The following is an 81,758-nucleotide window of genomic DNA, read 5'->3' as shown; positions in this document are numbered from 1 at the left end:
CTCCTGCTCCCAAAGCAGGCGCGATAACCGGGCTACGCTACACCCCGAAAGAAGCGGAGAGACAGGGACTCGAACCCTGGCGACGGTTACCCGTCGACAGATTAGCAATCTGCTCCGTTACCACTCCGGCACCTCTCCTATTCTATTTGTAAAGAACTTTCGCTTAAAGCGGTTGCAAATGTAACGTAACAATCTAAAAAATACAACATTTTAAAGTGTTTTTTTACGAATTAATTTCAAGGAACAATTAAAGCAATTCGTTATCAACAAAATAGACACAAAATAGTGATGTGGCAACTTAAAAACAAGGCATTTTTCAACCGTATTTAGCAAAAAATAGTAGATTTGCAAATCAAACAAACCAATCTAATTTTTGTTAATCATGAATAAAAAAGTTGTTATCGTCTCGGCTGCTCGAACCCCAATTGGAAGTTTTATGGGCGCTTTATCATCGGTACCTGCACCCCGTTTGGGAGCTGCTGCGATTAAAGGTGCTTTAGAAAAAATCAATTTAGATCCAAAATTGGTCGATGAAGTTTTGATGGGTAATGTGGTTCAAGCAGGTGTAGGTCAAGCACCCGCGCGTCAAGCAGCTTTATATGCTGGATTATCAGAAGCGGTTGCTTGTACAACGGTTAACAAAGTATGTGCCTCTGGAATGAAAGCGATTATGCAAGGAGCGCAAGCAATTATGGCGGGTGATGCATCAATTGTTGTTGCCGGAGGTATGGAAAACATGAGTAGTATCCCTCACTATGTTCACCTTCGCAATGGCGTTAAATTTGGTCCTACGTCTCTTATGGATGGTATGCAAAAAGATGGTCTAACCGATGCATATGACAATAATGCCATGGGAGTTTGTGCCGATTTGTGTGCGACTGAATACAACATTAGCCGTGAAGACCAAGACAACTTTGCCATTCAATCGTATCAACGGTCGGCTCAAGCTTGGGATGCTGGGAAATTTGATGCTGAAGTTGTTCCTGTTGCTGTTCCTCAGCGTAAAGGCGATCCAATTATGGTTACCAAGGATGAAGAATATACCAATGTGCGTTTAGATAAAATCCCTACCTTAAATGCAGTTTTCACAAAAGAGGGTACCGTAACTGCCGCTAATGCATCAACCATTAATGATGGAGCGGCCGCGTTGGTTTTAATGAGTGAAGAAAAAGCTACAGAAATGGGATTAACGCCTTTGGCTGTTATCCGCTCTTATGCTGATGCAGCGCAAGAACCCAAATGGTTTACTACCGCTCCAGCGAAAGCGCTTCCGAAAGCACTAGCCAAAGCAAATTTATCAATAGAAGATGTCGATTATTTTGAATTTAACGAAGCTTTTTCAGTGGTTGGACTTGCGAATGCTAAACTATTAAATTTAGACAATGCGAAAGTAAATGTAAATGGTGGTGCCGTTTCGTTGGGCCATCCGCTAGGTTGCTCGGGTGCACGCATCGTAGTTACCTTGCTGAATGTATTACACCAAAACAATGCCCGTATAGGTGCAGCTGCTATTTGTAATGGTGGTGGTGGTGCTTCTGCCATAGTAATCGAACGATTATAATTCAATTTCTTGATGATGTTTGCGCTGTGTACACTTTCTGTAATTCCACTACGTGCTGAAGCTAGTGACCGTAGTGAAATTGTATCGCAAGTATTATTTGGCGAACATTTTGAAATAATCGAAAAAAACCAACAATGGTCAAAAGTTCGTTTGCACTTTGATCACTATGAAGGTTGGGTAGACAGCAAGCAGTACCAAGTGATTTCTAAAGAAAGTTATGATAAACTCTCGAATGATGCCCTAATACTCAATGCCGACTTGGTAGAATATGCCTTTACTCCAGACAATCAGTTAACTCCTCTGACATTAGGCGCGTCCCTTTCCTTTTTACATCATCCTGAAATCAATACGGCTAATTACCAATTTGAAGGATTAAAATTGAGCGGTATAAAGCCCAAAAGTGAATTAATCACAACGGCTTTTATGTATTTGAATGCCCCTTATTTATGGGGTGGAAAAACACCGTTTGGAATTGATTGTTCGGGCTTAACACAAATGGTATATAAATTAAACGGGTATCCATTATTGCGCGACGCTTCTCAACAAGCCACGCAAGGAGATGTCTTGAGTTTTATTGAAGAAAGTGAACCAGGCGATTTGGCTTTTTTTGATAATGAAGAAGGAAAAATTATTCATGTCGGAATTATGTTAGAAAACAATTATATCATTCATGCAAGTGGAAAAGTTCGTATCGACCGCTTGGATCATCTAGGAATATATAACGCAGATCAAAACCGGCACACCCACCGACTACGCGTAATTAAGAAGATTGTATAAAAAAAAGCGTCCAATTACGGACGCTTTTTTTATACCAGGGTAAATTTATTACTTATTCATTTTAGCTTTTAAAGCATCAATCTTTTCTTTTAGTTCTAAGAAACGGTAAACCGCCATTAAACTCGTTTGAATATCTTCGCTCTCTGGACGTAAATCATTGGCCTTTTCTAAAATTGGCATTACACGATTAAATAAACCTTTGCGCTCTACTTGCAATACTTCATAACGCTTTTGATCTTTGCTAGAAAGACCTAATTTATTCATTTCATCAACAATTTTTTGATCAGGTTTGAGTATTACATCAGCTAAATTGATATAGGCTTCTACATAATCGGGCTTAATATCAATCACTTTACGGTAATATTTTTCTGCTTCTTCGTATTGTTTATTTTCGGCACTTGTAACCCCTAAATTATAAATCAACAAATGATCATTTGGACTCTTATCTAAAGCTTCTTTAATCAATTTTTGATACATGGGAATATCATTTAATTTCAAATAAATTTCAGCTTCAGAGATAATTAAGGTTACATCATTTGGAAACTCTTTACGGGCATCGGCAATTGCTGTTTTGGCTTCTTCCGTTTTATTTTTCTCAATTAAAATTAGAGCAACGTTACGTACAATTTCACCGCGTCGCGATTTAATTTTTTCTTCTGTTGGATTAGAATATGCGCCCGACTCAACAAATTTGTCACGCATAACTTTGTCTTTAAACGTTTCAACAGCACCCGAAGCATTATTTTTTGCCAAATAAGTGGTTCCCTCTCCAGTGTATTTTAATTGTTTAAGTTCGCTATAATATTCTAAAGCACCATCATAATCCTTGGCTTCAACGGCATAATTGGCTGCATAATAAAGGTTATTTACATCTTTAGGTTCAAGTTTGTAGGCCGCATAAAGTATTTTAGAAGCTTCGGTATATTTTTTGGTATTGGCTAGAGCAATTGCAACATTAACAATTTCTGTCTTGTAATTGGTAATCGTTTCTAAAATATCTTCGGTATATACTTTTTTACCGGTCTTTTTTTCATACTCAAGCGTTGCATTTAATCCATTGGCAAGTTCAATTAAATTGTTATAATTAAAAGCTTTAGCCATTTTAGCCTGAACAACTGCTGGAGGTGTTGTTGGATCCATTGAAGAAAGTTCTACAATAGGCAACATGCTTTTGTAAAAAGCGGTATAGATTTTGTCATTTTCCTCAACAGCTAATCCGCCTTCAAGCTTGGAAACTAGACTTTTATACTCGGTAATCTCATCGTTTTTTAATTGATCTTTACCATACATTTTTTTTAGCGCTTTCAACTCATCTTTTTGAGCGATAGCTAACGTAGAAACGAATATTGTTCCTGCAAAAATTAATTTACTAATGTTCATAATTACTCTATTTAAATGTAAAAAAGCCATGAAATTGAATTCATGGCTTATAACTATCGAATTTATTCTTCGCTTTCAGAAGAAGTCGCATCAGTTGTGCTATCAGTATCCAGGTGAGTTGTCTCATCTAAACCATCAATTCCTTCTTCTTCATCTTCGCGCATTACTTTTGTAACAGCAGCAATCGAATCGGTATTTTTAATATTGATTAAACGAACACCTTGGGTTGCGCGACCCATAATTCGCAAATCAGATACCATCATCCGAATGGTCAAACCAGATTTATTAATAATCATCAAATCATCTTCGTCGGTAACATCACATATCGAAATCAACTGCCCGGTCTTTTCCGTAATATTTAGTGTTTTCACACCTTTACCACCACGGTTGGTAATACGGTACACATCTTCTCCGTCGTCATCAACAAGCTTAGTTCGTTTGCCATACCCATTTTCGGTAACGACTAAAATCTGTTTTTCATTGACTTCTTTTTCATCAATTGCAACCATTCCGATAACTTCATCATTCTCATCTGCTAACGTAATTCCGCGAACACCAGAAGCCGTTCGTCCCATTGGGCGGGTTTTACTTTCTTCAAATCGAACCAATTTGCCCGATTTTACTGCTACGAGAACCTGACTGTTACCCGTAGTTAATTTTGCTTCTAACAATTCATCATCTTCACGAATGGTAATCGCATTGATACCATTTTGACGGGGACGCGAATACTGTTCAAGAGGCGTTTTCTTAACCTGACCTTGTTTAGTTGCCATAATCACAAAATGATTGTTGATGTAAGCTTCGTCTTTTAAGTCTTTGGTGCAGATAAACGCTTTTACTTTATCATCGCTCTCAATATTAATTAAATTTTGAATAGCACGTCCTTTACTTGCTTTTGATCCTTCTGGAATTTCATATACACGCATCCAGAAGCATTTTCCTTTTTGCGTGAAGAACAACAAATACTGGTGATTGGTTGCCACAAACAAATGTTCCAAGAAATCTTGATCTCTTGTAGCCGCTGATTTCTGGCCCACTCCTCCTCTATTCTGAGTTTTATATTCTGATAACGAAGTACGTTTAATATAACCAGCGTGCGAAATAGTGATAACCACATTTTCATCGGCAATTAAATCTTCAATACTTACATCACCACCCGCATATACAATTTCTGAACGACGAGCATCACCGTATTTATCACGAACTTCAATCAACTCCTCTTTAATTAACTCCATTCGCAATTCTTTACTTGCCAACAAGTCTTTCAAACGTTGAATCAACTTCATGATCTCATCATACTCAGCACGCAATTTATCTTGCTCTAAACCGGTCAACTGACGTAAGCGCATCTCTACAATAGCACGCGATTGAATTTCAGACAAGCTGAAACGCTCCATCAACTTAGAACGCGCTTCATCACCATCTTTTGAGCCTCGAATGATGGCAATTACTTCATCAATATTATCCGAAGCAATAATTAAACCTTCTAAAATATGGGCGCGCTCTTCGGCTTTTCGCAATTCAAACTGAGTTCTTCGAACGACCACATCGTGGCGGTGCTCAACAAAATGATGAATCAAATCTTTCAAATTCAACATTTCGGGTCGACCGTTAACCAATGCAATGTTATTTACACTAAAGGACGATTGCAATTGGGTATATTTAAATAAGGTATTTAAAACCACATTCGGAACGGCATCGCGTTTTAACTCATAAACGATTCGCATACCGCTTCGATCCGATTCATCGCGAATATTGGAAATTCCTTCAATTTTCTTATCATTAATCAAATCGGCTGTCTTTTTAATCATTTCAGCCTTATTGACCTGATAAGGAATTTCAGTAACTACGATCCCTTCCCTACCGTTCACTTCTTCAAAATTGACTTTACCTCGCATCACAATGCGACCACGTCCAGTTTTAAAAGCCTCGCGAACACCTTCATAACCATAAATTACACCTCCGGTTGGAAAATCAGGGGCTTTAATATACTGCAATAATTCATCGATTTCGATAGCATTATTATCAATGTAAGCCAAGGTACCATCTACCACTTCGGTTAAATTATGAGGTGGCATATTGGTTGCCATACCTACAGCAATTCCAGAAGCACCATTAATCAACAAATTAGGGATACGTGTAGGCATTACTTTAGGCTCATACAACGTATCGTCAAAATTCAACTGAAAATCAACCGTCTCTTTGTCAATATCTGCCATAATGTCTTCCGACATCTTCTTCATACGGGCTTCGGTGTAACGCATTGCAGCAGGACTATCCCCATCAATCGAACCGAAATTTCCTTGACCGTCGACTAATAGATAACGTAAACTCCATTCCTGTGCCATACGTACCATGGCGTCATAAACGGAACTATCGCCGTGTGGGTGATACTTACCGAGAACTTCCCCTACAATTCTTGCTGATTTTTTGTGTGCTCTGTTTGAAAAAACGCCCAAGTCATACATTCCGTACAACACACGTCGGTGCACGGGTTTTAAACCGTCACGAACATCCGGAAGTGCGCGGGAAACGATTACCGACATCGAATAATCGATATAGGCACTCTTCATTTCATCTTCAATGTTGATAGGAATTAACTTTTCTCCGTCAGACATATACTACTAATTTATAAATTTTGTTTAAAATATTGAAACACGCAAGATACGGTTTTTTAGCTTTTTTAAAAGCAAAGGAAGCTTCTAATTTTGACTTTTTATTAACAAAATCAACCCTTAAATCGGTTAATAAATCAGCTCCATTTCATTTTTAATATTGCACTTTTTTTTGTCATTTTACTGACAGGCACTGCCACGGAATGATTTTTGTAAATCCAACTAAAATCATTAGTTTTACCCAACCCATAATCGAATACCAATGGATGACAATTTTTCACCTCGCGTTAAAGATGTAATTACCTACAGTAAAGAAGAGGCCTTACGCTTAGGGCATGACTTTATTGGTACCGAACACTTGATGCTAGGAATTTTACGCGATGGAAATGGAAAAGCCATCACCATTCTCAACAATCTTGATGTAGATCTTGATCATTTACGACGAAAGGTAGAAGCATTGAGCCCGCCAATTACCACAACGGATCAAAGCATAGAAAAAAAGAACCTCCACCTTACCCGTCAAGCGGAGCGCGCTTTAAAAACAACGTTTTTGGAAGCAAAAGTTTTCCAGAGTACAGCGATCAGCACTGCACATTTATTATTGTGTATTTTACGAAATGAAAATGACCCCACAACCAAACTGTTGAATAAGTTGAAAATCGACTATGAAGCAGCTAAAGAACAATACTTGCAAATGACACCTAAAGACGAAGATTTCATGGAAAATCTACCCAAAAACGAATCGTTCAACGACGATTCAGGTCACGATGACAATTTAAAAGGTGACACCTTTAATAACCCAACCAACAAATCCAATAAAAAGTCAAAAACTCCTGTTTTGGATAATTTTGGACGTGATTTAACCGAATTAGCCGAAGAAGGTAAATTAGACCCTGTTGTTGGTCGTGAAAAGGAAATAGAACGGGTTTCTCAAATTTTAAGCCGTCGGAAAAAGAACAACCCTTTATTAATTGGTGAACCCGGTGTGGGTAAATCGGCCATTGCAGAAGGACTAGCACTTCGCATTATTCAAAAGAAAGTTTCACGAATACTTTTTAACAAGCGTGTAGTTACTTTGGATTTAGCCTCCTTAGTTGCCGGCACAAAATACCGCGGACAATTTGAAGAGCGCATGAAAGCTGTCATGAATGAGTTGGAAAAAAATGACGACATTATACTTTTCATTGACGAAATTCATACCATCGTTGGTGCGGGTGGCGCTACCGGCTCGTTGGATGCATCCAATATGTTCAAACCAGCATTGGCGCGTGGTGAAATTCAATGTATAGGAGCTACAACCTTAGATGAATACCGTCAATATATCGAAAAAGATGGTGCTTTAGAGCGTCGTTTTCAAAAAGTGATTGTCGAACCTACTTCTGTATCGGAGACGATTATTATCTTGAATAACATCAAAAATAAATACGAAGATCATCATAATGTAATTTACACACCTGAAGCCATTGAAGCATGTGTAAAATTAACCGACCGTTATATGTCGGAACGTTTTTTACCCGATAAAGCTATTGACGCTTTGGACGAAGCAGGTTCACGGGTACATATCACTAATATTGATGTACCCAAACAAATCTTGGATTTAGAACGGCAATTGGAAGATGTGCGCGAATTGAAAAATTCAGTAGTTAAACGCCAGAAGTACGAGGAGGCCGCTAAATTGCGTGATGATGAGAAAAAATTGGAAAAAGAGCTAGCAATCGCACAAGAACAGTGGGAAGAAGATTCTAAAAATAATCGCATTCAAGTTACCGAAGACAATGTTGCCGATGTAGTTTCAATGATGACCGGTATCCCTGTTAATCGTATTGCGCAAACTGAAAGTAATAAATTAGCTCATTTACCCGAACTACTTCAAGGTAAGGTGATTGGACAAAATGATGCAGTGCTTAAAATCGCGCGTTCTATTCAACGTAACCGCGCGGGACTGAAAGACCCTAACCGTCCAATTGGATCCTTTATTTTCTTGGGATCAACCGGTGTGGGCAAAACCCAATTGGCAAAGGTATTGGCTAAAGAACTTTTTGATTCAGAAGATGCGCTAGTGCGGATTGACATGAGTGAGTACATGGAAAAATTTGCGATTTCTCGTTTAATCGGGGCTCCTCCCGGTTATGTTGGTTATGAAGAAGGTGGGCAATTAACCGAAAAAGTTCGTCGCAAACCCTATTGCGTAGTGCTTTTGGATGAAATTGAAAAAGCTCATCCTGATGTATTCAATATGATGTTGCAGGTGCTCGATGATGGTTATTTAACGGATAGTTTAGGACGAAAAATTGATTTTAAAAATACCATTATCATCATGACTTCAAATGTTGGAGCGCGTCAATTGAAAGACTTTGGGCAAGGCGTTGGTTTTGGCACCGCTGCTAAAGTTGCACAAGCGGATGACCATTCAAAAAGTATTATTGAAAATGCCCTGAAAAAAGCTTTTGCTCCTGAATTCTTAAACCGTATTGATGATGTGATTGTCTTCAACGCATTAGAAAAAGAAGATATCGATAAAATCATTGAAATTGAATTGGCAAAATTGTATTTACGTATTGCGGATTTAGGGTATAATTTAAAATTGTCAGACAAAGCCAAGGCATTCATTGCGGATAAAGGATTTGACAAACAATTTGGAGCACGCCCCCTTAAACGTGCTATTCAAAAGTATGTTGAAGATACTCTTGCTGAAGAAATTATCACTTCAAAAATCAATTCAGGTGATGAAATCTATATGGATATTGAAGAGGGTGCCGACGAGTTAACCGTAACTGTTAAAAAAACGGAAGAGCCCACAAATTAATAATTTGATAACTTTATTTATAAACCACGTTTGACCGAAATGTATTTATTTCGTTTATTCGTGGTTTCTTTTTTACTATGCACAAAATAATCTTAGGTTCCGAAGAATGGTGTGGCTTTCCCGGTTTAGGTTTACCCTCTATTAAAGCCCGTGTTGACTCGGGTGCAAAAACTTCTGCCCTTCACGCAATAAACATCATGCCGTTTCAAAAGGAAGGCGAAACATGGGTAAAGTTTGATATTAATCCTATCCAAAAAAATCAAAAAACGATAATCCATTGTGAAGCAAAACTTGTCGACAAGCGCATTGTAAAAAGTTCAAGTGGTTACCGGGAACAGCGTTTTGTTATTCAAACGGAATTGAAAATTGGGGAGGACTCTTGGATTGCCGAAGTGACGTTAACCAACCGCGACTCAATGGGATTTCGAATGTTGTTGGGACGGGAGGCGATGAGTGGTCGAGTTTTAGTTGATCCAGAACAAAAATATCTATTGGGGGAACCCACTACTGAATATTTAAAAGAAATTTATCAAAAATCCGTAGCTCCAAAAACAGGTTTGCGAATTGGACTTTTAGCGAGTAATCCTGAATTGTACAGCAACCAGCGAATTATGGAGGCAGGTGAAGCTCGTGGCCATGAAATGCATTTTTTGAATATTAAAGAATGCTACATGAAATTGGATGCCGACAAACCTGAAATTCATTACCGTGGTGGAAAAATACTCGACAATTTTGATGCCATTATTCCCCGCATTCGTCCAAGTATGACCTTTTATGGTTGTGCTTTAACGCGTCAGTTTGAAGCGATGAAAGTCCATTGTTTAAACTCCGCCAAATCCATCACCCAATCGCGGGATAAATTGTATTCGCTGCAATTATTGTTGCATCATGGTGTTGATATTCCCACTACGGGATTTGCCAACTCACCTTTGGATACCGACGACTTAATAAAAATGGTCGGCGGAACTCCACTAATTGTTAAATTGTTAGAAGGCACTCAAGGAAAAGGAGTTGTATTGGCCGAAACAAAAAAAGCAGCTGAATCGGTAATTAATGCTTTCAAAAGTTTAAATGCCAACATTTTAGTTCAAGAATTTATAAAAGAAGCCGATGGTAAAGACCTCCGTTTATTTGTGGTTGATGGCAAAGTAGTAGCTGCGATGCAACGGGAAGCTGCACCGGGTGAATTTAGAGCAAATATCCACATGGGTGGTTCTGCCTCTGTAGTTAAAGTTACAGCAGAAGAAAAGCGAATTGCGATTAAAGCCGCCAAAGCGATGGACTTGAAAGTAGCGGGAGTCGATATTATTCGCTCCTCAAAAGGTCCGTTATTATTGGAAGTAAATTCTTCACCTGGATTAGAGGGAATTGAAGGTGCAACCCATAAAGATATCGCAGGAGAAATGATTAAATCCATTGAAAAAAGCATTAAATGGAAATAATGAAACCCTAATGGGATTTACTTAAATAACACAAAACCTATTGGAGAATCGTTCACAATAGTATTTCAATTAATCGATTTCAATTATAAAACTTCGTAAAAAAGCAACTGATTTTTCGATATCGTAATGCAAAATACGATCGGTCTCGACTAATGGTACTTCTTCACGGTAGGATTTTAAAAACTGTTCCAAAAACTCGCTAGTTCGCAGCGGTCTTCTATACGCAATAGCTTGAGAAGCATTCATCAATTCAATCCCTAAAATACGTTCCAAATTATCAACAATACGAAGTGCTTTCGTTGCTGCATTTGAACCCATACTTACGTGATCTTCTTGGCCATTACTTGAAACAATACTATCAACCGATGCTGGTGTTGCCAATTGTTTATTCTGACTAACAATACTTGCAGCGGTATATTGCGGAATCATAAATCCCGAATTCAAACCAGGATCATTAACCAAAAAGGAGGGTAATCCACGTAATCCAGCTATTAATTGGTAGGTTCGTCGTTCAGAAATATTTCCAATTTCAGCCATCGCAATACCCATAAAATCAAGCGCTAGGGCTAAGGGTTGCCCATGAAAATTTCCGCCGGAGATAATTTTATCACTTTCGCGGAAAATATTGGGGTTATCGGTTACCGAATTGATTTCGGTTTTCATAACTTTTTTCACATAATCCAAAGCGTCTTTACTCGCGCCATGCACTTGAGGTATACAACGGAATGAATAGGGATCTTGAACCTGTTGTTTTGGTTGACAAATTATTTCACTACCTTCCAACAAATCGCGCATTCGTTGCGCCGTGGTTAGCTGCCCTTTGTGGGGACGGATGTAATGAATCAAATCATCAAAGGGTTCGATACGCCCATCAAAAGCTTCTAAAGAAAGGGCTGCAATCACATCGGCCAAATAGGAGCATTTCATTGCCTTTAGCAATACATAACAACCATAAGCACTCATAAATTGCGTTCCATTTAACAAAGCTAATCCTTCTTTTGATTGCAGCACAATTGGGTCCCAACCTTTATCTTGTAGCACTTTTGCAGCGGGTTGGCGGCAACCTTCCGTAAAAACCTCACCTTCTCCTAGGAGTGGCAAACACAAATGGGCTAAAGGGGCTAAATCTCCGCTAGCGCCCAACGAACCTTGTTCATAAACGATTGGAAGAATGTCATGATTATAAAAATCGACTAATCGTTCAACTGTAGCCAACTGTACTCCCGAATGACCATAGCTCAACGACTGGATTTTCAATACCAGCATTAATTTTACAATGTCATGGGGTACCTCTGGGCCGGTACCGCAGGCATGGGACTTCATTAGGTTAACCTGCAATTGTGAAAGGTTCTCATTAGAAATTTTTACATTACATAATGAACCAAATCCCGTATTAATCCCATATATCGGTTCGGTTTGAGCCGCCATTTTAGCATCTAAATAATTACGACAATTGATAATGTTAACTTTAGCATCTTCTGATAACGCTAAGGTTTTACCTTGATAAAGAATTGCATGAAGCTGCTCTAAGGTCAATACTTCCGAACTAATATAATGTACCGTATCCATACTGCTTGATTTGAGTTCAAAATTCAACAAACCCAAAGGAATATGCAACTAATTAGGACACATTTTTAAAAAAGAGCATTAATTACAAGCTATATTGATAAATGATTTCGAATAAACCGCAATTGTATTCATTAGCAAAAAATTTTACTTTTATAGTAACTCTTTAACATCGATAGGTTTATGAAAAAAACTTCTCTTGAATTTCACCTTGGGCTTTGCTTAGCAGGAGCAGTTTCAGCCGGAGCTTACACAGCTGGTGTGCTGGATTATTTATTGGAAGCTTTAGAAAACTGGGAACAACAAAAAGCTTCAGGAAAAACCGATATTCCGCAACATCAAGTTAAAATAAAAGTAATAGGCGGAGCATCCGCTGGTGGAATGACCGGAATAATGACTCTTGCGCATCTTTTGAAAACGCTGCAACCGGTTCAATCCCTTTCGAATTCACTGGAAACTCATCCAGAAAATACCCTATACCATAGTTGGGTCGATATGACGCAACCCGATATGTTGGACCAATTACTTGATACCTCTGATATAAAGGATAATCCACCGAAATCATTACTCAATGCAACTTTTATACAACAATTAGCACAACGCGCTTTGCCTCTTTCGAATGCGGTTTTGAACAAACCTTATGTTCATGAATCCTTGCAATGCTTTGTTAGTCTTACACACTTAAACGGCCGTAGCTATTCTACTTCATTCAAATCAGATATGCCCAGTTCTAATCGATACATCACAACCCGTCATGATGCTTTTATGGGATTTGCATTAAATCCAAAACACGCTACAAACGGATGGATTGCTATCGATTGGAATAATCCATCATGCGTAAAGGCCATGCAAGATGCAGCTATTGCCACAGGAGCATTTCCCGTTGGACTAAAAGCGCACACTTTTGCTGCTCAATTACTGACTCCCAAAGAAAAGATATTTAATACCCATGCGAAACAAACTTTTGTAGACGGAGGTGTAATTTATAATGAACCATTTGAAAAAGTAATGGAATTACTCCACGAGACAACAGATCATCAAATGATTATATCGAAAACGAATAGCGATTCGAATCATTTCGACCGAACAATGATCATGATTGATCCCTTTCCAAGTGAGATGAGCGATTATAAAAATGATACTACAATAGGAGCCGTTGCAATTGATACGTTTTCGGCCATGTTAAATCAATGCCGAAGTAAACCCGAAGATTTAGCCGACGCCTTGGATTCAGAAAATTATAGTAAGTTTTTAATCAGCCCTATTCGCTATGAGGATACACATGTTATTGAAGGAAATCATGCACTTGCGTGTGGCGCTTTAGGAGGATTTGGAGGTTTCTTACATCGTGATTTCCGGGTACATGATTTCTTCTTAGGAAGAGCCAATTGTGAACGTTTTCTTCGGCATCATTTTGCTGTGCCTGCAGCAACAAGCAATCCGATTTTTGTAAAAGGATATGAAAATTGTGCCACAAATGTATACCTTACTAAAAACGGTTTATTACCTATTATACCTTTATTCACTATTGAAAACGAAAAACCCTACTCCCCTACGTTATCGCATGGTCAAAAATTTCCTAAAATAATGGCAGCCGAATTAAACAGGAATAAGCGAAAAATTAAATTCCGAGTACAAGCAGTACTACTTTCACTATCCAAGTACAGTTGGACCGAAAAGACACTTCTTTGGATAGGTGCCAAAATCGTAATCAATGAAAAAATTACGACTATCCTTTTAGATAAAATTAGAAAAGAATTACGTGAGCGAAATATGTTGCGATAACAATTTGAATTAACTCTTTTAAAGAAAACCACACATTTATAACTTTCCTTGGCGCATGAAAACAACTAATAATACAATAGGAATTAATAATCCAATAATCAATAGGGGATTGATTTGAATCAATTGGGGAAACTTCAATAAAGTAAAAAGCATTCCGCCAAGAGCTCCTCCAAAATGGGCATCATGACCAACAGAGTCGTTTCGGGTTCGCATACCATATAACGTATACAATAAATATAAAATACCGAATAAAAAAGACGGTATCCCAATGGGGATAAAAAACAGATATACTTTGCCATGGGGATTTAATAATATTGCCGAATAAATAATTCCTGTAACAGCACCCGATGCACCCACAGCTGTATAACTTGAATTATCCTTATGCATCCATAGACTCAACATATTCCCAAAAAGTAAACTGGCCCCATAGATAAGCAAAAAGGTAAACACACCAAATTCACCTAAAACAACCGGTGCAAAACTATACAGTGCAATCATATTAAATGCTAAATGGGCATAATCAGCATGTAAAAAAGCCGAAGAAAACATTCGGATTTGATCGCCAGAGCGAATTGCTCCTACATGAAATAAAAACCGATGAAAGAACAAATGGTCTTCAAACCCTTTTATACTGATCAAAATATTCAAACCTATCAATAGATAAATAACCGTCATTGTTTCATTATTTTTTTTGTAAAAGTACAAAACATAAGATTTCGTAATTGCTTAGTATAACTAAAGCTTTACTTTTATATTTGCATAAATTATTTCGAATGCAATTACTGGCATATCTTTTATTGTATCCCTTGATTTGGTGCATCGCTCGACTGCCATTTCCTATGCTATATTTGCTTTCTGATGCTACGTATCTTTTGGTTTACCGACTCATAGGGTACCGAAAAAAGACGGTACGTAAAAATCTTGAATTGGCCTTTCCACAAAAATCAACCGCTGAAATCATTGCGATTGAAAAAAAATCCTATCGCCATTTATGTGATATGTTTATGGAAATGATCAAAACAATGGCAATTTCACGAAAAGAAATCGATGCACGCTTTTCCTACACCAATCTAGAGGTCTATACCGAATTAGAAAAGAAAGGAAAAAGCATTGCTGTTCTTATCCCCCATTATGCGAGTTATGAATGGGTGATTTCAATGAATCACATCATACAATTTAAGGGATATGCGATATACAAGCGCATTAACAATCCGTATTTTGACAAAATGGTCCGTGATATTCGTTCCCGTTTTAAAGCCTACTTAATTACGACGAAAGAAACCAAAAAAATTATCGAATCCAATGCTAAAGAAGGTATTTTAGGTGTTTATGGATTTGCTAGTGACCAAACGCCGCGTTGGGGTGAAAATCTGTATTGGCATCATTTCATGGGCATTGAAACTCCTATACATATTGGGGCAGAATCATTGGCTAAAAGGTATGATATGAACATGATTTATTTACGGGTTGAAAAAGTAAAACGCGGTTACTATGTGGGTACTTTTGAAGTATTAACCGATGATGTAAAGACGGTTCCCGATTATAAAATATCTGAATATTTTATGTCCAAAGTTGAAGAACAAATCAATGCGCAACCCGAATATTATATGTGGACGCACAAACGTTGGAAACACAAAAAAGAATCCATATAAAAAATCCCAAAAATTATTTTGGGATGAGTTATGCGTTAAACGTACATTTTTTGTCGAATTTCTTTTACTTTCGGATCATCCAAATAATCATCAAAGGTCATATAACGATCGATAGCACCATTAGGGGTTAACTCTAAAACACGCGTCGCTACGGTCTGAGCAAACTCATGGTCATGGGTTGTAAACAATACAGATCCTTTAAAGTTTTTGAGTGAATTATTGAAGGCTGTAATCGATTCCAAGTCTAAGTGGTTTGTAGGTTCGTCCAACATCAAAACATTGGCGCGCAACATCATCATTCGCGATAACATACAGCGCACTTTTTCACCTCCGGATAAAACATTACACTTTTTCAAGGCTTCTTCACCCGAAAAAATCATTTTACCCAAAAAACCACGTACGTATACTTCATCGCGCTCTTCTTCTGTTTTGGCCCATTGGCGTAACCAATCTACTAAATTACTATCCGATTGAAAAAACTCATGGTTATCATTGGGCAAATACGATTGAATCGTAGTTACGCCCCATTCATACGTTCCTGCATCGGCCGTTAAATGACCATTTAAAATCTCATAAAAAGCAGTCGTAGCCCGAGAATCTTTGGAAAATACAACAATCTTATCTCCTTTGGCCATATTGAGATCAACATTTTTAAACAACACCTCCCCGTCAACCGAAGCGGCCAAGTTTTGAATATTTAAAATTTGATCTCCCGCTTCCCGATCTTGATCAAATATAATAGCCGGATAGCGACGACTCGAAGGTTTGATTTCATCTAAATTCAATTTCTCCAACATTTTTTTACGCGAAGTCGCTTGTTTTGACTTAGCGACATTGGCACTAAAACGACGAATAAACTCTTCTAATTCAGCTTTCTTCTCTTCGGCTTTTTTGTTTTGTTGTGCACGTTGTTTAGCTGCTAACTGGCTCGACTCGTACCAAAACGTATAGTTACCCGAATAATGGGTAATTTTACCATAATCAATATCTGAAATATGGGTACAAACGGCATCTAAAAAGTGACGGTCGTGCGAAACGACAATTACCGTATTTTCATAATTTGCTAAAAAATTCTCCAACCAGCCAATGGTTTCAAAGTCCAAATCATTGGTCGGCTCGTCCATAATTAACACATCCGGGTTACCAAATAAAGCTTGCGCTAAAAGAACGCGAACTTTTAATTTACCTTCCATTTCGGCCATTAATGTATAGTGAAAATCAGCACCAATACCCAAATTAGACAATAATGCTGCTGCATCACTATCGGCATTCCAACCGTTCATCTCATCAAACTGAATTTGCAATTCGCCAATTCGATCCGCATTTTCATCCGAATAATCGGCATATAAAGCATCCATTTCCGATTTAATCGCATGTAATACTTTGTTTCCCATCAACACCGTTTCCAACACTGTGTGTTCGTCAAACATATTGTGGTTCTGATTTAAAACCGACATACGTTTGCCCGGCTCTAAAATTACGCGACCCGAAGTTGGGTCCATATCGCCTGCTAATATTTTTAGAAATGTTGATTTTCCGGCCCCATTGGCACCAATGATTCCATAGCAGTTTCCTTGCGTAAATGAAGTCTGTACTTCATCAAATAAAATACGTTTACCAAACTGTACGGATAAATTGGATACGGTTAACATGTTATAAGGGGTTTTTAAATTCGGTGCAAAAATAAGCAAATAACCCGACTTAATCCATCTTTTTAATACTTGTTTTTTAGGAACGCAAATAGGTGCTTAATACCCATTCTAAGGCATCTACGGAGGAGACGACTTTGATAATTTTTCCTTCGGTATCCAATAAAAAATGTGTAGGAAATGTATTTAAACCTAAAGTACGATTCATAAAGTCTTTCATCTTGGGAATCACGAGATAATCCAATTTCTTTTTCGCCAAAAAAACCTTCAAATCTTCAGGACTTTCCTCAGCCATACTTAAAAAAACTACATCATCTCGCAATGCCTTGTATTTAGTAGCCAAAGCATTGACTTCGGGAAATTCTTTGACACAGACTGGGCAATGGATGTACCAACATTTAATAACCACATATTTTCCTTGTAGGGTAGTATTCGAAATACGATTCCCGTCAAGATCAAATGCATCAAATGCTGAAAAATAGAGGCCTTCTTTTTTAAGGTTCTGAATCTCATTAAATCCTTGTTCGCTCAAAATAGCGCTCACTCCCGGATTGGCATTGTGATCCAAACGAAAAAGTCGGTATTGATTCATTTGTAACGGATTAGCAACACAAACAAAAAGTCCCGATTCTAATTTTTGCATAAATTCCATACGACTAATCGCTTGTCCGTTTTCATCCAACGGTTCGAAATTGGAATATAGTGCTATTTGCTTATCGTTATAGTGCTGCCATTGGATAAAGTTTTTGCATAAATCACTTACATCCAATCCATTATAAAATACATTTTGCTGCGCCACTACACCTATTGCAAACATAAAACAGCCAAATACAAATCTAATATTCATTTCTTAAGTAAATTCTAGTTTCAAATGTAAACAAATCGTGTTTATTTCAACCACATAATCTCAATCTCTAAGTTTAACTAATGGTTAACACTAGTTAATGCGACAACTGAATACTTTTGTTTGTTGCAACAGGAGTATCGCATGAAGAGTAAAATCGCATCAACCTATATTGTTTTATGTACGGTGTTTTTGACGCTGTTCACTTCTTGTAAAAAAAGTGAATTTGCAGCCGACAATCACACGGCTTATTTTGGTGGTGAAGTAGAGAATCCACAAAACCGCTATGTTCTATTTTGCCAGAATAATAAAGTAATTGATACCCTACCCTTAAATAAAGATAACACCTTTTTTAAAAAATTTGATTCTTTAGCGCCTGGATTGTATTCATTTAAACATGAACCTGAATACCAGTATGTTTATTTTGATAAAAACGATTCATTGAGGGTGCATATCGACTCTAAAGATTTCGACCAATCGATCGTTTTTTGTGGACGTGGGGACCAAAAGAACAATTTCCTTATGGAAATGTTTTTGCGCAATGAAAAAGAGAAAAATAATATGTTTGAAATTTACGATTATGATGTAAAAAAATACAATGCCTACATTCAAAAAGTAAATGAAGCTAATCGAAAATTTTACCAATCCAAAAAAGAAGAAATCAATTGGACTGATGACTTTGATGTTTATGCGCAAGGTATGTTTCTTTACCCTCACTATACGCGCAAAGAAATTTATCCAATAATTCATAAAATGCGAACGGGTCACGATGTTACCCATCAACTACCAAAAAATTATTACGGCTTTCGAAAATCGATTGACTTTAGCAATGAAAAGTTAACCGACTTCAATCCTTTTGTGTTGTACCTCAATTTAATGTTAAATAATGTGGGGTCGATTCATTACCACAATCATTTCACCGAAGTCGATTTGGCATTAAAAACCAATATTAATAAGCTCAAAATTGCCGATACCTTATTAAAAAATGAGAAGGTTAAAAATATCGTGGTAAATAGTATTGCTTTTCAATATCTTTTGGAAGACCAAAACATGGTGAATAACCAAGAATTTTTAAAGCATTATTATAAAATAGCTACAGACAAGAGTAAAAAAAACGAAATCCTGAAGCTTGGAAAAGCGATTGGGCGATTAACCAATGGAAAGCCACTACCCGATGTACTTGTGCAATCAATTGACGGTAAATCCCTACCAGCTTCAAAGCTTATTCAAAAAAATACAATTCTGTTTTTTTGGAGCGATAAATTAAGTTCGCATTTAATTGCTGCCCATAAGAAAGCAAAAGAACTTCAACTGAAATACCCCAATTACGAATTCGTTGCCATAAACCTCGATAGCGGTTTTAGTACCTGGAAAAAAGCGTTAGAAAAATACGACTTCGGTTCAATTCGCCAATACCACTGCAATAATTTTGAAGATATTAAAAACAAGTGGGCTATCACTAAAATTCACCGAACGCTCATCATCAACAAAGATAAAACGATTAAAAACGGATTTACCAATATGTTTGATATTCGTTTTGAAGATGACCTTAAATAAAAAAGTCCCAAAAATTGGGACTTTTTTTATTTTCTTACTTATTGATTTCCTTTTTGATAGTCGGCTATAAACTGCGCCAAACCAATATCGGTCAATGGGTGTTTCAACAATCCTAAGATGGCTGATAACGGGCCCGTCATCACATCCGCACCTATCTTCGCACAGTTCACAATATGCATTGTATGACGCACAGAAGCGGCTAAGATTTCGGTTTCATAACCATAGTTGTCATAGATTTCACGAATCTCTTGAATCAGGTTCAAACCGTCGGTCGAAATATCATCCAAACGTCCAACGAAAGGCGAAACATAAGTCGCACCTGCTTTAGCGGCTAATAGCGCCTGACCCGCAGAGAACACCAACGTTACATTCGTTTTGATGCCTTTATCCGAAAAATATTTACAGGCGCGCACACCGTCTTTAGTCATAGGCAATTTCACTACTATCTGCGGATGAAGGTCGGCCAATTGCTCCCCTTCACGCACCATCCCTTCATAATCGGTAGCATTAACTTCGGCACTTACATCCCCTGCTACAATGTTGCAAATATCCACATAATGCTTCAAAATGTTATCAGTTCCCTTAATCCCCTCTTTTGCCATTAAAGAAGGATTGGTGGTTACCCCATCTAAAATCCCTAAGGCTTGCGCTTCGCGAATGTCATTTAAATTCGCCGTGTCAATAAAAAATTTCATAATATGTATTTAAAATCGTTGTGTTTCGTGATACAATTAGCGGGCGCTACCCCTTCATACTTCCGGGGTCGAGCTGTCGGGAGTCGCTACCCTCATCCTTCGGGCGAGCTTCAACAATCCCTCCATCCCTAGCGCATCCGAATGCAAAAATACAACACCGGTTTTGATTGAAGAAATTTAGTTTGGATTTTAGTAATTAGTGATTAGTGATTAGTGATTAGTGATTAGTGATTAGTGATTAGTAACTAGTCAATAGCAACTAGTGAATAGTAACTAGTGATTAGCGACTTTCAGACTTACGACTTACGACTTACGACTTTTGACTTACGACTTACTACTTACGAATTACAACTTTTGACTTACAACTTACGACTTACATCTTTTGACTTACGACTTACGACTTACTTCTTACGACTTTCAGACTTACGACTTACGACTTACGACTTACGACTTACGACTTATGACTTATGACTTACAACTTTTGACTTACGACTTTTGACTTACAACTAACTACTAGTCACTAGTCACTAACTCACACCCCATAATGCTTCATCAATAGCCTCTCATACATTCGATCGGGTAAAATACGTTTCAACACTATGGAAAAACGCTGCATAAATGCGCCTATTTTATAATGCAATTTGGGCTTTTTGGCCTGCATAATCGTATAAATCGCTTGGGCCATTTCCAACGGATTACTGCCCGAATCTACATGTTCGTCCATCGCCGCCAAGGTCTTGCCATAAGTCGCCTCATAGGCCGAACCCGCAACGACAGGCGCATGATAGCGTCCGGCAGCAATGTTGGTCGCAAAATCACCCGGCGCCACATTGGTCACGTGAATACCAAACCCCTTCACTTCAATGCTTACCGCTTCGGTAATTAACTCTAAGGCCCCTTTGGAAGCCGAATACACGCCGCGATAGGGCAAGCCCATATAACCAGCTATAGAGGTAATATTTATGATTAAGCCCGAACGCTGTGCGCGCATGTGGGGCAACACCGCTTTCATCACTTCAATCGGACCGAAAACGTTGGTTTCAAAGTTGTTCTTAATTTCGTCGGTTGGAATTTCTTCAATCGGACCCGTAATGCCCACGCCCGCATTGTTAATCAATACATCAATACGACCCGCTTCAACCAACAATTGCTGTACTGCAGCTTGTATTGTGACTGGATTACGCACATCCAATTCTAAAAGTTTTATTTTAGAATCGGTGACGCGCTCAGGGTTACGACTCGTTCCATACACCGTACATCCCTTTTCCTGTAAAAACTCACCGATCGCTCGGCCAATACCCGAAGAACCTCCGGTGATGAAAACTACTTTGTTCATTTTATTTAAGTGAATGTTGACTAGTGATTAGTGACTGGTGACTAGTGATTAGACGTTAGACTGACACTTTACTGCTCACTGTATCCTGCATACTGTATCCTGCTCACTGCTCACTGTATCCTGCCTACTGCCCACCGCTTACTGTAATTGTCCAAATGAAAACCCAAGATTTCGCAGTAAAAGCGAAATAGTAACTTCTAGTTCGCTCGTCCAAATCATCGGAGCAATCGGTTGAAATTTCATTTTGGTTATTTTTTGATAAAGATATTTATTTTAATTGAATCCCTAAGCCTGGTGAAAGAGCCAATTCTATATTTCCGTTATTGATTTGTGTTCCTGTTGCACAATCATTCGCAATGAGATTAGAGCCATCCAAATCGGCAAAATCGCACAAAGGGGCCAATACCGCACCTGCCGAAATGCCTACCGTCGATTCGGTCATGCACCCTAACATGACTTGGAAGCCCATCGCTTTGGCCGTACGCACCATTTCGAGCGCAGGCGTGAGTCCGCCACATTTCATCACTTTTACATTCACACTCTGGTAATAGGGTTGTAAAGCAACCAAATCGGAAACATGTTGCGCCTCTTCATCCGCCATCCAATTAATAGAATCGGAAGCAGTTAAATACCTGTAATTTTCATATCCAACCGGCATAGGTTGCTCTGCATATTGAATTCGTTCTATTCCTTGAATTTGCGGTAATCTCAAACAATCTGTAGGCGTAAAACTCGCATTAGAATCTAAGGAAATCGGAAAGCCCGAATCCACTAAGGTTTGAATGGCGACGAGGTCAAAACCATTGCATTTCACTTTGAACTTAGGCCATGCCGAAGCCTGCATTTTTTGCATTTGCATTTCCACAGGAGCCACTGAAATAGTCCAACTCGATTGCGGCAAAATTGCTGTAGAAATGCCATTCATTTCGACAAACGATCGTTTTTCCAACTTTCCAAATAAATCCCAATAGGCACAATCTAAAGCCGATTTTAAAAAATCGGGTAATTGTAAATGACATAAAAACGAATAAAATTCACACGGATGATCAATTCCAAAGGCTGTAATAGTTGATTCATGATAGGCTAACAAGCGTTCAAATTCAGCTAAATTTATTTGGTAATAATTGATAGCCGTACATTCGCCAAATCCTGAATAACCTGCATGTGACAAGCGAACGATTAAGGCTTCTCGAAAATTGTAATCACCATAACTTATAGAAAAAACCTCTTTGAGTTGTAGTTTTATGATATGCCATTGAAGAACCATAAAAACGAAGAGAATTTGATAAGGAAAGTTCAAAAAAAAATGGCAAGCGACCTACATCGCACCGCTACAACCACATACCTTTGCTATGTTCCCATCCTGGAGGATTTTGCAGGAGCTGGTCGTGTAGGACTTGCCGTTGCAAAGATACATTCTTTTTATTTTTTTGCAACATCTTATGTGCATAAATAATACATTTGCAACGATTCTATCGATTCTATATTCAATGAAAACAATTAAATACTTCAAAGTCATTTTATTAACCGGTATTGTTTTAACTGGTTGCTCAAGTACCGAAACCGGATTTCAAATTGATGACACCAAAATAAAAGCAACCTATACCACTGGTGCGACTGTTAATGCAGCCATTATCAACCCTAACAATTTACCCATTGATAGTATTGTCTATGTATTAAACAGCAAACGCATTGGTTCGGTAAAAGGGCAATTGGACTTTTCATTTCCTCTAAACCTTGAAAAACTTGGCTACCATGATTTAATTGCTACGATATATAGCAATGAAAAATCTACTGCCGATACAACTCGATTGGAATTGGTTTCAAAAATCCAACCCAAGTTGCTAAAGTACACCATTGTCAACACCTATCCCCACGACATCAATTCGTATACCCAAGGATTGCAATTTTATGAAGGTATTTTATATGAGGGAACCGGACAATATGGTAAATCTAAAGTAGTGCGAACCGACTATAAAACAGGGAAAGCCGACTTGAGTTCGAATCTAGACCCAAAATATTTTGGAGAAGGAATTGCAATTTTAAAAGGAAAAGTATACCAACTCACCTGGCAAGAATCGACAGGATTTGTATATGATGCGACCAATTTTAAAAAACTCAAAGAGTTTACGTATGACCGCCAGATTGAAGGTTGGGGTTTAACCCATGACGGTACAAATCTATACCAATCGGATGGTTCTGAAAAAATTTATACTTTAAATCCAGAAACCTTTAAAATTGAGAGCAGCATTAATGTATATTCATTAGATTCTAAAGTAAAACAGCTCAACGAATTGGAATGGGCAAATGGGAAAATATATAGTAATGTGTACCAGCAGAAAGCCATTGTGGTAATCGATCCGAAAACAGGTGCTGTAGAAGGTGTATTGGATTTATCGGGCTTGGAAACTAAAATCACTAAATTACCCGATACCGACGTCTTAAACGGTATTGCCTATAACCCCGACACCAAAACCTTTTTTGTAACTGGTAAGAATTGGGACAAACTATTCGAAATCAAAATCACCGAGTAGATATCTTCTGGTGACCAAATGCTTAATTAGTGATTAGTGATTAGTGATTAGTCGTTAGACATTAGACATTAGTCGTTAGTCGTTAGTAGCATTCTCTATTCTCTATTCTCTATTCTCTATTCTCTATTCTCTATTTTATATTCTTTGCTCTATTCACTCTATTCCAAAAAAAAAAAAGACGAACACTAAAATTAGAATTCGTCTTTTATATTAGGATGAAACTTTAGATTAGTCTTTACTAGACTTTACAGCTAAATTGTAACTTACTAAACCAAAACCAATTTTATTAATCGCGTCAGCAATATTATAAGCAATATCAACATTACCTTTGCCTAACATTGACGTGTACCAACCTTCTGTACCTAACATATAACCTAATGGATAAATAGCCCATCCAACTAGTACAAACCAACATAAAATTTTGTGTGCATCCAAAACAGCTCCGCCAGCAGCTTTAGCTAATTTAGCAGCCTCACCCATCCAGATTTCATAAACAATAATAAAATAAGCAAGACCAGAAATTAAGCCCCAAAGTGCTGCATTTCCTGGATCAACAGCCTCTCCAAAGTAACCCGTTACCAACATTACTAAAGAATAGCCAATCATTTTCCACAATAAAGAAGTTTTGGCTCCTGCAACTTTTAAAATTAAATAGAATTCCAAACACATTAATGGCACCGTTAATACCCAATCCACATAACGGAAAAATGTTGGAGACTCACCAAAAGCACTCCAATAGTCACGCATGTACAAATAGTGTACCGCTGCAATAAAGGTAATTAAACCCGATACCAATACCGATGTACGCCATTTTTTGTCAAACTGACTTAACGATAAAAAGAAAAAGGCCGAAGCCGCCATCATGGCCATACAGCCAATAAAGAATGTGAACCCAATGTAATCGGTTGGTTGCATTTTTGATACCAAACCAATCATTAAACTGAAATTTGTCATAATTTGTAGTTTTAGAAGTTATTATTTGATTATTGTTTAAGTAAATTTACAAAAGTTCAAACACAAACAATTTAATTTGTCTAAAATTTAATTATATTTATTAAACAATTTTAACAACATTTACATGGAAAATGCACTTCATATCCGAATTCTATTGACATTTTTCATGTTATGGCTCTCAAATTTTATTACTATTGAAAATCAACAGCTTATTGGTTTTGTAGGAATATCCTTATTAGGAATCATACATGGAGCTAATGATTTGGTATTGGTAAAAAAAATTAGAGGTGGTTTTTTTGAAAAAAATAAACTAGCTGACTTAATCAAATATTGTGGTATTGTTGTATTAGGTATGGCATTCTTTTATGTATACCCGGCTTTAGGTTTGTTGCTTTTTATAATTATAAGCAGCTATCACTTTGGTAATCAACATTGGAAATTACAAAACAACCGCATACAAAAATGGTTTAGCCATCTTTTTCAAGGTGTGTATGGCCTATTGGTATTGGGAATTTTATTTTCATTTCATGAGCAGGAAGTCTTGGCCATCATTCAAACTATTACGCGATCTAGTTTTTCCAACTTACTGTTTACTGAAATAACTGTTTTCTCAGGTTTACTACTTATTATTCTAGGGGCTATCTTAGCTTCAAATGATGCCTCATTTCGATCCTTAATAGGGATAAACTTTTTCTATTTAGTAGTATTTGCTGTTCTTTTTTATAATGCTGGACTAATTTGGGGTTTTAGCATGTACTTTGTATTGTGGCACAGTATACCCTCAATACAAGATCAAATTAAATTTTTATATGGAGTTGAAAATCGCACGAGTTGGATCACCTACATACGTTCAAGTATTTTATACTGGAGTATTGCGGTTAGTGGAATGGCAATTGCTTATATAGGAATCGATAACGATACGCTTTTCAAAGCGGTATTCTTTTCGTTAATGGCTGCAATTACTTTTCCACACACCTTAATTATTGCTTGGATGCAAAATACAGTCCAAAAAAAGACCCAACTTTTGTAAGATCTGAATTAGACTTTAGACATAAGAGTGACTAGTGATTAGTAACTAGTGACTAGACTTTGGACATCAGAGTGACTAGTAACTAGTGATTAGTGACTAGACTTTGGACATTAGAGTTACTAGTGATTAGTGACTAGACTTTCAGACTTTAGTCGTTAGAATTTTTCTTTCTTCTTTCTGCACAACGGTCTTTGCTCTTTCTTCAAAAAAAAGGCCAAACTTCTGTCTGGCCTAATTTATAACCTTCCTGCCGGCAGGAAGGTTTAAAATATAAAATTTAAAATAGCATTTACTTCACTTCTTCAAAATCAACATCCTGCGTTTGATCACCCGAAGTTTCTTGTTGAGGTTGTGCTTCTTGCGGTTGACCATCTGCTTGCGCTTTGTACAATTCCTCTGAAGCATTTTTCCATGCTTCATTAATTGCGTCTAATGCGGGCTGAATGGTTGCCAAGTCTTTCGTTTCATACGCTTTTTTCAATTCATCCAAAGCTGCAGTAATTGTTGATTTGTTACCTTCCGATAATTTATCACCGTACTCACTCAATTGTTTTTCTGTTTGGAAAATCATACTGTCGGCTTCGTTCAACTTATCCGCTTTCTCTTTCGCTTGACGATCGGCATCGGCATTCATTTCTGCCTCTTTCTTCATACGGTCGATTTCCTCTGGTGTTAAACCTGAAGACGCTTCGATACGAATATCATGTGATTTACCGGTTCCTTTATCGGTCGCCGATACTTTAATAATACCGTTTGCGTCAATATCAAATGTCACTTCAATTTGTGGTACTCCGCGAGGCGCTGGTGGTATTCCATCCAAGTGGAAACGACCAATTGTTTTGTTATCTGCCGCCATGGTACGCTCGCCTTGCAATACATGGATTTCCACACTCGGTTGATTATCTGCCGCAGTAGAAAACACTTGTGATTTTTTAGTAGGGATCGTCGTATTGGCTTCAATCAACTTGGTCATTACATTCCCCATAGTTTCAATTCCTAAGGAAAGTGGTGTAACATCCAATAACAAGACATCTTTCACATCCCCAGTTAAAACACCTCCTTGAATTGCTGCACCAACAGCTACTACTTCATCAGGATTTACCCCTTTGGATGGTTTTTTACCGAAGAATTTTTCTACTTGTTCTTGGATAACAGGAATACGAGTCGAACCTCCCACTAGGATTACTTCATCAATATCAGAAGTCGATAATCCAGCATCTTTCAAGGCTTTGGCTACCGGTTCCATCGAACGTTTAACCAAGGTGTCAGCCAACTGTTCAAACTTCGCACGGGTTAACGTTTTCACCATGTGTTTCGGTCCGCTCGCCGTAGCTGTGATGTACGGTAAGTTAATTTCGGTTTGTGTTGAAGACGATAACTCGATTTTAGCTTTTTCAGCCGCTTCTTTCAAACGCTGTAATGCCATCGGGTCTTTGCGCAAATCAACGCTTTCTTCACTCATAAATTCATTCGCCATCCAATCGATGATAACTTGGTCGAAATCGTCTCCACCTAAATGGGTATCCCCATTGGTTGATAATACTTCAAAAACACCGTCACCCAATTCCAAAATGGAAATATCGAAAGTCCCGCCTCCTAAGTCGTATACTGCAATTTTTTGATCTTTTCCAGCTTTATCCAATCCATAAGCTAATGCTGCAGCTGTAGGTTCGTTGATGATACGCATGACTTTTAAACCTGCAATTTCACCCGCTTCTTTTGTAGCTTGACGCTGTGCATCATTAAAATAAGCCGGAACCGTAATAACGGCTTCTGTAACAGTCTGACCCAAATAATCTTCAGCTGTTTTTTTCATTTTTTGAAGCGTCATAGCCGATAACTCTTGGGGTGTATACAAACGTCCATCGATGTCTACACGAGGGGTGTCGTTATCACCTTTTACTACTTTATAAGCAACTGTTGATGCTTCTTTTGCACTTTCTGTATACTTATTTCCCATAAAACGCTTAATAGACGCAATGGTTTTGGTCGGGTTGGTTACAGCCTGACGTTTTGCAGGGTCTCCAACTTTAATCTCACCCCCTTCAACAAAAGCGATTACTGAAGGTGTGGTTCTTTTCCCTTCTGCATTTGCAATTACTACAGGCTCACCACCTTCCATAACTGCTACACATGAATTTGTTGTACCTAAATCGATACCAATAATTTTTCCCATGATTATACTTTTCTTTTAATTCAATTGTAATACCTCCGTATTGTAGGCAGTGCATTTGCACATCATGCATTAGTCAACTATTGTGCCATTACCAAATGGACTTCATTTTGTCAGAAATCAAAGCGAGTTGCTGACAAGATGTCATTTTATCTCTAAATTTTACTTATTTAATTCAGCTAAACTATACTATCATGATTAAATCCGTAGTATTTTAAACGAATCTGGAACAGGAGTAGCTGCAAAATTAGTACTTGTTTTAATTTATAATTTAGGTTGCGAAAACGTTTTTTCTAGAAAAATGCTCGGAACTTTATCCTATATTTGTATAGTAACTAACACTCATTTCCTTATGGAAGAATGCATTTCGGTTTTTGACATGCTTAAAATAGGAGTCGGCCCCTCTAGTTCGCACACTCTCGGACCTTGGCGCGCTGCAGAACAGTTTTTAAATGTACTTCGCGAGCAGAATCTATTGAATCAAGTAGCGCGAGTGCAAGTTGATTTATATGGTTCGTTATCCTTAACCGGAAAAGGCCATGCCACCGATTTAGCCGTAATGTTGGGTTTAAGCGGTCAAGATCCTGAATATATTCCCGTAGCGCAAATCGATTCGATAATAAATACCATTCGAAGTCAAAATTCAATCAAGCTCGACAATCAATTCACTATTCTATTTACTATCGAAACCGATCTTATTTTCAACCGCAATTTTCTTCCGTTCCATGCCAATGGCATTCGATTTACTGCCTATGCAGGATTGGCTACAGTTGAAGAAACGTATTATTCAATTGGCGGTGGATTTGTAGTCAAAGAAGAGCGAAACAATACCCAATCAAAAAGCGCCTTAAAATGTGCATTCCCCTACCCGACGCAAACCGCAGAAGATTTATTGAACTATTGTCATGAGCAAAATAAATCGATTTCAGCGCTTGTATACGAAAATGAAAAATCAATGCGTTCGGAAGAAGAAATACACGTTGAACTGATGCGCATTTGGAATACGATGTTGGAATGTATGTATATCGGTTGTCATACAGAAGGCACCTTACCTGGCGGATTAAATGTGCGCCGACGGGCATTTGATATGCATACCAATTTAATTGGTGATCTCCCCTACAACTCACCGCAAGAATGGCTATCAGTAATTCGAAAAACCGAAGTAAAATTTAGGCAAATCTTGAAATGGGTAAGTTGTTTTGCATTGGCAGTAAATGAAGTAAATGCTGCGCTCGGACGTGTTGTCACTGCACCAACCAATGGTAGCGCTGGAGTAATTCCTGCGGTACTCATGTATTATATGGTTATTGAAAATCATCAAGCTGATGAAAAAGAAATAAAGCAGTTTTTATTAGTGGCTGGAGAAATCGGTTCCTTATTTAAAAAAGGATCAACCATTTCGGCAGCTATGGGAGGTTGTCAAGCTGAAATTGGGGTATCTTCAGCGATGGCTGCTGGAGCCTTATGCGAACTTATGGGTGGTACTCCTGAACAAGTACAAATGGCGGCCGAGATTGCTATGGAACATCACCTTGGTCTTACCTGTGATCCGATTGGTGGTTTGGTTCAGATTCCGTGTATCGAACGCAATACGATGGGTGCTATTAAGGCAATTAATGCGGCTGAATTGGCATTAGAAACCGATGCTAAAAACGCAAAAGTTCCACTTGACAAAGTCATCAACACCATGTGGGAAACTGCCAAAGACATGAACCACAAATACAAAGAGACTTCAGAAGGGGGCTTAGCCATTACCGTAGGATTATCCGATTGTTAAAAACCAAGCACTAATCCCGTAGTAAAAAACAAGTTCGAATTGGCCGAATTTAGAACTGACTCGGTGGCAGACAAATAGCGCGTTTCAATGCGGTATTTGAAGTATTTATTTAAGGTGTAATCTACATTTACTGAACTCCCCCAAGTCGCAAATGGTTGCCCTGTTGCAATAATCATTTGATGGGGATCACTATAGTATTCTAATCGTAATGCCATTTGCCATTGGGAATTCGCTTGATATTGTGTAATCGCAATAGGCGACCACCAATTTTTAGATCCATCGGGCGTATTTTGTATTCCCAAATCAACTCCCAAAATTGTCCGCCAATTTGGACTCCACTGGGCATCCCAATAGAAATTTTCAAACCAACGCATTCCTGAAAATGCAGCATACTGTTCTTTTCCGGCATAGCTACTCCAATTTAGCAGGTGTTTCGAGCTGGGTTTATAGCTAACTTGCGTACCCAAAGCAGGGGCAGCTGAACGCTCTGGTTTTTGAATTCGTTGCCAACCATTCATGACCAACATCCCAATACTCCATCGGGAATTGGGATTATAATGGTACCATATACCCGTCATAAAATAAGGCGAATTATCCGCTAAAATAGAACGAGTCAACGTTGGATTATTTAAACTAGCCGCCGACTCAAAACCGATATAACTTGGTAATATACCGATTTCTATATTATGCTTTTTCGCTTGATCCAAATACGTACCTACATAGGCTTCATTTAGGTACTTTACGTTTTCATTAGCATAATTATCCATCACATAGGTACCTGCTTGCAAAGCAATAGAAGCATAACAATTTTTATAAGTGATTTTAGCTTTAAGTAGCGCTAAATTGACCGCAAATTCATTATGACGATTGTAATTATACATGAAAGGTAACTTTTGTTCGCCTTTTGGCGCATCAATATCATACGAATAATAAGTGTCTAAGAATCCACCAAATTCCAATTGCAACGAATCCTTTTGTCCTAAACTTAAAAAGGGAATAAAAAATAAAATCCAGTTTCTCATAATCGACGTCGGGTATCTATAATATTAATAATCTTCCAAGTGTCCATTTCTTTATACAACGTAAATACATTCACTCCAGAATGACTTAACTGCCCGTTTAAATAAAATTCGTAGGGTGCCCAAACGGTTGCCATTGAATGGTCAATTTGAATCGAATAACTCAATAATCGCTCTTCAAAACGAACTTCTAAAGGTATTTTTGCAATGGAATTGAAAAATTCAGCAGGGGTTTGATCCGAAAGTTGATTGCCTTTTGTTTTTGATTCCAATATTGACTGTAATCGAAGATTTTTACTGCATACCGATTGCATTTTTACCGTATCCCGCTGATGAAAACCCTCAAAAAAAAATGCTATTGTTTGCTTAACTTCAAGCTCTTGCCCTTGAACTGCATGGGATAATAAACAAGTAAATACAATAAGTAGGGCTTTCATCAAGTGTAAAATTCAAAATAACTTACGATATAAAATCGTAGGTTTTCATAATTAAACTAATGCAATTTAGTATTTTTACAGCGCACAATAGTACAAAAAATAAAAACATGTCAGTCGCAAAAAAAGATTATAAAAAAATCACCACAAAATCACTTGTGGACATGAAAGCCAATGGAGAAAAAATTTCCATGCTTACAGCTTATGATTATACGATGGCAAAAATAGTCGATACGGCTGGTGTTGATGTAATATTAGTAGGCGACTCGGCAAGTAATGTGATGGCTGGTCATGAAACGACGCTACCCATTACTCTTGATCAGATGATTTACCATGCCTCTTCCGTTGTTCGTGCAATCGATCGTGCGTTGGTTGTTGTAGATTTACCCTTTGGTACTTACCAATCCGATCCGAAAGAGGCGTTGCGTTCGTCTATCCGAATTATGAAAGAAAGTGGTGGTCATGCCGTTAAATTAGAGGGTGGCTCCGAAATTAAAGATTCGATTAAAAAAATATTAAATGCCGGAATACCGGTTATGGGTCATTTGGGCTTAACGCCACAATCCATTTATAAATTTGGAACGTACACGGTTCGCGCCAAAGAAGAAGCCGAAGCAGACAAATTGATAGAAGATGCTAAACTTTTAGAGCGGTTGGGGTGTTTCGCTCTTGTTTTGGAAAAAATCCCTGCTAAGTTGGCACAAAAAGTAGCTGAGAGTATCCAAATTCCCGTAATTGGAATTGGAGCTGGTAGCGGTGTTGATGGACAAGTATTGGTATTGCACGATATGATTGGTATGACCCATGAATTTAGTCCGCGCTTTTTACGCCGTTACATGAATTTGTATGAAGACATGACCAAAGCCATTGGACAGTATGTAAGTGATGTCAAAGCTGTTGACTTTCCTAATGCAAATGAGCAGTATTGATTTGAGGATTTGAAGATTTGAAGATGATTTTTGATTGCTTATTCGCTAACTGTTAAACCCATTCATTTACCCTACAACTGCAGTTAATTCGATTTTTTCATGAAGCTATTGAGTACACCAGACAATTTAGACGTATTGTATGAAGACAACCATCTTGTTGTAGTCAACAAACGTGTTGGCGACATTGTTCAAGGGGATAAAACTCAAGATCAACCGCTTTCTGAAATCGTTAAATTATATCTCAAAAATAAGTATCATAAACCCGGTGAAGTTTTCTTGGGTGTAGTGCATCGTTTGGATCGGCCGACTACAGGGCTGGTTTTATTTGCGCGAACTTCAAAAGCGTTGGAACGTATGAATGCAATATTCCGGAATCGTGAAACGCAAAAAACGTATTGGGCAATAGTGAAAAACAATCCACCAAAGTCAGAAGACACAATCATTCACTATTTAAAGCGTAACACTAAAAACAATACCTCAAAAGCCTATATCAAAGAAGTTTCCGAGAGTAAAATGGCAAGTTTATCATATCGAATTCTACAAAAACTGGATCGGTATTTTGCTTTAGAAATTGAACTTCACACAGGGCGTCACCATCAAATTCGTGCCCAACTCGCTGCAATTGGATGTCCAATAAAGGGCGATTTAAAATATGGTTTTGACCGAAGTAATCCCGATGGTGGTATCCATCTACACGCACATAAATTACATTTTATACATCCCGTAACAAAAGAATCTATTACGATTACCGCCCCTCCTCCCAAAGATTCGCTTTGGAATACTTTAGCTTAGTATATGGATTTTTTGATTCATTAAAAAAAGTTGCTAACTTTAATACAAATCCCTATATTGATTGACGAAAAAACGGCACCTCCAATTTTTTGTTTTTTGTAAATTTCAGTGGTAAAGTGCAAGAACATTATGTCGGAATCGGGTTGTCAAGCTGACCTTTATTTGGTTGGCGCATAGGTATATTTTAAGATGAATTTACACGAACATATCAGCTACCGCAAGCAAAAACTCAAAGCTTTGTATCGGTGTATTGAATCGAATGAAAAAGCGATAATTGAGGCTCTTGCAACCGATTTTAATAAGCCCGAATTTGAAGCGGTTGTTACAGAAACTGCTTATGTTTTATCATCCATTAAACACACGCTGCGCCATATCGACCAATGGAGCAAACCCCAACGAAAATGGCCTTCAATACTCAATTTTCCATCGGTAGATCGCATCTATTTTGAACCCTATGGAAAAGTACTCATTATTGCGCCTTGGAACTATCCGTTTCAATTAGCGATAGCCCCTATGATAGCCGCAATAGCCGCAGGAAATACTGTTGTACTTAAACCCTCTGAACTTACCCCTACAGTTTCCTCGATAATTCGAAATATTATTGAAGAGGTGTTTAATCCTGAAGAAGTTCAAGTAATTGAAGGAGGTGTTGCACCAACACAAAATTTATTACAACAACGATGGGATTATATTTTTTTCACCGGCAGTGTTGCGGTTGGCAAAATTGTTGCTCAAGCTGCTGCCACTCACCTCACCCCTTGCACACTTGAACTCGGGGGCAAAAACCCTTGCATAATTTCAGATGATACCAATATTCGCGTAACGGCAAAACGATTAGTTTGGGGAAAATTTATCAATGCTGGGCAAACCTGTATTGCTCCCGACTATATTTTGGTAAAAGAATCGATCTATAAAAAATTAACCGCTGCTCTGATAGTAGAAATTGAACGTGCATATGGTGTTAATCCCAAAGAATCGCCCGATTATACACGTATAATCAATACTAAAAATTGGGAACGTCTACAGCAGTTTTTAAAGGATGGCGATTTGCTTTATGGTGGCGATTGTGATGAAAATTCACGGTATATGGGTCCGACGCTTCTTGGCAACCCTACAAAAAACAGCAAGGTAATGCAAGATGAAATCTTTGGACCTATTCTCCCCATTATTTCATATACTAATGAAAGTGAAATTCATGATTGGATTTCTACTTATGAAAAACCCTTAGCATTATATGTATTCTCAAATAATCTAAGCTGGGCAAAAAGCCTTTTTAAGCGCTATTCGTTTGGTGGGGGCTGCATTAACGACACCATAATCCATTTCAATAATAGCCGACTCCCTTTTGGAGGTGTTGGAAATAGTGGCAACGGCGCTTACCATGGACGTTGGGGATTTGAAACGTTTTCCCACCGTAAAGCATGCGTCTATAAGCCCTTCAGTATGGATATTCCTCTCCGATATGCACCTTATAAAAACAAATTAAAATGTATAAAAAAAGTTTTTAAAATTTTTCAATTTTAATGTGAGTCATTTAAGCTTACAACAAAATAAGGAGTAAAAAAACAAATTAATTTTCATAGGTATTTCATAGAAAGCAGCAACTTCAAACTTTAATTTCCCAACAAATGGGTTAATGGAATAGGTAGTCGTTTGTTCCATGCCTTCTCACTATGATCTTCACCTTCAAATTTTCGTGTTATCCAATGATTTTCACACCAACCTTTTGTCAATAAAACCTGATCCACCATCTTTTGATACGGTTCATATAAAGCATCTAATGTGGCCGTACCAAAATCGAAGTAGATTTTACAAGAGTTGGTTTTGGGTAAATGTTTTTCCAAATACCGAATAAATTGCTTAGGAATCGGGTTGTTTTCAACCGAAAAAACTCCCGGCCAATGGGTTGATAAACAGGCCGCACCACCAAAAATTTTGGGATACTCACAAAGGGCGTACATCGAAATCAATCCGCCCATACTGCTACCCGCTATAAACGTATGAGCTACATCGGTATAAACTGCAAAATGACTATCAATAAAAGGTTTCAATTCGGTTACAATAAACATCAAATACTTGTCGGATTGGACGGTATATTTTTGAAAAACCGAATTTCCGTTAGGACGGTTCACTGAATATAATGAATCTTGTTGCTTTTGACTGAGTTGCTCAAATGGTTTTTGAGGAAAATAATCCGCATGACGCGTCACTCCCCCATTCCATATCCCTACTACAATGCAGTTTTGAACGCTACCCTTTTGCACCAATTCGGTCATCACGTCGTCAACTTCCCAAGCTTGCTTATTCCAAGTAGTTGAAGGATCATACAACATTTGACCGTCATGCATATACAAAACACTGTATTTTTTACTTTCTGTATACCCTTCGGGCAACCAAATATCGATGTTGCGTGAAGTAACAAATTTTGAATTAAAATCGGTCAATCGTTGGATCGATCCCGAAAATACTTTAGGCAGCTCTTGAGCACTCATACTAAGCGCAATACACAGTGTCAAAAAAAATGGTTTCATAATATAAAGTTTTATCCCAACCAACCTTCACGATCTAAACTGCGGTATTGAATGGCCTCAGCGATATGTGAAGCTTGAACAGTTGGCGATGCTTCGAGATCGGCAATGGTTCGGGCTACTTTTAAAATTCGATCATAGGCACGTGCAGACAAATTCAATCGTTCCATTGCACTTTTCAACAAAGTTAGTGAGGTTGTGTCCAAATCACAATAGGTGCGTATTAATTGTGTATTCATTTGTGCATTGTAATGAATCGATGGTATGTCAGAAAAGCGCTGGGTTTGGAGTTCACGGGCGGCAATTACGCGTTCGCGAATGATAGAACTCCCCTCCGATCGCTGCCGGTCGGCCAACTTATCAAAAGGCACTGGAGTGACTTCAATATGAATGTCGATTCGGTCCAAAAGTGGACCTGAAATTTTACTTAAGTAGCGTTGCATTTCGGATGGTGATGTGGTAACCGCAGCATTAGGATCATTAAAATACCCACCCGGACTCGGATTCATGCTCGCTACCAACATAAATGAAGACGGATAGGTAATGGTGAATTTTGCTCGTGAAATCGTCACTTCTCGGTCTTCAAGAGGCTGTCGCATAACCTCCAACACTTCCCTTTTAAACTCGGGTAACTCATCCAAGAACAATACCCCGTTATGAGCTAACGAAATTTCACCTGGCTGCGGATAACTTCCTCCACCAACCAACGAGACTGAAGAAGCGGTATGGTGTGGATTCCGAAACGGACGTTGACTAATAAGTCCGACCTCCTTGACCTTGCCAGCTACACTATGAATCTTGGTTGTTTCCAATGCCTCCCGAAGCGTCATTGGAGGTAAAATACTGGGTAATCGTTTGGCCAACATCGTTTTACCAGCGCCTGGAGGACCGATGAGAATAATATTATGACCGCCAGCTGCCGCAATTTCCATACAGCGTTTAATCGACTCTTGACCTTTGACGACACAAAGATATACTTTTACCCATACTTAATTAAATTATAATCAGTTAATTATGTTTTGTATTTTATAAAATAAATGTTATTTTTGTTTCTTTTTTAAGACACAATTAAGACATAATGAATAAAATAAAAATTGTTTGGAAATCCAATAGTCCTGATAAAAAACAGGGGTATTTGAGAGTAAGTGAGAGATTAACTGATATAGGTAAAACTAAGATTACTTCATTAAAACTTCCTCCAATTCATAAAAGACACTGGGACGAAACTAAACAACGTGTTAAACACACCCTTACCGATTATCAGTTTTATAATGATGAAATTGAAAAATACATCAATAAATATAGTATTGTAAAAAGGACAGATTTTATTTCTGATGAAAAAAAATCATTAGTGTTTTTTGTTGAAACTAAATTATTACCGAATTGTAAGAGTGTAGGAACTTCTCAAAAATATAAGAACATATTATTTTTAGTAAAGTTATTTAACAAAACAAAATTTAATAAGGAAGACGTATTATTCAAAGACATAAACGAAGATTATATAAATGAATGGATAGTTTGGTTGAAAAAAGACAGGGGAATTGTTGATAATAGTATTTCCTATAAAACAAAAACATTTAAGTCGTTTATTTCAAAATCAATAAACCAAAGATATTATATATACTACCCAAACCCATTCAACAATATTAAAACTACTATAAGGAGGGTTGATGTTGATTTTTTGGATGAAGACCAAATAAATACAATCTTATATTCTGAATTATACGATGTAATTAAAAGTGGAAAAAACAAAGGAAAAAAAAGAGAGTTAGATAGTAGATATTCTCAACTATTATCAATTAACGATGTTAGAAATTTTTTCTTATTCCAATTCTTTAATCACGGATTACGTGTGTCTGACTTGATGACCCTTCGTTGGAATAACTTAAATATAAATGGTGATGAAATTAGGATAAAAAAAATAATGTTGAAGACAAAACATCCTATCAATATACTATTATATGAAAAACCATTACAAATAATTTTCAACTACTTACCGGAAAAATTTATTTCAAATGAATTAAAAGAAACATATGAATACATTAGAAAAATAAACTACCAATATGGATTGTTTTTTATTGAAAAAAACAAGAAAGTGGATTACAATTTATTAAACAATAATGTAAAAATTAAAATTAGTTATGTAGATGAAAATTACATTAAATTTTTCAAACAGAATGATGGTAAAAACATCATAACATCATTAAAAGAATGTGATATAATAATTAAACATCTTACTCATAAAAAAACAGATGTTTATGATGGTAGTTATTCTGTTAATCCTTTTAGAAAATTTGAAAAAAGTATGGATGAAGTCAATAAATCTAATTATATAAAAAATATGTTATTAGAAGATGTTGAATTAAATTACTTAAAAAATCTGAGAAATTTAGTTGAAGATAGGGTAAATAAAAAAATTGAATTAAGGTTAAATTCTATTGATAATTTACACAAAAATTTATATTCAAAGATGATAGGTATTGTAAAGGAAATTTTGATGGATGATGAATATTCAAATAATTTTATTTTTCCTTTACTTGAAGATAAGGACTTTTTAGATATTAAAAATGAAAAGATGTTTGAAAAGATGAATGAATATCAATACAATAAACTTTCGGGGAGAAGAAGTTATTACAATCAACTTCTTAAAATAATGGGAAAACAAATTGGAATACCTAATTTAACTTCCCACAAATCAAGACATTCATATACATCTATTTTAATTAAAAACAATAAAGACATAAACCTATATGACTTATCTGTTTCATTAGGACATCAACACATATCAACCACACAATCATACATACAAAGTTTTATAAACACAAGGATTGATGATATGGGTAAAAGATTATCCGATAGTTTTGGAAAAATAAAAAAATAAACAATTATAACCCTACTTACTTTGTGGTGGTAATCTCCACCTCCTCCCATCCCCCCTTGTATCCTCCCACTTATAGACCCCTTACCCCATAAAGTGAAAATATGGGGGACTATATCTTAAACAAAATCCTCAAAAAAAATTTCTAAAATTTTGAGTTATAAATTGACTTTTCCATAAAAACTAACTACTTATAGTTAAAGACCTTTTTATGAAAAAAAAATTTACAATAAATGGATTTGATGTTGTAAAAGACATAGAAAACAACACACATTACATAGACGATTTCCCACAATTCCCTAACAAGAATAAAAACTCAAAAGAGATTTTTCAAATAATAGAACAGATAGTTTTAACTGAAAAAGTAATTACTTTTCCGATGAAATTTAATATGATTGAAAGAGTAGTTAAGTTGTGTATTGATACGGAAGAATATTTCTCATTTGAAGGAATAAAAAACCTAATAGATAGAGATAAACACTTATTCTTGGGGACAAATACATTCTTCAAGGTAAAGTTTAGTTATGAAGAAAATTTCCCTATACTAAAAATAATATACTACACCATAGACAACGATAAAGGACAAATTGATTGTTCGTCTATGGATATGTTATTACATATCATATTCATAAACTATAATCAACAACAATTCACTAAAAAAAGAGTTGATTATTTGGAAAATGTAGTTGGGTTAAATATGGACGAAATAAGACAAATACCTTTACTTCCGGTTCAGTGGTTAAATTTTGATGAAAATGGAAATTTATTAGATTTCCCTAATTTTGAATTACACAACGAGGATTAAACACCCCCATAATCCAACCTTTTCTCTGGAAACTTTTAGGAGTAGTTTAGGACTTTATAGTCCTATTTACCTATAAATAAACAAAAGGGATTATCCCTTTGACGAAACCATCACTATTTTAATGAATAAATTAACTCAAAGGATAAAGTCAATATTAGAAGAATTAAAACAAGAAAAAGAAATTGAAATAAAAAATAAAGATTATTGTATCATACAATTAACTTTTGATATTCAAGATTTTTACAGAAAATGTAATACAATCGGTGAGTTCCTTAAAAAATTACGGAACAACAAAAACTCACTTTCTCCAAACCTTCCTAATAACAGAGTTTTTTTTAATTTGATAGGTAAAAATGGACTTCACCATTCTACTATTCACAACGACAAAGTAGAGATAAACATTTTTATTGAACTCAATAAAAAGTTCAACGAATTGGAGATGAAATCAAGAATTTCAAAAATCATAAAACCTACCAAAATAGAAATCTCATTTAATGACGATGAAATACTAAAACAAACATTCAAATCTAATTTTGTTGTTTCATCGTGGGGATTGTTCGGACAAGAGTTCCGGAGACAATCGGTGATTTAATTTTAAGTTTGACTTTGTTTATTTCCCTGTATTCAGAACCTTCTACCATAGGTATAATTAAATTCAAACAATCTTTAATTTCATTAGTTAAAATATCATATTCAAACATTCTGATTGATGTTTTTATATTAACTGATACAATTTCATCAATTGAATAAAAATCAGAGTTTAATTCTCTATTTAATAAGTGTTGAACCGGGTGTAGATAAAACACAAAGTCATAATTATATTTTTTTTTCATCAACTGGTTCAACAACTTATTTATTATCCTACAATATAAATCTTGTTCTTTCATCTAACGGGGTTTAATTAAAAAGTTAAACAATCATATACATTATGTATTTCGTCTTTTGTAATACCCAAATATCGTTTTGTAATTCCCATATTAGAGTGTCCGAACAACTCCATCAATAGAACCAAACTCTCATTTGAATAATTACTCACTTCAACAACCCTTCTCCCAAGTGTTTTTCTAAATGTATGAGTGGATACATTCCCTTTTACCCTAATTCTGTATTTAGAGAACAATTCTTTAAGTTTAACATTCACATAGGACTTATCAATACTCTTGGTTCCATACTTATTCAGAAATATAAGTTCATCTTGGTTTGAAATATCGGACTTATTGTAAATTCTTTGGACTATCTCTTTCAAGGTGGAATTAACCTTAATACTTCTATCTTTTTTTGTCTTCTTTTCGGTAAGTAAAAAGACATCTTCATTTAGAATATGTGAAAATTTTAAAGTTAAAAGGTCTGATATTCTAACCCCCGTAAAAACACCGATAGAGATTAACAAACAAAATTTATACTCTTTATCATTCTCCAATCGTGTTATTAGAGATATAAAATCGTTCCATTCTATAAATGAAGTTGTAGTGTTCTGACCTAATCTACTCATAATCTTTTTTTTTTACAAAAGTAATAAAATAACTTATACTTTTATATAAAATCAACAAAAGTATAAGTTATAACATCATAAAAAAACCTAACTAATTGATAGTCAGGTTTTTTTAACTTATACTTATGACAATTGTATAAGTTCTTTGTAATTTATTTAAATTTACAAAAAATAAGTTGAGATGAAATTGATAGAATTAAAAAATAATATAATTGATTATTGTGAAAACATAAAATATCCCGAAAGTTTTGAAGAACATTTAAAATTTAAAAAATTATTTGATTATGAATGGATAGAGATAATAAAAGATTACCAAATAATAGATACAATAACCTATAAAAAACCATTTGGAATATCGTTTGAAAATAATAATATTCATTTTGTAGAAAAATATAATATAAATCAAAGATATGTAGTAAGGAAAACAAGTGGATATGTTTATAATTCAGATGTAATATCTTTTAATTTTCAAATAATAGTAAAAAATGATTTACTTGAAATAATTAAAAAGTTAGATGAAGGTGATATAATTAAAATAGAAATATCTGGTTTTATAAAATCAGTCGAAAGTGTAAATTTAAATAATCAACAACAATGTTCCCATAATTGTGTAAATATAATTATTGAAATATTTGAATTTAAATTAATTGAGGAAAAAGTATTTAGTCAAGATATTGAAAGTCTAAAATTAGAATTAAAAAAACAACCTCAAATAGAAATTCAAAATCAAGAACAAATTTATTCAAAGATAAATTCCTTCAAAGATTTATTATATGTTTTATTAGAATTAGATGAATTAAGATACCAATCTAGACAAACAAAATCTGATTTAAACTCATTCCAAAACAAGGTGTTTAATGAAAAAAAATTAGAAGAATTTAATACCAAAAAGAAAGGAATAGAAAATTTTATAGGAATAGAGTTCAATACAATATGTGAAGTGTCAGAAATTAGAGAAAATACTATTGATTTTAAATTGTATCATAAAAATAAAATATTTTTTCTCAAAGATAATATCTATCATAAAAATCTAAAAAATACAACATTCTTTTTGAAAAATAATTCCTCCGTTGAAATTAGTTTTAAGATAAAAGAAATTAAAGATGTCTTAAACTCCTTCAATATTGAATTAACATCTATTAAGAAAAATAATAAAGTAAAGTTATTTGGTAATTTTATTAAGTTAGAGTTTTTATATTTGAGTATTTATTTGTTTTTGGTATTACTTACTCTTATTTTATTTTCAAATATTAATTTTTTTGGTGTTTTCCCCTTTTTAATAAAACTAACTTTTTGGGTTGGATTTGGTTATATAATTAATAAACTTGGAGTAAAATTTATTTACAAAAATTAATTATTTTTTTGACTTATTGTAGTAATCAAATAATTCATTAATGTCTAATTTCTTGTCGTTTGAATTTTTAAATCCAAAATTAAAAATTTCGTTATTTAAAATTCCAACTATTAACAAAACAAATACTGAATATAAATACCCTTTGTATATACGATTTACCTGTTCGTATTCAAATAAATGATGAACTATTAAAATAAAACAAAAACTGAATAACAAAAACAAAATAAATACAAATTTTGTTTTTGACATTAATTCATCTTGATTTTTCGGTTTCCAAAAAAGTTTTACTAAACCTTTGATACACAAATACAATATGTATAAAAAAAATAATGTGTATAAAAATGACTTTAAATTTTTATTCATTATAACTAAATTATTTTAAGACCTATAACAAAAGTATAAGTTATAAAAATTAATCAGGTTGATATTTCATAGGGTAATCAGGTTCATCTTCGGAGGAACAACCACACTTTTCACTAAGAAAACCAATAACCATAATAATAATTAACACAATTAGTATTCTAGTAAATTTTTCCATAAAACTTGAACTTCCATTTTTATTTTCTTCTCTTGATGAAAAAAATACTGAAATTAAAGTAAAAACAAAAGAGAGTCCAACTAAAAATAAAACAGAAAATAAAAAATAACCCATTTATAAATCGTATTAATTTAACATACAAACTAAAATTAACTTCAAAATTAAAAAAATCACAATAGAATTATAAGTTTTCTGTTATAAAATTAATTATAACTAATTATATAACAACTCCAATTCTTATTTATTATTTCTAATAAAATCACCACTACATATATTTTGAAGTATCATATTTGGTTTTCCATTTCCAATCATAAACCAAGATGAATTTTTAACCTTACTTATAAATTCATTATTATCTTCAACAATTTCTAAATTCATTATTTCTTCTTCATTCAAATCCCACACATTATCGGTTGTTTGGAATTTCTTGTCTTTAATTTTAACCATACCCATACAATCCAATCTATAAAAATCAGTTAAGGAATTAATTTTATCAACTGAATAATAGAATGGTCTTTTATTCATTTCCGAATAAAATTCAGAAAGAAGTGTTGGTTTTAAGTAAATCTCTCTTTTTTCAGGATTTGAGACAAATAATTTTAATAAGGTTTCTCTAAAATCCTCAATTGTTTCAACTTTTTTTAATTCTTGTAATTTCATAATTTCTATTTTTTTTTAATTTACAAACTTAATAATATAATTTTATTTTAACTCTTCCCACTGATTTATGAAAATATCTTGAAAACCTAAAATATTCAAACCTTGAACCTTTACCCAACATCTATAATGTGGTTTAGTTAATTTTCCCATAAAATGATGATGTATTAAAATGGTCTGTAATTCTACTTTATTAAATTTTTTAATTTTATAAACCTTTTCTAAAACATCAATATCAATATTTCTATTAAGTTTCCCAAAATTATAATCACTTAATTTTTTTAATGTTTTAATTGAAATTTTTTTAATCTCACTTTGTCCGTTCGTCAATAATTTTACTTCCATACTTTAATTTTTTTAGTTAATAATTTTATATGTGAAATGAATAGGTGAAATAAAATTCATAGTCAAGGGGAGTAATCAAAAAAAAATGAAGTTTTTTTCAAAAAAAACAACAATCCCTTTATTTACAATACTTCCCGGACGAAAAAAAAATCAAAATAAATTTACTTTTTTTCTAATTGGACTATTTATATGTAGTCGGGGACATCACTTGATAAGAATATCCCCATCTATAAACATAGTAATCAATAAATATGGGAAGGAATAAAAAGATAAAAACAATTGAAGAAGAAGTCAAATACAAAGAAAGAAGAAAACATCAGAACAGAACCAACCAAAGAAACTACCGGTTGAGAAAAAAACTTGAAAACGAATTAAATAAAACTCCATCATATATCAAGAATGATTTATATAAAACATCATTAAAACACTTCCTAAAAGAACAGGAATATAACTACTTCATAACATTAACAACAAGAGAAATACTAACAAAAAGACATATCAATAAACTGACTGAACGATTTATTAATAGATTAAAGAGTGTTGTAGATGTTGAAAGAGTATTTTATGTTATAGAGAAAAAAGACAGACCACACATACATATCTTACTCAAAACATCAACCAACTATTCTGACCTCACTAAATCCGTTGATTTACTATGGGACGAAGGTTTTGTATATTCAGTAAAGATATATTCTAAAACAGACGATTATACCCTTGAAAACTATATTATTAAGGAAGTATATTATAATTCGCGGGAGATAAATTGGTGGATTTTGTAGTTAGAAATAATCTTACATAATTTAACTCTGGGATATTAGATTTTTTATGTATATTTTTGTTTCATTAAAATATTAAAAATGAAACACCAAGAAGTATCTTCTCTTATATGGAACATCTGTGATGATGTATTAAGAGGTTTATTCAAACCTCACGAATATGGAGATGTAATAATTCCATTTATAGTATTACGAAGATTAGATTGTATTATTGAACCCCACAAGGAGGAAGTAATATCACTATACCAACAACTTAAAAATGATATTGATGATATCTCACCCATCATCAAGAAGAAAACAGGATTGGTGTTCTTTAATCATTCAAATTATGATTTGAACAGATTAAAGGGGGACACATCAGGTCTTAAAATTAACTTTAATAATTACATCAACGGATATTCACAAAATGTCTTTGAAATTTTGGAAAACTTCCAATTGGATAAACCGGTTGAAAAACTATTAAAAAATAACAAACTCTATATTTTAATTGATAAACTATCGGAAGTTGATTTTCACCCGAACGTGGTAGATAATCATACGATGGGGATGATATTTGAGGAATTATTACGTAAATTCTCTGAGATGAGTAATGAAACATCAGGGGAACATTACACCCCGAGAGATATTATATCATTACTTGTTTCTTTGGTTATGTCCGGAAGTAAAGACAATCTAAAAGGTGATGGACTTATCCGTTCCATTTTTGATTGTTGTTGTGGGACAGGTGGTATATTAACACTTGGGAAAAGATGGGTTGAAGAAAATATGTCAGATAAGGTTATAATAAATCTATTCGGTCAGGAACTTAACCCCCAAACATACTCAATCTGTAAATCTGACTTTTTGATTACAGGAGAGAACCCGGACAATATTAAATTGGGGTCTTCATTATCCGATGATAAATTTATTGATAAAAAGTTTGATTATCAAATTACGAACCCCCCATTCGGTGTTTCGTGGAAGTCGGAAGAAGATTTTGTAAAAACTGAAAGTCAAAATCCAAATGGTAGATTTTCGGTGGGAACACCAAGAAGTTCTGATGGTTCTTTGTTATTCCTTCAACATCTAATCTCAAAGTTCAAGGACAATAATTCCCGTATTGGTATTGTATTTAATGGTTCCCCTCTTTTTAGTGGTGATAGTGGTTCCGGTGAGAGTGAAATAAGAAGATGGATTATTGAAAATGACTGGTTAGAATGTATCGTTCAACTTCCCGACCAACTTTTCTTCAACACAGGTATTACAACCTACCTATGGATTTTAGGTAAGAAAAAATCAAAAGAGAGACGAGGTAAAATTCAACTCATAGATGGTTCAAACTATTTTAGACCACTCAAAAAATCTTTGGGGAACAAGAGAAAAGAAATATCAGAACAGGGAAGAAATTACATCCTTAAAGTATATGAGGACTTCAAAGAAAATGAAATCTCCAAAATTTATTCCAACGAGTATTTTGGATACAAAAAACTTACCATAGAACAACCTTTGGTTCAAGATGGTAAAGTGGTTATGGATAAAAAAGGAAATCTTAAACCTGATGGTTCATTAAGAGATACTGAAAGAATACCACTTGATGTTGATATTGATGATTATTTTGAAAAAGAGGTTAAACCACATCTTCCAAATTCTTGGGTGGATAAGGACAAAACACAGGTGGGTTATGAAATTAACTTTACCAAATACTTCTACAAATACACTCCACTCCGTTCGTTTCAGGATGTGTTAAAAGATTTATTGGAGTTGGAAAAAGAGAGTGATGGTTTAATGAATGAATTGGTTAAATAATGAAACTATACTCCATACAAGACAAGACAAAATTAAAACCTGTTTCCAACATCAAATTTGATTTGGAAAAGGAAATACAAGTTCTGTTTGAAAAGAACTTGGAAGAATTATTTAATCTACAATTTGTTAAATCGGAGTTCTCTATAAAGAGTTTCCGTATTGATACTCTTGGATACGATAGTGAAAACAAATCTTTCGTTATTATTGAATACAAAAAAGACCGGAACTTTTCAGTCATAGACCAAGGATATACCTATATGTCTTTAATGTTAAACAATAAATCTGACTTCATACTTGAATATAATGAAAATTGTGGAGGGTTATTAAAACGAGATGATATTGATTGGACACAATCAAAGGTCATATTTGTATCACCACACTTTACCGAATACCAAAAACACTCCATTAACTTTAAGGATGTTCCATTTGAATTGTGGGAAGTTAAGAAGTATGAAAACAATATGATTGGATTGGTTCAACACAAGACGACATCGGACGAAAGTATTTCAACTATATCAGACGATAAATCAAATGTTGTTAATCAAGTATCAAAAGAGGTTAAAGTTTATACCGAAGAATACCATTTCAAGAAAAATGTTAGACGGGATGAAAAAGTTGTGGATTTATACAACGAACTTAAAGATAGAATATTAAATCTTGGAGAGGTTGAAATAATACCACGAAAAGAATACATAGGATTTAGAAAGAAAAGACCATTCTGTGATGTTGTATTTTACACAGACCATTTGAGAATATTGGTTAATTTGAAGAAAGGACAATTAGACGACCCCAAGAATTTAACAAAAGATATGAGTAGTCAAGGACACTGGGGTAATGGTGATTATGAATTAAGATTAAGTCCAAATGATGAGTTGGATTATGTTATGTTTTTAATAACCCAATCTTATAAAAAACAGGACTGATGGAACAATATAATTCATATAAACCTTCCGGTGTGGAATGGATTGGAGATATTCCTGAAAATTGGGATTTAATTAAACTTAAATACATCTCAAATTTATATAATGGGAGTAGTTTGAACGATAATCAAAAAGAATTATTTGATAGTTCAAATATAGATGATATACCATATGTCTCCACCAAAGATATTGATTATAACTCACAGAGTATAGAATATGATAATGGATTAAGAATACCAAAATCAAACACCTCTTTTAAGTTGGGTAAAAAAGGTTCGTTTCTCATATGTATTGAAGGTGGTAGTTCAGGAAAAAAAATGGGGTATTTAGAACAAGATGTATATTTTGTAAATAAACTATGTTGTTTTGAACCTAAAACAAATAGTAAATTTCAATATTACTATATTCAAACACCTCTTTTTCAATTACAATTTCACTCATCATTAAGTGGTTTGATTGGTGGGGTATCAATTTCTTTAATTAGGAATTTCAATACTATACTTCCCCCAATCCAAGAACAAGAACAAATCGTTAATTACCTTGACGAGAAAACCACCATTATTGACAAACTCATTTCAACCAAACAAAGAAAGGTAGAACTATTAAAAGAACAAAGAACCACACTTATCAATCAAGTAATCACCAAAGGACTAAACCCTAATGTGAAGATGAAAGATAGTGGTGTGGAATGGATTGGAGAAATACCCGAGATTTGGAATAATACCACTTTACGATATTACGTGAATAAAGTTGGTTCAGGAATTACCCCAAGAGGTGGAAGTGAGGTTTATGTTGATGAAGGGGTTATTTTCATAAGAAGTCAAAACGTCCATTTTAATGGACTTAGATTGGATGATGTTAGTAGAATAACTAATGAAACTCATATAGGAATGAGTGGTAGTAAAGTCATTTTTAATGATTTATTACTTAACATAACAGGTGGTTCTATTGGGAGATGTTGTGTTGTATTAAATGAAGATGAAATGAATGTAAATCAACACGTATGTATTATTAGAACAAAAAAGGAGAAACTTTCCCCGTTTTTCTTGAATTATATTCTTCAATCAAAAGTAGGACAAACACAAGTTGATTATTTCCAAACAGGAGGTAATAGAGAAGGATTGACGGGGGAAAATATTAAAAACTTCAAAATATCATTTCCAAACATTCAAGAACAACAAGAAATCGTTGATTATTTGGATACACATACCAAAGAAATTGATGATTTGGTTTCGATGGAACAAAAGAAAATAGAGTTATTAAAAGAATACCGACAATCTCTTATTTCTGAGGTAATCACCGGTAAAATAAAGGTTGTTTAATATTATTTTTAATATATGTATAAAATCAATTTATTATACGAAGTTATTAACCCAAAATATACTAGAAAAGAAACAACACATCGTTTCACAGGTGAAAAAATTATTATTCATAGTGGAAATGAATATTTTAAACCAAAAGTGGAACTAATAGATTTTTTAAATAATGAGTTGTCCCAATTAGTAAAAACTGAAAAACAAAAAGAAACCTTAGAAAAATTCTTTACAGAAAGATATTTCATTCTCTGTTATTCATTACCATACAAAGGTTCAGAATATGGTTCTTGGACTATTTTAAAAGGTAAAGATGATAGTATTTTATCATATCGTTTCTCTATATCAGGAATGATGGAAGATATGAAACCTAATTATGAAATATTCATTATAAAAGTAAATGGTGAGGTTGAAGAGTTTAACAAACCTATATTTGAGAATGAATTTATTGAATGTTTTAAAATCTACAAATAAATAACCTTAGTATATAATGAGTAAAAAACTATCAGAATATAGATTTGAGGAGTGGATAGAAAAATCCCTCAATAATCAAGGTTATACCTCAAAATTATACACCGAATATGATAAGGACTTATGTTTAATCATAGAGGATGTTATAGGTTTTATTAAAGACACCCAACCGGAAGAATACGACAAATTGTATTCCCAATTTGATAGTTCAACAGATAGTCATTTATGTAAAACCATAAACGACACAATCGGAAAAAGAGGTATTGTTGAAACTCTCCGAAAAGGTCTTTCTACTCGTGGTTGTTCTTTTGACTTGGTTTATTTTGAACCAAAAAGTGGAATGAACCAAGACCATATTGACCTACACCAAAAGAATAGATTTGTGGTGGTTCGTCAGTTATACTACTCCAACAGAAATAAAAACTCAATTGATATGGTTTTGTTCTTAAATGGTATTCCAATTATCATGATGGAACTAAAAAACCAACTTACCGGACAGAACATCAAAAACTCTGAATATCAATATAAACACGACAGAGACCCGAAGGAACCATTATTAAACTTCCAACGATGTTTCGTCCATTTTTGTATTGATAATGACCTGGTAAGTATGACTTCCCAATTAAAAGGTTCAAAAACAAAATTCTTACCATATAACAAAGGAATTTCAAATCCAATAGTTGATGGTGATTACAGAACCGAATTCCTGTGGAACGAAATATTGACCCCCAACTCACTATTAGACATTATCCAAAATTATTTAGTTGTTGTAGAAGAAAAAGATAGAGATTGGGACGATAAACAAGGAAAGGTGGTTGAAACCAAATTCAAGGTTTTAATTTTTCCAAGATTTCACCAATTGGAAGTGATAAGAAATCTTCAAAATACAATAAAAAAAGAAGGTGTCGGACACAACTACTTAATACAACATACAACCGGTTCAGGGAAGAGTTATAGTATCGGATGGTTGTCTCATACCTTAACCTCACTTTATCGTAATAAAGAGGATAAAAAGAGGTTATTTGATACTATCATCGTTATTACGGACAGAAAGGTTTTAGACAAACAATTACAAAAGACATTAAAGGACTTACAACAAACAGACGGAGTTGTTAATCCGGTAGATATAAATTCATCCCAATTAAAAGAGTATTTGGAAAAAGGTAAAGATATTATTATTACCACAATCCAAAAATTCCCGGTCATATCTGAGACAATTTCAAAACTTAAAGGAAATACTTTTGGTGTAATTGTAGATGAAGTCCATTCTTCTCAAAGTGGGGAAAGTTCCAAACATCTAAAAAAATCTTTATCCAAAGAGATTGACGATGACGAAGATACTGATTATACTTATGAAGATTTAATCCGTGAGGAGATAGAAAGTAGAGGAAAACAAAATCATATTAGTTTTTTTGGTTTTACAGGAACACCAAAAAACAAAACCCTTGAACTTTTTGGAAGAAAAACACCGGAAGGAACATTTGTCCCATTCCATTCTTATACGATGAAACAATCTATTCACGAGGGTTTCACATTAGATGTATTAAGTAATTATACGACATATAAAAGATACTTCAAAGTTCTACAAAAAGAAGGAAAAGAAGATATAGAACTTCCGGAAGGAAAGGTTAAAAGGGAGTTGGTGAATTATGTAGATAATCACCCCGAAGTAATACGACAAAAAGTTTCTATCATTTTGGAACACTTTGTAAATAAAACATCAAAAGAATTGGAAGGAAAAGGAAGAAGTATGGTGGTTGTAAGTTCAAGAAAACTTTGTGTTTTATTTCAAGAGGAGATGGTGAAACAAATGAAACAAAAAAACCTTCCCTATTCTTGTTTAGTTGGTTTTAGTGGAACAATTTTTCATAACGGGATTGAGAATACCGAAGTATCATTAAACAACTCTAACGGAATGGTTGGAACTGATATTCCATCGTCTTTCAAAGACCCAAGATATAGAATTTTGATTGTTTCCAATAAATTCCAAACAGGGTTTGACGAACCTATGTTGTGTTCTATGTATGTAAATAAAAAATTAGGGGGAGTTCAGTGTGTCCAGACACTATCAAGACTAAACAGGACAAAATCAGGTAAGACAGAAACTTTTGTTTTGGACTTTGTAAATGAAACAGAGGACATTATAACCTCATTTCAACCATTCTATACCACCACAGAATTAACCGGTGAAACTGACCCTGATAAACTTTATGATTTGGAATACAAGGTTGAGACATTCCAATTATTCAATCAAAATAAAATAAACGATTTCTGTGAGGAGTTTTATAGAAAAACAGATACAGATGAGAAACTACATTCAATCGTTGATGAGGTGGTAGATAAATGGAGAAATTTGGATAGTGAGGAAATCAAAGAAGAGTTCAAATCTACTATTCAATCATTTATTCGTCTGTATTCATATATCTCTCAAATATCATCTTTCACAGAAATACGATGGGAGAAACTTTATATCTTTTTGAGGTTCCTAAACAAAAAACTACCAAAAAAAGAAGGGGAAAGATTATCCATCACCGATACTATTGATTTGAACTCATTACGAATACAATACGTAGGTAAAGAGAAATTATCGTTAGAGGATAAAAAAGGGGAATTAGACCCGATGTCCGATACAGGTTCTAAAAGTATTGGTGTGGAAGAAAAAGAACTATTATCTGAAATCATCAAAAGAATAAATGAGGTGTTTGGTATGGATTTAAAAGATGGGGATAAATTGTGTCTTCAAGATGTTGGAACCAAGTTATTTAAAAATAATGAATTAGATGTTATTGTGAGGGGGAATAATTCTCACGATGATAAAAAAGAATATTTCAAAGAAATATTTGGTGATTATATCGGTGATTACTATTCTGACAGAATGGATTTTTATAAGAAAGTCAATAATCCAAAAGTCCTACCGATGTTGATTGATGTGATGTTTAATGATTATTTGAAACAAAAAGGATTATAAAATGTTAAGTCATTATTATTCAAAATTAGAAAATAAGATAAATGAAGTAATTGAACTATGTGAAAGTCCAATTGAAAAACAATTTTTATTAAAAATTATTGAGTATGTTTTAATAAATTCTGTTAATGATATGTCAGTTTTTAGTCAAAATTATAAATTAACATTTAGTTATGATAAATTAAATAATAAAGGTGATTTTCTTTTTGATGATGAAGGTAATTATCAAAGTGATAATGATTTTAATAGTTCTTTTAAGTATAGATTTGAAAAAAAATACTTAATAATATACTATTCAGGATTTGGATTTAATAAATACACTAAATTTATTAAAATAAAACCTCAACATAAAGTTCATTATTTAGAACAAGAAGATACAACCAAAAAAAAACATTTCATCTTAGATTTTGGAATATTTTTATTTAATAAAACTAAGTTAGTTAGAACTTTCTGTATTGAATGTGATGGTTATGAATTTCATTCTACAAAAGAACATCTAACAAAGGATAATAAGAGGTCTAGAAAATTATTAGAAAAGGAAAATGATTTTACTACCATTCGTTTTATTGGAAGAGAAATAAATGAAATGGGTGATGAAGTAATTTTAGAATTATTAAATGTCTTGTTTCAAGAAAAAAAAGGTAATCCCTTAAAGAATTTAATTTAACAATCACATTCACTTATTATAAAAAATAACCATTATCACGTTTTATATCTAAACCCTCTTCGTGTTTAGAATTTAAACTCTTAATGAACTTCTTATTTTCCATCAAATCAAGTATTTTTTTTTACACTTTCAAGTAAATCTTCTTTTAATTAAAAATCAGGAATTTCAATCAGGAAGACCATATTTGACCTTATCTTTTTCATATTCTACTTTTATTATAAATATAGAATATTTTATTACTAAAACAAGACATAAATAAGACACTTCTAATATATAATGTTATTAAGTATTTGTTTTACAATACTTTATAATTTGATTTTAGTTCCCTTTGACATCAGCAAAATCAAAATCAGGAAAATCTTGTGCTTTAAAAAAAGCATCGCGCGATTCGACTTTAACGGGATTCAATTCTAATTTTCCAGAAAAAAAATCGATGACCTGCATCACATTTTCTACTCCATAAACATCCAATTCGTCTACAATTGCTGCTTCTTGTGCATTTTGAAGTGGCAGGATAATTCCTTTAAATCCCTCTTCTTGGGCTTTTATGGCAATAGGTAAAGCACCTCGAATCGGTTGAAGGCTTCCATCTAACGATAATTCACCCATAATGATATAGCGATCGACATCGGCTGTTTGTAGCTGACTACTGGCCACTAAAATTCCTATTGCTAGCGTTAAATCATAGGCCGAACCCTCCTTTCGTAAATCGGCAGGCGCCATATTGATTGTGATTTTTTTAACGGGTAATTCAAATCCGTTATTTTTTAATGCAGCTGCAATTCGATAACTACTTTCTTTAATCGCGTTGTCGGGTAATCCAACAAGGTGGTATCCAACGCCTTTATCGACGTTAACTTCTACGGTAATCGTAGTGGCTTCTACGCCAAAGACGGCGCTTCCATAAACTTTTACTAACATGGCATGTACTTTATTAAGGCTTATAAATAATATTGAATTACGAAGATACGAAATTGATTTGAAATTCGATAGAACTGAGCCTACTTAACGCAGTAAGGTGAACAGCGTTTTACTATCAAAATTACTTATAAATTCGTCAAACTTTTGGTTGCAGACTTAGACTTGGGAATTATTATCATTTAAAAGAATTAATTCCTTCTTGCAGCCATTTTTTATATTCATTGACATCTGGTGTATACCCTATTGGCTTACTTAAGTCTTTGCCATCAGGAGTTTGAATCACATATAAGGGTTGTGCATTATTTTGGTAACGGGTAATTTGAAAATCACTCCATTTATTACCAATAGTAATAATCTCTTTACCAGTGGTTTTAGAGATATATTGTTTCGATTGGGGTAAATCAATTTTTCGATCACAAATCAGTGAAATCAAGACCACCTTATTTTTTAACAAAGGTAAAATTTCTTCCGAGGGCCAAACATTTTCTTCCATCTTGCGGCAATTCACACAAGCATCCCCCGTGAAATCTAAAAACACAGGTTTATTCACACTTTTTGCATAGGCCAACCCCTTTTCATAATCATCAAAAGTTACAATACCTTGAGGTCCAATATGGGCTCCTTCCGGTAGTGTGGTTGTATCTTCTGAAACATTACCCGAAAATCCATTCGGACTTTCACTATAGTGCATCGGAGGTGGAAAACCAGAAATCAATTTTAAGGGTGCACCCCAAAGACCCGGGATTAAATATACCGTAAAAATAGCAACCAATAATCCCATAAATAAACGTCCAACGGACAAATGAGTAACGGGACTATCATGCGGTAAGGTAAGCTTTCCAAATAAATATATGGCCCAAGCACCAAAAATGATGATCCAAACGGCTAAAAATAATTCCCGTTCAAAATAGTGCTTTTGTAAAACTAAGTCGGCATTGGATAAAAATTTAAACGCTAAGGCCAATTCTAAAAATCCTAACGAAACTTTTACGGTATTTAACCATCCGCCCGATTTTGGTAAAGCATTCATCCAACTTGGGAATAAAGCAAACAACATAAATGGAAGGGCTAATGCTAATGAAAATCCAAACATCCCAATCAATGGAGCTATTCCTCCTTTGGATGCAGAAATTACTAATAAATTTCCAACGATAGGTCCGGTGCAAGAAAACGAAACTATTGCCAATGCCAATGCCATAAATAAAATCCCAATAAAACCGCCACGATCGGCTTGACGGTCGACTTTATTTGCCCACGAATTGGGTAATACAATTTCAAATGCACCTAAAAACGAGGCCGCAAAAAAGACCAGTAACGCAAAGAAAATTAAGTTAAACCACACATTCGTAGAAAGCGAATTTAGCGCATCGGCACCAAAAATAGCGGTAACAATTGAACCTAAAAGGATATAAATCACAATTATAGAAATCCCATAAAGTATAGCATTACGTTTTCCTTGGGCTGGAGTTTTACTCTGCTTCGTAAAGAAACTAACCGTCATCGGAACCATAGGAAACACACATGGGGTGAATAAAGCCGCTAACCCACCCAAAAACGATAAAAAGAAAATGGACCAAATACTTTTATCCTCTACCGGCTTTTTAGCTTCTTTTGGTTCAGCTGGAATATTTTTCACCGATTTTTGAGTAGTGGTTATTGCTGAATCTACGGCTAAAGCAGTAGTATCCGCTGGAGTTTGAGTCTCTGTGACTGCAATAGACGAAATTTCAGGTAACGCAAAGGTAAAATCTTTCGAATCATTGATACATTGCTCCTTACACACTTGGTATTCCAAATTGAGCTTTATCGCTTGCAACTTTGGATTGGTGATTTTCACTTTTTGGGTAACGACAACTTTATGTTCAAACAAGTATTCATTGACTTCAAAAATAGGGCTGTATACTTTTTTATACGGACTTTCTTTGGCAATTCCGATCAATTCAAAATTGCCTTTAGCCCCTTTAAACGTTAGTAGCATGGGCAACGAACCCCCGTCTGGAGTGAATTGAGAATATACGTGCCAGCCGTCTTCAATTGTACCACTGACAATGAGATTAAATTCGGTTTCAGAAAGTTGTTCGGTTTTTGAAGTCCATTTAACTGGATTTTTGATTTGACCGAATGTTGTAACCGTACTTAAAACAGTTAAAACTGTAAAAAAAATAGATCTCATTCTGAATAGGTAATTTTGAGTTTATTAATGGTATTATTGGTAATCTTGAATCGGTCATCAGTGCGTTTGCCAACAACCCAAACAATTGTATTTTCGGAGCACAATAACCATTGCCGCTCTTTATCAATCAAACTAAATTTCTCGTCTTTAAAATATTTGCTCAATTTCTTCATACCCTTCAATCCAAAAGGCTTAAAAACATCTCCTTCCTCCCACCTTCGTAAAACTAAGGGATATTGTAATAAATCAGCATCGACAAAGATAGTATTTGCATCGGTTATTGAAAGGTCACTTTGGTTACAAAAAGCTAATTTTATAGGAAAATCAATTGCAGTGGTAGTTTTTTCAATTAAAACCGGTGGATACGAAATCGTTTGGCGCGCATGTAAAATTAAATGTGTGCGGTTTTTTAATAACGTAAAATCAGGAGAAAAAATTTGTTTTCCTGTTGCAGCTTCCGTTAAACGATACACATCGTCCCACGCTGTAAATCCGTACTTTTTCAACCAATAATACAATACTGCACGGGGAGCTGGTAACGCATTTAACAGATTTAAATCCAAATGAAATTCTTGCCCATGTTGCCGTACTGCTTTTTCTAAAAACGCATCGATTGCCCAATTGACCATGTTCTTGGTATCCTGAACATAATCCATTGTTTTTTGAAAATTTTCTAAAAATGAAGGATTCATAGCTTTTAATACTGGTAACACTTCATGCCGAATCCTATTGCGCTGGTAATAATTTTCACTATTACTCGAATCTTCACGCCAAGAAATCAAATGTTCCGCAGCATATTTTTCAATTTCATTACGCGAAAACGATAATAGAGGGCGCACCACAACACCATTTTGTATAGGTATACCCGCAAGACCTTCGATACCCGTGCCTCGCGTGAGATTAATCATAAATGTTTCGACTACATCATCGGCTTGATGTGCGGTTAAAACATAATCAAATCCTTCACGTACACGAAGGGTTTCAAACCAATCGTAACGCAGCTGACGTGCTGTCATTTGAATGGATAGGCCCATCGTTTTTGCAAATGCTGCTGTAGAAAATCGATTTAAAAAAAAAGGAATTTTATGAACTTGACAATAGTCTCTAACAAAGATTTCATCCGCATCACTTTCAACATCCCGCAAACTAAAATTGCAGTGTGCAACTGCCAGCGTACAATTCAATTCCTGGCATAAATGCAACAACACCATACTATCGATACCTCCACTGACTGCAATAATTAATTTTTTCGTTTCTAAAAACGGAAGGTGTTGACGAATATGATTTTGAAACGAATGCAGCATTTTCAAAGATACAGAATTAATGATCACCCAATACTTCACGCATCGCTTTTGCTTTAAGCAAACATTCTGCATATTCCTCGGCTGCATTTGCTTTAGCAGTAACTGCACTACCCACTGAAAAAGATAAATAGTGGTTGCGCGCATTATACAAAATACTGCGAATCACTACATTGAAATCAAAATCTCCTTCGGGTGTAAAATATCCAACAGCTCCACTGTAAACTCCGCGTTTTGTTGACTCCAACTCCTCTATGATTTGTATAGCAGAAATTTTGGGGGCACCCGTCATACTACCCATGGGAAAAGTTGATTTAATTATATCAACAGGAGCAATTGATGGATTTACTTCGGCAACAATTGTCGAAATCATTTGGTGGACTTGTTTAAAAGAATACACGGCACACAATTCTTCCACATGCACAGAATCTTTCGTTGCAGTTCGGGATAAATCATTTCGAACCAAATCCACAATCATAATATTCTCCGAACGTTCTTTAGCATTAACCTCCAAAGCTGCTTTTAATAGCGCATCGTATTGCATATCGTCACTGCGTTTTGCAGTTCCTTTGATCGGTTGAGAAATGATTTTATTTCCTTCTTTGCGCAAATAACGTTCAGGAGAGGCCGAAAGCAAATACTGGGAATCCTTTTTAAAAAAGACAGCAAAAGGAGGAGCTGAAAGCGCATTCAATTTTTGATAAACTACCCGAGGTTCGATAACTGCGGGTTGGGCAAAAAACTCCATACAAAAATTGGCCTCATAAATCGATCCGCGCTGAATATAATCTTGTAATTTTCCAAATCGAAGTTCGTACTCTGATGCTGTAATTCGTTGTTGTATCGCTAGTGGACTTACCTTAGCTTGCAATTCGATATCCATTTGAAGGACCGAAAGCCAATCAGATTCAAGTTCATCATCGCAGCAATACAAATACGAAACCGTTAGAATATTACCTTTACAGCAAAATATTTTCTTAGGTTGGAAAAAAAACAAATCGGGAAAGCCCAGACAATCCGCGTTTTGCGAATCTAATTTTTCGGTTGCATTCTTTAAATCATAGGTCAAATATCCTACTAGCCAATCGCGCGTTTGGGATTGGTACTGATGCAAATTATCAAAAGCCTGATGGTAATCGGTTTGTATCGAAGTAAACGCATCAACTGCCAATAACCAGTCAAACGAACTATAGGTTTGCGGATATTGATTGGAATCCAGTAAAACCACCTCACGAAACGATTGTGCCCATTGCAACAATTGCGCTTTGGATTTTTCGGGATTTTCGAGTAAATGTTCTTGATACGTTCGCATAGGGTCAAAAATACACTCTTTTTTTGGGATTAAAAATGCAACAACTCCTTTAAAACGGGATACTGTTTTTAAAAATATGTCATACGAAAAAAATAGTTGCAGTTTTTATTTAACCATTGCAAGGCATAAGCCCTATAAAACCAAAAATGAGTATTGAGATTATCTATTTTTTTATACTTTTGAAGAAACCAATTGCACTTAATTATGAAAATTACGGGAATTGTTATTCGTATGCTTTATGGAGGCTTAATGGTGTTTGCATCGATTGCCTACTTTTTTAATTTATCGAGTACGGAGGAGCCGAATAGAGCAATAGCAACATTGAATGCAGGGTTTATTGCCTCCAGCTACCTTTATCCATTGGTAAAAAGTTTAGAATTGATTTGTGGCCTATTTTTACTTAGCAATAAATTTCCCCGTTTAGTTCCCTTAGTGTTATTTCCAATAGCAATAAATATCTTTTTTATCCATCTTTGTATTGATCGCGCCAATCTTGCTATTGCCTTTTTTGTATTGGGCGCCAATCTATTTCTACTTTTTCAGCAGCGCGCGCATTACCGTGAATTGTTTTCATTTCAACCATGAAGAAACTAATTGCTCTTTTTTTTATAACAGTAATCCAAAATTTGTATTCACAGCAAACACCTTCTTTAGTGTTTGATAAGCATTATGCCGATTTAGTAAACCGGCATGTAGCCTTCCCTTCTTTAAAAACTAACGGTAGCTTTGTTGCTGCATATATTTATTTAGACCCCAAAGAAGGAATTTTTGCACATTACGAAAAAAGCTTTCACTTTGGACCCAACAATGAATTGATTTCAGATGGTATTGACACCAATGAATTGCATCGCATCCGATTAGGTAGAGCTTACAATTTTAAGTTGGCCGAACTCAACAATGAGCATTGTGCACTATTGAACCTTCCAATTCAACCCAATAGTGTAGCTTATTATCAATACACGTCCGAACAACGTCTTTTTTTAACGGGTAAATATCTAAATGATGATCGTGAATTTGAGCGCGCACAACCGTTTTTAGAACAATTGCACCAACAACAAGCACATTTCCCGGATCTCGAAATCCAATTAGCCTATTGTTACAATGGCCAACGCCGATATGACCTAACCATCGCATTACTTCCAAAAGCGATGGAACACAACCCAAACGAACCTTTGTTTTATAAAGAATTGGCCTTTGCGTTTTTAAATTCGGGGATGACTACAATGGCAGAGAAAACGTATCAGCAATGTTTAGAGCGAACACAAGATGCGAATTTAAAAAGTGAGATCGGCGCGAGTATGGCGTATTATTTTTACCTTCAAAAGAAGGAAGAACCATTTAAAACGTGGTGTAAAGTAGTCGCCGATAATGCATCTGCAGGCTCACAGTATTTTTTGCTTTTAGAGCAATTGGAGCGCAATTGGAACAATCGACCCACGCAAGAACTTCAAATAAAAAACTAGTTGCTTAACTCCTATTAATTTATAGTACACAACATAAATTGTTTCGCTGTCTAATTTTCAGACAATTACGCCAAATAGCAGTTTAACAATTTAACAAAAATCCTGCATTTTTTATATTTTAACATTTGTTTACTTAAATAATCATACTAAAATTAGGTTATTCGATTAATTTAATTTAATTTTAAGAAAAATCATTCAATTATGCATGGAGTTGTTAATCAAGCGATAGAAGGATTAATCATTGAACGTTTTGGAAATGACGCATGGGAAGAAATTCGAATTGCAGCAAACTGCCAAGATACCACCTTCTACAACAATCAAAACTATTCGGATAGTATTACCTATGATTTGGCGATCAACGCCTCGAAAATATTAAACATTGATCTAAACGATATTTTATTTGAATTTGGTAAATACTGGGTATTAACCATTGCCAAACAGAAGTATGAGGTTTTATTACGATCAGTTGGAAATGATTTACGGGAATTTTTAATTCAACTTCCGAATTTTCACAGTCGTGTAATGCTTTATTACCCAAATATTGTACCCCCAGAATTCAAAGTAAATCAACTGAATGAAACTACGATTCATTTAAATTATTATTCGAAACGACCTGGCTTATACCCTTTTGTTACAGGTATATTAGAAGGATTAAAAATCTTCTTTGACTCCGAATGTACGATTACAATGATCGAAATAGGAAACGAAGATGACTATCACAAAAATGTATTTGAAATTATTTTTTAAATCTTTTTGATTAGCATATGCAAACACTCAAAAAACTATTTCCATTTTTTTTACGTCTCGATCGTGATTTGTTGATCATTGAGCGCGGACCTAGTATGGAAAAATTATTGAGTGCGGAAGGTTCTTTTGAAACCTATTTCCGATTTATTCGACCAAATTTCGGGGTTACGTATTCGTTTGATTCGATTGTTGAATTTAGCAATCAAGTATTTATTATTGAATTAAAAAACAGTCCAAACACCCTTCGCTTTAAGGGACAATTTATTATTCATCATGAGTTGGATGATGAACTTTGGTTTTGTGGATCTCCATGGTTAATGGCCATGGAAAATATGAATGAAAACAACTTAGTCGTCACTGATTTTGCACTACACGATACCGCTATTGATACTATTTTGATGATGAATCAAAATCTATTATCAATGGAAGACTCTAACAAAATGATTGCAGATTTAAAGCAAAAAAATGAAACGTTGGAAAAAATCAACGAACGGTTGGATTCGATTATTTATGCAATAACACATGATTTTAGGGCACCCCTTTTAGCAAGTATTGGGTTACTTCAACTACCCGATTCATTAGTACATGAAAATCTTCCCGATGTTTTGCATACGCTAAAAAAATTAGACCGAACGATTATCCATTTAAACGAACTGACCAAGAATGACAAAATCGAACTAAAATTATCTAAAATTGATATAACAGCTTTGATTGAAGAGATCTATTCCAATTATCAAATTATTTATCAGTCCAATATTCCCTTAAATTTAACGATTATTGAAGATTCCCCTATGGTTTCAGATTCTTTTAGAATTCGCACAATCCTGAATAATTTAATTTCTAATGCAATTAAATATTCTAAACCAGAAAACAATTCATTTATTGCAATTAAAATCCATGTTAAGTCCGATGATTTAGTTATTGAAATTAGCGACAACGGAGAAGGAATTGACGAGAAAAACTTAAAAGACATCTTTAAATTATTTTACAGGGCTTCAGTAAAATCTCAAGGAAATGGTATCGGATTGTACGTTATAAAAGAAATGGTTCGATTTTTAAACGGAACCGTATCGGTTATTTCAAAAAAAGGAATTGGAACTACTTTTACCTTATCTTTGCCTAATCAGCAAATGGCTTAAAATGAAAAACACCAACTTTTTTGTTATTGACGACGACGATATTTTTTTACGTCTTGGGAAAATGTATTTGGATTTAGGTAAATGTACTTCCTCTATAGCGTTGTATAATGATGCAACAATTGCGCTAAAAAAATTAACAGGAATGCTTGAGCAAATTGATAAGAAAATTGTTGTCTTTTTAGATTTGAATATGCCTGTTCTTAATGGATTTGGATTTTTAGATCAAATTCAACAAAACCCAAAGGCATTTAATGAAAATGTTAGCATTTATATTATGACATCCTCTGCCAATTATGATGATATTGAGCGTGCTAAAAAATATCCTATCGTTAAAAATTATTTAAACAAACCCATGACAAAAGAAATGGTTGATACGATTTGTGATTCTGTCAATTAATTTTTTTAAAGGAATTAGCAATAAAAATCCCGCTAAAAGCGGGATTTTTTTTATGTTTACACATGTAGAGCTCGATTTTCGGTAGCAGCCAATGCCGCTTCTTTTATCGCCTCAGCAAAGGTTGGATGCGCATGTGACATTCGCGTTAAATCTTCTGCTGAAGCACGGAATTCCATCGCTATAACCGCTTCAGCTATAAGGTCGGCACAACGGGCACCAATCATGTGCATACCTAAAATCTCATCGGTTTTTGCATCGGCTAATACCTTTACAAAACCGTCTAAATCAGCGCTAGCGCGTGCGCGACCCAATGCTTTGAAAGGAAAACTTCCTGCTTTATAGGCAACTCCAGCTTCTTTCAATTGCTCTTCCGTTTTTCCTACACCAGCCACTTCAGGCCAGGTATATACCACACCTGGAATTAAATTATAGTCAATATGTGGACGTTGACCCGCCAAATATTCAGCCACCATTACTCCTTCTTCTTCTGCCTTGTGAGCCAACATTGCTCCTCGCACAACATCACCTATAGCATAGATATTAGCAGCGGTAGTTTGCAAATGATCATTGACTTCTACTTGACCACGTTCGGTAATTTTAACACCGGCCGCTTCTGCATTTAATCCATCTGTATAGGGACGACGACCCACTGCAACTAAACAGTAATCGCCCTCGAGTACCAATTCATTTCCTTTAGCATCATCTGCTTTAACCGTTACAGCCTTTCCTTTTCGGGTAACTTCTTTTACTTTATGCGAAGTGTAAAACTTCATGCCTTGCTTTTTCAAGACTTTAGTTAATTCTTTGGATAAACCTGCATCCATACTAGGAATAATTCGATCCAAATACTCTACAACAGAAACCTGAGCTCCCAATCGCAAATACACTTGTCCCAATTCGATACCGATAACTCCACCCCCAATAATTACTAAATGTTTTGGAATCTCGTTTAATTTCAATGCTTCAGTAGAAGTGATGATACGTTCTTTATCAATCGAAATAAACGGTAATGTTGCAGGTTTAGATCCTGTAGCGATTATTGTATACTTGGATTCCAATACAGAATTTGAACCATCTTTTTTTGCAACATTAATATGGGTTGCATCCACAAAAGAGCCCACACCTTCAAAAACGGTAATTTTATTTTTATCCATCAAGAATTTAATACCGCCACACGTTTGCTCGACTACTTGTTGTTTTCGTTCAATCATTTTTGCAAGATTAACCGAAATAGCACCACTTACTTCAATTCCATGATCAGCAAAATGTTGCAATTCTTCAAAATGATGGGAAGAAGCTAATAAAGCCTTCGAGGGAATACAACCTACATTTAAACAAGTCCCTCCTAAGGTGCTGTATTTTTCAATAATTGCGGTTTTAAAACCTAACTGTGCACATCGGATTGCCGCCACATATCCTCCAGGACCGGATCCAATTATAGTAACATCAAACTGACTCATATCGTTCTAATTTTCTAAAGTGTTTTATCAATTCTAGGGCAAAATTACAAATGTTTTTTGGCTTAAAGAGGACGATTTAAAATAAATAACAACTTTTTAATACTAAATAAGCCTCCTTAAAGTTTCGAATAGGCAACTGCCAGTTCAGCGGCCAGTTTTGCATTATTTTTTATTAATGCAATATTTGCTTCTAAACTCTCCCCTTGGGTATGTTCGGCAATATGTTTTAAAATAAAGGGAGTAACCTCTTTACCTTTAATTCCCATCGTATTTGCCGTATTTAATGCTTCCAAAATATGTGTTTCAACTGCTTCCATTGGCATCTCATAGGCCTGTGGAACTGGATTAGCAATAAGAACCGAACCCTCTAAAGCTAAACCCCATTTCACTTTAAGCATTTGGGCTAATCCAGTAATAGAATTTTCACTCATAGGCGATTGAAAACCACTCTTTGATGAGTAGAAACTTGGAAACTCAGATTGGCCGTATGTAACAACCGGCACCCCTAAAGTTTCTAAATATTCTAAAGTTAAACCAATATCCAATATCGATTTTACACCCGCTGCAACTATGGCAACATTGGTGCGACTCATCGCTGTTAAATCAGCAGAGATATCCATGGTTGTGGTTGCACCACGATGGACACCACCAATACCTCCCGTTGCAAAAATTGAAATACCAGCCATAGCCGCAATATGCATGGTTGTAGCCACTGTTGTAGCACCGTCTATTTTTTGTGCAATCACATAGGGCATATCGCGAAGACTAACTTTCCACACTCCTGAAGATTGTGCAAAATCATCAAGTTCAGTATCAGACAATCCTACACGGCAATAGCCATTGCGAATTGCAATAGTAGCCGGCACAGCACCATGAGCGCGAACAACTCCTTCTACTGCTTTTGCGGTCTGAGCATTTTGAGGCCAAGGCATACCATGGGAAATAATAGTGGATTCTAAGGCAACAATAGGTTTGTTTGTTGCGATTGCGTCGGCAACTTCTGGACTTAATTGGAGAAAGGAATTCATGGATAAAATTTAGTTTTCAAGTGTTCTATCATATGGGGATACAGAAGCTTTAAAATGATGATAAATTTCATTTCCATATGCATCATCTCCTAAAGCGGTGATCAATGTATTCGGAATTTTTAATGCTGCGAGATGACGCGCTACATTGGCCATTACACCTCCAAAACGCATCGTGCCTTTTGCTGGATTCGAAGTTTCTAGTACCATTGGGGACTGACTGAAATAAATTTCATCGACGAGAGTAGCACCAACGCAAATAATGGATGATTTCATAGAGCGAAGATAGGAAATGTTTCGTGTTTTTGAAGCCTTATTGGTGTTTGACTTCTAGCAAATTTGAAACTGAATTTTAATTGCTGTTGTTTCTTTATTTCTTACTTTTGCGCCACAAACCAACATCGATATAATGAAAAATACTGCTTTATCACACATACATGAGCAATTAGGTGCAAAAATGGTTCCTTTTGCCGGATACAACATGCCTGTTCAATATGAAGGGGTTAATAGCGAACATGAAACGGTTCGAAATGGAGTCGGTGTTTTTGATGTTTCGCACATGGGTGAATTCTTAATTTCGGGTCCGAACGCTTTAGAATTAATACAACGTGTTACTTCTAATGACGCTTCAGTTTTGGAGGTCGGTCGCGCACAATATTCATGTTTACCTAATGAAAATGGAGGAATTGTAGACGACTTGATTGTTTACCGCTTGGAAGAAACACACTATTTATTAGTTGTAAATGCTTCTAACATAGAAAAAGACTGGAATTGGATTGCTTCACACAACTCCAACGGAGCAACGATGCAAAATCTATCCGATGACTATTCGTTATTAGCAATTCAAGGTCCAAAAGCCATTGAAGCGATGCAATCGCTAACCTCTGTAGATTTAGCAGCGATTCAGTATTACCATTTCAAAGTAGGCACATTTGCTGGAATTGAAGATGTAATTATTTCGGCTACTGGTTATACTGGCTCGGGTGGTTTTGAATTGTATTGTAAAAACGCTGACGTTGAACAATTGTGGACCAAAGTATTTGAAGCTGGGGCTGCATTTGGAATTAAACCGATAGGACTTGCTGCGCGCGATACCCTTCGGTTAGAAATGGGTTTTTGTTTATATGGTAACGATATCAATGACAACACCTCTCCTATTGAAGCTGGACTGGGTTGGATTACCAAATTTACCAAAGAATTTACCAACTGTACTGAATTAAAATCACAAAAAGAAAATGGGGTGCAGCGCAAATTAGTTGGTTTTGAGTTGTTGGATCGTGGTATTCCCCGGCATGATTATGAAATTGTAGATGCACAGGGGAACAGCATTGGAATTGTCACTTCGGGCACAATGGCACCAACTTTAGGAAAAGGAATTGGTATGGGGTATGTAAAGTCTGAATTTGCTACTGTTGATAGCCCAATCTTTATTAAAATCAGAAACAACCAAGTAGCCGCTAAGGTGGTTAAAATGCCATTTTATAAGAAATAAGACGTACTACGGTTTTTGACTTTTCTAGCGAAAAGTTTACCTTTGCTTTACGTAATTAAAATCATAAACTGCAAAATAATCGCAACTATGGGAAGAGCGTTTGAATTTAGAAAAGCCCGTAAAATGAAACGTTGGTCAGCAATGGCAAAAACGTTTACTCGAATTGGAAAAGACATTGTAATTGCTGTAAAAGAGGGAGGTCCAAATCCGGAATCGAATGCACGATTGCGAGCGGTAATGCAAAATGCAAAAGCGGCAAACATGCCCAAAGAAAATGTTGAGCGCGCCATAAAAAAAGCATCCGATAAAGACACGGCTAACTATAAAGAAGTATTATTTGAAGGGTATGCGCCGCATGGAATTGCGATTCTAATTGAAACCGCAACAGACAACAACAACCGAACGGTTGCCAATATCCGGAGTTATTTTAATAAGTGTAATGGCACCTTAGGTACACAAGGATCAGTCGAGTTTATGTTTGATCATACTTGTAATTTTCGCATCCCAAATACCGGACAAGATATTGAAGAATTGGAATTGGAGATGATCGATTTTGGCGTTGAAGAAATCTTTGCAGATGAAGACGGTATATTAATGTATGCCCCTTTTGAAAGTTTTGGCTCGATTCAAAAACATTTAGAAGCAGAAGGGATTGAAATTTTATCTTCTGGATTTGAACGTATCCCGCAGGTAACCAAAGAATTGACCGCTGAACAAGTTGCCGATGTCGAAAAGTTGTTGGAAAAAATTGAAGAAGATGATGATGTGATGAATGTCTATCACACCATGCACGAATAATTTTAATAGTAAATCATCCCAAAAGTCGGTCCGTAGATCTGCTTTTTTTATTCCTCAAAAAAATCATTTTTAAATCCGATCAAATATAACCGATCTTTTGCTCGGGTCATTGCCGTATATAACCATCGGACATAATCGGCATTCATCCCTTCGGGCATATAGGGCTGTTCAACAAAGACGGTATTCCACTGCCCTCCTTGCGATTTATGACAGGTAATTGCATAAGAAAATTTTACTTGGAGTCCGTTGAAGTATTCATTCTGCTTCAACTTTTCCATTTTTTTATACTTTGATGGCTCATCCTCATAATCCAACAAGACTTCCTCATACAAACGATTGGTTTGTTCATAGGTAAGTGATGGTGCTTCACTTTTGAGCGTATCCAAAATCAAGACCGTTTCAAAAGGCAATTGATCGGGATAATCGACCATTCGAATTTTTACGCGGGCGAACTGAAAATCATACAACGATTTATAACTGTAAATTTCCAACACTTCTATAATATCCCCATTTGCTATAAATCCGGCAGCATCAGTCTCATTCAACCAAAAATAATTATTCTTGACCACCATGAGAAAATCACCTGCAGCTAACATACTTTCCTTAAAGAGAATTCGCGCACGAATCTGTTCATTATATTGATTGGCGCGTTTATTGGATCGAACAATAAAAGCCGTATCCTCAATCGAAAAATTAGCATAAGCACTATTAATTGCATCTTGAATTTCATCGCCATCTTCCAATCGAATAATATCCTTAAATCCACGTAATTGGAACTGAAATCCTTCAAAAAAATCATCTAATAACAATTCACGCAACTGTGTTGCATTATATAAAATTCCCGATTTTTCCTCTTGACGCATAACTTCATCAAGTTCAATCGTATCGACTTTTTTATCGTAATGCAAGGCCAATGTATCGGTGTTCAATGCGGGTGAATCGATACGGTTAACCGGTGGCAATTGCGCCGTATCGCCCAAAAGAATCAATTTACATTGTTGATTATTATAAACATAGAAAATTAAATCATCCAACAACGAACCGTTTTGGGAACTACCTGAACTATGCTCATGATCGGCAATCATTGAGGCCTCATCGACAATAAACAGCGTGTTTTTGTGTTTGTTTTGCTGTATCGTAAACGTCACACCAGCAGCAGACTTCTTTGGAAAATATATTTTTTTATGGATCGTATAGGCCGGTTTTTGAGAATAATTGGCAATAACTTTCGCTGCTCGACCCGTTGGTGCTAACAAAACCGATTTGTAATTAACCGCAGCCAAACAATTCACTAATGTTGCAATTACAGATGTTTTACCCGTTCCAGCATAACCTTTTAATACAAAAATTCGATCATCATTGGAGTCCGTGATGTAATGGGCAATTTTTTGAAAAAAAACTTCCTGCTTCAACGTAGGTTGAAACGGAAACGAATGGTATAAATGCTGATAAAAGTTTTTCATGCAAACCACAAAGATAGTCGAGGTGATTTGAATTTGAAGCACATCAACACAAGCTTATATTAACAATATTTCGTAAGTTTGTCATTCCACTCCAACGCAATGCAAAACATTATTGAAAAAACATATAAACGTCTCGCTATTCAGGTATCCCTGAGCGGTTTGTCGTTTGCAGTTTTTGATGGAATTACGGATAAAATTGTGCTATTAAAGGACATTCCTTTCACTTCGTTCCAACGCAGTTCAAAAATTGAAGATTTATTTGCGGTTGTTTTCCATGATCATCCAGAATTACGCAATCGCTATGATGAAATCAAAATTATTCACTGTAATGGCCTCTGTACCTTTGTCCCGAGTGCTTTGTTTGATAAAGATTTTATTGGAAGCTATCTTCAGTACAATACCAAGGTTTTTGAAACCGATTATTTCACCTATGATAGTATACCCAATTACGAGATGGAAAATGTATATATTCCTTATGTGAATATGAATAACTTTTTTATCGACCAATATGGTACGTTTGACTATCAACATGCCCATACACTATTGGTTCAAAAGTTATTGGATTACTCTAAAAATACTGCGGATCGAAAAATGTTTGTCCATGTGAACAACGGTCATTTTGAAATTATTGTTATTGAAAATCGAAAATTGCAATTCTATAATTCATTTGACTATAAAACACCCGAAGATTTTATCTACTACATCTTGTTCACAGCAGAGCAACTGCATTTGAATCCAGAATTGTTTTCGATTGATTTATTGGGCAACATCAATGAAGAGGATCCCTTATATTCCATGGTTTATTCCTACGTTCGCAACGTAAACTTTCTATCCACTGCGATGATAACCAATGGGCGCACCGAAATGGAAAACCGTCATCATTTTATTCTTGTGCACGCGTGAGAATCATTTCTGGCAAATACAAAGGACGGCGCTTAACTGCACCCAAAAACTTACCCGTTCGTCCAACTACAGATATGAGTAAGGAATCCTTATTCAATATTTTAAACAATCAATTTCACTTTTCAGAACTAAAAGTCCTCGATTTATTTTCAGGAACAGGAAATATAAGTTATGAATTTGGTTCGAGAGGATGTGCAGCTATTACGAGCATCGATGCGGATTTTGGTTGTGTTAATTATATCAAAAAAACGGCACGCGAATTGGACTTGAATATTACGGCTATAAAAAGTGATGTTTTCAAATTTTTGGAGCGGCACCGCGGAAACTATGATGTGATTTTTGCAGATCCACCGTACGATATGGCCGAGAAGGATTTTCACCGTTTGGTGGAATTAATTTTTGTACAAGACTTGTTGGATGAAGAAGGAGTTTTAGTAGTGGAACATTCTAAAAATACTAAAATGGAACAACTCCAAAACTTTTCGTTTGATCGCAATTATGGAGCATCGGTTTTTTCGTTTTTTGCGTATTCTGAAGAAGAATAAAAAAGCAGACCTATAAGCCGGATTCTGTATTCCGAATACTCGGAACCCTTATCATTTATCTAGTCCTGTTATTACTAACAAGATCCATCTGCCTACCCCCCGACAACGGACGAGTAACCCTTAACTGTCGGTATACATGGCATTGCACCGCATAGAGTTTACCTGATTTCACTACAGCCGAACTGTACATTCTTTCTGTTGCACTTGTCCTTCTTGCCGCTAAAGACAAGAGACGGGCGTTACCCGCTATGCTACTCTTTGGTGTCCGGACTTTCCTCCCTCCCGAAAACGGGACAGCGATAAGGCGGTCTGCACTGCAAAGATACATTTAAATACTTGGAATTGTAACGGTTGAATTTTAATAATTAAAAAGGGTCAAAACCAATCCTGTAGCGAAAAATTGAAGGTAACCGTTGTGAATAAGTTTTCGGGAAAAAGGAATTATAACCTACACTAGATTTCTTAAAAAAACTATATTTGTATATCCAATTATTCACTATGGAACAGTTTGTAGTATCTGCCCGTAAATACCGCCCGCAAACCTTTAAAGATGTTGTGGGTCAACAGGCAATTACCAATACTTTACTGAATGCTATAGAAACCAATCATCTTGCACAAGCCTTATTATTTACAGGGCCTCGCGGAGTTGGGAAAACTACTTGTGCTCGAATTTTAGCACGTAAAATCAACCAACCGGGCTATGATGACCCAAATGAAGATTTTGCCTTCAACGTATTTGAATTAGATGCCGCATCCAATAATTCTGTAGATGACATTCGCAACTTGATTGACCAAGTGCGAATACCACCACAAACCGGTCAATATAAAGTCTATATTATTGATGAGGTTCATATGTTGTCGACGGCGGCGTTTAATGCTTTTCTTAAGACCTTAGAGGAGCCTCCTAAACATGCCATTTTTATTTTAGCTACTACTGAAAAACACAAAATTATACCGACGATTTTATCGCGTTGTCAGATTTTTGATTTTAAACGTATTACCGTAAAAGATGCCAAAGAACATTTGGCCGAAGTAGCACGCAATCAAGCGATTCAATTTGAAGATGACGCATTGCATATTATTGCGCAAAAAGCTGATGGTGCAATGCGAGATGCCTTGTCAATCTTTGATCGTATAGTTTCGTTTTGCGGAAAGAATTTAACCCGTCAAGCCGTTACTGAAAATCTCAATGTACTGGATTTTGAAACCTATATTGCGATGACCGAATTAATTTTGGCACACAATATTCCACAAACGCTTATTGAATACAATACCATTCTTTCTAAAGGCTTTGACGGACACCATTTTATCACAGGATTAGCATCGCATTTTCGAGAATTGATGGTTTGCAAAAATCCAGTAACGCTTCCTTTGTTAGAAGCTGGAGCGCATGCCCAAAAATTATATGGTGAACAAGCGCAAAAATGTGAATTCTCTTTTTTATTACAAGCAATGGAAATGGCTAATGCTTGTGACTTGAAGTTTAAATCTTCTCAAAACCAACGCTTATTAGTCGAACTTACCTTGATGCAATTGTGCTCCATCGACTTTGATGGAGAAAAAAAAAAGTTAATTTCATAATTCCTCATACGTATTTTCGAAATTCGGGATATTCAATTACCGTTGTTAATCAACCGGTGGAAAAAAAACAAACCCCTGTTATCGAGGCAACAGCTGTTGTAGTTCCCGAGAATGAATCTCCTGCAGTTTCAAAAACATTGGAGCCCACAACTTCAATAACTCCTGAAAAACCAACAACGAATCAATTGGTAGAAAAAGAAGCTGGAGGTAAAGTATCGGTTTTATCCCTTTCGAGTATACGGGCACGAAAAGAGTTGATGGAACAACAAAAAAGCAATCTTCGTGAGGAATCAAAGCAATTGCCTACAGAAAAATTTACAGCGACCGAATTGTTGGAACAATGGTACAAATATGCCGATCGTTTGAATGACAAAGGGCATAAAATTATGGAAGCCTTATTGCGTATCAACGACCCGAAAATTGAAGGCACAACGGTTATTCATTCATTACCTAACGAAGGTTCAAAATTGGATTTTGAAAAAGAGAAACCCGAATTGGTTGCCTTTTTACGTGCTAAATTACACAACCACGAAATCACGTTAGAAATTGAGGTCAATGAAGAAGTAAAAAGCAAAGTTCCCTTTACTCCCCAAGATAAATTCAATCGATTGAATGAAATTAATCCAAATCTTGAATTGTTAAAAAAGTTTTTTGATTTGGAACTTTAACGGTCGGTTTTCAAGAAATTGATGAGCCCGTTCATATACGTTTCTTGATCATCATAAAGTGCCATATGACTCCCGTTTGGGCAGTATAAAAAAGAACCGTTTGGAAATTGATTGGCCATCCATTCCATGTATTTAGGATCCATAGTGTCATAGCGCGCACCTATTACCAGGGTTGGCACCTGTATACTCTTTAATTGATCAGCTACATCCCAGTTGGCCAACTTTCCAGAAACACCTAACTCACTGGGGCCTTGCATGGTAATATATAGCGACGAATTTAGACGACCAAATGCCCTGTTAACAGGTTCTGGCCACTGATTTACAGGTAATCGAAGTATATGTTGGTTATAATAATTTTCCATTAATAGTTTCATATACTGCGGATTAGTATAATCTTTTGCTGCTTCAAGTTTTTGGATTTGTTGCAACACTTTTGGGTCCATTTGTTTTTCCAAAACTTTCGAATACGCTCCATATTTTGGACAACTTGCCATCATATTTGAAACAATTAACCCCTTTAAATTGGATTGATATTTTAAAGCATATTGCATTGCTAAAATACCTCCCCAAGAATGACCCAATACATAAAAATTATCGTTTGTTAAATCTAATGCTTTGCGAACCTGTTCTACCTCTTCAACATAACGATTTAAATCCCAATAGGTAGTATCATTTGGATTGTCAGAAAATCCAGTGCCCAATTGATCATAATAGATATATTCAATGGCTGCATTGGGCAAAAAACTATCGAAGCATTCAAAATATTCATGCGACATGCCTGGTCCACCATTTAATAATAATAACTTGATTTTTGGATTATTTCCAATACGTTTGGTCCAAATTTTAAACGTTTTTTCACCCGATTTAATTTCAACTATTTGAACCCCACCTGTTTTAATTCCTTTGGCCGAATCAAAATGATAATTCGTAGGAGATTTTAAATCTTGACAACTCCAAAACAATCCTAAAAAACAAAGAAATCCAAAATATTTTTTCATACTATCGATTTATATTTTATTGTAATACATGGCTTTAACTATTCCATCCGAAAGACCAATTTTAGGCACAAACAATTTACGAGCCCTACTCCATTTCATCGCATTAAGATAGATACGAATTGCAGGAATAATTACATCTGCGCGATCGGTATTTAAACCTAGTTCAGCAATACGCTGTTCATACGTGAGTGAATTTAAATAATGGTATTGGGAATTTAAATAAAAATAAGACAAGGGCTCATCTTGTAATTTTCCAGACAATTTGAACAATTTATTGATATTTCCTCCTGATCCTATAAGGATAATTTCCTCAAAAGGAGTACACACTTCTTTAATCCAAGATTCGATTTCTATCCATGTGTCCGCTGACACCATATCATTAATCAAACGAACAGTTCCATTGCGAAACGATTTTGAAACGACCATTTTTCCTTCAGAGAAAAGAGAAAATTCGGTGCTTCCACCGCCCACATCGATATACAAATAGGTTTGAGCCGATGCGATAAACACATGCAAATCTGAAGAAGCAATGATGGCGGCTTCTGTTTTCCCATCGATAATTGCGATATCAATTTCGGCTTGCTCTTTGATAAATTGGGTGATTTCCTTTCCATTAATCGCATCGCGCATTGCCGATGTTGCACATGCTTTGTAACGCTCTACTTTATAGACCTTCATTAAAAGGCGGAAAGCGAGCATCGCATCGGCCATACGAATTTTATTTTCATCCGAAATAATTCCAGAGGTAAACGCATCTTGACCTAAGCGAATGGGAACGCGAATCAAAGCCGATTTATTAAATTGGGTTTCTTTACCCTCTTGTTCGACGATATTCGTAATCAACAAGCGCATCGCGTTGGAACCAATGTCAATTGCTGCGTATTTTTTAATAGTAATCATACAAATTTGGGGTGTTATTAGGATAGCAACAACTGATCTTCATACAAATTTTTAAAGTAATCGTACATTTCATATTGGGCACGAAAAACGGGTTCGTCAGATTTGCGTTGACGGTATTGATTATCGAGTTTGTTCGAATGAAATCGTGCCTTTACGTTACCTTTCCAACCAATTTCAAACGTATCGATTATAATTTTTTTAATGTCCTCTTGATAAATTGGACAGGTCACTTCTACCCTTCCATCAAGATTACGTGTCATAAAATCAGCTGAGGAAATGTAAATATCGGGATTGCCTTCATTCCCAAAAATAAATACACGCGCATGTTCAAGTAAATTATCCACTATACTAATCGCTTCAATATTTTCACTCATGCCTTTTACTCCGGGGATTAACGAGCAAATTCCACGTATTTGTAAACGAATCTTTACACCTGCGTTACTCGCTTCATACAATTTTTCAATCATTTCAAAATCAGATAACGAATTCATTTTCAAATCCATATAGGCGGGTTTTCCTAATGCAGCATTGAGAATTTCACGATCGATTAATTTATACATGCGGTTACGCGTATAATGAGGCGATACAATTAAGTGCTTGTAGCGGTGTAAGCGGTAGTTTATATCAAAAAATTCAAAAATTTTAGCAACATCTTTAAGAATTTGCTGATGAGAGGTAAACAACGTTAAATCAGTATATACTTTTGCCGAAGCCTCATTAAAATTCCCAGTCGATATAAACCCATAGCGTTTAATTTTCTGATCTTCAATGCGTTCAACAACACAAATTTTACTATGAACTTTTAGTCCTTTAATCCCAAAAATAAGTTCGATTCCCTCTTGCTGCATCATTTCTGAATAGGAAATATTGCTTTCTTCATCAAATCTTGCCTGAAGTTCTATTTGTACAACAACCCGTTTTCCATTTCGAGCCGCATTTATTAACGAACTAATGATTTGTGAATTTTTTGCCAAACGATACAACGTAATTTTAATCGAAGTAACTTTTGGATCTAAAGCAGCTTCCCTTAAGAATTTAATTACATACGCAAACGACTGAAAGGGTGCATAAACAAGGTAGTCTTTTTTGGCGATTTTAGACAACACATTTCCTTCTAAAGATAATCCAGGAACCGGAAGCGGTTTCTTTTTTTGGTACAATAAATCAAATCGTCCTAAATTAGGAAAGTCCATATAATCCCGACGATTATGGTAACGTCCTCCGGGAATGATACTATCCGACTTATCAATACCCATTCGATTTAAAAAGAAATTCAACGTGTCTTTATCAATAGTAGCATCATATACAAAACGAACAGGCTCTCCCACACGGCGTTCTTTAACCGAGGTGGCTATTTTTTGCAACATACTTTTATTTAAATCACTATCGATATCAAGCTGTGCATCACGCGTAATCTTGATCATGTGCGCTGAAATACTTTCGTAATCAAATACATTAAAAATAGAATTCAGATTGTAGCGGATTACATCATCCAAAAGCATAATGTATTGTTTATCTGCAATAGATGGCAAAACCACCACACGGTTTATATTTTTAGGAATCTCGATGATTGCGTAGCGAATTTCATTGGGTAAAACACGATTGAAAAATTTTGGTTTCTCTTCTTTTCGCATGACCAATTTAACGGCCAAATAACCCGAAGTATCTTTTAAAAGCGGGAACTCTGCAAGATCGTTTAAGATAACCGTAACCAATTCAGGGCTAACGCTTTGAATAAAAAAATCATGAACAAAATTTTGATGTTCTTGGTGCAGTTGGGTTTCATTAACAATGCGAATATTTTCTTTTTCCAATTGCTTTTCTATTGCATTTAGCACACGTAAACTTTCCGTTTGTTGCTTGATTACGATTTCAGTTATATCTTTAACTAATTGTTGAGCAGTAATACCGCCAAGTATTTTTTCACCGGTTTGTCCCGATAGACTTAATCGGCGAATGGCTGCAAAACGCACTCTAAAAAATTCGTCCAAATTATTTGAAAAAATTCCTAAAAACCGAAAACGGTCAAGTAAGGGAACCGTTGGGTCAGCAGCTTCTTGAAGAACTCGGGCATTAAACGTTAACCAACTTTTTTCGCGGTCAATAAAACTATTTCTATTATCATTATTCATGGTAGTTGTCTCTATGTGAACGAAATCGGATTGTTTTTCCAGAATGAATTTGATACCAATTTTCGGCTTCAAACGCAAGGGTTACCCAACCCGATGTAGGAACATTTTCAATATATCGGTCCCCAAATTTATTAACAAAATCTGTAATAGCCGTATTATGTCCCAAAAGAAAAACATGGGTATTAGAAGAATCGAGATTTTTAACAAATTTTTCAAGATTGATGCAGTCAAAAGTGTATAGCTCATGGCTTATCTTTAGCTTACTGTACTCAAAATCGAGTCCTTTGAGTAATATAGAGGCTGTTTCTTTTGCACGAACTGCAGAACTCGAATAGATAACATCCGCTTTTACGAGTTCGACTTCAATTATTTTTTGCAGTTTTAACGCTCGTTCAATACCTATTTCAGCTAGTGGTCTTTGAAAATCTTCTACTGGGAATACCCACGATGATTTTGCATGCCGAACCAAAGAAAGGAATAAAGTCATTTTTTGTAAGAAATTTTATGTTAAATTATATTTTTTATTTGTTTTATCCGTTTTTTATGCATTTTGTCGATATATTTTTTTGTTGATTAAAAAATACGGGGTACTTTCGGACTGTTAAAATTAAGCATTGTTTATAGTTTGCTATTAAATCAAGGTTAATTTTAATACAAAGCAGTCGAAAATACCGATCATTTGATACGATAAATTGATAAAATTTGTCGATATAGATTTAATTTGAAAGTGGAAAAGGTATTACGTCGAATATTAGTGTAGTTTATAGATAAAATAATAACATAAAAAATACATCAATATAACTTTGAATAGTGTTAACTTTACAGCGGTTTTCACAAATTAGATAACCTATTCAATCTTAATAAATTAAACATGGATAAATCAATTGGTTCCTATTCGTTTTTGAGAAATTTAATTGGGGGTATACTCATTCTCTTTTCAATGCAAACTATTGTTCATGCGCAGCAAGTTGTTCCTTCTAAAGTTACTTCGATTCAACTTTTGGATAATTATTTAAATAATTCTAAGGGTTCCGATCAACTTCGTCTGAACGATTTAGTATATGAGGTGCAATCTTCGGTTTATTTTGAAAACAATGAAGCAAAAACCTATGGTACGAGTCCAGTCAATTTATATACCGACATCAATGGGTTTTTACAATTACCGAACGCTAATTTTGAAAAAGCAACTATTGAACTGATTACAATACGAATTGATAATTCATCTCAAATTACTAATACACTTAATTTAGCCTCTTTAACAGGATTTCCAAAGTTAAAGTATGTATATATATTAGCAACGTTTCCCTACACTTTGCAACAAATTTCTAAAGTAGTTACTTCATCCGGTTCAGATTACATTGTCGTTTTCAAAAGCGACATGGGGTCTTAAACTAGCAACCGAACTTAAAAGTAGAATACCATGAAAAACAACGATATGTCACTCAAGTTCAACCCAACTCGATTTTTACTCCTGCAGCTATTCATGCTTTTTGGAGTATTGGGTAGTTTACATGCTCAGGTATATGTTCCTTTTACACAGCGGACCTCCTCGTATACCCCTGCTAAAACAATTTATAACATCAAAGGTGACTTTACCATGATTGGTAACACCAATTTGACGTTACAAAATTACAGCAACACGACCAATAACAACAACAACACTATGGTTTATGTTGATGTTGATGGTAATACTATTACCGGTTTGGGTGGCAGTCCTACGTTCAACTCTTCCTCAGCTACGTTATCCATTGCATCAGAAAATGGTTCAATCCCTTCGTGTTCTCGAATTGTATATGCTGGATTATACTGGACTGGACGTGCTAATCAATCGGGTAATGCTACAAATACATTCACGGTAACGAAAACAATTGCAGGAACTTCATACACGAAAACATTTGATAAGCGCACCGTTCTTTTACGCGGTCCTGCTGCAACCAGTTATACGACTTTTCAAGCAACTGCTTCCGACATTTATTATGCTACAAATTCCAATAATGGTGATTATATCTATACCGGATATACAGAAATTACCGATTATGTTCGTCAAAATGGTTTAGGTAGTTATACAGCTGCTGACCTTGCACTTCGTGATGGAAATGGAGGTGGTACAGGCTATTCTGGCGGTTGGGGTATTGTAGTGGTTTATGAAAACTCAAAAATGAAAAATCGTGACATTACTATTTTTGATGGTTTTGCTCACATGAATGGATCTACGACAAACAGCCTTCCTGTATCGGGTTTCAATACGGTGCAAACTGGAAATGTAGGGGTTAAATTAGGCGTTATGGCTTCTGAAGGTGATGTGAGCTTGACGGGTGATTTCTTCCGAATTCAAAACCTCGCCAGTGCTACTTACACTACTTTATCGCATAGTGGAAATACGGCAACCAATTTTTTTAACTCATCAATTGCTACCGGAGGCAATACAAGGACTCCAAACTTAGTAAATAATACAGGTATTGACATTGCGATGTTCAATCTCAATAATATCAACAACAGTATAATAGGCAATAACCAAACCACCACTAACTTTCAATACGGTAGTGGTGGCGATGTGTATTCAATTTTTAATATTGTATTAGCGGTCGATGCTTATGTACCCGAAACTGAAGGGATATTAAGCGTTACCCAATTAAATAATGTACCGGTTACTTCAGGCCCTTATTCAATTGAACCCAATCAAGAAATGACGTTTTCAGTTGATATAAAAAACTTAGGAACGGAAGCTGTAAATAATACACAAATAATAATCCCTATTCCCTACAATGCGAGTTATGTTGCCAATTCAGCAGCGGGTAGTATCTTTTTTACACCTTTACCTTCGCCAAACCAAATCTTTTTCAACCCCAATTTAGGTCCAACTGGGTCGATTGTATGGGATTTTGGAACATTACCACTTCCTACAACTCCAGATCAATTACTCGCCCGTCTTACTTTTAAATTCAGAGCTACAACCGATTGTAGTATTTTAAGTAACCCCAGTTGTTCAAATATTATCAATATCAACGGATATATGACAGGAACGGGAGCTATTACAAATTCTGAAATGAATAAACCGTTGATTCAAGGATATCTAAATTCTGGACCTTGTTCAAATGAACCAATTACCCAAGATATTACAATTACCATTAATGGAACGAACTATGTAAATAGTAATTGTTCAGGATTTACAGGTGTTAGAAATTTCAATTATTGTTCAACCAATACAACCATTTCTATTTCTGAAATTGCTGGATTTTTCCCTGCAGGATCCAATTTTTATAATCAATATCCAATTACTTCTCAAACGATTCAATATTCATTACAAAATCCATTACCTTTATTACCTGGGACTTTTCAATTTTATGCAGTACCACCTGGAAGTACAGGATGTAATATTCCCTTTACTTTAACACAATGTCTTGTATTAATTGATGCCGTTGATGACCAAGGGACTCCAATTAGTAGCGCAACTGGTGGTGTTGCTGTTTCAAATGTACTCAACAATGATACGCATAATAATAACCCCGCAACAACCAATACAGTTTCTATTTCCTTCATTTCATCTACAAATCCTGGGATTTCATTATCGCGCACTAGTGTAATTGTTGCTCCAAATACTCCTGCCGGAACCTATGAGTTGGTTTATCAAATATGTGATTTAACGTATCCTGAATATTGCGATACAGCAATTGTATTTATTACCGTTACTGCTCCACCAATAATCGCTATTGATGATAATTATTCCATCGATTGTTCAACCTCAGGAAATTTAACGGGCAATGTACTAACTAATGATTTACTTAACGGGCTGCCTGTGAATTTATCAACCGTAAGTTTGACATTAGTATCGACTTCAAATCAAAATATAACATTAAATTCGACAGGATCTGTTCAATTATCGAATACTTTAGCCTGTGGTGTTTATTCGATTACTTACCAAATTTGTGAATTATTAAATCCAACCAACTGTGATATAGCTACCGTTACAATTACAGTATCTGATTCCCAAGCACCGCAATTTAACGAGGCGCTACCAGTAAATATTACGACAACATGTGAGGCTATACCCTCAGCTGTAACACTTACGGCTACTGATAATTGTGGTTTTGTAAGTGTTGGATTTTCAGAATTAACTACTGCAGGGAATTGTCCTGGAAATTACTCATTGACACGTACTTGGACCGCTACTGATGCTTGTGGCAATACTACAACAGCAACGCAAGTAGTAACCGTTCAAGATACTACGGCACCAGTATTTTTCAAATCGATACCTGTTGATGTAACCGTTGAATGTAACAACATTCCTTCAGTAGCTTCATTAACAGCAACTGATAATTGTGGAGAAGTTACTGTATCGTTTAATGAAATAACTACTGCAGGCAATTGTCCAAACAGCTATACCTTAACACGTACCTGGATCGCAACAGACGCATGTGGTAATACGGCAACTGCTACCCAAGTAGTAACCGTTCAAGATACTACGGCACCATCGTTTGTAGGTACAGCTCCTGCAAATGTTACCGTTGAATGTAACAACGTTCCTACAGCAGCAACACTTACAGCTACCGATAACTGTGGAAATGCTAACGTAACATTTAATGAATCGATTACAACGGGTAACTGCCCTAGTAATTATACGTTAACTCGAACATGGACTGCTACCGATGTTTGTGGCAATTTCACTACCGTTTCTCAAATTATTACAGTACAAGATACGATTGCTCCAACTTTTGTTCAAACTGTACCTGCTACTATTACTGTAGAATGTAATGCTATTCCAGTTGCCGAATCATTAACAGCTATTGATAATTGTGGCAAAGTAAGTGTTTCTTTTAATGAAACGACTACCCCTGGCAATTGTCCTAGTAATTTTACAATAACTCGTACATGGACTGCGACTGATGTATGTGGAAATACGACTATTGTTACTCAAGTGGTAACAGTACAAGATACTACCGCTCCTTCTTTCGTCCAATCGATACCAGCTAATATTACAGTTGATTGTTCAAATGTACCATCTGCTGCAACATTAACAGCATTCGACAATTGTAGTAAAGCAAGTGTAACATTTAATGAAACAACTACCCCTGGCAATTGTCCAAGCAACTATACTATAACACGCACCTGGACTGCAACTGACGCCTGTGGTAATTCCACTACAGCGACTCAAGTGGTAACTGTACAAGATACTACAGCGCCGGTGATTACGAATCCAGCCGTTAGTCATACTATTCAATGTGATGTAGCAGATAATGCCTCAAATTTACAAGATTGGTTAAATAACAATGGTGGAGCAACGGCTGTTGATGCTTGTGGCGCTGTCACTTGGACAAACAACTTCAATACATCAAATTTGGATTGTTCTACAGCGATTACTGTCGTATTTACTGCAACCGATTTATGTGGAAATACCGCTACTACTTCAGCTACATTTACTATTCAAGATACTATAGCTCCTTCGTTTGTAGAATCAACACCGGCAAATGTAACTGTGGAATGTAATAACGTTCCTGCGGCTGCTACGCTAACAGCTACTGACAATTGTGGTACAGCTACT

Annotated in this window: 66 protein-coding genes, 1 tRNA gene, 2 other RNA genes and 2 pseudogenes; 36 read left to right on the top strand and 35 right to left on the bottom strand. The window is 35.4% G+C overall.

Features of this window, described 5'->3' with window-relative positions; genetic code table 11:
• Nucleotides 1–54: 54 nt before the first annotated feature.
• Nucleotides 55–138, bottom strand: a tRNA-Ser gene (locus tag Q0039_RS08855).
• A gap of 244 nt (nt 139–382) precedes the next feature.
• Between Q0039_RS08855 and Q0039_RS08850 the strand changes: the two genes are divergently transcribed.
• Nucleotides 383–1,561: an acetyl-CoA C-acyltransferase gene (locus Q0039_RS08850; RefSeq protein ID WP_297511787.1), complete on the top strand. Its 1,179-nt coding sequence runs from the start codon at nt 383–385 to the stop codon at nt 1,559–1,561.
• A 15-nt stretch (nt 1,562–1,576) separates the two neighbouring features.
• On the top strand, nt 1,577–2,338 hold the full coding sequence (locus Q0039_RS08845; RefSeq protein WP_297511789.1) for a C40 family peptidase: 762 nt from the start codon (nt 1,577–1,579) through the stop codon (nt 2,336–2,338).
• 48 nt (nt 2,339–2,386) lie between these two features.
• Here the strand turns inward: Q0039_RS08845 and Q0039_RS08840 are convergent, their stop codons facing one another.
• Nucleotides 2,387–3,718, bottom strand: a complete 1,332-nt coding sequence (locus Q0039_RS08840; protein ID WP_297511785.1) for a tetratricopeptide repeat protein — start codon at nt 3,716–3,718, stop codon at nt 2,387–2,389.
• 62 nt (nt 3,719–3,780) lie between these two features.
• Entirely contained in the window at nt 3,781–6,336 is a 2,556-nt protein-coding gene (gene gyrA, locus Q0039_RS08835) for a DNA gyrase subunit A (protein WP_297511783.1), read from the bottom strand.
• A gap of 259 nt (nt 6,337–6,595) precedes the next feature.
• Between gyrA and Q0039_RS08830 the strand changes: the two genes are divergently transcribed.
• Nucleotides 6,596–9,139, top strand: a complete 2,544-nt coding sequence (locus Q0039_RS08830) for an ATP-dependent Clp protease ATP-binding subunit (protein ID WP_297511781.1) — start codon at nt 6,596–6,598, stop codon at nt 9,137–9,139.
• A gap of 77 nt (nt 9,140–9,216) precedes the next feature.
• A complete protein-coding gene (gene rimK, locus Q0039_RS08825) occupies nt 9,217–10,581 on the top strand; it encodes a 30S ribosomal protein S6--L-glutamate ligase (RefSeq protein ID WP_297511779.1) in 1,365 nt (454 codons plus the stop codon).
• Between the two features lie 69 nt (nt 10,582–10,650).
• Here rimK and hutH read toward each other — a convergent pair whose 3' ends face one another.
• Nucleotides 10,651–12,150 carry a histidine ammonia-lyase gene (gene hutH, locus Q0039_RS08820; RefSeq protein ID WP_297511777.1) on the bottom strand — a complete coding sequence of 500 codons (1,500 nt, stop codon included), beginning with the start codon at nt 12,148–12,150 and terminating at the stop codon, nt 10,651–10,653.
• Nucleotides 12,151–12,330: 180 nt separating this feature from the next.
• Here hutH and Q0039_RS08815 point away from each other — a divergent pair, with 180 nt between their 5' ends.
• Entirely contained in the window at nt 12,331–13,932 is a 1,602-nt protein-coding gene (locus tag Q0039_RS08815) for a patatin-like phospholipase family protein (protein ID WP_297511775.1), read from the top strand.
• A gap of 36 nt (nt 13,933–13,968) precedes the next feature.
• On the opposite strand, the gene Q0039_RS08810 is transcribed toward Q0039_RS08815, so the two are convergent.
• A complete protein-coding gene (locus Q0039_RS08810; RefSeq protein WP_297511773.1) occupies nt 13,969–14,607 on the bottom strand; it encodes a rhomboid family intramembrane serine protease in 639 nt (212 codons plus the stop codon).
• 98 nt (nt 14,608–14,705) lie between these two features.
• Between Q0039_RS08810 and Q0039_RS08805 the strand changes: the two genes are divergently transcribed.
• The gene (locus Q0039_RS08805) at nt 14,706–15,584 is read left to right on the top strand and encodes a lipid A biosynthesis acyltransferase (RefSeq protein WP_297511771.1); all 879 of its coding nucleotides are present in this window, start codon (nt 14,706–14,708) and stop codon (nt 15,582–15,584) included.
• Nucleotides 15,585–15,619: 35 nt separating this feature from the next.
• Here the strand turns inward: Q0039_RS08805 and Q0039_RS08800 are convergent, their stop codons facing one another.
• Entirely contained in the window at nt 15,620–17,236 is a 1,617-nt protein-coding gene (locus Q0039_RS08800; protein WP_297511769.1) for an ATP-binding cassette domain-containing protein, read from the bottom strand.
• A 76-nt stretch (nt 17,237–17,312) separates the two neighbouring features.
• A complete protein-coding gene (locus tag Q0039_RS08795) occupies nt 17,313–18,080 on the bottom strand; it encodes a TlpA disulfide reductase family protein (RefSeq protein ID WP_297511767.1) in 768 nt (255 codons plus the stop codon).
• A gap of 141 nt (nt 18,081–18,221) precedes the next feature.
• On the opposite strand from Q0039_RS08795, the gene Q0039_RS08790 reads away from it, so the two are divergent.
• The gene (locus Q0039_RS08790) at nt 18,222–19,634 is read left to right on the top strand and encodes a thioredoxin-like domain-containing protein (protein ID WP_297511765.1); all 1,413 of its coding nucleotides are present in this window, start codon (nt 18,222–18,224) and stop codon (nt 19,632–19,634) included.
• A 38-nt stretch (nt 19,635–19,672) separates the two neighbouring features.
• Here Q0039_RS08790 and fsa read toward each other — a convergent pair whose 3' ends face one another.
• The 4 genes from fsa to ffs form a co-directional block, all read right to left on the bottom strand.
• Nucleotides 19,673–20,329 carry a fructose-6-phosphate aldolase gene (gene fsa, locus Q0039_RS08785; protein WP_297511764.1) on the bottom strand — a complete coding sequence of 219 codons (657 nt, stop codon included), beginning with the start codon at nt 20,327–20,329 and terminating at the stop codon, nt 19,673–19,675.
• A 532-nt stretch (nt 20,330–20,861) separates the two neighbouring features.
• The gene (locus Q0039_RS08780) at nt 20,862–21,665 is read right to left on the bottom strand and encodes an SDR family oxidoreductase (RefSeq protein WP_297511762.1); all 804 of its coding nucleotides are present in this window, start codon (nt 21,663–21,665) and stop codon (nt 20,862–20,864) included.
• A 268-nt stretch (nt 21,666–21,933) separates the two neighbouring features.
• A complete protein-coding gene (locus Q0039_RS08775) occupies nt 21,934–22,932 on the bottom strand; it encodes an enolase C-terminal domain-like protein (protein WP_297511760.1) in 999 nt (332 codons plus the stop codon).
• A gap of 37 nt (nt 22,933–22,969) precedes the next feature.
• Nucleotides 22,970–23,068, bottom strand: an RNA gene (gene ffs / locus Q0039_RS08770) — signal recognition particle sRNA small type.
• 87 nt (nt 23,069–23,155) lie between these two features.
• Between ffs and Q0039_RS08765 the strand changes: the two genes are divergently transcribed.
• Nucleotides 23,156–24,199: a glutaminyl-peptide cyclotransferase gene (locus Q0039_RS08765; RefSeq protein WP_297511758.1), complete on the top strand. Its 1,044-nt coding sequence runs from the start codon at nt 23,156–23,158 to the stop codon at nt 24,197–24,199.
• 228 nt (nt 24,200–24,427) lie between these two features.
• On the opposite strand, the gene Q0039_RS08760 is transcribed toward Q0039_RS08765, so the two are convergent.
• On the bottom strand, nt 24,428–25,153 hold the full coding sequence (locus Q0039_RS08760; RefSeq protein ID WP_297511756.1) for a bacteriorhodopsin-like: 726 nt from the start codon (nt 25,151–25,153) through the stop codon (nt 24,428–24,430).
• 124 nt (nt 25,154–25,277) lie between these two features.
• On the opposite strand from Q0039_RS08760, the gene Q0039_RS08755 reads away from it, so the two are divergent.
• Nucleotides 25,278–26,183 (top strand): Brp/Blh family beta-carotene 15,15'-dioxygenase, encoded by a 906-nt coding sequence (locus Q0039_RS08755; RefSeq protein ID WP_297511754.1) that lies wholly within the window; start codon nt 25,278–25,280, stop codon nt 26,181–26,183.
• Between the two features lie 289 nt (nt 26,184–26,472).
• Here the strand turns inward: Q0039_RS08755 and dnaK are convergent, their stop codons facing one another.
• Nucleotides 26,473–28,359: a molecular chaperone DnaK gene (dnaK, locus tag Q0039_RS08750; protein WP_297511752.1), complete on the bottom strand. Its 1,887-nt coding sequence runs from the start codon at nt 28,357–28,359 to the stop codon at nt 26,473–26,475.
• A gap of 349 nt (nt 28,360–28,708) precedes the next feature.
• Between dnaK and Q0039_RS08745 the strand changes: the two genes are divergently transcribed.
• Nucleotides 28,709–30,133, top strand: coding sequence for an L-serine ammonia-lyase (locus Q0039_RS08745; RefSeq protein WP_297511751.1), 1,425 nt, complete (start codon nt 28,709–28,711; stop codon nt 30,131–30,133).
• Here Q0039_RS08745 and Q0039_RS08740 read toward each other — a convergent pair.
• Both Q0039_RS08740 and Q0039_RS08735 read right to left on the bottom strand, forming a co-directional pair.
• The gene (locus Q0039_RS08740; RefSeq protein ID WP_297511749.1) at nt 30,130–31,155 is read right to left on the bottom strand and encodes an outer membrane beta-barrel protein; all 1,026 of its coding nucleotides are present in this window, start codon (nt 31,153–31,155) and stop codon (nt 30,130–30,132) included. The genes Q0039_RS08745 and Q0039_RS08740 overlap by 4 nt on opposite strands.
• Nucleotides 31,152–31,589: a nuclear transport factor 2 family protein gene (locus Q0039_RS08735; RefSeq protein WP_297511747.1), complete on the bottom strand. Its 438-nt coding sequence runs from the start codon at nt 31,587–31,589 to the stop codon at nt 31,152–31,154. Before Q0039_RS08735 ends, Q0039_RS08740 begins: the two co-directional genes overlap by 4 nt.
• Nucleotides 31,590–31,696: 107 nt before the next feature.
• Here Q0039_RS08735 and panB point away from each other — a divergent pair, with 107 nt between their 5' ends.
• From panB to Q0039_RS08720, 3 genes are all read left to right on the top strand, one after another.
• Nucleotides 31,697–32,515: a 3-methyl-2-oxobutanoate hydroxymethyltransferase gene (panB, locus tag Q0039_RS08730; RefSeq protein ID WP_297511745.1), complete on the top strand. Its 819-nt coding sequence runs from the start codon at nt 31,697–31,699 to the stop codon at nt 32,513–32,515.
• A 99-nt stretch (nt 32,516–32,614) separates the two neighbouring features.
• Nucleotides 32,615–33,307 carry an RluA family pseudouridine synthase gene (locus Q0039_RS08725; protein ID WP_297511743.1) on the top strand — a complete coding sequence of 231 codons (693 nt, stop codon included), beginning with the start codon at nt 32,615–32,617 and terminating at the stop codon, nt 33,305–33,307.
• Nucleotides 33,308–33,496: 189 nt separating this feature from the next.
• Nucleotides 33,497–34,831, top strand: coding sequence for an aldehyde dehydrogenase (locus Q0039_RS08720; RefSeq protein ID WP_297511741.1), 1,335 nt, complete (start codon nt 33,497–33,499; stop codon nt 34,829–34,831).
• Nucleotides 34,832–34,920: 89 nt separating this feature from the next.
• Here Q0039_RS08720 and Q0039_RS08715 read toward each other — a convergent pair whose 3' ends face one another.
• Together Q0039_RS08715 and Q0039_RS08710 are read right to left on the bottom strand one after the other, a co-directional pair.
• Nucleotides 34,921–35,838, bottom strand: coding sequence for an alpha/beta hydrolase-fold protein (locus tag Q0039_RS08715; RefSeq protein ID WP_297511739.1), 918 nt, complete (start codon nt 35,836–35,838; stop codon nt 34,921–34,923).
• A gap of 11 nt (nt 35,839–35,849) precedes the next feature.
• A pseudogene (locus tag Q0039_RS08710) lies at nt 35,850–36,797 on the bottom strand (YifB family Mg chelatase-like AAA ATPase); the annotation flags it as partial.
• Nucleotides 36,798–36,913: 116 nt separating this feature from the next.
• Between Q0039_RS08710 and Q0039_RS08705 the strand changes: the two are divergent.
• The gene (locus tag Q0039_RS08705; protein ID WP_297511737.1) at nt 36,914–38,716 is read left to right on the top strand and encodes a tyrosine-type recombinase/integrase; all 1,803 of its coding nucleotides are present in this window, start codon (nt 36,914–36,916) and stop codon (nt 38,714–38,716) included.
• Nucleotides 38,717–38,924: 208 nt separating this feature from the next.
• Nucleotides 38,925–39,518, top strand: a complete 594-nt coding sequence (locus tag Q0039_RS08700) for a hypothetical protein (protein ID WP_297511719.1) — start codon at nt 38,925–38,927, stop codon at nt 39,516–39,518.
• A gap of 527 nt (nt 39,519–40,045) precedes the next feature.
• On the opposite strand, the gene Q0039_RS08695 is transcribed toward Q0039_RS08700, so the two are convergent.
• Complete coding sequence (locus Q0039_RS08695) at nt 40,046–40,405, bottom strand: hypothetical protein (RefSeq protein WP_297511717.1); 360 nt, start codon at nt 40,403–40,405, stop codon at nt 40,046–40,048.
• A 14-nt stretch (nt 40,406–40,419) separates the two neighbouring features.
• Nucleotides 40,420–41,010 (bottom strand): tyrosine-type recombinase/integrase, encoded by a 591-nt coding sequence (locus Q0039_RS08690; RefSeq protein ID WP_297511715.1) that lies wholly within the window; start codon nt 41,008–41,010, stop codon nt 40,420–40,422.
• Between the two features lie 181 nt (nt 41,011–41,191).
• Between Q0039_RS08690 and Q0039_RS08685 the strand changes: the two genes are divergently transcribed.
• Nucleotides 41,192–42,364: a hypothetical protein gene (locus tag Q0039_RS08685; RefSeq protein WP_297511713.1), complete on the top strand. Its 1,173-nt coding sequence runs from the start codon at nt 41,192–41,194 to the stop codon at nt 42,362–42,364.
• A 412-nt stretch (nt 42,365–42,776) separates the two neighbouring features.
• Here Q0039_RS08685 and Q0039_RS08680 read toward each other — a convergent pair whose 3' ends face one another.
• The 3 genes from Q0039_RS08680 to Q0039_RS08670 all read right to left on the bottom strand — a co-directional run bounded on the left by Q0039_RS08680 (nt 42,777) and on the right by Q0039_RS08670 (nt 43,904).
• Entirely contained in the window at nt 42,777–43,016 is a 240-nt protein-coding gene (locus Q0039_RS08680) for a hypothetical protein (RefSeq protein WP_297511711.1), read from the bottom strand.
• A 123-nt stretch (nt 43,017–43,139) separates the two neighbouring features.
• Nucleotides 43,140–43,562: a hypothetical protein gene (locus tag Q0039_RS08675; protein ID WP_297511709.1), complete on the bottom strand. Its 423-nt coding sequence runs from the start codon at nt 43,560–43,562 to the stop codon at nt 43,140–43,142.
• A gap of 42 nt (nt 43,563–43,604) precedes the next feature.
• Entirely contained in the window at nt 43,605–43,904 is a 300-nt protein-coding gene (locus tag Q0039_RS08670; RefSeq protein WP_297511707.1) for a hypothetical protein, read from the bottom strand.
• A 251-nt stretch (nt 43,905–44,155) separates the two neighbouring features.
• Between Q0039_RS08670 and Q0039_RS08665 the strand changes: the two genes are divergently transcribed.
• The 7 genes from Q0039_RS08665 (at nt 44,156) to Q0039_RS08635 (ending at nt 52,801) form a co-directional block, all read left to right on the top strand.
• A complete protein-coding gene (locus tag Q0039_RS08665; protein WP_297511705.1) occupies nt 44,156–44,683 on the top strand; it encodes a hypothetical protein in 528 nt (175 codons plus the stop codon).
• Between the two features lie 78 nt (nt 44,684–44,761).
• Nucleotides 44,762–46,465 (top strand): class I SAM-dependent DNA methyltransferase, encoded by a 1,704-nt coding sequence (locus Q0039_RS08660; RefSeq protein ID WP_297511703.1) that lies wholly within the window; start codon nt 44,762–44,764, stop codon nt 46,463–46,465.
• Nucleotides 46,465–47,388 (top strand): DUF5655 domain-containing protein, encoded by a 924-nt coding sequence (locus tag Q0039_RS08655; RefSeq protein ID WP_297511701.1) that lies wholly within the window; start codon nt 46,465–46,467, stop codon nt 47,386–47,388. The genes Q0039_RS08660 and Q0039_RS08655 overlap by 1 nt, the downstream gene beginning before the upstream one ends.
• Nucleotides 47,388–48,707: a restriction endonuclease subunit S gene (locus Q0039_RS08650; RefSeq protein ID WP_297511699.1), complete on the top strand. Its 1,320-nt coding sequence runs from the start codon at nt 47,388–47,390 to the stop codon at nt 48,705–48,707. Before Q0039_RS08655 ends, Q0039_RS08650 begins: the two co-directional genes overlap by 1 nt.
• 15 nt (nt 48,708–48,722) lie before the next feature.
• On the top strand, nt 48,723–49,172 hold the full coding sequence (locus tag Q0039_RS08645; RefSeq protein ID WP_297511697.1) for a hypothetical protein: 450 nt from the start codon (nt 48,723–48,725) through the stop codon (nt 49,170–49,172).
• Between the two features lie 16 nt (nt 49,173–49,188).
• A complete protein-coding gene (locus Q0039_RS08640) occupies nt 49,189–52,137 on the top strand; it encodes a DEAD/DEAH box helicase family protein (protein WP_297511695.1) in 2,949 nt (982 codons plus the stop codon).
• 1 nt (nt 52,138) lies between these two features.
• Nucleotides 52,139–52,801 carry a hypothetical protein gene (locus Q0039_RS08635; RefSeq protein ID WP_297511693.1) on the top strand — a complete coding sequence of 221 codons (663 nt, stop codon included), beginning with the start codon at nt 52,139–52,141 and terminating at the stop codon, nt 52,799–52,801.
• Nucleotides 52,802–53,125: 324 nt separating this feature from the next.
• Here Q0039_RS08635 and Q0039_RS08630 read toward each other — a convergent pair.
• From Q0039_RS08630 to Q0039_RS08615, 4 genes and pseudogenes are all read right to left on the bottom strand, one after another.
• Nucleotides 53,126–53,722: pseudogene (locus tag Q0039_RS08630) on the bottom strand (magnesium chelatase domain-containing protein); the annotation flags it as partial.
• A gap of 175 nt (nt 53,723–53,897) precedes the next feature.
• Nucleotides 53,898–55,895, bottom strand: coding sequence for a cytochrome c biogenesis protein CcdA (locus Q0039_RS08625; RefSeq protein ID WP_297511691.1), 1,998 nt, complete (start codon nt 55,893–55,895; stop codon nt 53,898–53,900).
• On the bottom strand, nt 55,892–57,199 hold the full coding sequence (gene tilS / locus Q0039_RS08620; RefSeq protein WP_297511689.1) for a tRNA lysidine(34) synthetase TilS: 1,308 nt from the start codon (nt 57,197–57,199) through the stop codon (nt 55,892–55,894). The genes Q0039_RS08625 and tilS overlap by 4 nt, the downstream gene beginning before the upstream one ends.
• 16 nt (nt 57,200–57,215) lie before the next feature.
• Nucleotides 57,216–58,508: an anthranilate synthase component I family protein gene (locus Q0039_RS08615; protein WP_297511686.1), complete on the bottom strand. Its 1,293-nt coding sequence runs from the start codon at nt 58,506–58,508 to the stop codon at nt 57,216–57,218.
• A gap of 204 nt (nt 58,509–58,712) precedes the next feature.
• Here Q0039_RS08615 and Q0039_RS08610 point away from each other — a divergent pair, with 204 nt between their 5' ends.
• The 5 genes from Q0039_RS08610 (at nt 58,713) to Q0039_RS08590 (ending at nt 62,254) form a co-directional block, all read left to right on the top strand.
• Nucleotides 58,713–59,093: a DoxX family membrane protein gene (locus Q0039_RS08610; RefSeq protein ID WP_297511685.1), complete on the top strand. Its 381-nt coding sequence runs from the start codon at nt 58,713–58,715 to the stop codon at nt 59,091–59,093.
• On the top strand, nt 59,090–59,971 hold the full coding sequence (locus tag Q0039_RS08605) for a tetratricopeptide repeat protein (protein WP_297511683.1): 882 nt from the start codon (nt 59,090–59,092) through the stop codon (nt 59,969–59,971). The genes Q0039_RS08610 and Q0039_RS08605 overlap by 4 nt, the downstream gene beginning before the upstream one ends.
• Before the next feature lie 201 nt (nt 59,972–60,172).
• Nucleotides 60,173–60,718, top strand: coding sequence for a heme NO-binding domain-containing protein (locus Q0039_RS08600; protein ID WP_297511681.1), 546 nt, complete (start codon nt 60,173–60,175; stop codon nt 60,716–60,718).
• A 17-nt stretch (nt 60,719–60,735) separates the two neighbouring features.
• Nucleotides 60,736–61,857: an ATP-binding protein gene (locus Q0039_RS08595; RefSeq protein ID WP_297511679.1), complete on the top strand. Its 1,122-nt coding sequence runs from the start codon at nt 60,736–60,738 to the stop codon at nt 61,855–61,857.
• Between the two features lies 1 nt (nt 61,858).
• Nucleotides 61,859–62,254, top strand: coding sequence for a response regulator (locus Q0039_RS08590; RefSeq protein ID WP_297511678.1), 396 nt, complete (start codon nt 61,859–61,861; stop codon nt 62,252–62,254).
• Between the two features lie 56 nt (nt 62,255–62,310).
• Here Q0039_RS08590 and lpdA read toward each other — a convergent pair whose 3' ends face one another.
• The 3 genes from lpdA to Q0039_RS08575 all read right to left on the bottom strand — a co-directional run bounded on the left by lpdA (nt 62,311) and on the right by Q0039_RS08575 (nt 65,015).
• Nucleotides 62,311–63,714, bottom strand: coding sequence for a dihydrolipoyl dehydrogenase (lpdA, locus tag Q0039_RS08585; protein WP_297511676.1), 1,404 nt, complete (start codon nt 63,712–63,714; stop codon nt 62,311–62,313).
• A gap of 116 nt (nt 63,715–63,830) precedes the next feature.
• On the bottom strand, nt 63,831–64,742 hold the full coding sequence (locus Q0039_RS08580) for a pseudouridine-5'-phosphate glycosidase (RefSeq protein WP_297511674.1): 912 nt from the start codon (nt 64,740–64,742) through the stop codon (nt 63,831–63,833).
• Nucleotides 64,743–64,751: 9 nt separating this feature from the next.
• Nucleotides 64,752–65,015, bottom strand: coding sequence for a PfkB family carbohydrate kinase (locus Q0039_RS08575; protein WP_297511672.1), 264 nt, complete (start codon nt 65,013–65,015; stop codon nt 64,752–64,754).
• A gap of 133 nt (nt 65,016–65,148) precedes the next feature.
• On the opposite strand from Q0039_RS08575, the gene gcvT reads away from it, so the two are divergent.
• Both gcvT and Q0039_RS08565 read left to right on the top strand, forming a co-directional pair.
• Nucleotides 65,149–66,231, top strand: coding sequence for a glycine cleavage system aminomethyltransferase GcvT (gene gcvT / locus Q0039_RS08570; protein WP_297511670.1), 1,083 nt, complete (start codon nt 65,149–65,151; stop codon nt 66,229–66,231).
• A gap of 87 nt (nt 66,232–66,318) precedes the next feature.
• The gene (locus Q0039_RS08565; RefSeq protein ID WP_297511668.1) at nt 66,319–67,029 is read left to right on the top strand and encodes a YebC/PmpR family DNA-binding transcriptional regulator; all 711 of its coding nucleotides are present in this window, start codon (nt 66,319–66,321) and stop codon (nt 67,027–67,029) included.
• 47 nt (nt 67,030–67,076) lie between these two features.
• On the opposite strand, the gene Q0039_RS08560 is transcribed toward Q0039_RS08565, so the two are convergent.
• Nucleotides 67,077–68,492 (bottom strand): AAA family ATPase, encoded by a 1,416-nt coding sequence (locus tag Q0039_RS08560; RefSeq protein WP_297511666.1) that lies wholly within the window; start codon nt 68,490–68,492, stop codon nt 67,077–67,079.
• A gap of 99 nt (nt 68,493–68,591) precedes the next feature.
• Here Q0039_RS08560 and Q0039_RS08555 point away from each other — a divergent pair, with 99 nt between their 5' ends.
• Nucleotides 68,592–69,395, top strand: a complete 804-nt coding sequence (locus Q0039_RS08555; RefSeq protein ID WP_297511664.1) for a DUF3822 family protein — start codon at nt 68,592–68,594, stop codon at nt 69,393–69,395.
• Entirely contained in the window at nt 69,392–69,940 is a 549-nt protein-coding gene (gene rsmD / locus Q0039_RS08550; protein WP_297511661.1) for a 16S rRNA (guanine(966)-N(2))-methyltransferase RsmD, read from the top strand. The genes Q0039_RS08555 and rsmD overlap by 4 nt, the downstream gene beginning before the upstream one ends.
• Here the strand turns inward: rsmD and rnpB are convergent.
• An RNA gene (gene rnpB, locus Q0039_RS08545) (RNase P RNA component class A) lies at nt 69,938–70,256 on the bottom strand. The two genes, rsmD and rnpB, sit on opposite strands and share 3 nt — an antisense overlap.
• 182 nt (nt 70,257–70,438) lie before the next feature.
• On the opposite strand from rnpB, the gene dnaX reads away from it, so the two are divergent.
• Nucleotides 70,439–71,521 carry a DNA polymerase III subunit gamma/tau gene (gene dnaX, locus Q0039_RS08540; RefSeq protein WP_297511659.1) on the top strand — a complete coding sequence of 361 codons (1,083 nt, stop codon included), beginning with the start codon at nt 70,439–70,441 and terminating at the stop codon, nt 71,519–71,521.
• Nucleotides 71,522–71,577: 56 nt separating this feature from the next.
• The gene (locus Q0039_RS08535) at nt 71,578–72,189 is read left to right on the top strand and encodes a DNA polymerase III subunit gamma/tau (RefSeq protein WP_297511656.1); all 612 of its coding nucleotides are present in this window, start codon (nt 71,578–71,580) and stop codon (nt 72,187–72,189) included.
• Here the strand turns inward: Q0039_RS08535 and Q0039_RS08530 are convergent.
• Genes Q0039_RS08530 through Q0039_RS08515 form a run of 4 tightly spaced genes read right to left on the bottom strand, consistent with a single transcriptional unit; the run spans nt 72,186 to nt 76,706 of the window.
• On the bottom strand, nt 72,186–73,187 hold the full coding sequence (locus Q0039_RS08530; RefSeq protein WP_297511654.1) for a proline iminopeptidase-family hydrolase: 1,002 nt from the start codon (nt 73,185–73,187) through the stop codon (nt 72,186–72,188). The two genes, Q0039_RS08535 and Q0039_RS08530, sit on opposite strands and share 4 nt — an antisense overlap.
• A 9-nt stretch (nt 73,188–73,196) precedes the next feature.
• On the bottom strand, nt 73,197–74,087 hold the full coding sequence (locus Q0039_RS08525; protein ID WP_297511652.1) for a rod shape-determining protein: 891 nt from the start codon (nt 74,085–74,087) through the stop codon (nt 73,197–73,199).
• Between the two features lie 17 nt (nt 74,088–74,104).
• The gene (gene ppk1 / locus Q0039_RS08520; protein ID WP_297511650.1) at nt 74,105–76,219 is read right to left on the bottom strand and encodes a polyphosphate kinase 1; all 2,115 of its coding nucleotides are present in this window, start codon (nt 76,217–76,219) and stop codon (nt 74,105–74,107) included.
• The gene (locus Q0039_RS08515) at nt 76,212–76,706 is read right to left on the bottom strand and encodes a histidine phosphatase family protein (protein ID WP_297511648.1); all 495 of its coding nucleotides are present in this window, start codon (nt 76,704–76,706) and stop codon (nt 76,212–76,214) included. Before Q0039_RS08515 ends, ppk1 begins: the two co-directional genes overlap by 8 nt.
• A gap of 384 nt (nt 76,707–77,090) precedes the next feature.
• Here Q0039_RS08515 and Q0039_RS08510 point away from each other — a divergent pair, with 384 nt between their 5' ends.
• Nucleotides 77,091–77,609 (top strand): hypothetical protein, encoded by a 519-nt coding sequence (locus Q0039_RS08510; RefSeq protein ID WP_297511646.1) that lies wholly within the window; start codon nt 77,091–77,093, stop codon nt 77,607–77,609.
• Nucleotides 77,610–77,639: 30 nt separating this feature from the next.
• The coding region (locus Q0039_RS08505) for a hypothetical protein (protein WP_297511644.1) at nt 77,640–81,758 on the top strand (4,119 nt) is incomplete at its 3' end.

Origin of the sequence: Flavobacterium sp. (genome assembly GCF_027484945.1) — a bacterium.
GTDB lineage: Bacteria > Bacteroidota > Bacteroidia > Flavobacteriales > Flavobacteriaceae > Flavobacterium.
The sequence above is the reverse complement of the archived record's forward strand: the minus strand, read 5'-3'. Positions and strand labels throughout refer to the sequence as shown.

Coding starts and splice junctions, on each gene's coding strand:
- Q0039_RS08700 (WP_297511719.1), top strand. CDS start 38,925: ATGAAAAAAAAATTTACAATAAATGGATTTGATGTTGTAAAAGACATA.
- Q0039_RS08675 (WP_297511709.1), bottom strand. CDS start 43,562: ATGAAATTACAAGAATTAAAAAAAGTTGAAACAATTGAGGATTTTAGA.
- Q0039_RS08530 (WP_297511654.1), bottom strand. CDS start 73,187: ATGAAAAAATATTTTGGATTTCTTTGTTTTTTAGGATTGTTTTGGAGT.
- Q0039_RS08650 (WP_297511699.1), top strand. CDS start 47,388: ATGGAACAATATAATTCATATAAACCTTCCGGTGTGGAATGGATTGGA.
- fsa (WP_297511764.1), bottom strand. CDS start 20,329: ATGAAATTTTTTATTGACACGGCGAATTTAAATGACATTCGCGAAGCG.
- Q0039_RS08575 (WP_297511672.1), bottom strand. CDS start 65,015: ATGAAATCATCCATTATTTGCGTTGGTGCTACTCTCGTCGATGAAATT.
- Q0039_RS08600 (WP_297511681.1), top strand. CDS start 60,173: ATGCATGGAGTTGTTAATCAAGCGATAGAAGGATTAATCATTGAACGT.
- Q0039_RS08660 (WP_297511703.1), top strand. CDS start 44,762: ATGAAACACCAAGAAGTATCTTCTCTTATATGGAACATCTGTGATGAT.
- gyrA (WP_297511783.1), bottom strand. CDS start 6,336: ATGTCTGACGGAGAAAAGTTAATTCCTATCAACATTGAAGATGAAATG.
- Q0039_RS08605 (WP_297511683.1), top strand. CDS start 59,090: ATGAAGAAACTAATTGCTCTTTTTTTTATAACAGTAATCCAAAATTTG.
- Q0039_RS08740 (WP_297511749.1), bottom strand. CDS start 31,155: ATGAGAAACTGGATTTTATTTTTTATTCCCTTTTTAAGTTTAGGACAA.
- hutH (WP_297511777.1), bottom strand. CDS start 12,150: ATGGATACGGTACATTATATTAGTTCGGAAGTATTGACCTTAGAGCAG.
- Q0039_RS08510 (WP_297511646.1), top strand. CDS start 77,091: ATGGATAAATCAATTGGTTCCTATTCGTTTTTGAGAAATTTAATTGGG.
- Q0039_RS08670 (WP_297511707.1), bottom strand. CDS start 43,904: ATGGAAGTAAAATTATTGACGAACGGACAAAGTGAGATTAAAAAAATT.
- Q0039_RS08735 (WP_297511747.1), bottom strand. CDS start 31,589: ATGAAAGCCCTACTTATTGTATTTACTTGTTTATTATCCCATGCAGTT.
- Q0039_RS08645 (WP_297511697.1), top strand. CDS start 48,723: ATGTATAAAATCAATTTATTATACGAAGTTATTAACCCAAAATATACT.
- Q0039_RS08790 (WP_297511765.1), top strand. CDS start 18,222: ATGAAGAGTAAAATCGCATCAACCTATATTGTTTTATGTACGGTGTTT.
- Q0039_RS08635 (WP_297511693.1), top strand. CDS start 52,139: ATGTTAAGTCATTATTATTCAAAATTAGAAAATAAGATAAATGAAGTA.
- Q0039_RS08665 (WP_297511705.1), top strand. CDS start 44,156: ATGGGAAGGAATAAAAAGATAAAAACAATTGAAGAAGAAGTCAAATAC.
- Q0039_RS08830 (WP_297511781.1), top strand. CDS start 6,596: ATGGATGACAATTTTTCACCTCGCGTTAAAGATGTAATTACCTACAGT.
- lpdA (WP_297511676.1), bottom strand. CDS start 63,714: ATGAGTCAGTTTGATGTTACTATAATTGGATCCGGTCCTGGAGGATAT.
- Q0039_RS08800 (WP_297511769.1), bottom strand. CDS start 17,236: ATGTTAACCGTATCCAATTTATCCGTACAGTTTGGTAAACGTATTTTA.
- Q0039_RS08555 (WP_297511664.1), top strand. CDS start 68,592: ATGCAAAACATTATTGAAAAAACATATAAACGTCTCGCTATTCAGGTA.
- rimK (WP_297511779.1), top strand. CDS start 9,217: ATGCACAAAATAATCTTAGGTTCCGAAGAATGGTGTGGCTTTCCCGGT.
- Q0039_RS08615 (WP_297511686.1), bottom strand. CDS start 58,508: ATGCGAACGTATCAAGAACATTTACTCGAAAATCCCGAAAAATCCAAA.
- ppk1 (WP_297511650.1), bottom strand. CDS start 76,219: ATGAATAATGATAATAGAAATAGTTTTATTGACCGCGAAAAAAGTTGG.
- Q0039_RS08705 (WP_297511737.1), top strand. CDS start 36,914: ATGAATAAAATAAAAATTGTTTGGAAATCCAATAGTCCTGATAAAAAA.
- Q0039_RS08755 (WP_297511754.1), top strand. CDS start 25,278: ATGGAAAATGCACTTCATATCCGAATTCTATTGACATTTTTCATGTTA.
- tilS (WP_297511689.1), bottom strand. CDS start 57,199: ATGCTGCATTCGTTTCAAAATCATATTCGTCAACACCTTCCGTTTTTA.
- Q0039_RS08775 (WP_297511760.1), bottom strand. CDS start 22,932: ATGGTTCTTCAATGGCATATCATAAAACTACAACTCAAAGAGGTTTTT.
- Q0039_RS08610 (WP_297511685.1), top strand. CDS start 58,713: ATGAAAATTACGGGAATTGTTATTCGTATGCTTTATGGAGGCTTAATG.
- dnaK (WP_297511752.1), bottom strand. CDS start 28,359: ATGGGAAAAATTATTGGTATCGATTTAGGTACAACAAATTCATGTGTA.
- Q0039_RS08815 (WP_297511775.1), top strand. CDS start 12,331: ATGAAAAAAACTTCTCTTGAATTTCACCTTGGGCTTTGCTTAGCAGGA.
- Q0039_RS08795 (WP_297511767.1), bottom strand. CDS start 18,080: ATGAATATTAGATTTGTATTTGGCTGTTTTATGTTTGCAATAGGTGTA.
- Q0039_RS08655 (WP_297511701.1), top strand. CDS start 46,465: ATGAAACTATACTCCATACAAGACAAGACAAAATTAAAACCTGTTTCC.
- Q0039_RS08580 (WP_297511674.1), bottom strand. CDS start 64,742: ATGAATTCCTTTCTCCAATTAAGTCCAGAAGTTGCCGACGCAATCGCA.
- Q0039_RS08805 (WP_297511771.1), top strand. CDS start 14,706: ATGCAATTACTGGCATATCTTTTATTGTATCCCTTGATTTGGTGCATC.
- Q0039_RS08845 (WP_297511789.1), top strand. CDS start 1,577: ATGTTTGCGCTGTGTACACTTTCTGTAATTCCACTACGTGCTGAAGCT.
- Q0039_RS08515 (WP_297511648.1), bottom strand. CDS start 76,706: ATGACTTTATTCCTTTCTTTGGTTCGGCATGCAAAATCATCGTGGGTA.
- Q0039_RS08690 (WP_297511715.1), bottom strand. CDS start 41,010: ATGAGTAGATTAGGTCAGAACACTACAACTTCATTTATAGAATGGAAC.
- Q0039_RS08525 (WP_297511652.1), bottom strand. CDS start 74,087: ATGATTACTATTAAAAAATACGCAGCAATTGACATTGGTTCCAACGCG.
- Q0039_RS08695 (WP_297511717.1), bottom strand. CDS start 40,405: ATGAAAGAACAAGATTTATATTGTAGGATAATAAATAAGTTGTTGAAC.
- Q0039_RS08625 (WP_297511691.1), bottom strand. CDS start 55,895: ATGAGATCTATTTTTTTTACAGTTTTAACTGTTTTAAGTACGGTTACA.
- Q0039_RS08850 (WP_297511787.1), top strand. CDS start 383: ATGAATAAAAAAGTTGTTATCGTCTCGGCTGCTCGAACCCCAATTGGA.
- gcvT (WP_297511670.1), top strand. CDS start 65,149: ATGAAAAATACTGCTTTATCACACATACATGAGCAATTAGGTGCAAAA.
- dnaX (WP_297511659.1), top strand. CDS start 70,439: ATGGAACAGTTTGTAGTATCTGCCCGTAAATACCGCCCGCAAACCTTT.
- Q0039_RS08720 (WP_297511741.1), top strand. CDS start 33,497: ATGAATTTACACGAACATATCAGCTACCGCAAGCAAAAACTCAAAGCT.
- Q0039_RS08715 (WP_297511739.1), bottom strand. CDS start 35,838: ATGAAACCATTTTTTTTGACACTGTGTATTGCGCTTAGTATGAGTGCT.
- Q0039_RS08590 (WP_297511678.1), top strand. CDS start 61,859: ATGAAAAACACCAACTTTTTTGTTATTGACGACGACGATATTTTTTTA.
- Q0039_RS08595 (WP_297511679.1), top strand. CDS start 60,736: ATGCAAACACTCAAAAAACTATTTCCATTTTTTTTACGTCTCGATCGT.
- Q0039_RS08810 (WP_297511773.1), bottom strand. CDS start 14,607: ATGACGGTTATTTATCTATTGATAGGTTTGAATATTTTGATCAGTATA.
- Q0039_RS08765 (WP_297511758.1), top strand. CDS start 23,156: ATGAAAACAATTAAATACTTCAAAGTCATTTTATTAACCGGTATTGTT.
- Q0039_RS08685 (WP_297511713.1), top strand. CDS start 41,192: ATGAAATTGATAGAATTAAAAAATAATATAATTGATTATTGTGAAAAC.
- Q0039_RS08780 (WP_297511762.1), bottom strand. CDS start 21,665: ATGAACAAAGTAGTTTTCATCACCGGAGGTTCTTCGGGTATTGGCCGA.
- Q0039_RS08760 (WP_297511756.1), bottom strand. CDS start 25,153: ATGACAAATTTCAGTTTAATGATTGGTTTGGTATCAAAAATGCAACCA.
- Q0039_RS08840 (WP_297511785.1), bottom strand. CDS start 3,718: ATGAACATTAGTAAATTAATTTTTGCAGGAACAATATTCGTTTCTACG.
- Q0039_RS08745 (WP_297511751.1), top strand. CDS start 28,709: ATGGAAGAATGCATTTCGGTTTTTGACATGCTTAAAATAGGAGTCGGC.
- Q0039_RS08560 (WP_297511666.1), bottom strand. CDS start 68,492: ATGAAAAACTTTTATCAGCATTTATACCATTCGTTTCCGTTTCAACCT.
- Q0039_RS08725 (WP_297511743.1), top strand. CDS start 32,615: ATGAAGCTATTGAGTACACCAGACAATTTAGACGTATTGTATGAAGAC.
- panB (WP_297511745.1), top strand. CDS start 31,697: ATGTCAGTCGCAAAAAAAGATTATAAAAAAATCACCACAAAATCACTT.
- Q0039_RS08640 (WP_297511695.1), top strand. CDS start 49,189: ATGAGTAAAAAACTATCAGAATATAGATTTGAGGAGTGGATAGAAAAA.
- Q0039_RS08680 (WP_297511711.1), bottom strand. CDS start 43,016: ATGGGTTATTTTTTATTTTCTGTTTTATTTTTAGTTGGACTCTCTTTT.
- Q0039_RS08565 (WP_297511668.1), top strand. CDS start 66,319: ATGGGAAGAGCGTTTGAATTTAGAAAAGCCCGTAAAATGAAACGTTGG.